102 protein-coding genes and 3 pseudogenes (1 of these 105 cut by a window edge) are annotated in these 111580 nt (G+C 68.0%); 46 read left to right on the top strand and 59 right to left on the bottom strand.

The features are described from left to right. The 14 genes from rplR to AC07X5_RS16380 all read right to left on the bottom strand — a co-directional run. Positions 1–42, bottom strand: the 5' portion of a protein-coding gene (gene rplR / locus AC07X5_RS16445) for a 50S ribosomal protein L18 (protein ID WP_007861721.1). Its footprint begins 324 nt before the window's first position; 42 of the gene's 366 nt are visible here — the first part of the coding sequence; its start codon is at positions 40–42; its stop codon lies off the left edge, out of view. 11 nt (positions 43–53) lie between these two features. Continuing rightward, on the bottom strand, positions 54–587 hold the full coding sequence (rplF, locus tag AC07X5_RS16440) for a 50S ribosomal protein L6 (RefSeq protein ID WP_409959461.1): 534 nt from the start codon (positions 585–587) through the stop codon (positions 54–56). Between the two features lie 24 nt (positions 588–611). Further along, positions 612–1007: a 30S ribosomal protein S8 gene (rpsH, locus tag AC07X5_RS16435; protein ID WP_007861717.1), complete on the bottom strand. Its 396-nt coding sequence runs from the start codon at positions 1005–1007 to the stop codon at positions 612–614. A 20-nt stretch (positions 1008–1027) separates the two neighbouring features. Further along, positions 1028–1333 (bottom strand): 30S ribosomal protein S14, encoded by a 306-nt coding sequence (gene rpsN, locus AC07X5_RS16430; RefSeq protein WP_007861712.1) that lies wholly within the window; start codon positions 1331–1333, stop codon positions 1028–1030. An 8-nt stretch (positions 1334–1341) separates the two neighbouring features. Then, positions 1342–1881, bottom strand: a complete 540-nt coding sequence (gene rplE / locus AC07X5_RS16425) for a 50S ribosomal protein L5 (RefSeq protein WP_005793632.1) — start codon at positions 1879–1881, stop codon at positions 1342–1344. A gap of 9 nt (positions 1882–1890) precedes the next feature. After that, positions 1891–2211, bottom strand: coding sequence for a 50S ribosomal protein L24 (gene rplX, locus AC07X5_RS16420; RefSeq protein ID WP_026435326.1), 321 nt, complete (start codon positions 2209–2211; stop codon positions 1891–1893). Positions 2212–2220: 9 nt separating this feature from the next. Next, entirely contained in the window at positions 2221–2589 is a 369-nt protein-coding gene (gene rplN / locus AC07X5_RS16415) for a 50S ribosomal protein L14 (protein ID WP_007861702.1), read from the bottom strand. Positions 2590–2783: 194 nt separating this feature from the next. Next, positions 2784–4376: a glycerol-3-phosphate dehydrogenase/oxidase gene (locus AC07X5_RS16410; protein ID WP_494771036.1), complete on the bottom strand. Its 1593-nt coding sequence runs from the start codon at positions 4374–4376 to the stop codon at positions 2784–2786. 186 nt (positions 4377–4562) lie between these two features. Then, positions 4563–6293, bottom strand: a complete 1731-nt coding sequence (locus AC07X5_RS16405; RefSeq protein ID WP_409956072.1) for an ABC transporter substrate-binding protein — start codon at positions 6291–6293, stop codon at positions 4563–4565. A gap of 103 nt (positions 6294–6396) precedes the next feature. Next, the gene (locus AC07X5_RS16400; protein ID WP_494771035.1) at positions 6397–6705 is read right to left on the bottom strand and encodes a DUF2160 domain-containing protein; all 309 of its coding nucleotides are present in this window, start codon (positions 6703–6705) and stop codon (positions 6397–6399) included. A 12-nt stretch (positions 6706–6717) separates the two neighbouring features. After that, on the bottom strand, positions 6718–7530 hold the full coding sequence (locus AC07X5_RS16395; RefSeq protein ID WP_007861697.1) for a carbohydrate ABC transporter permease: 813 nt from the start codon (positions 7528–7530) through the stop codon (positions 6718–6720). Beyond that, positions 7523–8419 (bottom strand): carbohydrate ABC transporter permease, encoded by an 897-nt coding sequence (locus tag AC07X5_RS16390; RefSeq protein ID WP_494771034.1) that lies wholly within the window; start codon positions 8417–8419, stop codon positions 7523–7525. Before AC07X5_RS16390 ends, AC07X5_RS16395 begins: the two co-directional genes overlap by 8 nt. Then, complete coding sequence (locus tag AC07X5_RS16385; RefSeq protein WP_494771033.1) at positions 8416–9492, bottom strand: ABC transporter ATP-binding protein; 1077 nt, start codon at positions 9490–9492, stop codon at positions 8416–8418. Before AC07X5_RS16385 ends, AC07X5_RS16390 begins: the two co-directional genes overlap by 4 nt. A 1-nt stretch (position 9493) precedes the next feature. Then, complete coding sequence (locus AC07X5_RS16380) at positions 9494–10570, bottom strand: ABC transporter ATP-binding protein (RefSeq protein WP_494771032.1); 1077 nt, start codon at positions 10568–10570, stop codon at positions 9494–9496. Between the two features lie 202 nt (positions 10571–10772). Here AC07X5_RS16380 and AC07X5_RS16375 point away from each other — a divergent pair, with 202 nt between their 5' ends. The 3 genes from AC07X5_RS16375 (at position 10773) to proC (ending at position 13966) form a co-directional block, all read left to right on the top strand. Then, positions 10773–11537, top strand: a complete 765-nt coding sequence (locus AC07X5_RS16375) for a DeoR/GlpR family DNA-binding transcription regulator (protein WP_409957601.1) — start codon at positions 10773–10775, stop codon at positions 11535–11537. A 16-nt stretch (positions 11538–11553) separates the two neighbouring features. Beyond that, entirely contained in the window at positions 11554–13047 is a 1494-nt protein-coding gene (gene glpK, locus AC07X5_RS16370; protein ID WP_494771031.1) for a glycerol kinase GlpK, read from the top strand. A gap of 82 nt (positions 13048–13129) precedes the next feature. Continuing rightward, positions 13130–13966 carry a pyrroline-5-carboxylate reductase gene (proC, locus tag AC07X5_RS16365; protein WP_494771030.1) on the top strand — a complete coding sequence of 279 codons (837 nt, stop codon included), beginning with the start codon at positions 13130–13132 and terminating at the stop codon, positions 13964–13966. Between the two features lie 15 nt (positions 13967–13981). Here the strand turns inward: proC and ubiA are convergent, their stop codons facing one another. After that, entirely contained in the window at positions 13982–14866 is an 885-nt protein-coding gene (gene ubiA / locus AC07X5_RS16360) for a 4-hydroxybenzoate octaprenyltransferase (RefSeq protein WP_494771029.1), read from the bottom strand. 176 nt (positions 14867–15042) lie between these two features. Between ubiA and AC07X5_RS16355 the strand changes: the two genes are divergently transcribed. Genes AC07X5_RS16355 through AC07X5_RS16340 form a run of 4 tightly spaced genes read left to right on the top strand, consistent with a single transcriptional unit; the run spans position 15043 to position 21081 of the window. Continuing rightward, positions 15043–18477 (top strand): response regulator, encoded by a 3435-nt coding sequence (locus AC07X5_RS16355; protein ID WP_494771028.1) that lies wholly within the window; start codon positions 15043–15045, stop codon positions 18475–18477. 20 nt (positions 18478–18497) lie between these two features. Next, positions 18498–19337, top strand: a complete 840-nt coding sequence (locus AC07X5_RS16350) for a CheR family methyltransferase (RefSeq protein WP_494771027.1) — start codon at positions 18498–18500, stop codon at positions 19335–19337. Continuing rightward, positions 19334–19942: a chemotaxis protein CheB gene (locus AC07X5_RS16345; RefSeq protein ID WP_494771026.1), complete on the top strand. Its 609-nt coding sequence runs from the start codon at positions 19334–19336 to the stop codon at positions 19940–19942. Before AC07X5_RS16350 ends, AC07X5_RS16345 begins: the two co-directional genes overlap by 4 nt. Continuing rightward, positions 19939–21081, top strand: a complete 1143-nt coding sequence (locus tag AC07X5_RS16340) for a hybrid sensor histidine kinase/response regulator (RefSeq protein ID WP_494771025.1) — start codon at positions 19939–19941, stop codon at positions 21079–21081. The genes AC07X5_RS16345 and AC07X5_RS16340 overlap by 4 nt, the downstream gene beginning before the upstream one ends. Positions 21082–21123: 42 nt before the next feature. Here AC07X5_RS16340 and AC07X5_RS16335 read toward each other — a convergent pair whose 3' ends face one another. The 6 genes from AC07X5_RS16335 to recG form a co-directional block, all read right to left on the bottom strand. Then, on the bottom strand, positions 21124–21498 hold the full coding sequence (locus AC07X5_RS16335; RefSeq protein WP_409957609.1) for a response regulator: 375 nt from the start codon (positions 21496–21498) through the stop codon (positions 21124–21126). A 181-nt stretch (positions 21499–21679) separates the two neighbouring features. Then, the gene (locus AC07X5_RS16330) at positions 21680–22183 is read right to left on the bottom strand and encodes a Dps family protein (RefSeq protein WP_494771024.1); all 504 of its coding nucleotides are present in this window, start codon (positions 22181–22183) and stop codon (positions 21680–21682) included. 107 nt (positions 22184–22290) lie between these two features. Further along, on the bottom strand, positions 22291–24030 hold the full coding sequence (locus tag AC07X5_RS16325) for a dipeptidase (protein WP_494771023.1): 1740 nt from the start codon (positions 24028–24030) through the stop codon (positions 22291–22293). Positions 24031–24194: 164 nt separating this feature from the next. Continuing rightward, on the bottom strand, positions 24195–25160 hold the full coding sequence (locus tag AC07X5_RS16320) for a LysR substrate-binding domain-containing protein (protein WP_184860221.1): 966 nt from the start codon (positions 25158–25160) through the stop codon (positions 24195–24197). Next, complete coding sequence (locus tag AC07X5_RS16315; RefSeq protein WP_494771022.1) at positions 25157–26236, bottom strand: hypothetical protein; 1080 nt, start codon at positions 26234–26236, stop codon at positions 25157–25159. Before AC07X5_RS16315 ends, AC07X5_RS16320 begins: the two co-directional genes overlap by 4 nt. 1 nt (position 26237) lies before the next feature. Beyond that, positions 26238–28361 carry an ATP-dependent DNA helicase RecG gene (gene recG / locus AC07X5_RS16310; RefSeq protein ID WP_494771021.1) on the bottom strand — a complete coding sequence of 708 codons (2124 nt, stop codon included), beginning with the start codon at positions 28359–28361 and terminating at the stop codon, positions 26238–26240. A 100-nt stretch (positions 28362–28461) separates the two neighbouring features. Here recG and AC07X5_RS16305 point away from each other — a divergent pair, with 100 nt between their 5' ends. Both AC07X5_RS16305 and queA read left to right on the top strand, forming a co-directional pair. Continuing rightward, complete coding sequence (locus AC07X5_RS16305) at positions 28462–29751, top strand: HD-GYP domain-containing protein (RefSeq protein WP_494771020.1); 1290 nt, start codon at positions 28462–28464, stop codon at positions 29749–29751. A 74-nt stretch (positions 29752–29825) separates the two neighbouring features. Further along, entirely contained in the window at positions 29826–30947 is a 1122-nt protein-coding gene (queA, locus tag AC07X5_RS16300) for a tRNA preQ1(34) S-adenosylmethionine ribosyltransferase-isomerase QueA (RefSeq protein ID WP_494771019.1), read from the top strand. Here queA and AC07X5_RS16295 read toward each other — a convergent pair. The 5 genes from AC07X5_RS16295 to AC07X5_RS16275 all read right to left on the bottom strand — a co-directional run bounded on the left by AC07X5_RS16295 (position 30934) and on the right by AC07X5_RS16275 (position 35148). After that, positions 30934–31581, bottom strand: coding sequence for a hypothetical protein (locus AC07X5_RS16295; RefSeq protein ID WP_494771018.1), 648 nt, complete (start codon positions 31579–31581; stop codon positions 30934–30936). The two genes, queA and AC07X5_RS16295, sit on opposite strands and share 14 nt — an antisense overlap. Beyond that, entirely contained in the window at positions 31559–31801 is a 243-nt protein-coding gene (locus AC07X5_RS16290) for a helix-turn-helix domain-containing protein (RefSeq protein WP_494771017.1), read from the bottom strand. The genes AC07X5_RS16295 and AC07X5_RS16290 overlap by 23 nt, the downstream gene beginning before the upstream one ends. Before the next feature lie 62 nt (positions 31802–31863). After that, positions 31864–32433, bottom strand: a complete 570-nt coding sequence (locus tag AC07X5_RS16285; protein WP_494771016.1) for a DUF2975 domain-containing protein — start codon at positions 32431–32433, stop codon at positions 31864–31866. A gap of 112 nt (positions 32434–32545) precedes the next feature. Continuing rightward, a complete protein-coding gene (locus AC07X5_RS16280) occupies positions 32546–34156 on the bottom strand; it encodes a gamma-glutamyltransferase family protein (RefSeq protein ID WP_494771015.1) in 1611 nt (536 codons plus the stop codon). Between the two features lie 8 nt (positions 34157–34164). Further along, the gene (locus AC07X5_RS16275) at positions 34165–35148 is read right to left on the bottom strand and encodes a Bug family tripartite tricarboxylate transporter substrate binding protein (protein ID WP_409962870.1); all 984 of its coding nucleotides are present in this window, start codon (positions 35146–35148) and stop codon (positions 34165–34167) included. 165 nt (positions 35149–35313) lie between these two features. Here AC07X5_RS16275 and AC07X5_RS16270 point away from each other — a divergent pair, with 165 nt between their 5' ends. Continuing rightward, positions 35314–36225, top strand: a complete 912-nt coding sequence (locus AC07X5_RS16270; protein ID WP_494771014.1) for a LysR family transcriptional regulator — start codon at positions 35314–35316, stop codon at positions 36223–36225. 6 nt (positions 36226–36231) lie between these two features. Here AC07X5_RS16270 and AC07X5_RS16265 read toward each other — a convergent pair whose 3' ends face one another. The 8 genes from AC07X5_RS16265 to trpE all read right to left on the bottom strand — a co-directional run bounded on the left by AC07X5_RS16265 (position 36232) and on the right by trpE (position 42585). Then, entirely contained in the window at positions 36232–36942 is a 711-nt protein-coding gene (locus AC07X5_RS16265) for a uracil-DNA glycosylase (protein ID WP_409962874.1), read from the bottom strand. 18 nt (positions 36943–36960) lie between these two features. Then, on the bottom strand, positions 36961–37761 hold the full coding sequence (trpC, locus tag AC07X5_RS16260; RefSeq protein WP_494771013.1) for an indole-3-glycerol phosphate synthase TrpC: 801 nt from the start codon (positions 37759–37761) through the stop codon (positions 36961–36963). 69 nt (positions 37762–37830) lie between these two features. Continuing rightward, on the bottom strand, positions 37831–38385 hold the full coding sequence (locus AC07X5_RS16255) for a hypothetical protein (RefSeq protein ID WP_494771012.1): 555 nt from the start codon (positions 38383–38385) through the stop codon (positions 37831–37833). A gap of 36 nt (positions 38386–38421) precedes the next feature. Then, positions 38422–39453 carry an anthranilate phosphoribosyltransferase gene (gene trpD / locus AC07X5_RS16250; protein ID WP_494771011.1) on the bottom strand — a complete coding sequence of 344 codons (1032 nt, stop codon included), beginning with the start codon at positions 39451–39453 and terminating at the stop codon, positions 38422–38424. 27 nt (positions 39454–39480) lie between these two features. Further along, positions 39481–40152: a LysE family translocator gene (locus AC07X5_RS16245; protein ID WP_494771010.1), complete on the bottom strand. Its 672-nt coding sequence runs from the start codon at positions 40150–40152 to the stop codon at positions 39481–39483. After that, positions 40149–40733: an aminodeoxychorismate/anthranilate synthase component II gene (locus AC07X5_RS16240; protein WP_409962882.1), complete on the bottom strand. Its 585-nt coding sequence runs from the start codon at positions 40731–40733 to the stop codon at positions 40149–40151. The genes AC07X5_RS16245 and AC07X5_RS16240 overlap by 4 nt, the downstream gene beginning before the upstream one ends. After that, positions 40730–41089 carry a chorismate mutase gene (locus tag AC07X5_RS16235; RefSeq protein WP_409962884.1) on the bottom strand — a complete coding sequence of 120 codons (360 nt, stop codon included), beginning with the start codon at positions 41087–41089 and terminating at the stop codon, positions 40730–40732. The genes AC07X5_RS16240 and AC07X5_RS16235 overlap by 4 nt, the downstream gene beginning before the upstream one ends. After that, positions 41086–42585: an anthranilate synthase component I gene (gene trpE / locus AC07X5_RS16230; protein ID WP_494771009.1), complete on the bottom strand. Its 1500-nt coding sequence runs from the start codon at positions 42583–42585 to the stop codon at positions 41086–41088. The genes AC07X5_RS16235 and trpE overlap by 4 nt, the downstream gene beginning before the upstream one ends. A 359-nt stretch (positions 42586–42944) precedes the next feature. Between trpE and AC07X5_RS16225 the strand changes: the two genes are divergently transcribed. Together AC07X5_RS16225 and AC07X5_RS16220 are read left to right on the top strand one after the other, a co-directional pair. Beyond that, complete coding sequence (locus tag AC07X5_RS16225; protein ID WP_494771008.1) at positions 42945–43535, top strand: chalcone isomerase family protein; 591 nt, start codon at positions 42945–42947, stop codon at positions 43533–43535. 227 nt (positions 43536–43762) lie between these two features. Continuing rightward, positions 43763–45409, top strand: coding sequence for a methyl-accepting chemotaxis protein (locus AC07X5_RS16220; RefSeq protein WP_494771007.1), 1647 nt, complete (start codon positions 43763–43765; stop codon positions 45407–45409). 7 nt (positions 45410–45416) lie between these two features. On the opposite strand, the gene AC07X5_RS16215 is transcribed toward AC07X5_RS16220, so the two are convergent. The 3 genes from AC07X5_RS16215 to AC07X5_RS16205 all read right to left on the bottom strand — a co-directional run bounded on the left by AC07X5_RS16215 (position 45417) and on the right by AC07X5_RS16205 (position 49047). Next, a complete protein-coding gene (locus tag AC07X5_RS16215; protein ID WP_494771006.1) occupies positions 45417–46130 on the bottom strand; it encodes a phosphoglycolate phosphatase in 714 nt (237 codons plus the stop codon). A 74-nt stretch (positions 46131–46204) separates the two neighbouring features. After that, positions 46205–47671, bottom strand: coding sequence for a hypothetical protein (locus tag AC07X5_RS16210; RefSeq protein WP_494771162.1), 1467 nt, complete (start codon positions 47669–47671; stop codon positions 46205–46207). Positions 47672–47724: 53 nt separating this feature from the next. Continuing rightward, positions 47725–49047, bottom strand: coding sequence for an SPFH domain-containing protein (locus AC07X5_RS16205; RefSeq protein ID WP_494771005.1), 1323 nt, complete (start codon positions 49045–49047; stop codon positions 47725–47727). A gap of 227 nt (positions 49048–49274) precedes the next feature. Here AC07X5_RS16205 and AC07X5_RS16200 point away from each other — a divergent pair, with 227 nt between their 5' ends. From AC07X5_RS16200 to AC07X5_RS16190, 3 genes are all read left to right on the top strand, one after another. Next, positions 49275–49997 carry a response regulator transcription factor gene (locus tag AC07X5_RS16200; RefSeq protein WP_494771004.1) on the top strand — a complete coding sequence of 241 codons (723 nt, stop codon included), beginning with the start codon at positions 49275–49277 and terminating at the stop codon, positions 49995–49997. Then, on the top strand, positions 49994–52144 hold the full coding sequence (locus tag AC07X5_RS16195; RefSeq protein WP_494771003.1) for a sensor histidine kinase: 2151 nt from the start codon (positions 49994–49996) through the stop codon (positions 52142–52144). Before AC07X5_RS16200 ends, AC07X5_RS16195 begins: the two co-directional genes overlap by 4 nt. Before the next feature lie 148 nt (positions 52145–52292). Then, positions 52293–52682, top strand: a complete 390-nt coding sequence (locus tag AC07X5_RS16190; protein ID WP_409958442.1) for a hypothetical protein — start codon at positions 52293–52295, stop codon at positions 52680–52682. A gap of 61 nt (positions 52683–52743) precedes the next feature. Here AC07X5_RS16190 and rpe read toward each other — a convergent pair whose 3' ends face one another. Then, the gene (rpe, locus tag AC07X5_RS16185; protein ID WP_494771002.1) at positions 52744–53424 is read right to left on the bottom strand and encodes a ribulose-phosphate 3-epimerase; all 681 of its coding nucleotides are present in this window, start codon (positions 53422–53424) and stop codon (positions 52744–52746) included. A 29-nt stretch (positions 53425–53453) separates the two neighbouring features. Here rpe and apaG point away from each other — a divergent pair, with 29 nt between their 5' ends. From apaG to AC07X5_RS16165, 4 genes are all read left to right on the top strand, one after another. After that, positions 53454–53861, top strand: a complete 408-nt coding sequence (apaG, locus tag AC07X5_RS16180; RefSeq protein WP_409958438.1) for a Co2+/Mg2+ efflux facilitator ApaG/CorD — start codon at positions 53454–53456, stop codon at positions 53859–53861. A gap of 8 nt (positions 53862–53869) precedes the next feature. After that, positions 53870–55843: a transporter-like protein TlpB gene (tlpB, locus tag AC07X5_RS16175; RefSeq protein ID WP_494771001.1), complete on the top strand. Its 1974-nt coding sequence runs from the start codon at positions 53870–53872 to the stop codon at positions 55841–55843. Between the two features lie 331 nt (positions 55844–56174). Next, positions 56175–57434, top strand: a complete 1260-nt coding sequence (locus AC07X5_RS16170; protein ID WP_409958434.1) for a cation:proton antiporter — start codon at positions 56175–56177, stop codon at positions 57432–57434. Beyond that, entirely contained in the window at positions 57431–58555 is a 1125-nt protein-coding gene (locus AC07X5_RS16165) for a YbdK family carboxylate-amine ligase (RefSeq protein ID WP_494771000.1), read from the top strand. Before AC07X5_RS16170 ends, AC07X5_RS16165 begins: the two co-directional genes overlap by 4 nt. Here the strand turns inward: AC07X5_RS16165 and AC07X5_RS16160 are convergent. Beyond that, the gene (locus AC07X5_RS16160) at positions 58512–58712 is read right to left on the bottom strand and encodes a hypothetical protein (RefSeq protein ID WP_494770999.1); all 201 of its coding nucleotides are present in this window, start codon (positions 58710–58712) and stop codon (positions 58512–58514) included. The genes AC07X5_RS16165 and AC07X5_RS16160 overlap by 44 nt on opposite strands. A gap of 169 nt (positions 58713–58881) precedes the next feature. On the opposite strand from AC07X5_RS16160, the gene AC07X5_RS16155 reads away from it, so the two are divergent. Continuing rightward, positions 58882–59766: a LysR family transcriptional regulator gene (locus AC07X5_RS16155; protein WP_494770998.1), complete on the top strand. Its 885-nt coding sequence runs from the start codon at positions 58882–58884 to the stop codon at positions 59764–59766. Between the two features lie 31 nt (positions 59767–59797). Here AC07X5_RS16155 and AC07X5_RS16150 read toward each other — a convergent pair whose 3' ends face one another. Beyond that, positions 59798–66796 (bottom strand): ExeM/NucH family extracellular endonuclease, encoded by a 6999-nt coding sequence (locus AC07X5_RS16150; RefSeq protein WP_494770997.1) that lies wholly within the window; start codon positions 66794–66796, stop codon positions 59798–59800. A gap of 195 nt (positions 66797–66991) precedes the next feature. On the opposite strand from AC07X5_RS16150, the gene thiL reads away from it, so the two are divergent. From thiL to AC07X5_RS16130, 4 genes are all read left to right on the top strand, one after another. Then, complete coding sequence (gene thiL, locus AC07X5_RS16145) at positions 66992–67948, top strand: thiamine-phosphate kinase (RefSeq protein WP_494770996.1); 957 nt, start codon at positions 66992–66994, stop codon at positions 67946–67948. Between the two features lie 104 nt (positions 67949–68052). Further along, complete coding sequence (locus tag AC07X5_RS16140) at positions 68053–68256, top strand: YgaP family membrane protein (protein ID WP_494770995.1); 204 nt, start codon at positions 68053–68055, stop codon at positions 68254–68256. Then, positions 68253–68801 carry an RNA polymerase sigma factor gene (locus AC07X5_RS16135; protein WP_409960226.1) on the top strand — a complete coding sequence of 183 codons (549 nt, stop codon included), beginning with the start codon at positions 68253–68255 and terminating at the stop codon, positions 68799–68801. The genes AC07X5_RS16140 and AC07X5_RS16135 overlap by 4 nt, the downstream gene beginning before the upstream one ends. 96 nt (positions 68802–68897) lie before the next feature. After that, a complete protein-coding gene (locus AC07X5_RS16130) occupies positions 68898–69251 on the top strand; it encodes a hypothetical protein (protein WP_409960225.1) in 354 nt (117 codons plus the stop codon). Positions 69252–69270: 19 nt separating this feature from the next. On the opposite strand, the gene AC07X5_RS16125 is transcribed toward AC07X5_RS16130, so the two are convergent. Both AC07X5_RS16125 and AC07X5_RS16120 read right to left on the bottom strand, forming a co-directional pair. After that, complete coding sequence (locus AC07X5_RS16125) at positions 69271–70449, bottom strand: Acg family FMN-binding oxidoreductase (RefSeq protein WP_494770994.1); 1179 nt, start codon at positions 70447–70449, stop codon at positions 69271–69273. A 20-nt stretch (positions 70450–70469) separates the two neighbouring features. Beyond that, positions 70470–71474 (bottom strand): NAD-dependent epimerase/dehydratase family protein, encoded by a 1005-nt coding sequence (locus tag AC07X5_RS16120; RefSeq protein WP_494770993.1) that lies wholly within the window; start codon positions 71472–71474, stop codon positions 70470–70472. Between the two features lie 109 nt (positions 71475–71583). Here AC07X5_RS16120 and AC07X5_RS16115 point away from each other — a divergent pair, with 109 nt between their 5' ends. Together AC07X5_RS16115 and AC07X5_RS16110 are read left to right on the top strand one after the other, a co-directional pair. Beyond that, positions 71584–72468 carry a LysR family transcriptional regulator gene (locus AC07X5_RS16115; protein WP_494770992.1) on the top strand — a complete coding sequence of 295 codons (885 nt, stop codon included), beginning with the start codon at positions 71584–71586 and terminating at the stop codon, positions 72466–72468. A 21-nt stretch (positions 72469–72489) separates the two neighbouring features. Then, the gene (locus AC07X5_RS16110) at positions 72490–74451 is read left to right on the top strand and encodes a right-handed parallel beta-helix repeat-containing protein (protein WP_494770991.1); all 1962 of its coding nucleotides are present in this window, start codon (positions 72490–72492) and stop codon (positions 74449–74451) included. Between the two features lie 10 nt (positions 74452–74461). Here the strand turns inward: AC07X5_RS16110 and AC07X5_RS16105 are convergent, their stop codons facing one another. Further along, the gene (locus AC07X5_RS16105; protein ID WP_494770990.1) at positions 74462–75868 is read right to left on the bottom strand and encodes an esterase-like activity of phytase family protein; all 1407 of its coding nucleotides are present in this window, start codon (positions 75866–75868) and stop codon (positions 74462–74464) included. Between the two features lie 179 nt (positions 75869–76047). On the opposite strand from AC07X5_RS16105, the gene AC07X5_RS16100 reads away from it, so the two are divergent. From AC07X5_RS16100 to AC07X5_RS16080, 5 genes and pseudogenes are all read left to right on the top strand, one after another. Further along, a complete protein-coding gene (locus AC07X5_RS16100; protein ID WP_494770989.1) occupies positions 76048–77703 on the top strand; it encodes a DUF4139 domain-containing protein in 1656 nt (551 codons plus the stop codon). Next, complete coding sequence (locus AC07X5_RS16095) at positions 77700–78248, top strand: phosphatidylglycerophosphatase A family protein (RefSeq protein ID WP_494770988.1); 549 nt, start codon at positions 77700–77702, stop codon at positions 78246–78248. Before AC07X5_RS16100 ends, AC07X5_RS16095 begins: the two co-directional genes overlap by 4 nt. After that, on the top strand, positions 78245–78733 hold the full coding sequence (locus tag AC07X5_RS16090) for a CinA family protein (RefSeq protein ID WP_494770987.1): 489 nt from the start codon (positions 78245–78247) through the stop codon (positions 78731–78733). The genes AC07X5_RS16095 and AC07X5_RS16090 overlap by 4 nt, the downstream gene beginning before the upstream one ends. 104 nt (positions 78734–78837) lie before the next feature. Then, positions 78838–79329: a nuclear transport factor 2 family protein gene (locus AC07X5_RS16085; RefSeq protein ID WP_494770986.1), complete on the top strand. Its 492-nt coding sequence runs from the start codon at positions 78838–78840 to the stop codon at positions 79327–79329. Positions 79330–79572: 243 nt separating this feature from the next. Continuing rightward, positions 79573–81051 (top strand): annotated as a pseudogene (locus tag AC07X5_RS16080) (cyclic nucleotide-binding and patatin-like phospholipase domain-containing protein); the annotation flags it as partial. A gap of 423 nt (positions 81052–81474) precedes the next feature. On the opposite strand, the pseudogene AC07X5_RS16075 reads toward AC07X5_RS16080, so the two are convergent. The 3 genes and pseudogenes from AC07X5_RS16075 to AC07X5_RS16065 form a co-directional block, all read right to left on the bottom strand. Next, positions 81475–81591, bottom strand: a pseudogene (locus AC07X5_RS16075) (STAS domain-containing protein); the annotation flags it as partial. Between the two features lie 93 nt (positions 81592–81684). Beyond that, positions 81685–81957, bottom strand: a pseudogene (locus tag AC07X5_RS16070) (SulP family inorganic anion transporter); the annotation flags it as partial. 125 nt (positions 81958–82082) lie between these two features. Beyond that, positions 82083–82934 carry a UPF0149 family protein gene (locus AC07X5_RS16065; protein ID WP_494770985.1) on the bottom strand — a complete coding sequence of 284 codons (852 nt, stop codon included), beginning with the start codon at positions 82932–82934 and terminating at the stop codon, positions 82083–82085. A gap of 169 nt (positions 82935–83103) precedes the next feature. Between AC07X5_RS16065 and AC07X5_RS16060 the strand changes: the two genes are divergently transcribed. From AC07X5_RS16060 to AC07X5_RS16050, 3 genes are all read left to right on the top strand, one after another. Further along, on the top strand, positions 83104–84843 hold the full coding sequence (locus AC07X5_RS16060; protein ID WP_494770984.1) for an FMN-binding glutamate synthase family protein: 1740 nt from the start codon (positions 83104–83106) through the stop codon (positions 84841–84843). After that, positions 84840–85676, top strand: coding sequence for a BUD32 family EKC/KEOPS complex subunit (locus tag AC07X5_RS16055; protein WP_494770983.1), 837 nt, complete (start codon positions 84840–84842; stop codon positions 85674–85676). The genes AC07X5_RS16060 and AC07X5_RS16055 overlap by 4 nt, the downstream gene beginning before the upstream one ends. 256 nt (positions 85677–85932) lie before the next feature. Next, a complete protein-coding gene (locus tag AC07X5_RS16050) occupies positions 85933–87657 on the top strand; it encodes an ABC transporter ATP-binding protein/permease (protein WP_494770982.1) in 1725 nt (574 codons plus the stop codon). A gap of 16 nt (positions 87658–87673) precedes the next feature. On the opposite strand, the gene AC07X5_RS16045 is transcribed toward AC07X5_RS16050, so the two are convergent. From AC07X5_RS16045 to AC07X5_RS16035, 3 genes are read right to left on the bottom strand one after another with little or no spacing between them, the layout of a single operon-like run. Continuing rightward, a complete protein-coding gene (locus tag AC07X5_RS16045; protein ID WP_409959848.1) occupies positions 87674–88159 on the bottom strand; it encodes a putative toxin-antitoxin system toxin component, PIN family in 486 nt (161 codons plus the stop codon). Further along, positions 88149–89438: a THUMP domain-containing class I SAM-dependent RNA methyltransferase gene (locus AC07X5_RS16040; RefSeq protein WP_494770981.1), complete on the bottom strand. Its 1290-nt coding sequence runs from the start codon at positions 89436–89438 to the stop codon at positions 88149–88151. The genes AC07X5_RS16045 and AC07X5_RS16040 overlap by 11 nt, the downstream gene beginning before the upstream one ends. 24 nt (positions 89439–89462) lie before the next feature. After that, positions 89463–89909, bottom strand: a complete 447-nt coding sequence (locus AC07X5_RS16035) for an acyl-CoA thioesterase (protein WP_409959852.1) — start codon at positions 89907–89909, stop codon at positions 89463–89465. 187 nt (positions 89910–90096) lie between these two features. Between AC07X5_RS16035 and AC07X5_RS16030 the strand changes: the two genes are divergently transcribed. The 5 genes from AC07X5_RS16030 to AC07X5_RS16010 all read left to right on the top strand — a co-directional run bounded on the left by AC07X5_RS16030 (position 90097) and on the right by AC07X5_RS16010 (position 92462). Further along, positions 90097–90585, top strand: a complete 489-nt coding sequence (locus AC07X5_RS16030; RefSeq protein ID WP_494770980.1) for a glutaredoxin domain-containing protein — start codon at positions 90097–90099, stop codon at positions 90583–90585. Between the two features lie 10 nt (positions 90586–90595). Further along, positions 90596–91144 (top strand): hypothetical protein, encoded by a 549-nt coding sequence (locus tag AC07X5_RS16025; RefSeq protein WP_494770979.1) that lies wholly within the window; start codon positions 90596–90598, stop codon positions 91142–91144. Between the two features lie 147 nt (positions 91145–91291). Beyond that, a complete protein-coding gene (locus tag AC07X5_RS16020) occupies positions 91292–91780 on the top strand; it encodes a DUF3885 domain-containing protein (protein ID WP_494770978.1) in 489 nt (162 codons plus the stop codon). After that, a complete protein-coding gene (locus AC07X5_RS16015; protein WP_494770977.1) occupies positions 91777–92094 on the top strand; it encodes a hypothetical protein in 318 nt (105 codons plus the stop codon). Before AC07X5_RS16020 ends, AC07X5_RS16015 begins: the two co-directional genes overlap by 4 nt. Further along, complete coding sequence (locus tag AC07X5_RS16010; protein ID WP_494770976.1) at positions 92091–92462, top strand: VOC family protein; 372 nt, start codon at positions 92091–92093, stop codon at positions 92460–92462. Before AC07X5_RS16015 ends, AC07X5_RS16010 begins: the two co-directional genes overlap by 4 nt. Here AC07X5_RS16010 and AC07X5_RS16005 read toward each other — a convergent pair whose 3' ends face one another. The 6 genes from AC07X5_RS16005 to argS form a co-directional block, all read right to left on the bottom strand. Then, positions 92463–94064: an RNA polymerase factor sigma-54 gene (locus AC07X5_RS16005; protein WP_494770975.1), complete on the bottom strand. Its 1602-nt coding sequence runs from the start codon at positions 94062–94064 to the stop codon at positions 92463–92465. 63 nt (positions 94065–94127) lie between these two features. Continuing rightward, positions 94128–94895: an LPS export ABC transporter ATP-binding protein gene (gene lptB, locus AC07X5_RS16000; protein ID WP_409959862.1), complete on the bottom strand. Its 768-nt coding sequence runs from the start codon at positions 94893–94895 to the stop codon at positions 94128–94130. A gap of 11 nt (positions 94896–94906) precedes the next feature. Further along, positions 94907–95557, bottom strand: a complete 651-nt coding sequence (lptA, locus tag AC07X5_RS15995) for a lipopolysaccharide transport periplasmic protein LptA (protein ID WP_494770974.1) — start codon at positions 95555–95557, stop codon at positions 94907–94909. 110 nt (positions 95558–95667) lie between these two features. Next, a complete protein-coding gene (locus tag AC07X5_RS15990; protein WP_494770973.1) occupies positions 95668–96324 on the bottom strand; it encodes a thiol:disulfide interchange protein DsbA/DsbL in 657 nt (218 codons plus the stop codon). A gap of 73 nt (positions 96325–96397) precedes the next feature. After that, positions 96398–97072, bottom strand: a complete 675-nt coding sequence (locus AC07X5_RS15985; protein ID WP_494770972.1) for an SPOR domain-containing protein — start codon at positions 97070–97072, stop codon at positions 96398–96400. A gap of 16 nt (positions 97073–97088) precedes the next feature. Further along, a complete protein-coding gene (gene argS / locus AC07X5_RS15980) occupies positions 97089–98798 on the bottom strand; it encodes an arginine--tRNA ligase (protein ID WP_494770971.1) in 1710 nt (569 codons plus the stop codon). 214 nt (positions 98799–99012) lie between these two features. Here argS and AC07X5_RS15975 point away from each other — a divergent pair, with 214 nt between their 5' ends. Then, a complete protein-coding gene (locus tag AC07X5_RS15975; RefSeq protein WP_409959872.1) occupies positions 99013–99336 on the top strand; it encodes a PsiF family protein in 324 nt (107 codons plus the stop codon). Positions 99337–99414: 78 nt separating this feature from the next. Here the strand turns inward: AC07X5_RS15975 and AC07X5_RS15970 are convergent, their stop codons facing one another. Together AC07X5_RS15970 and AC07X5_RS15965 are read right to left on the bottom strand one after the other, a co-directional pair. After that, entirely contained in the window at positions 99415–99861 is a 447-nt protein-coding gene (locus AC07X5_RS15970) for a DUF2214 family protein (protein ID WP_409959874.1), read from the bottom strand. 180 nt (positions 99862–100041) lie between these two features. Beyond that, positions 100042–101397: a dicarboxylate/amino acid:cation symporter gene (locus tag AC07X5_RS15965; protein ID WP_494770970.1), complete on the bottom strand. Its 1356-nt coding sequence runs from the start codon at positions 101395–101397 to the stop codon at positions 100042–100044. A gap of 267 nt (positions 101398–101664) precedes the next feature. Between AC07X5_RS15965 and AC07X5_RS15960 the strand changes: the two genes are divergently transcribed. Next, positions 101665–104337, top strand: a complete 2673-nt coding sequence (locus AC07X5_RS15960) for a hybrid sensor histidine kinase/response regulator (protein ID WP_494770969.1) — start codon at positions 101665–101667, stop codon at positions 104335–104337. A 9-nt stretch (positions 104338–104346) separates the two neighbouring features. Here AC07X5_RS15960 and AC07X5_RS15955 read toward each other — a convergent pair whose 3' ends face one another. Together AC07X5_RS15955 and AC07X5_RS15950 are read right to left on the bottom strand one after the other, a co-directional pair. Beyond that, a complete protein-coding gene (locus tag AC07X5_RS15955; protein ID WP_494770968.1) occupies positions 104347–104991 on the bottom strand; it encodes a LuxR C-terminal-related transcriptional regulator in 645 nt (214 codons plus the stop codon). Positions 104992–105044: 53 nt separating this feature from the next. Beyond that, positions 105045–105977, bottom strand: a complete 933-nt coding sequence (locus tag AC07X5_RS15950; protein ID WP_494770967.1) for a LysR family transcriptional regulator — start codon at positions 105975–105977, stop codon at positions 105045–105047. 168 nt (positions 105978–106145) lie between these two features. Here AC07X5_RS15950 and AC07X5_RS15945 point away from each other — a divergent pair, with 168 nt between their 5' ends. From AC07X5_RS15945 to AC07X5_RS15925, 5 genes are all read left to right on the top strand, one after another. After that, positions 106146–108356: a malate synthase G gene (locus AC07X5_RS15945; protein ID WP_494770966.1), complete on the top strand. Its 2211-nt coding sequence runs from the start codon at positions 106146–106148 to the stop codon at positions 108354–108356. A gap of 172 nt (positions 108357–108528) precedes the next feature. Next, positions 108529–108816 (top strand): cysteine-rich CWC family protein, encoded by a 288-nt coding sequence (locus AC07X5_RS15940; RefSeq protein ID WP_494770965.1) that lies wholly within the window; start codon positions 108529–108531, stop codon positions 108814–108816. Between the two features lie 64 nt (positions 108817–108880). Next, positions 108881–109069, top strand: coding sequence for a 4-oxalocrotonate tautomerase (locus tag AC07X5_RS15935; protein WP_012202595.1), 189 nt, complete (start codon positions 108881–108883; stop codon positions 109067–109069). A 27-nt stretch (positions 109070–109096) separates the two neighbouring features. Beyond that, complete coding sequence (locus tag AC07X5_RS15930) at positions 109097–110587, top strand: DHA2 family efflux MFS transporter permease subunit (RefSeq protein ID WP_494770964.1); 1491 nt, start codon at positions 109097–109099, stop codon at positions 110585–110587. Between the two features lie 20 nt (positions 110588–110607). Then, on the top strand, positions 110608–111375 hold the full coding sequence (locus AC07X5_RS15925) for a class II glutamine amidotransferase (protein WP_409959890.1): 768 nt from the start codon (positions 110608–110610) through the stop codon (positions 111373–111375). The last annotated feature ends 205 nt before the right edge of the window (positions 111376–111580 follow it).

Raw genomic sequence — 111580 nt, 5'->3', positions numbered from 1 at the left:
CTGGCGCGAACGACGAAGACGCTGCTCTTTCTTGGTCAACATGCTGCAGCTCCTTACTTCTTCTTGGTCTCTTTGATCGTGATCTTCTCGTCCGCATAGCGGATGCCCTTGCCCTTGTAGGGCTCGGGTGGACGAACAGCACGGATCTCAGCGGCAATTTGGCCAACACGTTGGCGGTCGGCGCCCTTCACGACCACTTCCGTGGGCGTGGGGGTGGCCACCGTGATGCCGGCAGGCATCTCGATGTTGACGGGGTGCGAATAACCGACAGCCAGGTTCAGCTTGGCACCGGATGCGGCGGCCTTATAGCCCACGCCGATCAGGGTCAGCTTCTTCTCGAAGCCCTTGCTCACGCCCACAACCATGTTGTTGACGAGCTGGCGGATCGTGCCGCTCATGGCATTGGCTTCGCGGGAGTCGTTGACGGGCTCGAAGCTGAGCTTGCCGTCGTTGCTCGACACCTTCACCAGCACGTTCTGCGCCAGCGACAGGGAACCACCAGAACCCTTGACGGAGATCTGGTCGGCTTTAACGGACACATCCACGCCTGCGGGGATGGTCACGGGCATTTTTCCTACTCGGGACATTTCAGTTTCTCCTCAATGCCGCGCTTAGGCCACGTAGCACAGCACTTCGCCACCGACACCGGTTGCGCGCGCCTTGCGGTCGGTCATCACGCCCTTGGGCGTCGTGACGATTGCCACACCCAGACCGTTCATGACTTGTGGAATGGAATCATGGCCCTTGTACACACGCAGGCCAGGGCGGCTGACGCGCTCGATGCGCTCAATCACCGGACGACCAGCGTAGTACTTCAGGGAGATTTCGAGTTCGGACTTGCCGGATTCGGTCTTGACCTGGAATCCGTCGATATAACCCTCGTCCTTCAGCACCTGGGCGATGGCAATCTTCACCTTGGAAGAAGGCACCAGCACCGTGGCCTTGGCGACCATCTGTGCGTTACGGATGCGGGTCAGCAAGTCAGCGATAGGATCACTCATGCTCATGTTGTAATTCTCCTGCCTGCTTACCAGCTGGCCTTGGTGACACCAGGGATGTCGCCTGCAAAAGCCAGTTCACGGATCTTGGCGCGGGCCAGACCGAATTGACGGAAGGTACCGCGTGGGCGACCGGTGATTTCGCAACGGTTGCGCTGGCGCGTGGGGTTCGCGTTGCGGGGGAGCTTCTGCAGGCCCAGGCGGGCTGCATCACGCTCTTCGTCGCTGCGCTTGGCGTCACCGGCGATCGCCTTCAGTTCCGCATACTTCGTTGCGTACTTGGCGGCCAGTTTTTCGCGCTTCAGTTCGCGCTGGATCAAAGCTACTTTAGCCATACCCTGCCTCAGTTCTTGAACGGGAAACGGAAACCAGCCAGAAGAGCCTTGGCTTCTTCGTCGGACTTGGCCGTCGTGGTGATGCTGATATTGAGACCGCGCAAGGCATCGACCTTGTCGTACTCGATTTCAGGGAAAATGATCTGTTCCTTGACGCCGATGTTGTAGTTGCCACGGCCGTCGAATGCGCGACCGGAGATACCACGGAAGTCACGCACGCGGGGCAGAGCCACGGTCACGAAACGGTCCAGGAACTCATACATCTGCACGCCACGCAGCGTGACCATGCAACCGATGGCCTGGCCTTCGCGGATCTTGAAACCGGCGATAGCCTTCTTGGCCTTGGTCACCACGGGCTTCTGACCAGCGATCTTGGTCAGGTCCGCCACGGCGTTGTCCATCACCTTCTTGTCCGACACGGCTTCGCTCACACCCATGTTGAGGGTGATCTTGGTCAGACGGGGAACCTGCATGGGCGAGGTGTAGCCGAACTGCTTGGTCAGTTCGGGAGCGATCTTGTCGCGGTAGATTTCTTGGAGTCGTGCCATGTTTGCCCCTTAGGCCGCCTTGATTTCGGCGCCGCTGGACTTGAACACGCGAACGCGTGCGCCGTCAGCCTGCACCTTGATGCCCACGCGGTCAGCCTTGCCGGTGGCCGCATTGAAGATGGCAACATTGGACTGGTGGATAGGCATGGCCTTTTCCACGATGCCGCCCGTCGTACCCTTCATGGGGTTCGGCTTGGCGTGCTTCTTGACCAGGTTGATGCCGTCGATGACGAGGTAAGAGTCATCCTTGCGCAGCGACACCGTGCCACGCTTGCCCTTGTCGCGCCCGGTCAGCACGATGACTTCGTCGCCCTTGCGAATCTTGTTCATGGCGAGTCCTTAGAGAACTTCAGGAGCCAGGGACACGATCTTCATGAACTTCTCGGTACGCAGTTCACGCGTCACGGGTCCAAAGATGCGGGTGCCGATAGGCTCCAACTTTGCATTCAGCAACACTGCAGCGTTGCCATCGAATTTGACGAGCGAGCCGTCGCCGCGGCGAATACCCTTCGCCGTACGCACCACCACTGCGCTGTAGACCTCGCCTTTTTTGACGCGGCCGCGCGGAGCAGCTTCTTTGATGCTCACTTTGATGATGTCGCCAACGCTTGCATAGCGACGCTTCGAGCCACCCAGCACCTTGATGCAAAGGACGGACTTGGCGCCGGTATTGTCGGCAACCTCTAACCGAGATTCTGTCTGGATCATTTCAATATTCCCAACTTGCACCAGAAGACCACGGCCCCAGAGAACGTCTCAAGGGCTGCAGATCAGCCAGTCAGTCTTGGGCCCGTCGTCCGCACCGCAAACCATTTGCAGCACTTCCCGCTGGGCAGAAACTTCACGTAGGAAACGCGAAGCCCTCGATTATTGCAAAGCGGCAGGCAAAAGTCAACCGCCTATCACACTGGAGCGTGCAAATACTGCTCGGCGAGCGACAAGAATGCATCCAGTTGCGGATCGACGCCCAATTCCTCCTGCAGGAGGGCCGCCACACGGGGGGCGCAGGCGATGGCCTGGCGGGCGTCCAGGAACAGCATGCGCGAGCGGCGGGCCAGCATGTCTTCCACGGTGCAGGCGTATTCGTGGCGCGCGGCAAAGCGCACCATGGCCTCGGTCAGCCCGCCACCCAGGTCCTCGCCGGCGCCCTGTAACCCACGCACGACGGCGGCTTCGCTGCCATAGGAATGCAGACCCTGGGCGTCGCTGATGCGGTGGCGCACCGGCTCGGTGGGCGTGCCCACCAGGGGCAGGCGGTTGGTGATGCCCGCGGCCTTTTCCGGCAGCAGGCCCACGGTGAAGCATTTTTGCAACACATCCTCGGCCATGGCCCGGTAAGTCGTCCATTTGCCGCCCGTCACGGTGACCAGGCCGCTTCTGCTGGCCAGCACGGTGTGCTCGCGGCTGATCTTCTTGGTGTTGTCGCCATCGTCGTCCTGCGGCTTGACCAGGGGGCGCAGGCCCACCCAGATGCTGCGGATGTCCGCCACCTTGGGGGCACGGGTGAGGTAGCGCGCGGCCTCGTCGAGGATGAAGGCCACCTCTTCCTTGAAGGCCAGGGGTTCGCGCACCACGTCCTGGCGCGGGCTGTCGGTGGTGCCCAGGATGAGCTTGCCCAGCCACGGCACGGCAAACAGCACCCGGCCATCGGCCGTCTTGGGCACCATCAGGGCATGGTCGGAAGGCAGGAATTCGCGGTCCACCACGATGTGCACGCCCTGGCTGGGCGCCACGATGGGCTTGACCGGGCGGCCGATGGCCTCGCCATCCATCTGGCGCAGGGCATCGACCCAGACACCGGTGGCATTGACCACGGCCTTGGCGCGCACGGTGAACTGGCGGCCGCTGGCGCTGTCTTCGCAGACGAAACCCGCCACCTTGCCGTTTTCATGGACCAGGGAGGTCGCCGGGCAGTAATTCACCAGCAAAGCACCTTTGGCGGCCGCCGTGCGGGCCAGCGCCAGTGCCAGGCGGGCATCGTCGAACTGGCCGTCCCAGTACTTCACCCCGCCCTTGAGCCCGTCCTGGCGGGCATTGGGCAGGCACTGCAGCGTGCGCGCGCGGCCCAGGAACTGGGTGGACCCGAGGCCCGCCTTGCCGGCCAGGGCGTCGTACATCATCAGGCCGATGCCGTAGAACGGCGTTTCCCAGGCCTTGTAGGAAGGCATCACGAAGGCCAGGGGCTGGGCCAGGTGGGGGGCGTTGTTCAGGAGCGTGGTGCGCTCGTGCAGGGCCTCGCGCACCAGCGCGATGTTGCCCTGGGCCAGGTAACGCACGCCCCCATGCACCAGCTTGGTGGCGCGCGAGGAGGTTCCCTTGGCGAAATCGTGCGAATCGACCAGCACCACGCTGAAGCCCCGGGCTGCCGCGTCCAGCGCCACGCCCAGGCCCGTCGCCCCGCCGCCGATCACGGCCAGATCGTACTGGTGCGGCTCGGCAAGGCGGTCGAGAAGGTCGGAGCGCCGCGTGGGCAGGGGGGAAGAGGCGTGGGTCATAGGTAGCGATTGTCCACAGGCACGGGGTTGAGCCTAGGGTTAACCCTGAAATTCTTGACGCCAGCGGGGCGGGATAGGCCGGATGGGCCCTCCGCACCCGCAGGTTCGGGGGAAAAGCCGCCGGGCAACCGCCGGTCCCTCTATGTGTATATAGAGCGAGGCGGTGCGACCCGGGGGCCAGGGCGCTCAGCGCGCCTTGCCGTCCTTCCACGCCTGCAACAGCTTGTCGTAGGCGATGGTTTCGCCCTTGGGCTTCTCGTTGGCCAGCTTGGCCCAGGGGGCCTGCTTGTCGCTCAGCCACTTGGTGGGCGCGCTCTTGGGGTTGAGCTTGGGTGCGCAGTGGGCCATGCCGGCACGCTCCAGGCGGGCCATCACCTGGTCCATCTCGTCGGCCAGCGTGTCCATGGCGCCCTGGGGCGTTTTCTCACCCGTGACCGCCTGGGCCACGTTCTTCCACCACAGCTGGGCCAGCTTGGGGTAATCGGGCACGTTGGTGCCGGTGGGCGACCAGGCCACGCGGGCGGGGCTGCGGTAGAACTCCACCAGGCCACCCAGCTTGGGCGCGGCGTCGGTCATGGCCTTGGACTGGATGTCGCTTTCGCGGATCGGGGTCAGGCCCACCAGGGTCTTCTTGAGCGAGGTGGTCTTGGCCGTCACGAACTGCGCGTACAGCCAGGCTGCGGCGGTCTTGTTGGCGTCATGGCCCTTGAAGAAGGACCACGAACCCACGTCCTGGTAGCCGTTCTGCATGCCCTGCTTCCAGTACGGGCCGTTCGGGCCGGGGGCCATGCGCCACTTGGGCGTGCCGTCGGCATTCACCACCGGCAGGCCGGGCTTGACCATGTCGGCCGTGAAGGCGGTGTACCAGAAGATCTGCTGCGCGATCTGGCCCTGGGCGGGCACCGGGCCGGCTTCGCCGAAGGTCATGCCGGTGGCTTCCTTGGGCGCGTACTTCTTCATCCAATCGACGTACTTGGTCAGCGCGTAGACGGCGGCGGGCGAGTTGGTCGCACCACCGCGGGCCACCGAGGCGCCCACCGGAGTGCACTTGTCGTCGGCCACGCGGATGCCCCATTCATCGATCGGCAGGCCGTTGGGCGCGCCGATGTCGGCCGTGCCGGCCATAGATAGCCAGGCATCGGTAAAGCGCCAGCCCAGCGAAGGATCCTTCTTGCCGTAGTCCATGTGGCCGTAGATCGGCTTGCCGTCGATGTTCTTCACGTCGTTGGTGAAGAATTCGGCGATGTCCTCATAGGCGCTCCAGTTGAGCGGCACGCCCAGGTCGTAGCCGTACTTGGCCTTGAACTTGTCCTTGATGTCCTTGCGGTCGAACAGGTCGGCACGGAACCAGTACAGGTTGGCGAACTGCTGGTCGGGCAGCTGGTAGAGCTTGCCGTCGGGCGCCGTGGTGAACTTGGTGCCGATGAAGTCCTTGAGGTCCAGGCCGGGGTTGGTCCACTCCTTGCCCGCACCGGCCATGTAGTCGGTCAGGTTCATCATCTTGCCGTAGCGGTAGTGGGTACCGATCAGGTCCGAGTCCGAGATCCAGCCGTCGTAGATGGACTTGCCGGACTGCATGGAGGTCTGCAGCTTCTCGACCACGTCGCCTTCCTGGATCAGGTCGTGCTTGACCTTGATGCCGGTGATTTCCTCGAAGGCCTTGGCCAGGGTCTTGGATTCGTATTCGTGGGTGGTGATGGTTTCCGACACCACGGAGATCTCCTTGACACCCTTGCCCTGGAGTTTCTTGGCAGCCTCGATGAACCACTTCATCTCGGCCATCTGCTGGTCCTTGCTCAGCGTGGAAGGCTGGAACTCGCTGTCGACCCACTTCTTGGCTTCGGCCTCGCCGGCCATGGCCGACTGCCCGGTCACGACTGCTACCGCCAGTGCCAGCGCTGTATACCGCGTCTTCATAGTGCCTGTCTCCTCATTAATCACTCCCCTTTGGATGCACATGGGTCGCCCGGCTCCGGGGAAGGGTTGAGCCGTGCGACGGGAAATACTTGCGGGCCGCCCGTCAGCCTTTGCGCATGATCAGGCCGAGCAGCAGCATGGACAGCACGAAGCTGATCCAGATCGAGGGGTCTTCGCCCAGCTCGAACCACTGGGCCAGCTTGCCGCTCACGCCCACGAAAATCAGGTTCACATAGGCCGCCGTCAGCAGCCCGATGAACAGGCGGTCGCCGCGCGTCGTCTCCAGGGGCAGGAAGCCCTTGCGCAGCGTGGTCGGCGAATTCACCTCCCACACCGCCATGCCGACCAGCATCAGCACGATGCACGTGAAGAACACCGCCACCGGCAGGGTCCAGGCCATCCACTCGAACATGTCGATCTCTCCTTACACCCGGCCCATCGCGAAACCCTTCGCGATGTAATGCCGCACAAACCAGATCACGATGGCGCCCGGCACGATGGTCAGCACACCGGCCGCGGCCAGCGTCGCCCAGTCCATGCCCGAGGCGCTCACCGTGCGCGTCATGGTGGCCACGATGGGCTTGGCATTCACGCTGGTCAGGGTGCGCGCCAGCAGCAGCTCCACCCAGCTGAACATGAAGCAGAAGAACGCCGCCACGCCCACGCCGGCCTTGATCAGCGGCAGGAAGATGGTCACGAAGAAGCGCGGGAAGCTGTAGCCGTCGATGTAGGCCGTCTCGTCGATCTCGCGCGGAATGCCGCTCATGAAGCCTTCGAGGATCCACACCGCCAGCGGCACGTTGAACAAGAGGTGCGCCAGCGCCACGGCGATGTGCGTGTCCATCAGGCCCACGGTGGTGTACAGCTGGAAGAAGGGCAGCAGGAACACGGCCGGGGGTGTCATGCGGTTGGTCAGCAGCCAGAAGAACACATGCTTGTCGCCCATGAACTGGTAGCGCGAGAAGGCGTAGGCCGCCGGCAGCGCCACGGTGAGCGAGATCACCGTGTTGATGCCCACGTAGATCAGGCTGTTGATGTAGCCCGAATACCAGGACTCATCGGTGAAGATGGTCTTGTAGTTGTCCCAGGTGAAGTGCTGCGGGAAGAACGAGAAGGTGGAGAGGATTTCCGCGTTCGTCTTGAAGCTCATGTTGACCATCCAGTAGATGGGCAGCACGGCGAACACCAGGTAGGCCGCCAGGAACAGCGACCGCTTGTGAAAGCGCTTTTCATTCATGGCCGGCCCCTTCGTTGCTGGCGGTGCCCACGCGCTGCATCCAGTTGTAGAGGATGAAGCACAAGAGCAGGATGATGAAGAAATAGATCAGCGAGAACGCTGCCGCCGGCCCCAGATCGAACTGACCCACGGCCTTGGTGGTGAGGTACTGGCTGAGGAAGGTGGTGGCATTGCCCGGCCCGCCGCCCGTGAGCACGAAGGGCTCGGTGTAGATCATGAAACTGTCCATGAAGCGCAGCAGCACGGCGATCATGAGCACGCCGCGCATCTTGGGCAGCTGGATGTAGCGGAACACCGCGAACTTGCTGGCGCCGTCGATGCGCGCCGCCTGGTAGTACGCATCAGGAATGGAGCGCAGGCCGGCAAAGGCCAGCAGCGCGACCAGCGGCGTCCAGTGCCATACGTCCATCAGCAGCACCGTGAGCCAGGCCTGCGTGGCGTTGCCGGTGTAGCTGTACTCGATGCCCATCACCTGCAGCATGCGGCCCATGAGCCCGATGTCGGCACGGCCGTAGATCTGCCAGATGGTGCCCACCACGTTCCAGGGAATCAGCAGCGACAGGGCCACCACCACCAGCACGGCCGAGGACTTCCAGCCCTGCGCAGGCATGGACAGCGCGAGCATGATGCCCAGCGGAATCTCCACCGCCAGCACCGCCAGCGAGAAGGTGATCTGGCGCCACAGCGCGGCATGCAGCTCCTCGTCGCGCATCACGGCGGCGAACCATTCGGTGCCGACGAACACGCGCCGCTCGGGCGAGATGATGTCCTGCACCGAGTAGTTGACCACGGTCATCAGCGGCAGGATGGCCGAGAAGGCCACGCACAGGATCACCGGCAGGATCAGGAACCAGGCCTTCTGGTTGACCGGTTTGGTGGTGGCGCTCATGCCAGCAACTCCTCGTTTTGGTAAAAGCAGGTGTGGCTGCCCAGCACCTGCAGCCAGACCGTGTCGCCGGCCGATGGCAGGCGCGTTTCGGGGGTGAAGCGCGCCTTCAGTGTGTGCTCGCCCACCTTGGCGGTCAGCATCAGGTAGGTGCCGATGTCCTGCACCTGCACCACGGTGCAGGGCAGCGCGCCGGGCTCCTCGGGCTGCGCCAGGGCCAGGTACTCGGGCCGCACGCCGACCTGCAAGGCCCCATCGGGCAACGCTCGGCTGGCCGGCAGCGCCAGGCGGTGGCCCGCAACCGAAAGGGCCGCGGCAGCACTCTGCGCGGGCAGAAAGTTCATGCCCGGCGAGCCGATGAAGTGGCCCACGAACACGTGCGCGGGACGCTCGAACAGCGCATCGGCCGAACCCACCTGCACGGCGCGGCCGCGCGTCATCACCACCACCTGGTCGGCAAAGGTCAGCGCCTCGACCTGGTCGTGCGTCACGTAGATCAGCGTGAGCTTGAGCTCATGGTGGATCTGCTTGAGCTTGCGGCGCAGCTGCCACTTGAGGTGCGGGTCGATCACCGTGAGCGGTTCGTCGAACAGCACGGCCGCCACGTCCGAGCGCACCAGGCCACGGCCCAGCGAAATCTTCTGCTTGGCGTCGGCCGCCAGGCCGGCGGCGCGCTGGTTGAGCTGGCCGCTCATCTCCAGCATCTCGGCGATGGCGCCCACGCGCTGCTTGATCTGGGCCTCGGGCACCTTGCGGTTGCGCAGCGGGAAGGCCAGGTTCTCGGCCACCGTCATGGTGTCGTAGATCACGGGGAACTGGAACACCTGGGCGATGTTGCGCTCCTGCGGGCTGGCGCGCGTCACGTCGCGGCCGTCGAACAGCACCTTGCCATGCGAGGGCACGAGCAGGCCCGACATGATGTTGAGCATGGTGGTCTTGCCGCAGCCCGAGGGGCCGAGCAGCGCATAGGCGCCGCCATCCTCGAACTCCATCTTGAGCGGCAGCAGCGCGTAGTCGCTGTCCTGCTGCGGGTTGGGCTTGTAGGAATGCGCCAGGTCCAGGCTGATGCGTGCCATCTCAACGACCTCCCAGGCGTGCGGGCGCCCATAGCAGTTGGCCGTCGGCACCGAAGACATAGGCCTGCGCCGGGTCCAGGTGCAGCGCCAGGGGCGCGCCCAATTCGAAGTAATGCACACCGGTGAGCTGCGCCACCAGCTCGCCCCAGGGCGTGTCCACGTGCACGAAGGTGTCGGAGCCCGAGATCTCGGCCAGCTCGACCTTGCCGCTCACGCTCACGTCGCCGGGGCGGGGCTGCACGCGCAGCGCGCTGGCGCGGATGCCTACGGTGACGCCGCCGGCGGCCGTGCCCTGCGGCAGCGCAATGGCGAGCGTCGCTCCCCCTTGCAGTTGCACACCCTGCGCCACCACCGTGGCCGCCACCAGGTTCATCGGCGGATCGCTGAAGGCGCGCGCCACGCGCAGCGAGTTCGGCGCGTGGAAGACCTCGGCCGTGGGGCCGTACTGCAGCAGCCGGCCTTCGTCGAGCACGGCGGTGTAGCCACCCAGCAGCAAGGCCTCGCCCGGCTCGGTGGTGGCATAGACCACAGTGGACTGGCCGGCCGCGAACAGCTGGGTGAGCTCTTCGCGCAGTTCCTCGCGCAGCTTGTAGTCCAGGTTCACCAGCGGTTCGTCCAGCAGCATCAGCGGCGCGCCCTTGGCCAGGGCGCGCGCCAGCGCCACACGCTGCTGCTGGCCGCCCGAGAGTTCGGCCGGGTAGCGGTCGAGGAACATGTCGATGTGCAGGCGGGCCGCGATCTCGCGCACCCGGGCGTCGATGTTCTTTTCGCCGCGCAGCTTGAGCGGCGAGGCGATGTTGTCGGCCACCTTCATCGAGGGGTAGTTGATGAACTGCTGGTAGACCATGGCCACGTTGCGCTCGCGCACCGGCATGCCGGTGACGTCGGCACCGTCCACCCGCACGGTGCCCGCCGTAGGCGCATCGAGCCCGGCCATGATGCGCATCAGGCTGGTCTTGCCGGCCTGGGTGGCGCCCAGCAGCACCGTGACGGCGCCACTGTGCAGCGCCATGCTCATGCCATGGAGCCAGGTCTGCGCCCCCACCCTCTTGCTGATGCTGTCCAGTGCCAGCTGCATCCCGCACACCTTTCTCAGAACCCCTGATGGGTCTTGTGGAATCGGCCCCGTACGCAGGCGCGCCGAGGCCGTTTGTTTTCGATTGCGTTCATTCTTGTTCTTTTGTGATCGTTTTGTATCAAGGTTTACCCTTAATGAGTTCCTTTTTGTTCCATTTAAAGTATCGCCACCCTATTGGCTTCTTTCTTGCTGCCCTGACCGCGTGAACACGAATCCCCGACAACTCCTGCTCCTTGAAGAAGTGCGCGCGCGCAAGTCGGCCAGCGTCGAACAGCTCGCCGAAACCCTGGGTGTGACCCTGCAGACGGTGCGCCGCGATGTGCAGCGGCTGGCCGAATCGGGCCTGCTCACGCGCTTCCATGGCGGCGTGCGGGTGCCCAGCTCCACCGTGGAGAACCTGGCCCACCCGCAGCGCGAAACCCTGCATGCCGAAGGCAAGGCGCGCATCGCACGCGCCGTGGCCGAACAGGTGCCCAACGACTGTTCGCTGATCCTGAACATCGGCACCACCACCGAGGCCATTGCCAAGGCCCTGCTGCACCACCGCGGCCTGCGCGTGATCACCAACAACCTGAATGTGGCGGCCATCCTGAGCGGCAACCCCGAGTGCGAGGTGATCGTGGCCGGCGGCGTGGTGCGCGCGCGCGACCGCGGCATCGTGGGCGAGGCGGCGGTGGACTTCATCCGCCAGTTCCGCGTGGACATCGCGCTGATCGGCATCTCGGGCATCGAGCCCGACGGCTCGCTGCGCGACTTCGACTACCGTGAGGTGAAGGTGGCGCAAACCATCATCGCCCAGTCGCGCGAGGTCTGGCTGGCGGCCGACCAGAGCAAGTTCAACCGCCCGGCCATGGTGCAGTTGGCCACGCTGCAGCAGATCGACCGGCTGTTCACCGATGCGCCGCCGCCCGAGCCCTTTCCCGTATTGCTCCAGGACGCCGAGGTGATTTGCACCGTGGCCGCCTGACTTATCCTTGCCCGCCATGACCTACCTGCTCGCACTCGACCAAGGCACTTCCAGCTCCCGCAGCATCGTCTTCGACGAGCAGGGCCACATCGTGGCCCTGGCCCAGCGCGAGCTGCCGCAGATCTACCCGCAGCCCGGCTGGGTGGAACACGACCCGATGGAGATCTGGCGCACCCAGTTGTCCACGGCGCGCGAGGCGCTGGAAAAGGCCAACATCAAGGCCAGTGCCGTGCGCGCCGTCGGCATCACCAACCAGCGCGAAACCACCGTGCTGTGGAACCGCCAAACCGGCCAGCCCGTGCACCATGCCATCGTCTGGCAGGACCGCCGCGCCGAGCCGGCCTGCGCGCAGCTGCGCGAGCAGGGGCACGCGGGCACCATCCAGGCCAAGACGGGCCTGCTGGTCGATGCCTATTTTTCGGGCACCAAGCTGCAATGGCTGCTGGACCACGTGCCCGGTGCGCGCGCGCAGGCCGAGCGCGGCGAGCTGGCCTTCGGCACGGTGGACAGTTGGCTGATGTGGCAGCTCACGCATGGCGAGGTGCACGTGACCGACGTGAGCAACGCTTCGCGCACCATGCTGTTCAACGTGCACACCAACCAGTGGGACGACGAGCTGCTGGCGCTGCTGCGCATTCCCAAGTCGCTGATGCCGCAGGTGCAACCATCGAGCTCGCACTTCTGCGACGTGGCTCCCGACCTGCTGGGCCACGCCATCCGCGTGGGCGGCGTGGCGGGCGACCAGCAGAGCGCGCTGTTCGGCCAGGCCTGCTTCAGCGCGGGCATGGCCAAGAACACCTATGGCACGGGCTGCTTCATGCTGATGCACACGGGCGCCACTTTCCAGACCTCGCAGAACGGCCTGCTCACCACCAGCGCAGCCCAGGCCAGCGCGCAGACCGAGTTCGCGATGGAAGGCAGCGTCTTCGTGGGCGGCGCGGTGGTGCAATGGCTGCGCGACGGCCTGCGCGCCATCTCCACCAGCGGCGAGGTTGAATCCCTCGCGCAGAGCGTGCCCGACTCGGGCGGCGTGATGATGGTGCCGGCCTTCACCGGGCTGGGAGCCCCCTATTGGAAGCCCGATGCGCGCGGCACCATCACGGGGTTGACGCGCGGCTCCACCCTGGGCCACATCGCGCGTGCGGCGCTGGAGAGCATTGCCTACCAGAGCGCCGCGCTGCTGCAGGCCATGGGACGCGACGCCGTGGCTGCCGGCGGCAAGCCGGTGAGCGAGCTGCGGGTGGACGGTGGTGCCTGCGCCAACGACCTGCTGATGCAGTTCCAGGCCGACCTGCTGGGCATTCCGGTGGTACGCCCGGCCGTGATCGAGACCACGGCCCTGGGGGCCGCCTACCTGGCGGGCCTGTCCAGCGGCGTGTACGGCAGCACGGCCGAACTGTCGCAGCTGTGGCGCGCCGAGCGGCGCTTTCTGCCGACCCTGGACAAGGCGCGTGCACAGGAGCTCATGGAGCGCTGGGAACGCGCCGTGCGCCAGACCACCGCAGAGTGACCCCGAAACAGGGAGGAGCAGTGGCCGCAGGCGGTGCGGCTACCATCATGGCCCCGCTGTTTGTTTCCCAGTTGTGCACACCATGAGCCAGACCCCCGCCTCCCCTACCCTCCCCGTGATCGCCTTCATCGGCGGCGGCAACATGGCCAGCGCCATCATCGGCGGCCTAGTGCGCCAGGGCCACCCGGCCAGCCAGATCGAAGTCGTCGAGCCCTGGGAGCAGGCGCGCGAGGCCCTGCGCACGAACTACGGCATCGAAGCCCAGCCGGAAGCCGGCGCTGCCCTGCAGCGCGCGCGCATCGTGGTCTGGGCCGTCAAGCCCCAGACCTTCAAGGATGCCGCCGCCCTGGCGCGCGCCCACACCCAGGACGCCCTGCACCTGAGCGTAGCCGCCGGCATCCGTTCGGACAGCATCGCCCGGTGGCTCGCCAGCGAGCGCATCGTGCGCACCATGCCCAACACCCCGGCCCTGGTGGGCAAGGGCATGAGCGCGCTGTATGCCCGCCCCGGCGTCTCGCAGGACGAGCGCCAGAGCGCGGAGGCCATCATGGCCACCACGGGCGAGTACCTGTGGGTGGACAGCGAAAAGCAGCTCGATGCGGTGACGGCCCTGTCGGGCTCGGGCCCGGCCTATGTGTTCTATTTCCTCGAAGCCATGGCCCGCGCCGGTACGGCCATGGGCCTGTCGGCCGAGCAGGCCCACCGGTTGGCCTTGGGCACCTTCGTGGGCGCCTCGGAACTGGCGCGCCGTTCGGACGACCCGCCGGCCGTGCTGCGCGAGCGCGTCACGTCCAAGGGCGGCACCACCTATGCGGCGCTGCAGTCCATGCAGAACGATGGTGTGGGCGAGGCCTTCGAGCGCGCGATGCAAGCCGCCGAGCACCGCGCCCACGAACTGGGCGATGAGTTTGGCAAGTAATTCCTCGCCTGCTACTCAATTGATAGCAAGCTGGCGCAACAGGTAGCTGCCGGCAATGCCGGCGAACACGGTGGCGCCGAGCCAGTGGTTGACGCGGAAGGCCTGGAAGCAGCCTTCGCGGCTGCGGTCGCGGATCAGCGTCCAGTGCCAGACTGCCTGTGCCAGGGCGGCGGCTGTGGCCAGCCAGTACACCGGGCCCAGGGCATAGGGCGCCAGGGCCACGCCCCAGATGCCCAGGAACAGCAGGTAGAACAGCACGATGGCCGCCACGTCGAAGCGGCCCAGGGTGATGGCCGAGGTCTTGATGCCGATCTTGAGGTCGTCGTCGCGGTCGACCATGGCGTACTCGGTGTCGTAGGCCAGCACCCAGAACAGGTTGCCCAGCCACATCCACCACGCCACGGCGGGCACCTGGCCCTGCACCGCGGCGAAGGCGATCACGATGCCGAAGTTGAAGGCGATGCCCAGCACGGCCTGGGGCATGGCGATGATGCGCTTGGTGAACGGGTAGGCAATGGCCACCAGCACGGCGGGCACGGACCAGGCGATGGCCGCCGCATTGGTGGTGAGCACCAGACCGAAGGACACCAGGGCCAGCACAGCGCCCAGGGCCAGCGCCTGCTTGACGGTGACGGCCCCGGTGGTCACGGGCCGCGCCGCGGTGCGCTTGACGTGGCGGTCGAAGTCGCGGTCGGCCACGTCGTTCACGCAGCAGCCCGCGCTGCGCATGAGGAAGGTGCCCAGCACGAACACCGCCAGCAGGTGCCAGCCCGGAAAGCCATCGGCGGCAATCCACAGCGCACTGAGCGTGGGCCATAGGCAAACCAGCCAGCCTGCGGGCCGGTCCCAGCGGATCAGGTCGAGGTAAAGAGACAAGCGGCTGCGCGGAAGTGCGGACATGGGCGATGGAAGCGGCGAGGGAGAACTGCCACACAGGGCAGGCGCACCGGGAATGTAACAGCCGCAGCGCCCATCGGCCCCGCAGTGAGCGCTACCATGCAGGACATGTCCTACACCGGCTATTGGTACAACCCGTTACAGTGGCCGGTTGCCCCTTCACCCGGAATCCGCCCCGCATGCCCCGATCCCCGAGTACCCAGGCCGCCCAGCGCTTTGCCATCCCCAAGAGCCTGATGGCAGGCTTCATCGTCGCGGCCCTGGCCACGCTGGTGATTGCCTTCGTGAACTACCGGGCCTCCGAGGTACGGGCCGACGCCGTGGCGGCGATGGACCGGACTTCGCAGGCCATGCGCCAGCTGTCGCTGGTGCACTCGGCGCTCAAGGACCTGGAGACCGGGCAGCGCGGCTACCTGCTCACGGGTGACGCCTCCTACCTGCAGCCCTACCTGCTGGCGCAGAACGTGGTGGACCGGCAGCTGACGGCCCTCAAGGCCAGCACCGAGGGCAATGCCGGCCAGCGGCGGCTGGTGGTCCAGATCGAGGACCTGGCCCGGCAAAAGCGCAGCGAGCTGGCCGAGACCGTGGACCTGCGCAAGGCCGGCAACGTGGAAGGCGCCATGGCCCTGGTGCGCAGCGATGCGGGCAAGAACATCATGGACCGGGTGCGTGACCTGGCCTCGGACCTGGCGGGCCTGCAGACGCAGGAACTCGAAGACCGCCGCCGCGGCTGGGAGGAAGCCACGTCCCTGTCGGCCTACTACTCCTGGGGCGGCTCACTGGTGCTGCTGGCGCTGATCTGCATCTCGGCCGCGCTGACCGCGCGCGAACACCGCCTGAAAGCGCGCCAGAACTGGGTGGTGACGGGCCTGAGCGGGCTGGCGCAACGCCTGCAGGGTGACCGCCGCGTCGAGGAGATCGGTGAGCTGGCGCTCGAGTACCTGGCCACCTACCTCAATGCCAAGGTGGGCGCTGCCTATGCGGTCAACGAGAATGGCGGCTTCACGCTGTTCGGTGGCTATGCGCTGCCGCGCGAGCGCCTGGCGCAGAAGCTGATCGACGGCGAAGGCCTGGTGGGCCAGTGCGCGCGCTCGCGCGAACTGTTGCACGTGCGCGACGTGCCTGCCAACCACCTGGTGGTGTCTTCGAGCACCGGTGCCTCCGCCCCCGCCGAGCTGCTGGTGGCGCCCGCCATGGAAAACGGCGAGGTCTTTGCCGTGATCGAACTGGGTTTCTACCGCGCAATCGACGAATTCGAGCACAGGCTGTTCAAGCAGGCCTCGGAGATGCTGGCCGTTGCCATCCGATCGGGCCAGGACCGCAGCCGCCTCGAAGCCCTGCTCGAAGAGACCCAGCGCCAGTCCGAGGAATTGCAGGCCCAGCAGGAAGAACTGCGCGTCAACAATGAGGAGCTGGAGCAGCAAAGCCGCATCCTGCAGGAATCGCAGGCCCAGATGGAGCTGCAGCAGACCGAGCTGGAGCAGACCAATGCCCAGCTCGAAGAGCAGACCCAGCAGCTCGAGAACCAGCGCGAGGAATTGCTTGCCGCCCAGAGCGACCTGACCGAGAAGGCGCGCGAGATCGAGCAGACCAGCCAGTACAAGAGCGAGTTCCTGGCCAACATGAGCCACGAGCTGCGTACCCCGCTCAACTCCACGCTGATCCTGGCCAAGCTGCTGGCGGACAACAAGGCCGGCAACCTCACGGCCGAGCAGGTGAAGTACGCGCAGACCATCTCCTCGGCCGGCAACGACCTGCTGGCGCTGATCAACGACATCCTGGACCTGTCCAAGATCGAGGCCGGGCAGGCCACCATCGACATCGAGACCGTGGACATCGCCCGCACCGTGCAGGGGCTGGCCGATCCCCTGCGCCCCATCGCCGAGGAGAAGGGCCTGACCCTCACCGTCACCATGGACCCGGGCGTGCCGGCCACCATGGACACCGACCCGCTGCGCCTGGGGCAGGTGATCAAGAACCTGCTGTCGAATGCGGTGAAGTTCACCGAGCAGGGCAGCGTGGCGCTGCATGTCTCGCCCCTGCCCGGGGACATGCTGGCCTTTGCGGTGCGCGACACGGGCATCGGCATCCCCGAGCACCAGCAGGAGCTGGTCTTCGAGGCCTTCCGCCAGGCCGATGGCAGCACCCACCGCAAGTACGGCGGCACGGGGCTGGGCCTGTCGATCTCGCGCGATCTGGCGCACCTGCTGGGCGGCAACATCGCCATCCGCAGCACGCCGGGCCAGGGCAGCGAGTTCACGCTGACAGTGCCACGCCACGCAGTGCCGCTGGATGCGCCCTCCACCGGCATGGCCATGCAACCTCCGCCAGCGCACGCCGGCACGGCACCCATGGCCCCTGCAGCCGCCACCCTGCCTGCGCCGCCAGCCGCCCCCGCCATCCTTCCCGTGGCGGCACGCCCCAAGGGCGAGCGCAACATCCTCGTGATCGAGGACGACGTGCGCTTTGCCAACATCCTGAACGACTTGGCGCAGGAGATGGATTTCCACTGCATCCTGGCCCACACGGCCGGCGAGGGCCTGGCGGCCGCCACGCTGCACCAGCCCAGCGCCATCGTGCTGGACGTGAACCTGCCCGACTTCTCGGGCCTGGGCGTGCTCGACCAGCTCAAGCGCAACCCGGCCACGCGGCACATCCCGGTGCACGTGGTCTCGGTGGCCGACTACTCGCAGGAGGCCATGGGCCGCGGCGCCATCGGCTACGCGCTCAAGCCCGTCAAGCGCGAGGAACTGGTGCAGGCCCTGCAGCGTCTGGAAGCCAAGTTCACCCAGGGCATGCGCCGCGTGCTGGTGGTGGAAGACGACGAGCGCCAGCGCGAGAGTGTGCGCGCCCTGCTGGCCAGCGATGGCGTGGACATTGTGTGCGTGGAAAATGCCAAGATGGCGCTGGACTACCTGCGCAGCAGCACCTTCGACTGCATGGTGATGGACGTGAACCTGCCCGACCTGAGCGGCTACGAGCTGCTCAAGGCCATGTCGGAGCAGGAGGACGTGTCCTTCCCGCCGGTCATCGTCTACACCGGGCGCGCCCTCACGCGCGACGAAGAGCAGCAGCTGCGCCGCTTCTCCAAGTCCATCATCATCAAGGATGCGCGCTCGCCCGAGCGCCTGCTCGACGAGGTGACGCTGTTCCTGCACCAGGTGGAATCCGAGCTGTCGGTGGAGCGCCGGCAGATGCTGCAGGTGGCACGCAGCCGCGATGCAGCCTTCGAGGGCCGCACGGTGCTGGTGGTGGAGGACGATGTGCGCAACGTGTTCGCGCTCTCCAGCATCCTGGAGCCCACGGGCATTGCGGTGCAGATCGCGCGCAATGGCCGCGAGGCGCTCGACTTCCTGGAGCGCTCCGGCGGCGCCGGCCCGGCGGTGGACCTGGTGCTGATGGACATCATGATGCCGGAGATGGACGGCTACACCGCCATGCGCGAGATCCGCAAGCAGCCGGCCTGGCGCAAGCTGCCCATCATCGCCCTCACGGCCAAGGCCATGAAGGACGACCAGGAGAAATGCCTGGCCGCCGGCGCCAACGACTACATCGCCAAGCCGCTGGATGTGGAGAAGCTGCTCTCGCTGGTGCGGGTGTGGATGCCCAAGTGAGCAGCACGCCGGAGTCACGATTGCCCCACCTGAAGACGGCCCGGATCGGCGACATCGAGCAGCGCCTGCTGCTCGATGCGATCTACTACCGCTACCACTACGACTTCCGCGGCTATGCGCAGGCCTCGCTCAAGCGGCGCCTGCAGGCGGCGCTGTCGCGCTTTGGCTGCCAGACGCTGTCGCAGCTGCAGGACAAGGTGCTGCACGATGCCGCCATTTTCCCGGCGCTGCTCGAATACCTCACGGTGCAGGTCAGCGAGATGTTCCGCGATCCGCGCTACTTCAAGGCGCTGCGCGAGCAGGTGATCCCCATCCTGCGCACCTACCCCTCGCTCAAGGTCTGGGTGGCCGGCTGCAGTACGGGCGAGGAGGTGTATTCGCTGGCCATCCTGCTGCACGAGGAAGGCCTGCTCGAGCGCACCATCATCTATGCCACCGACATCAACCAGCAGGCCCTGCAGGCGGCCGAAGCCGGCGTGTTCGAGCTCTCGCGCGTGGCCGCCTTCACCGAAAACCACGTGCGCTCGGGCGGCAAGAGTTCGCTGTCGGATTACTACTCCGCCGGCTATGGACGGGTGGTGTTTGATCGCGCGCTGCGCAAGCAGGTGGTGTTCTCCGACCACAGCCTGGCCACGGACACGGTGTTCGCCGAAGTGCACCTGGTGTCCTGCCGCAACGTGCTGATCTACTTCGAGCGTGAGCTGCAGAACCGGGCGCTCGGCCTGTTCAAGGAAGCGCTCTGCCACCGCGGCTTTCTGGGCCTGGGCTCCAAGGAGTCGATGCGCTTCACCGAGCAGGCCCCGGCTTTCGACGATTTTGTGCTGGAAGACCGCATCTACCGCAAGAAGGTGGGCACATGACGGCCGCTACACGGCACCCGCCCGGCGCGCGCAGGTTCGATGCCATCGTGATCGGGGGCTCGGCGGGCGCCATCGATGCGATCTCCACCATCCTGCCGGCGCTGCAGTCGCAGATCCGCGCAGCGGTGCTGGTCACCCTGCACCTGCCGCGCGAGGCCCCGAGCCTGCTGCCCGAGATCTTTCGCCCGCGCTGCGCGCTGCGCACGGCCGAAGCGCAGGACAAGGAGCCCATCGAGGCGGGTACCGTGTACTTCGCCCCGCCCGACTACCATCTGCTGGTGGATGCCGGACCACGGCTGGCGCTCTCGGTGGACGAGCCCGTGCACTTCTCGCGGCCATCCATCGACGTGCTGTTCGAGTCGGCGGCGGATACCTATGGCGAGCGCCTGCTCGGTATGCTGTTGTCCGGCGCGAACCAGGACGGCGCGCGCGGCATGGCCGCCATCGGCGCCGCCGGGGGTCTGTGTGTCGTGCAGGCCCCCGCGAGCGCTGCCATGTCCACCATGCCGCAGTCCGCGCTGGACCTGATGGCGCCACACCATGTCCTGACCCCTTCGGAGATCGCGTCCCTGTTGGCCGACCTGCAAATGCGGAGAATCCTGTGAGCCCCACCCTGCACCCCCAGCCACTGCCGGCCGAGCGCATCAAGTGCCTGGTGGTGGACGACGTGCCCGAAAACCTCGTGGCAGTGGAGGCATTGCTGCACAGCGACGGCATCGAGGTGCTCAAGGCCCAGTCGGGGCCCGAGGCGCTGGAGCTGCTGCTGCAGCACGGCGACGTGGCACTGGCTTTGCTGGACGTGCAGATGCCCGAGATGAACGGTTTCGAGCTGGCCGAGCTGATCCGCGGCAGCGAGCGCACGCGCCACATCCCACTGATCTTCATGACCGCCGGTTCGCGCGACCAGAACTGGCAGTTCCGTGGCTACGAGACCGGGGCCGTGGATTTCCTGTACAAGCCCATCGACCCGCAGGTGCTGACGTCCAAGGCGAATGTGTTCTTCGAGCTGTTCCGCCAGAAGCGCGCCCTGGCGCGCGAACTGCGCGAGCGCACCGAGGCGCTGCGCATCAACGAGATGTTCATGGCCGTGCTCAGCCACGACCTGCGCACGCCGCTGATGTCCATCGGCGCGGCCGCCACCGCGCTGCAGCGCCAGCCGCTGCCAGCCGACAAGGCGCAGGCCCTGGCCGGGCGCGTGCTCAGCAGCAGCCAGCGCATGGGGCGCATGATCGAGGACCTGCTGGACGTGACGCGCATCCGCCAGGGCGGCGGCCTGGCGATGCGCATGGCCCCGGTGGATCTGCTGGCGGTGCTGCAGCGCTCGCTGCAGGAGATACGCACGGGCTTTCCCAACCATGTGATCCGCACCAGCGACCAGGGGAACCTGGCCGGCGTGGGAGACGAGGAACGCTTGTGCCAGCTGGCCATCAACCTCATCGGCAATGCGGTGCACCACGGCGATCCCGCGGTGGCGATCCATGTGGCCCTGGATGGCACCGACCCGCAGACCCTGGCCCTGACGGTGACCAACGGCGGCACCATTCCGCCCGCACTGCTGCCGCAATTGTTCAGCCCCTTCCGGGGGCGTGACCAGGCGCCAGGGCGCCACCAGGGCCTGGGGCTGGGCCTGTTCATCGTGCAGCAGATCGTGCGCTCGCACGGCGGCCGTATCGATGTGCAGTCCGAAGACGGCACCACGCGCTTTCATGTGGTGTTGCCGCGCCACCCCACGGCAGCAGGCTGACCGGCCGCCCTGGCCCGCGCGCGGCGGACCTGCGGGGCCGGATCAGCGCCCGGCGGGCGAGGTGTCTAGCGAGGCCTGCACCTGGAGCAGCAAGGTCTCCAGGTCTTCGAGTTCGAACGGCTTCATCAGCGTGCGCACGTTGGGCCCCCAGGCCGAAGGGTGGCTGCCCAGGTCGTAGCCGCTGCACAGCACCACCCAGCGCCGGGGATCGGCCGCCAGTACCTGGCGCGCCAGGTCCGTGCCGGACAGCCCGGGCAGGCTCACATCGGTGACCAGCAGATCGAAGCTGCCATCGCGCTCCAGCTCCAGCGCCTCTTCTGCCGTGGCACAGCTGGTGATCGTGCGCCCCTCCCCTTCCATCAGCATGCCGATGGTTTCCCGCAGTTCGGGGTTGTCCTCCACATAAAGGATTCGCATAGGGATGGTGTCGTGTTCTGGAAGGGCGGAGCGTGGCGGAAAAAGCACAATAGGAAACGCCAGTACGGATCATTTAGGAAAGCGCGGGCACCACCTGTAGGACGAGATGCCAATGCGGCAGGCTGCCCCGGAAGATAGGGCCCGCCAAAGGAACGGGGCCCTGCGGCCCCGTTCATCCAGCTCACTCCTCCAGCAGCGAGCGCAGCATCCAGGCGGTCTGCTCATGCACCGTGAGGCGCTGGGTCAGCAGGTCGGCGGTGGGTTCGTCGCTGGCCTTGTCGGCCAGCGGAAACAGGCTGCGCGCCGTGCGGGCCACGGCCTCATGGCCTTCGACCAGAACGCGCACCATGTCCAGGGCCTTGGGCGGCTTGCTCGGCGCATCGGCCACAGTGGCCAGCTTGCCGAAATCGGCATACGAGCCGGGAGCGGTGTGGCCCAGCGAGCGGATGCGCTCGGCGATCGGGTCCACGGCGTTCCACAGTTCGGTGTACTGCGCCATGAACATGGTGTGCAGGGTGTTGAACATGGGGCCCGTCACGTTCCAGTGGAAGTTGTGCGTGGTCAGGTACAGGGTGTAGGTGTCGGCCAGCAGGCGCGACAGGCCTTGCGCAATGGCGGCGCGGTCCTTTTCGCTGATGCCGATGTTGATGCTGGGGGCGGCGGGGGTCTTGGCGGCTTTGGCCATGGAGGCTCCTTCGTTGGAAACAAGCGATGGTCCGGCCCCCTCGCCCGGGCTCACGCCGGGCCAGGGGGCTGGGGTTCGCACCCAATGTAGCGCAAGCGCGAATCCCGTTACTGCATCTTGTCCAAATTGCCGATGCGCACCAGCATCTCGGTGAACATCTGCATGTCGGCATCCAGGTCCACGACTTCCTTGTACTCCTTGGCGTTGTGGGCCGTGTACTTCTTGCCCGGCATGGCGGGGCCGAAGTTGATGGCATTGGGCATGAGCTTGGCCGTGGTGCTGCCGGCAGTGGACACGGGTTTGGCTTCGAGGCCCGTCGTGTCGCCGAAGGTGTTGAGCAGCGTGGAGAGCCAGGCGCCCTTGGGGTCGCGCGCCATCCAGTTGCCCTGCTGGTGGTCGATGACCACCGGAACGGAGGCCTGGGCCGCCCAGTCGTTGATCTTGACCTTGCTGGCCTGCACCAGGTTTTCGGGCGTGCTGCCGCGCGGCATGCGCACGTTCACCAGCACGTCGACCATGCCATCCTTCTCGCGCACGAGGTTGGGCGACATGGTCAGCGGGCCCATGAAGTCATCGCTGTAGGCCATGCCGATGGTGCGGCCCAGGTAGTCCGTGCCATACAGTTCGGCGATGTAGCGCACGGCATTGGCATAGCCGGTGGGCGCCACCGCCACGCCGGATTCGCGCAGGAACAGCGCCAGGCGCGGCAGCGGGTTCACGCCCTCCTCGGGGCGCGAGCCGTGGGCCGAGGTGCCGGTGACCTTGATCTGCACGGCGCCGGACTCCTGCGCCACGTCAATCTTGAAGGCCCCGCCCTGCGGCGTGTACTTGGCGATGAAGGCGGCCTTGGCACTGTCCAGCTTGGCCGCCACGGCAGCCAGGTCACCGCCCTGCAGGCGCATCGTGGCGGTCTGCGGAACCGCGTTGGTGGACGCGGCGCCGGTCATGGAGGTGATGGCCGTGTAGCCGGCCGGCGCATCCTGCAAGGGGAACGAGGCGCGCAGCGCGCCGGAGCCCTTTTCGGCGACCACGGCCGGGTACTTGCTGTCGAGCACGATGTTGTACTCGGGCAGTTCGGTCTTGGTGCGGTAGTACTTCATGGCATCGCCACCGGTCTCTTCGGTGGTCTCGATCATGAGGCGGATGGTGCGCGACAGCGGCAGTCCGCTTTCCTTGACGGCCTTCATCGCATACAGCACGGTGGCGATGGAGCCCTTGTCGTCGATGGAGCCGCGGCCGTACAGGTTGCCACCCACGCGCGTGAGCTTGAAGGGGTCCAGGCGCGTGCCGTCGTCCAGCACCCATTCGTCGGCCACCACGGGCACCACGTCGGCGTGCGTGAGGATGCCGAATTCTTCCTTGCCGCTGCCGGGCAACTTCACTTCGAAGATGCGGTTGTCCACGTTGCGGTATTCCAGGCCGAACTCCTTGGCCATGCCTTCGACCAGGGCGCCGAAGGCGATGATGGCCTTGTCCTCGTGCGGCGGCACCTTGTCATTGCGGAAGGTGGGGATGGCGACCATGCGCGCCGTGGCGTCGATCACCGCCGCCTGGTTGCGCAGGCGGTTGTACAGGCCGAGCAGGCGGCTGATGTTGACCAGGTCGTCCCCGGCCAGCGGGGCCTTGGCCTTGTAGGCGGCAACGCTCGCCTGCAGCAGCGGGTTCTCACGCGCAGCCTGCGCGATGAAGTCGTCAAAGCTGCCCTGGGCCGCTGCGGGCAGCGCCGCCACCAGGCGGTCCATCTGGGCCTTCTTGATCGTGGCTGCCTGCGGCGCATCGGTCGTCGTCACGCTGGAGCAGGCTGCCAGGCCCACGGCAAGGCCAGCGGCCATCAAAATCTTCTTCATCTCTGTAGCTTTCCTAGGGAATGGGGGAGCGCGGGACAGGCGCGGGTGGCATGTGGCGCCAACCCGCAGCACCGGCGCCGCGGTACGGGAGCGCCGGCGGGGCAGGACCCCGCGCGGCGAAAGTGTATCGCCGCCGGCCCCCAGCGCGCCAGCAGCAAGGGTTGTCAGGACAACCGCGTTACGCCCGGCAATTCGCAGGCATAGATCGCATTGCGCAGCGCGGCAATGGCCTCGTAGCGCGTGAAGCTGCGGCGCCAGGCCAGCACCACGCGGCGCATGGGCGGCGGGCTGCCGTCGTCTTCGCGGATGGGGACGTAGCGGATGTAGTTCTCGTCGCTCTTGCGCCGGCGCGACACCGTGAGCAGCGCATCGCGTGGCACCGACAGGCGCGGCACCAGGGTGACACCCATGCCGGCGGCCACCATGTGCTTGATGGTTTCGAGCGAGGAGCCCTCGAAGGACTTGCGGATGCCTTCGGCATTGCTGGCAAAGCGCGCGAATTCGGGGCACACCTCCAGCACATGGTCGCGAAAGCAGTGGCCCGCGCCCAGCAGCAGCATGGTCTCGCTCTTGAGTTCGGCGGCGGAGATGGATTTTTGCGTGCCCAGCGGGTGGTTGGCCGGCAGGGCCGCCATGAAGGGCTCGTCGTACAGCGGCGCCATGGCCAGGCCGGTGTCGGGGAAGGGCTCGGCCAGGATGGCGCAGTCGATCTCGCCGGTGCGCAGCATTTCCAGCAGCTTGACGGTGAAGTTCTCCTGCAGCATCAGCGGCATCTGCGGGGTGCGGGCAATGGAGTGGCGCACCAGGTCGGGCAGCAGGTAGGGGCCGATGGTGTAGATCACGCCCAGGGTCAGGGGGCCGGCCAGCGGGTCCTTGCCGCGCTTGGCGATTTCCTTGATGGCGGCGGCCTGTTCCAGCACGCTCTGCGCCTGGCGCACGATTTCCTCGCCCAGGGGCGTGACGGTGACTTCGCCTGCGCTGCGCTCGAACAGCTTCACATCGAGTTCTTCCTCGAGCTTCTTGATGGCCACCGACAGCGTGGGCTGCGACACATAGCAGGCATCGGCAGCGTGGCCGAAGTGCTTTTCGCGCGCCACCGCGACGATGTATTTGAGTTCGGTGAGGGTCATGGAGATTCCAGACGGGTTGACCCTGCATTGTGCAGCGCCGCGCGCCTCACCGCCCAGTACGCCACGCCAGCGCGGTGCAGCACCAGGGCAACGAGCAGGGCCAGCACCGCGCCGATCACCACCGGCAGGGGTGCGGCATACCGGCTGGCGGCCAGCGCGTCGTCGAAAACCAGCGCGCGCAGCGACTCCAGCGCCACCAGCAGCAATGCCGCCCACCCCAGTGCCAGAACCAGGTGCGGCCAGAGCGCGGGCACGGGTCTGCCCGCTCCCGTTCGGCGCTGCTGCCATGCCGCCAGCCCCAGGTGCAAGGCCAGCACCAGGGGCGCCAGCAGCAGGCCCGCCCACCAGAAGGTGTCGATGGCGGAAGCCTGCAGCGCACCGATGTCCCAGCGCCGCAGGAAAGGCAAGGCAGCGAAGATGGAGCACAGCGCCATCCACTGGGTCAGCAGCACGGCCAAACCGGCCAGCGCGCCCGCCAGGCCGGCCCGGTCCCAGCGCGCCATGCAGCGCACGCGGACGCCGGCTGCGCGGGCGAGTTCCACCACGGCGGCCTGCTCGCCCGCGCGCGCCTCGGGGGTGGCGGCCTGCCAGGTGTCCCAGGGAATGGCATAGGCTTCCACCGAGCCGGGGCGGTGCAGGCGCAGGCCTGTGGGGTCCACGGACAGCACGCTCCACCAGCTCCAGCGCGAGCGCGCTTCGTGGCGCTCACTGCCATCGGGCCCCTCCACGCGGTAATGCAGGCATTCGGCGCAGGCCTCCCACCGGGCCCGGTCGCCGGCAAACGCGTAGCGGCGCAGGTTGGCCTGCAGCATGGACGGGTAGGCCTGCGAGGATGCGAGGGCGATCAGCACCAGGAACATCAGCATCGCGGGCAGATGGGTGAGAAAGCTGCCCCAGCCGGAGAGCACCGACAGGATGCCCCAGGGCGAGAACATCAGCGCCACCAGCACTGTCATGAGCAACGGGGCCATGAAGCGCAGGCCGGCCGGGCGGTCCAGGTGGGCCAGGCGCACGGCGGCAGCGAGGTAGGCGGGGTCGCGCACCCACTGGGCGCTGGGGTTGGGTGAAGTGTCCATGTCATGCCTTGAGGTAGTCGGATTTCCCCCCTAGCCAGCGCATGACGTGGCGTTCGGCCAGTTCGGCATGGCGGTCCAGCATCACGGGGGCCAGTTCGCGCGCCCATTCAAGCAGGTGGGTGTCGGTGGCCAGGTCGGCGAAACGCAGCAGCGCGTCGCCTGACTGCCGCGCGCCGAGGAATTCGCCGGGGCCGCGGATCTCCAGATCGCGCCGGGCGATTTCGAAGCCGTCGTTGGTCTCGGCCATGGCGCGCAGGCGTTCCTTGGCAGTCTCGCCCACGCGGCCACTGTCGTTGGTGGAGTAGAGCAGCACACAGGCCGATGCCGCCGCCCCCCGCCCCACACGCCCGCGCAACTGGTGCAGCTGCGACAGGCCGAAGCGCTCGGAGTGTTCGATCACCATCAGCGAGGCATTGGGCACGTCCACGCCGACCTCGATCACCGTGGTGCTCACCAGCACACCCATCTGCCCGCTGCTGAAAAGCGCCATCACTGCTTTCTTCTCGGCGGCCGGCATGCGCGAGTGCAGCAGGCCGACCATGACGCCGGGCAGGGCCTCGCTGAGGTCGGCATGGGTGGCCGTGGCATTGCTCAGGTCCAGGGCCTCGCTCTCCTCGATCAGTGGGCACACCCAGTAGACCTGCCGGCCGTCCGCCACCTGGGCGCCGATGCGAGCGATCACTTCGTCCTTGCGGCTATCGGCAATGAGTTTGGTGACGATGGGGGTGCGCCCTGGGGGTAGTTCATCGATGACGGAAACGTCCAGGTCGGCGTAGTAGCTCATCGCCAGGGTGCGCGGGATCGGCGTCGCGCTCATCATCAGCATATGCGGCTCCATCCCCTGCGCGGCAAGCTTTTGCCTGAGTGACAAACGCTGCGCCACCCCGAAGCGGTGCTGCTCGTCGATGATGGCCAGCGCCAGGTTCTTGAAGCGCACCTGGTCCTGGATCACGGCATGCGTGCCCACCACCAGGGCGGCCTCGCCGCTCTCCACCAGGGCCAGCATGGCAGTGCGGTCCTTTTTCTTTTGCCCTCCCACCAGCCAGGCCACCCGGCGGCCATGCGCGGCCAGCAGCGGCTCCAGCCAGCCGATCATCTTGGCGAAGTGCTGCTCGGCCAGGATTTCGGTGGGCGCCATCAGCGCGCACTGCCAGCCGGCGTCCATGGCGATGGTGGCGGCCAGCGCGGCGACCACTGTCTTGCCCGAGCCCACGTCACCCTGCAGCAGGCGGTGCATGGGCACCCGGCGGGCCAGGTCCTGGGCGATCTCCTGCCCCACGCGCCGCTGGGCGGCGGTCAGATCGAAGGGCAGCACGGCCATGAGCTGCTCGTGCAGGGGCAACACACCGCGTTCCGCCTTGCGTGGGCGCAGCACCGGGGCGCGCAGCCGGTCGCGCTCGCGCCGCGACTGCTGCTGAGACAGCTGCTGGGCCAGCAGTTCCTCGGCCTTCAGGCGCTGCCAGGCCGGGTGGCTGTGGTCCTCCAGGGTGGACAGCGACACGTCGGGCGTGGGATGGTGCAGGAACTGTAGCGCTTCGCGCAGGTTGAACGCGCGGTAGCTGCCGCCGTCGCGCCGGAACACCGCGTAGGGTGGCTCCGTACCCGGGGGCAGGGTTTCCGACAGGTCCACCCGGTGGAGCGCACTGACCACCGCCTTGCGCAGGTAGGGCTGCGGCAGGCCTGCCGTGGTGGGGTAGACGGGCGTGAGGGCGGCGGGCAGTTCGCCGCCGGCCTGGCGGAAGGCCGGGTGCAGCATCTGCCGCCCCCAGAAGCCGCCCTTGACCTCGCCGCGGATGCGCAGGCGGGCGCCCACGGCCATGGTTTTCTGGTGCGAAGGGTAGAAACTGAAAAAGCGCAGCTCGCAGGAGCCCGAGGCATCCTCGACCTGCACCAGCAGCTGGCGGCGCGGGCGCAGCTGCACCTCGCAGGCCGTCACGGTGGCTTCGATCTGCACCATCTGCCCATCGCGCGCACTGGACAGCGGCGTGATGCGGGTTTCATCCTCGTAGCGCAGCGGCAGGTGCAGGGCCAGATCGATGTCGCGCACGAGACCCAGCTTGTGCAGTGCCTTTTGCGCAACACTGGCGGTAGAGGGTGCCCTGGGAGCGGCGGGCGTTGTGTTCAAGGGTTATCCGGAAATACGAAGGATTCGGGGGCCAAAAAGGCTAACATGGTTACTGTTTATTACCTGGTTTTGGCAGGCCCTGGCGATCTGGACAGTTTCCATGCTCAAGCGCATCAGTATTCAGCATCTCACGTTGGGCATGTACCTGCACGACTTCTGCGGCTCGTGGATGGACCATCCATTTTGGCGCGCCAAATTCGTTCTCAAGGATCCCAAGGACCTGGCGCGCATCAAAAGCACGAGCATCGAGGAGGTGTGGATCGATACCTCCAAGGGCCTGGACGTGGCGGCGGGGGTGCGTTCCGTTTCGCGCGAGGAAGCCGACATCCAGGTGGAAACGGATTTCAGCATGCTGGAGAACCTGCCGCCCCTGGTGGTCGATCCTCCTCCGCCTCCGGCCCCCGCCCGGCGCCAGTCCCGCGGCAAGGCCCCTGCCAGCATGCACAGCGAACTGCTGGCGGCCGCCTCGATCTGCGGCGAAGCCAAGCAGGCCATGGTCTCCATGTTCAAGGAGGCGCGCATGGGCAAGGCCGTGAACCCGGAGAACGCGCGCGGCCTGGTGGAGGAAATCTCGGACTCCGTCACGCGCAACCCGGGCGCGCTGATCAGCCTGGCACGCCTGAAGACGGCCGACGACTACACCTACATGCACTCGGTGGCCGTGTGCGCCCTCATGGTGGCGCTGGCCAAGCAGATCAACCTCAATGAAGAGCACACCCGCAGCGCCGGCATGGCGGGGCTGCTGCATGACCTGGGCAAGGCGGCCATTCCGCTGGCCGTGCTCAACAAGCCGGGCAAGCTGACCGATGCCGAGTTCGCCGTGGTCCAGAGCCATCCGGCCGAAGGCTATGAGATGCTCAAGGAAGGCGGAGCCGTGGAGGATGCCGTGCTCGACGCCTGCCGCCACCACCATGAGAAGATGGATGGCTCGGGCTATCCCGACAAGCTCAAGGGCGACCAGATCAGCCTGATCGCGCGCATGACCGCCATCTGCGATGTCTACGACGCCATCACCTCCGACCGGCCCTACAAGTCTGGCTGGGATCCGGCCGAATCGCTGCGCCGCATGGCCGAGTGGACCAAGGGCCATTTCGACCCCCGGCTGTTCCAGGCCTTCGTCAAGAGCATTGGCATCTACCCGGTGGGCTCGCTGGTGCGCCTGAGCTCCGGGCGCATCGGCGTGGTGACCGAGCAGGGCGCGCAGTCGCTGACCTCGCCCAAGGTCAAGGTCTTCTTCTCGACCAAGTCGGACCTGCGCATTCCGCCCGAGGTGGTGGACCTGGCGATCCCCGGCAGCACGGAGAAGATCGTGGCGCGCGAGGACCCGGAGAAGTGGAAATTCCCGGACCTCAACGAGCTGTGGTCCGGATTTTCCGGACAGGCCTGGTAGGCCGCCCGGACGTGGGAAAATAGCGCCCCTGTTTTTCCCAACTTGGTACGGGCCCGTCCGGCCCTCAAGCTTCCATGACCGTTTCCAGCACGCCTGCGGCCCCGCGCCATTTCACGCTCAGCGATTTCGACTTCTCGCTGCCCCCCGAACTCATTGCCCAGCACCCCGCCGCCGAGCGCAGTGCGTCGCGCCTGCTCGATGGCCGCGCCGCGGACCCGGTGGACCGCATCTTCCACGAACTGCCCGGCCTGCTGCAGCCGGGGGACCTGCTGGTTTTCAACGACACGCGCGTGGTCAAGGCACGCATCTTTGGCGAGAAGGCCAGCGGCGGCAAGCTGGAACTGCTGATCGAGCGCGTGCTGTTGGGCAACGAGGTCGTGGCCCACATGAAGGTCAGCAAGAAGCCTCTGCCCGGCGCCGTGGTGCACATGGCGGGCGGCCTGCACGGCGGCGGCTTCAACGCCACGCTGCTCTCGCGCTGGCCCGGCGAGGACGGCCCGCTGTTCCGCTTTGCGCTCGAAGGGCCGGCCGGCGAAACGCCGCACGACCTGATGGAGCGCCACGGCCATCTGCCGCTGCCGCCCTACATCGAGCGCCAGCAGAATGCCGAGCACGACCCCGATGCGGCCGAGGACGCGCAGCGCTACCAGACCGTGTTCGCGCGTGCGCCCGGTGCCGTGGCCGCCCCGACGGCGGCGCTGCACTTCGACGAGGGCGTGCTGGCGGCCCTGGCCGAACGCGGCGTGGAGCGTGCCAGCGTGACCCTGCACGTGGGTGCCGGCACCTTCCAGCCCGTGAAGACCGAGAACCTGGCCGAGCACCAGATGCACAGCGAGTGGTACGAGGTACCGCTGGCCACGCTGGCAGCGCTGGAGCGCTGCCGCCAGCGCGGCGGCCGGGTGGTGGCGGTGGGCACGACCACGGTGCGCACCCTCGAATCCTGGGCGCGCAGCGGCCAGGCCTCGGGCGATACCAACATCTTCATCACCCCGGGCTTCGCCTTCCAGGTGGTGGACCTGCTGCTCACCAACTTCCACCTGCCCAAAAGCACGCTGATGATGCTGGTGAGCGCCTTTGCAGGCTACGAGCGCATCCAGGCCATCTACCGCCACGCCATTGCGCAGCAATACCGCTTCTTCAGCTACGGCGACTCGATGCTGCTGGAACGCGAACGCACACCCCTCAGCAATTCGTGACGGCCGCGATGCGCGGGGCGGCCCCGACCTCCGGCAGGCGGTTGGCCGAAGGCAGGCGCACGCAGTAGACACCCGCCTCGCTCTCCACCCGGGTCACGCGGCCGGTGGCGTGGTTCTGCCACTCCTGTTCGGACATGGTGCCCAGAGCCCGCGGCGCCTGGCCTGCCGCCAGCGCGGCAGCCGATGGCGTGCCGTGGCGGCGCTGCCATTCCCGTTCCTGCCGCGCCGCACGGGCCACGCCCTCGGGGCTCCACTGCACGGGGGGCTCATCGCGGGCATCCGATGCAGGGGGCAAAGGAACGGGGATGGCCGCCATGCCGGGCCCGTTGCCCTCGGGCAATGCCAGCACGGCGGGCGGGGGAGCACTGCGGGCCTCGCGTGCCAGGCCGGTTGGCGGCCTGGCATCAGCTTGAACCGACCGGGGCGCTGCCGCCTCGGCCTGCGGGGCCGATGGTGGCGCCGTGATCCAGAGGATTTCCATGGACTGCCTGGGCTGTGGCACGGGCGCTCGCCTGGCCAGTTCGGAACCGAGCAGCCACCACAGCGCCGCCCCGTGCAGCAGCAGCGAAGCTGCCACCGCACTCCCCAGGCGCCAGCCCGGGCGGGAGCGGTCAGGGGGTGGCAGCGTCGCCATCGGCAGTACCGCCCTGTTGCGCCACCCAGGCCAACAGGTCGCCCGGCTGGCATTGCAGGTAGTCGCAGATGGCGGCCAGGGTCTCGAAGCGCACTCCCTTGACCTTGCCGCTCTTGAGCAGCGAGAGGTTGGCCTCGGTGATGCCCACGTGCGCCGCCAGGTCGCGCGATTTCACCTTGCGGCGCACCAGCATTTCATCGAGCGTGACGACGATGGGCACGGTGGCCACCTTTCCGGCGCATGCCCTGGTGTGAACTGAAAAGGCAAGGCGCCATTGCGTGCTCAGACAAATGCATGCGACTCCTCCTGCAGGCGCTGGCCCTCGGCCATCACATGGGCCAGCAGCAACATCATGAGCCCCACGATCAGCACGCTCATCTCGAACGAGCCCACCGACAGCGCCACCTGCCCGCCGCGCTGCCCCGAGGCCAGCCAGGACAGCAGCGCCGTCACCGCCGCGCCATGCACCAGCGAGGCCGCGAACATGGCGATGAAACCCCAGCCCACGCCACGAAAGCCGCGCACCACGGCAGCCCCGAACACCTCGCCGCGCAGGAAGGCGGTGCAGATGCGGTGCAGGCACCAGACGGTGAACAGCATGGCGGCGGTGGGCAGGCACTCGATGGCCAGGCCCGCCAGGCGCCAGGCCGCGTCGATCTGCGCGGGGACCCCGATGCCGACCTGCAGCGCCTGCGCAGGCAGCAGCATCTGCGCGAATGCGCCCGATTCACCCCGGCCGAGCAGCAGCCAGCGGGCCACGGAAAAGCAAACGCCCGCCAGGGCGCACAGCAGGGTCAGCGCATGCAGGCCGCGCGACAGCCGGCGGAAGGCCGGGCTCTGGATGGATGCCATGGTGATTGCCTCATGTTTTCTGTAAAACAATAACAATATTCTGCCATACAGAAATCAAAAAGCACACAGGCCAGCCCGGTGTGGGGGGCTGGCCTGTGGTGGAGGCAAACGGTCAGAACGCGACCGCCTGCCCGTCCTTGCGCGGGTCGGAGCCCGCGACATAGCTCTCGCCCTGGCGCAGTACGAGCTGTGCGCCACCGAAGGCGAAGACGCCATTGCCCTCTTCCACCGTGACCTCATGGCCGCGCGCGCGCAGCGCTGCCACCACGGCGGGGTCGAAGGCCGGTTCCACCGCCACGCCCTTGCCGCCCGTCACGCGCCAGCGCGGCGCATCGGCCGCAGCCTGGGGGTTCTGGCCGTAGCGCAGCACGCGCAGGGCCATCTGCAGGTGGCCCTGGGACTGCATGGGGCCGCCCATCACGCCAAAGGCCATCTGCGGCGTGCCGTCGGCATGCATGGCAAAAGCCGGGATGATGGTGTGCGAAGGGCGCTTGCGCGGCGCCACTTCGTTGGCATGGCCGGGCGCCAGGGTGAAGCCGTGGCCACGGTTCTGCAGGCTGATGCCGGTGCCCGGCACGACCACGCCCGAACCGAAGCCCATGTAGTTGGACTGGATGAACGAGACCATCATGCCCGAGGCATCGGCCGCCGCCAGGTACACCGTGCCGCCGGGGCGCGGCGTGCCGTGGCCAGGGTCGCCGGCCTGGGCGGCGTCGATCAGTTGCGCGCGCTGCTGAAGATAGGCCTCGTCGAGCAGGTCGCGCGGCGTCACCTTCTGCATGGCGTCCATGTCGGCGTTGTATTCGTGCAGATCGGCCAGCGCGAGCTTCATGGCCTCGATGCTGGCGTGCACCGTGTCCACGCTGTCCAGAGGCTGGCCGCCGATGCCATGGGATTCGAGCATGCCCAGCGCCATCAGCGTGGCGATGCCCTGGCCGTTGGGCGGAATTTCATGGACCACCGAATCGCCGAAGCGCTGGCTCACGGTGCCCACCCAGTCGGCCTGGTGCGATGCGAGGTCGTCCTCGGTCATGGCGCCGCCGTGGGCGCGGGCATGCGACACCATCTGGCGCGCGAGTTCGCCGCGGTAAAAGGCTTCGCCTTCGGTCTGGGCGATCAGCTCCAGCGTGCGCGCATGGGCCTCGCTGCGGAAGATCTCGCCGGCCCGTGGCGCGCGGCCACCGGGCATGAAGCATTCGGCAAAGCCCGGTTGGGCACCGAGCTTGGCGGCCCCCAGTGCCCACAGGCGGGCGATGGTGGGCGAGACGGGAAAGCCGTTGCGCGCGTAGTCGATGGCAGGTTCGGCCAGTTTCGCAAAAGGCAGCTTGCCCATGCGCCTGGACAGTGCCACCCAGGCCGAAACCGCGCCAGGCACGGTGACGGCGTTCCAGCCCAGCTCGGGCAGGCCGCCGCGCTCGGCGAAGTAGCCAGGAGTCCACGCGGCCGGCGAGCGGCCCGAGGCGTTGAGGCCATGCAGCTCCTTGCCATCCCAGACGATGGCGAAGCCGTCGCTGCCGATGCCGCAGCCCGTAGGCTCGACCACGGTGAGCGCCATGGCGGCGGCGATGGCCGCATCCACGGCATTGCCGCCGGCCAGCAGCATGCGCAGGCCGGCCTGCGCGGCCAGCGGCTGCGAGGTGGAGACCACATTGCGGCCCATCACGGCGCTGCGGTTCGATGCGTAGGGAAGGGTCCAGTCCAGGTCGTTGGTACGGTCGATCATCGGTGCGCTCACTCCAGGGCAATCTTGTGTTGGCGGATCACCGTGGCCCAGCGGGCGCTGTCGGCCTGCACCATGGCCGCGAACTTGGCGGGGGTGCTGGGCGCGGCAGGTTCCACGCCGAGCTTGGCCAGGCCTTCGGCCACTTCGGCCGACTGCATGGCCTTGGCAAAGGCCTTGTGCACACGGTCCACCAGCTCCGGCTTGGCGCCGGCAGGCAGGTAGACGCCGAACCAGGTCACCGAGGAGTAGCCGGGCAGGCCGGATTCGGCCATGGTGGGCAGCTCGGGCGCGAGCGCGCTGCGTTTTTCGCTGGTCACGGCCAAGGCGCGCAGGCGGCCGTTCTTGACGTGCGGCATGCCGGTGGGCAGGGAGTCGAACAGCACATGCGTCTGCCCGGCCACGAGGTCGGGGATGGCCAGCGCCGTGCCCTTGTAGGGCACATGCGTCATCTCCACACCCGCCTGGGCGCTGAAGGCGGCCGCGTTCAGGTGCACGATGGTTCCGTTGCCGCTGGTGGCGTAGTTGAGCTTGCCGGGGTTGGCCTTGGCGTAGGTGATGAGTTCGCCGACGGTCTTCACGGGCAGCGAGTTGGTCACCAGCAGCACGCTGGGCGCGTCGGCCAGGTGGGCGACGGGCGTGAAGTCCTTGCGCGCGTCATAGGCCAGGCGCGGCATCAGGTGCGGCGAAATGGCATGCGTGCTGCTGGTGGTGAGCAGCAAGGTGTAGCCGTCGGGCTGCGCCTTGGCGGCTTCGGCGGAGCCGATGGTGCCGCCGGCACCGGGGCGGTTGTCCACCACCATCTGCTGGCCCAGGTCCTGCGCCACACGCTGCGCGACCACGCGCGCCACCAGGTCGGTGGCGCCGCTGGCCGGGAAGGGCACGATCACCCGCACAGGGCGGTCGGGCCACTGGGCCTGGGCGTGCGCGCCCACCGACCATGCCGCAAACCATGCCAGGCCCAACAGGCCACGGCGCAGGGACGAAAGACGCATACAAAGCACTCCAAAAAGGAAAGGGGGACACCGTCAAAACAGGCCCCATCTTAGGAATGTGGCAGTCGTATGACCACCACCAAATCAGCAAATGGCTTTGCCGCTACGGCAAAGCGCTTCGCTTTTTGAGATGATTGACGGCAAACCGACCTCACAGCCCCTCCCATGCGCGCCCAGCTTCTGCAAGACACCGCCCTGCGCTACTTCCTCGAAGTGGCGCAAAGCGGCTCGCTCACCGAGGCTTCGGCCCGGCTGCATGTGGCCGCCTCGGCCCTGAGCCGGCAGATCGCCGGGCTGGAATCGCAGCTGGGCACGGCGCTGTTCGAGCGCCACCCGCGCGGCATGGTGCTCACGGCGGCCGGCGAGATCCTGGCCACCCATGCACGGCGTACCGTGCTCGATGCAGAGCGCGCGCTCGGCGAGATCGGCGCGCTGCAGGGCCTGCGCGCGGGCCAGGTGCGGCTGGCCACCTCGGATGCGTTCGCCAACGAGCTGGTGCCCCGGCTGTGCGTGGAGTTCCAGCGCACGCACGCGGGCATCCAGTTCGAGGTGCAGTCCCTGCCCACGGCCCAGGTGCCCGATGCGGTGCGCAGCGGCGTGGCGGACATCGGCCTGTGCTTCAGCCGCGCACCGCACAAGGACATCGAGGTGGCCTACCGCCAGACCGCACCGGTGCTGGCCCTGGTGCCCCCGGGGCATCCCCTGGCCACTGCCGCGAGCGTGACCCTGGCCCGCATGGGCCAGTACCCGCTGGCCCTGCCGCCGCCCGAGACCACCATCCGCCAGATGGTCGATATCGTCTGCAGCCGCCAGGGACTGCAACTGGCGCCCGTCCTGGTGAGCAACCATGCCAAGACCATGCTCAACTTCGTGGCGAACGGGGGCGGGCTGTCGGTGTCCAGCGAGATCGCAGCGCGCCACCTGGTGGCCGCGGGTGCCATCGTGGCCCTGCCCATCAGCGACCAGGGCATGGACCTGCGCGACCTGGAGCTGCAGACCCTGGCGGGCCGCAGCCTGCCGGTGGCGGCACAGGCCTTTCTGGAGCTGCTCAAGGAGCGGCTGCCAGGTCCGTGGTGAGAGCCTTCAGGCCCGCCCTTCGTGCTGCTGGCGGAACTCGCGCGCCTTGCCGAAATGGCCGTTGCCGATGAAGGGCACGGGCGGGCGCAGCGCCGACAGCGGCGAAGGGTGGTTGGAAGTGAGCACCAGGTGCCCACGGTCGGCCGGGATCCACGCGCGCTTGGACTGGGCATGCGAACCCCAGAGCATGAACACCACGGGGCGCTCGCCCTCGGCCACGTGGCGGATCACGGCGTCGGTCAACTCCTCCCAGCCCTTGCCGGAGTGGCTGGCGGCCTGGCCCTCTTCCACCGTGAGGCCGGTGTTAAGCAGCAGCACGCCGTTCTTCGCCCATTTGACCAGGCTGCCGCCGGGCTCGGGCCAGGCCGGGAAGGCGGTGCCCAGGTCGCGCTGCATCTCCTTGAAGATGTTGCGCAGCGAGGGCGGCAACTGCACGCCCGGCGCTACGGAGAACGCCAGCCCCTCGGCCTGGCCCCGGCCGTGGTACGGGTCCTGGCCGAGGATGACCACGCGCACCTGCTCGGGCGGGGTCAGTTCCAGCGCACGCAGCGGCTTCGGGGGAAAGATGGCGGCGCCCGCATCCAGGCGCTGTTGCAGGTAGGCCAGCAGCGCCTTTCCGCGCGCGCCAGCAAAGAAGGCATCGACCAGCGGCTGCCAGCCGGGCGCCACGGGCCAGTCGGCCGGGTCGGCGCTTTGCAGTTGGGTGACGTCGGTCATCGGGGTAGCCAGCGTGTATCAGCCGAACAGCTTGGCCAGCGCCTCGCCGGGCTCCTTGGCACGCATGAAGGCCTCGCCCACGAGGAAGGCGTTCACGCCCGCATCGCGCATGGTCTTCACGTCGGCGGGCGACAGGATGCCCGACTCGGTGACCAGCAGGCGGTCGGCAGGCACGTTCTTCTGCAGGTCGAGCGTGGTCTGCAGCGACACCTCGAAGGTACGCAGGTTGCGGTTGTTGATGCCCACGAGCCGCGTCTTGAGCTTGAGCGCACGCTCCAACTCGGCGCCATCGTGCACCTCGACCAGCACGGCCATGTCCAGGCTCTTCGCGATGGCCTCGAAGTCGGCCATCTGCGCGTCGTCGAGGCTGGCGGCGATCAGCAAAATAGCGTCGGCGCCCATGGCCCGCGATTCGTAGATCTGGTAGGCATCGACCATGAAGTCCTTGCGCAGCACCGGCAACTGGCAGCTGGCGCGCGCCTGCTTGAGGTAATCCACGCTGCCCTGGAAGAACTGCTTGTCGGTCAACACCGAGAGGCAGGCCGCGCTCACCGTGCCATCGCCGTCGGCATAGCTCTGGGCGATATCGGCCGGAATGAAATCGGCGCGCAGCACGCCCTTGCTCGGGCTGGCCTTCTTGACCTCGGCGATCACGGCCGCCTGGCCTTTGGCGATCTTGGCGCGCAGCGAGCCCTCGAAGTCGCGCGTGAGCACGCGGCTCTCGGCATCGGCGCGCATGGCGGCCAGGGGCATGCGCTTGACGGCGGCGGCGACTTCTTCGTGCTTGACGGCAACGATCTTGTTGAGGATATCGGACATGTGAACACCAGATTGGGTAAAAGTGCCCTAGGGGCGGGGGCAGTATGGCAGTTCTGCACAGGGAAATGGTCAATGGACAGAGATCAAGCGGCCGCCCGAACGTCGAATCCCAAGGCGGCCCACCAGTTCATCCACGCACCGGTCGAGGGTGTCCATCTGCATAGACAGCGTTTCGGTGTCGGAGGACTGCAGTTCCACTGCGCACAGGGTCGCAATCGGACCCGCCGTTCTGTGGCGGAACTCGACGTCACAGGACAGGACCCCATGGTCCGGAGGGCCGGGGATGATGCCGATGGAATGCGCCGGGTCAAGTGGAATGGCCGGACCGCCCCGGGCTGGCTGCAGCGTGCGCCGGGGCATGTCCAGCACCCATTGCACCCGGTAAGTGAAATACCGCACCTGCCACCAGCACATTCCCAGGCCGCTGGCCACGACCAGCGCAATGCCCCACCAGGCGTTGGCGACTGCGGGTTGCAGGACGAGCAGCAGAACATAGCCCGTTCCCCAAACGAACAGGATGTTCCACGGAGGGGTCCAGGTGGACCTTTGGTGCACTCGCTCTGGCAGGTAGAGGCAGGCGTCCTCCCTCACGGCAGACGCAAGGTCGTTGACGTTGCGGAACATGCGACACCCTTGTGCTGCCATACCGTGCTGTAGGGATCAGGCCGCCAGCGCGTGCGTGCGCGCCACCAGCTGCTCCAGGCGTGCCAGCGCAGCCCCCGAGGCGATCACGGCGCGCGCCTTCTGCAGGCCATCGGCAACCGAGCTGGCCACGTTGGCGGCGTACAGGGCGGCGCCGGCATTCAGGCAGACGATGTCCTGTGCGGCGCCGGGCTCGCCCTTGAGCACGCCGATCAGCATCTCGCGCGACTGCTCGGGGGTGTCGACCTTGAGGGCGCGGTTGCTGGACATGGACAGGCCGAAGTCCTCGGGGTGGATCTCGTACTCGGTGATCTGGCCGTTCTTCAATTCACCCACCAGGGTGGCGGCGCCAAGGCTCACTTCGTCCATGCCGTCACGGCCGTAGACCACGAGTGCGTGCTCGGCGCCCAGGCGCTGCAGCGCGCGCACCTGGATGCCGACCAGGTCGGGGTGGAACACGCCCATGAGGATGTTGGGCGCGCCGGCCGGGTTGGTCAGCGGGCCCAGGATGTTGAAGATGGTGCGCACGCCGAGTTCGCGGCGCACGGGGGCCACGTTCTTCATGGCCGGGTGGTGGTTGGGCGCGAACATGAAGCCGATGCCGACTTCGGCGATGCACTGGGCAATCGCCTCGGGCGTGAGATTGATATGGATGCCAAGGGCCTCCATCACGTCGGCGCTGCCGCTCTTGCTCGACACGCCGCGCCCGCCGTGCTTGCTGACCTTGGCGCCGGCCGCGGCGGCCACGAACATGGAGCAGGTGGAGATGTTGAAGGTGTTGGCCCCGTCGCCGCCGGTGCCCACGATGTCCACCAGGTGCGTGCTGTCGGGCACGTACACCTTGGTGGAGAACTCGCGCATGACCTGGGCGGCGGCCGTGATCTCGCCGATGGTTTCCTTCTTCACGCGCAGGCCGGTGATGATGGCGGCGGTCATGACGGGCGAGAGCTCGCCGCTCATGATCAGGCGCATCAGGTGCAGCATCTCGTCGTGGAAGATTTCGCGGTGCTCGATGGTGCGCTGCAGCGCTTCCTGGGGGGTGATGGACATGGTGCGGTCTCCAGAATGGTTCTTTTCTTACGCGGAAGGCCGGTCCGAGAAGGCCAGCTTGAGGCCGAAGCCGATGAACATCGCCCCGGCGATGCGGTCGAGCCAGTGCATGCTGCGCTGCACGGCACCCACGCGGCGCGCCATCCAGCCGGCGGCCAGGGCCCAGCCCACGTTGACGGGAATGGCGTTGACGTTGAACAGCACCCCGAGCAGCACGAAAGCCAGGGCCTTGCTGTCCGTGCCCGGCGCGATGAACTGCGGCACAAAGGCCAGGAAGAAGATGGCCACCTTGGGGTTGAGCACATTCGTCCAGAAACCGCCCATGAACACACTGCGCAGTGAGACAGCCGTGGCCGGTGCCGCCTGCGCGGCCGCGATGGCAGCACCGCTGCCACCATCGCCCGAGGCCTTGGCGAACAGCATGCGCACGCCCATCCACAGCAGGTAGGCCGCGCCCACCCACTTGAGCACGGTGAAGGCCGTGGCCGATGCGGCCAGCAGCGCGCCCACGCCCACGGCAGCCGCGAAGATGTGCACGAAGCAGCCGGCCGTGATGCCCAGGCCCGCCACGATGCCCGCCCGCGTGCCCGAACGCAGCGCGTTGGAGACGATGTACAGCACATCCTGCCCCGGCGTCAGGTTGAGCAGCCAGCCAGCCGCGATGAACATCAGCAACTGGTGCGTCTCGATGATGTTCATGGACGGGGCTCCAGGAAGTTCTTGAGCATGGCATGGCCGTGCTCGGTGAGGATGCTTTCGGGGTGGAACTGCACGCCCTCGATGTCCAGCGTCTTGTGGCGCACGCCCATGATCTCGCCGTCATCGGTCCAGGCGGTCACGGCCAGCACCTCGGGGCAGGTGGCGCGCTCGATGGACAGGGAGTGGTAGCGGTTGACCGTGAACTGCTCGGGCAGGCCCGCGAACACGCCCTGCTGCGTGGTGGTGATGACGCTGGTCTTGCCGTGCATGAGTTGCTGCGCGCGCACGATGGTGCCGCCGAAGGCCGCGCCGATCGCCTGGTGGCCCAGGCACACACCCAGGATGGGCAGCTTGCCCGCGAAATGCTGGATCGCAGCCACCGAGATGCCCGCCTCTGCCGGCGAGCAGGGGCCGGGCGAGATCACCAGGCGGTCGAGCTGGCCGGCGGCCAGGCGCGCGGCGATCTCGTCCACCGTGATCTCGTCGTTGCGGTGCACCTCGACCTCGGCACCGAGCTCACCGAAGTACTGCACGATGTTGTAGGTGAAGCTGTCGTAGTTGTCGACCATCAAGAGTTTCATGCTGCGCTCCCTGCGGTCTGTGCGCCCGCGTCGCTGGCGTGCCCGGCGCGCAGGCGCGCGAACTCGCGGTGTTCATAGGCAATGGAGGCTTCCATGATCCCCCGGTAGATGGCTTCCAGCACGTCGGCCTGGCCGCCCTGGGCCAGGGCGCCTTCGCGCACCCGGTCCACGATGGCCTGGATACGCGCTTCGTCGCGCACCTGGGTGTCGCTTTGCTTGATGCGTGCGGCCTGGGTCATGTAGCCCGTGCGCTGCACCAAGAGCGGCACGAGGATGTCGTCGAGCGCGTCGATCTGGCGGCGCACGTCGGCCATGGTGGTGCAGTGCTGCACCTGGTCGATGGCCCGGCGCGTCATTCCAGCCCCTCCTCGACGAGTTCGGCGGCGCGCAGCAGGGCGCGGGCCTTGTGCTCGGTTTCCTTCCATTCGAGCTCGGGCACCGAATCGGCCACCACGCCGGCCGCGGCCTGCACGTAGAGCGTGCCGTTCTTGACGATGCCGGTGCGGATGGCGATGGCCACGTCCATGTCGCCGGCATAGCTCAGGTAGCCGCAGGCGCCGCCGTACAGGCCGCGCTTGGTGGGTTCGAGCTGGTCGATGAGCTCCATGGCGTGCACCTTGGGTGCACCGGTGAGCGTGCCGGCCGGGAAGGTGGCACGGAGCACATCGATGGCGGTCATGCCCTCGTTGAGGATGCCCTCGACATTGCTCACGATGTGCATCACGTGGCTGTAGCGTTCCACCGCGAAGGCTTCGGTCACCTTGACGGTGCCGGTCTTGGCGATGCGGCCGATGTCGTTGCGCGCCAGGTCGATCAGCATCACGTGCTCGGCGCGCTCCTTGGGGTCGTTGATGAGTTCGACCTCGGCCGCCTTGTCCTTCTCGGGCGTGGCACCACGCGGGCGCGTGCCGGCCAGTGGGCGGATGGTGATCTTCTGGCCGTCGGGCGTGCTCTCCTGGCGCACCAGGATCTCGGGGCTGGCGCCCACCACGTGGAAGTCGCCGAAGTCGTAGAAGTACATGTACGGCGAGGGGTTGAGCGAGCGCAGCGCACGGTACAGCGACAGCGGGCTTTCGGTGTAGCGCTTGTGGATGCGCTGGCCCACCTGCACCTGCATGAAGTCGCCCGCGGCGATCAACTCCTTGGCGCGGTCCACTGCGGCCAGGTAGTCGGCCTTGGCGAAGTCGCGCTGGGCCGGGTGGCTTTCGGTGGGTTTGACCACCGGGGCGCTCACCGAATACTTGAGCTGCTCTTTCAGCTCGCGCAGGCGCTTCTTGGCCTTGGCATAGGCCTCGGGCGTGGCCGGGTCGGCGTAGACGATGAGGTAGAGCTTGCCCGAGAGGTTGTCGATGACGGCCAGCTCTTCGCACTGCAGCAGCAGGATGTCGGGGCAGCCCAGGGTGTCGGGCGGGCAGGAGTTTTCGAGCTTCTTCTCGATATAGCGCACGGCGTCGTAGCCGAAGTAGCCGGCCAGGCCGCCGCAAAAGCGCGGCAGTCCGGGGCGCAGCGCGACCTTGAAGCGCTTCTGGTAGGCGGCAATGAAGTCGAGCGGGTTGCCTTCGGCGGTCTCGACCACCTGGCCATCGGTGACAACCTCGGTGCGCGCCGCGGCGCCGAAGCCGCTGGCGCGCAGCAGGGTGCGCGCGGGCAGACCGATGAAGCTGTAGCGCCCGAAGCGCTCGCCACCGACCACGGATTCGAGCAGGAAGCTGTGCTTGCCGCCCTCCTTGGTGCGCGCCAGCTTCAGGTAGAGCGAGAGCGGGGTTTCCAGGTCCGCAAAGGCCTCGGCCATGAGCGGGATGCGGTTGTAGCCTTCGCCGGCCAGGCTTTTGAATTCGAGTTCGGTGATCACGGGGAGTGCTCCCAGCTGTCGCAGCGTGTAGTCCCCGCCAATGGGCATTGGGGGCGCTGCGGTTCATTCAATCGGCCCTGAAAAGGGCCACGGGTGCACGCTGGGGCGGATCGCCCAGGTGCCATCAGGCGTTCAGGCAGACAGGCGTACGCCAGGGCCAGGCTCCCCGGTCGCTGCAACCTGTGATGAACACGTGGTGAATGAACATGGGCCAAAGTGTAGCAAAGGTCTTGGCGCTTTCGGTTTTTCCCGTGCAATCACCATGAAGGACCACTCGAAAACCCTGTTGCAGCCACCGTCCGATCTTGCAACAATTGGAAACGAACGACCGTTCTATTTTAAGAACTGAGGAGACAAGCATGAACCTGATGGAGCGATGCGCTGCATTCGCCGCCGCATGCCTGCTGGCGGGGGCTGCGGTGGCGCAGCCGATCACCGTATCCAACGTGAAGTACGACGAAACCCAGCAGTTGGCCGACAGCACGCTGCAGCTCAACGGAGCCGGCGTGCGCTACAAGGCCGTGTTCAAGGTCTACACCGCCGGGCTGTACCTGGAGAAGAAGGCCGGCACGCCGCAGGAGGTGGCGGCACAGAAAGGCCCCAAGCGCATGAGCATCACCATGCTGCGCGAGATCGACTCCACCGAGCTGGGCAAGCTGTTCTCGCGCGGCATGGAGGACAACATGGACCGTGCGGCCTTCTCCAAGCTGATCCCCGGCGTGATGCGCATGAGCCAGATCTTCTCCGACCACAAGAAGCTGGTGGCGGGTGACCAGTTCCAGATCGACTGGATTCCCGGCACGGGCACCGTGATCACCGTCAAGGGCAAGCCCCAGGGCGAGCCCTTCAAGGAGCCCGAGTTCTTCAACGCACTGATGGGTATCTGGCTGGGCAATGCGCCCGCGGACTGGAAGCTCAAGGATGCGCTTCTGGGCAAACCTGCCGCCTGAACCCACATCCGCCTTTTTCCCTTCCGGGAAAGCCCTAGCCGTTTCTGTCGCCCGGCAGACACGGCGCCCGCAACCCGCGGGCGTAACCTTCAAAGCCCCGGCCGCGCGTGCGTGCGCCATCCGCCGCAACCGCTTCGGGGCCTTCTCCGCGCCACCGCGCACAGGAGCGATCCGTCCATCCCCTGGCCCTTTGACCTTGCATCTTTGTTCGCGCGCCTGACCACACCATGAAACAAGCCAAGCTTTCCATCGGCCTGCGCCTGGGCCTTTCCTTCGGCGCCATCCTGTTCATCACGGCACTGATCGCGGCCACCGGCATGTGGCGCATTGCCAGCCTGAGCAGCGCCAGCGAGCGCGTGGCCACGCAGGAGATCGAGCAGCAGACCCTGGTGGAGAACTGGGCGGCCGACATCCGCCTGAACTGGGTGCGTACCGAGGCCTTCCTCAAGGCCATCGACCGCGACTACATGGACAAGCTCACGGCCGACACCCAGGCCACGGCGCAGGGCATCGAATCCAAGGTGAAGCGCATCGAAGGCCTGGTGCAGGGTGAAAAGAACCGCGCGCAGTTGGCCACCATTGCCACAGCCAGCAAGGCCTACAACGACAAGCTGGCCGAAATCCGCGAGCTGCACCGCGGTGGCGAGCCCAACGTGCCCACGCTGGTGGACAAGGACCTGCGACCCCTGGCGGACCAGTACCTCAAGACCCTGGACGACCTGCGCACGGCCATGGCCACGCAGCTGGCCGCGAGCCAGAGCGACACCGGCGCGCAGGCCCAGGCCAGCCAGGTGCTGCTGGGCGTGGGCACGCTGATCGCCGTGGCGCTGGGCGCGTTGCTGGCCTTCACGGTCACACGCTCCATCGTGCGTCCCGTTCAGTTGGGCAAACAGGCTGCCGAAAGCATTGCCGATGGCGACCTGACCCACCCCATCGCGGCCACACGCGATGACGAAACCGGCCAGTTGCTGCAGGCTCTGGCCACGATGCAGGCGCGCCTGGCCAGCATCGTGGGCAATGTGCGCCACAGCGCCGAGGGCGTGGCCACGGCCAGCGCCGAGATCGCCTCGGGCAACAACGACCTGAGTGCCCGCACCGAACAGCAGGCCAGCGCGCTCGAAGAGACCGCCGCCTCGATGGAGGAACTGGGCTCCACCGTGCGCCAGAACGCCGACAACGCGCGCCAGGCCAACCAGCTGGCCATGAGCGCATCGACCGTGGCCATCCAGGGCGGGCAGGTGGTGGCCGAGGTGGTGGACACCATGAAGGGCATCAACGACAGCAGCAGGAAGATCGCCGACATCATCTCGGTGATCGACGGGATCGCCTTCCAGACCAACATCCTGGCGCTCAATGCGGCGGTGGAAGCCGCCCGCGCGGGCGAGCAGGGCCGCGGCTTTGCCGTGGTGGCCGGCGAGGTGCGCAGCCTGGCCCAGCGCAGTGCCGAGGCCGCCAAGGAGATCAAGGGCCTGATCGGCACCAGCGTGGAGCGCGTGGAGCGCGGCAGCGCCCTGGTGGACAAGGCCGGCGCCACCATGAACGAGGTGGTGGCCTCGATCCGCCGCGTGACCGACATCATGGGCGAGATCAGCGCCGCCAGCAGCGAACAGAGTTCGGGCGTGGGCCAGGTGGGGGAGGCGATAACGCAGATGGACCAGGCCACACAGCAGAACGCGGCGCTGGTGGAACAAAGCGCCGCCGCAGCCGACAGCCTCAAGACCCAGGCCGGCCAGTTGGTGGAGGCGGTGGCCGTGTTCCGCCTCGGCGCGGGCCATGCCGGCGCCCCCCAGGCCATACCGATCGCCACGCCCCACGCGGCCAGCAAGGCCTCGCGCCTGCTGCCGGCGAACGGTCAGCGCCGCATCGCGGCCTGAGCCAGGTTCAGGCAGCGGCAGCGAATTCCGCGAGCGCGTCCACAAAGCCATCGGCATCCACGGCCCGCACGGGCTGGCCGTGGTTGTAGCCGTAGGTCACCAGTACCACCGGGCAACCTGCGGCGCGTGCCGCCTGCGCATCGTTGCTTGAATCGCCCAGCATCAGCGTGCGCGCGGGCGCCGTGCCCAGCGCCTCGCAGGTCTTGAGCAGGGGCAAGGGGTCGGGCTTCTTGCGGGCGAAGCTGTCGCCGCCGAAGACCTGCGAAAAATAACCATCGAGCCCCTTGGCTTCGAGCAGCGGCACGGCGAAGTCTGTGGGCTTGTTGGTCAGGCAGGCCAGGCGCAGGCCTGCGGCCTGCAGTGCCTGCAGGCCCGCCACCACGCCGGGGTAGACCTGCGCGTACTGGCCGTTGATGGCGAGGTAGTGCTTCTGGTAGCTGGCCCAGGCGGCGGGGTACAGCGATTCGACCTGCGCCGCATCGGCCGGCTGGCCCTCCGATGCCAGCACATGGGCCAGCACCGAGCGCAGCAGATGCTCCGAACCCTTGCCCACCATGTGCTCGATGTGCTGGGCGCCGATGGCCGGCAGCGCCAGCTCGCGCAGCATGCGATTGAGCGCCTCCGCGAAATCGCCCAGGGTGTCGACCATGGTGCCATCCAGGTCCACGATGGCAGCGTCCACGCGGGACAGCAGGGCGGACAGGGCGGGTGTTGCAGACATGGGGAAGGCTCCTCAACAGGCGAACAAAAAAGGCCGGGCATCGTGCCCAGCCTGAATGGATTTTAGAGGGTGCCTTATCTCAAGCTCAGAGTCTGGCGCTTCCAAGAAGGGTCCTGCCAGCGTTGGAACAGGGGCAGCGTGGCCACGTCGCCCGTCACGCGCTCGGTGGCCAGGCCTTCCAGGCGCACGATCTCAAAGCTGCGGCGGTAGCGGCCCTGGCCGCGGGCCTCGCGCGCCACCAGCATCTGCTGGCCGCCGGGCACCCAGCCGGCCCATTCGGCCACGCCGGTCTCGGGCGCGGTGGCGGCCGGAGGCAGCACGTCGACCAGCCAGCCTTCGGCGGTCTTGCGCATCACCCACAGTTCGCGCCAGCCTTCCAGGGGCTGCACGGCCAGGGCGACGGCATTGCCTCCGCGGTTGATGCTGGCCGAGCCGGCCCAGACCACGCCGTAGGTGCAGCGGCGCACCAGCGGGGCCTTGGCGCCCTTTTGCGTGTCCACCAGCAGCACACAGGTCTCGCCCGGGGCGCCGGCTTCGGTCACGATGCCGGGGCGGTTGCCCTGGGCCGGGGGCAGGCTGGCGGGCACCAGGGCCCAGCGCACGGCACCGACCCGCATGGCGGCGTCGTTGTAGGCAGGCTGGTCTTCGTCGGGCAGGTCGTTCTTGCTGACGCCAGCGAACTCGGCCAAGGCACGCGAGGCGGCGGCCGCTGTCGCGGGACCGGCGGCATCCTTGCGCGCCTGCTGGAAGGCCAGGGCGCTCCACACGCTGGCGCGGCGCATCTGGATGCGGTTGCGCACATAGGACGGCAGGCCAGCCACGTCCACGCGTTCGAGTACCTCGGACTGCCATTCCTGCACGCGGGCGCGCTCCTGGGCCGGCAGGTCGGGGTTCACGCACTCGGGCCGTGTCAGCGCCAGGGCGGCGCGGGCGCGCTGCTCGGCATCGGCCACAGGCATGGCCAGCACGCGGCGGAAGGCCTCGCCGTCGTAGCAGACCTGCATGCGGCCTTCGACCTCGTAGGTGGTGAAGCGCACGCCGTAGCCGTTGGCCACATCGAGGTGGGCCGACAGCGTGGCGCCCGAGGCCTTGCCGGGCGCGGCGGCCGAGGCGCGGCGCGCGAGCCGATCGGCCAGCGTGCCCAGCGCATCGAAGGCCTGGGCGCCCTGCTCGCCCGCCAGCGCGCTGGCAGGGGCAGCCTGCAGGTAGGCGGCGGTGATGCCAATGCCCAGGGCCTCGGCACCGGGGGTGTCGCGCACAAAGCGCAGCACAGAGAGCAGGGCCGGCGCTTGCGCCTCGCCCTCGGCCACGCGGCGCACTTCGCTGGCGCGGATGAAGCCGCCGCGCTCGCGCTTGTGGTCCCAGACCTGTAGGTAATCGAGGCGCTCGCCGCGCACTTCGAGCACTTCGCCCTGCCACAGGGCGGACTGCTGCTGGGCCGATTCGCGGGGGGCGGCGCGCAGCACGGCCTGGTCCTGCACGACGATGGCATTGCCCAGGCTGCTGGCGTGCGCGGGCTGCACGGCGGCGGTGGCGACCATGGTGGCGGCAGAAGCGATGGCCGCGACAAGGGTGGGGGTGGTGCGACTCATGTTCATTGCTCCGTGGCTTGGGCGGCGGTGGTGTCGTCGGCGCCAGCGTTGGCCTGGGCAGCGACGGCCTGGGCATTGCGGTTGCCGCCCAGCAGCGCGGCACCGATGAAGTCGCCATTGGTCGGTGGGGGCGCGATGATGACCTGGATCTTGTCCGAGAGTTTGTCGGCCAGCGTCTTCTGGATCAGCAGTGGGTGGCGCGTGACCAGGGCGCCTTCGCGCGCCATCTGCTCGGCGTTGACCTTGCCGATGCGGTCCATGCGGAAGGCCTCGGCCTCGGCCAGCTTCTGGCGCGCATCGGCCTCGCCGTTGGCTTCGATGCGGCGTGCCTGGGCGGCGCCCTCGGCGGCCTTGATGCGCGAGACCTTCTCGGCCTCGGCTTCGAGCTGGCGCTGCTCGATCTGGCGCTGCTTGAAGGGCAGCACATGCTTCATGGCTTCTTCCTGCGCACGGGCGGCGATGACCTGCTCGCGCGCGGCGGCTTCGGCGGCGACCTCGCGGCGCACCTTGTCGGCGCTGGCGTCGAGTTCGGTTTCCTTGACGCGCTTGTCCTTGAGCTCCAGCGTGTAGCGCATCTTCTCGGAGGCGAGTTCCTCGGCCAGCAGGCTGTCCATGCCGCGGCGGTATTCGGCGGGCAGGTCGACCTTGCCGATCTGCACGTGGCGCAGCAGCACGCCGTCTGCGGCCAGGCGGGTGCGCAGTTCGGTCTCGATGATCTGCTGGATCTCGGCGCGCTTGGTGGAGAAGATCTCGCGCACCGTGTAGCGGGCAAAGACCTTGTAGATCAGGCCCTGCACAGCGGGCTCGACGATCTCGGCGCCCACGTTGTCGGGCAGGCTGCCCGAGCGGGAAGCGACCGTGGCGGGATCAAGGGCGTAGCGCACGCCCAGGTCCAGGCCGAAGGACAGGCCTTCGACCGACTGGAGCGGGGCGCCGCCATTGGCCTGGCGCATCTGCTCAGGGCGGTAGGTCTGGTCGCGCAGCGAAAAAACGCGCACGCTGTGCAGGCCGGGCAGCACCCACACGCTGCCATCGCGCCACTGGGCGACCGAGCCCGTGACCTGGTTCATGCGCACCCCCAGCTCGCCCTGCTCCAGGTGCTGCACGGGCGGGTTCTTGTAGACCATGGCGCCGGCGGCCACCACGGCTGCGCCGATGGCCAGGCAGGCCAGGGTGCGGCCCGAAGGGGCGGCCAGGCGGCGCGGGGCGGTGGCGGCAGGAGCGGTCGATACGTCCACGGCAGCGTCCAGGGTGGTATCGATGGGCTCGACCGGGGCGGCGTTGCGGCGCAGGGCGCGGATGATGCGGTTCCAGGTGGCTTTCATGGTGTTTCCCTCTTCAATTCGGTGCGGTTGGTGGCTGTTCTGCGGCGCCGGATTTCCGTGCCGCATTGGTGAGCAATTCTTCGCATTCCCCCCGGAAGCAACAATGCTGCGGCCGCGCCAAAGCGCTCACGGCCACCGTGCAAACGCTCCGCCCCCGGAAGAAAAACTCACACCGGCTGCGGCGGGGGCCCCGGATAATTGGCGCAGGACCACTCTTGCCCCCTGCCATGACCCGCATCGCCGTGATCGAAGACGACCTGCCCACCAGCAACCAGTTGGCCGGCTGGATCCGCAGTGCGCGCAGCGGCATCGTGATCGACCAGTGGTTCACCCGCGACGAGGCCGAGGCCGCGCTGGCGCGTGAGCACTACGACGCGGTGGTGCTGGACATCGAGCTCGGCCGCGAGCGCCATGCCGGCGTGGCCCTCATCAACGCCATCAACAAGCTGCGCCAGGGCACGCCGGTGCTGGTGGTGTCGGCCATGCCGGCGGCCATCTACCGCAGCATCATGAAGGCGCTGGACGCCTGGGACTACCTGCAGAAGACGACCTTCGAGGAGGCCGATTTCATCGAGACCTTCCTCGACATCCTGCGCACCACGCAGGCGGCCACGCCGGCCGCTGCCGCCACGACACCCGGCGATGCGCTGGTGCTGGACCCGCTGTGGCAGCGCAGCCCCACCTGGCGCGGCGAGCGCATCAACCTGCCGCTCACGGCGCAGCGCATCCTGGCCACGCTGCACCAGCGCAGCGGCGAGGTGGTGTCCTACGACGAGCTGTTCGAGGTGGTCAAGAGCGGGCGCAACCGCGACAACGTGCGCAAGCATGTGAGCACCATCCGCGAAGCGCTGCGCGAAGTGGACCCGGCCTTTGAGGGCATCGAGAACGTCCCCATGCGCGGCTTTCGCTGGGTCGGCTCGCCGCTGGCGCAGGGCCGCTTGAAGACATGATCAAGCGCCTGCTGCGCCCCGGCCTGGAGATGCCCCGGCTCGAAATGCCGCGCCTGGGCCTGCCGGCCTTTCGCTCGCGCATCCTCGTGCGCAGCGTGTTCATCCTGCTGGCCGTGGCCACCGTGGCACTCAGCGTGGTGCTGCTGCGCGAGGAGAAGGAGCGCGCCTGGCAGAGCTACCAGCACGGCTTTCAGCGCAGCCAGGCCGAGGTGATGGCGCGGCTGCGCCACCCCTCGGGCCAGCTGGCGCTGCTCAATTCCGCGAGCCTGGGCCAGGGCGCCACGCCGCTGGCCCCGCTGCTGCTGCCCTACTCGGCCATCGATTTCGACGACCAGAACAAGGCCCAGCAGGCGGTGGAGATGGCGGGCTGCTCGGTGCAGTACCCCGATGGCTCATCGGTCTGCGCGGCCATCGGCAACAACCCGTATGCGGGCGGCTTCATCTACCTCGTGGGCAGCTTCTATGCCGGTGAGCTGGCAGGCCGCGAACGCGGCGCGCTGGACCTGGCGGCCGTGCACCGCGCCCGCGTGACCCTGGACATGCGCGGCACCACCAGCCGCTGGGTCGCGCCGTTCGAGGCCATGGCACCGACGCCGGGCACGGCCGCGGGCACCCTGCCCGGCGCACGCGGGCGGCTCACCGGCTTTGTGGACACGGGCGGCGACACGCTGGACGTCCGTGCCCGCCCGGTGCGCGATTTCCGCGGCTGGCTCTGGCAGAACGGTCAGTGCCGCGACCTGGCGGGCGCCGCCCCCGACTGCCAGCGCCGGAGCTTCTATTCCATCCGCCTGCCGGTGGAGCTTTTCCGCGAGGCCCTGTTCCGCAAGGACCAGCGCCTGGTATGGCCGCCCGAGGACCTGGGCAGCATGCGTGTGCGCGTGGAGATGCTCGCGCCCGGCGAAGGCCCGCCGCTGTTCGACAGCAATGCCCCGGGTGCACAGCCGGGCGCCTCGCTCACGGAGGTGACGCGCAGCCTGCTGCCCGGCGAGAAGGTGCAGGTGCGCAAGATGGGCGAAGGCGAGGAGCGTGCGCTCACCCTCCAGGGCGCCGAGGTACAGGCCGAGCCCTCGTCGCCCTGGCTGATCCGCCTGGTGAGCTGGCTGCCACTGGATGCGCCCGAGGCGCGCGCCACGCCCGCGGGCCTGGACATCCTGGACACGCCCACGGGCAACTACGTGGTCAGCTTCACGGGCAACCTGCGCGGGCTGGAGCAGGGCCTGGCCGCGGTGGCCACGCGCATGTCCTGGTACCTGGGCGCCATGCTGACCGCGATCGCCCTGGCCTGGCTGATCGTGGAGGTGGGGCTGCTGCGCCGCGTGACGGCCCTTACCCGGCGCGCGGCCGCCGTGTCCTATAACGTGCAGGATGGGCACATCGGCCCGCGCCTGGGCGACCTCGACGTCTCGGACCTGCGCGGCTCGGACGAGCTGGGCATCCTGGCCGGCGGCCTGGCCGACCTGCTGCAGCGCGTGAAGGACGATATCCAGCGCGAACAGCTGCGCGCCCAGCAGGAGCGCGACATGTGGCACGCCGTGGGCCACGAGATCATGTCGCCTCTGCAGTCGCTGATGGTGCTGCACGGCGGGCCCGGCGACCCCGGGCACCGCTACGTGCAGCGCATGCAGCAGGCGGTGCACGTGCTCTATGGCACGGCCTCGCCAGCGGAGGCATTGCAGGCGGCCGATGTGCCCCAAGGCCGGCTGGACCTGGATGCGTTCTTGCGCCATGTGGCGGACAACGCGCATTTCGCGGGCATCGTGGACGTGGTGTACCCCGGTGGCGCAGGCGCAGTCATCGTGCGCGCCGACGAGTTCGCACTGGAGGACGTGGTGACCCACATCCTGCGCAATGCCGATCGCTACCGCCCCGCGGGCACGCCCATCACGCTCACGCTCGCGGCGTCGGAGTCCACCGCCAGCGCCACGCTGCACAACGTGGGGGCCACGATTGCCGACGACCTGCTGGGCCGCATCTTCGAGCTCGGGGTGTCCGACCCCGACCTGCCCACGCCCGTGGGCGAAGGCGAGCACCGCGGCCAGGGGCTGTTCGTGGCCAAGACCTACATGGCCAAGATGGGCGGCACCATCAATGCGCAAAACACGGCCGACGGAGTGGCGTTCACGCTGACCTTCCAGCGGCTGGGTTGAGCGGGGCAGCAGGAAGAAGGCGCCAAGGCGCACGGCTGCGGTCGGCGCTGTCCGACAGGACCCGGGGGGATGCAGGGCTACGCTGCACCCATCCCTTTGCAACTGTGTTGCACCCTGTCATTCGCGCCCTGCGCAAGGAGTCCCCGCCATGAAACGTTTCGCCTTTTTTGCCCCCGTTGTCACCGCCGCCCTGCTGGCAGCATCTGGCGCCGCTTTGGCCCAGTCGCCTTCCTCGGAGGCCACGGCCCGCTACGAACAGGACCGCCAGAAATGCATGACCAACAACACCCAGGACAGCATGGCGACCTGCATGCGCGAGGCCACCAACGCCCTGGACGCATCGCGCAAAGGCCAGTTGAGCGACCCCGGCCCGATCGCGGCGGTCAATGGTACCGACCGCTGCAATGCCTTCCAGAGCGCTCAGGAGCGTTCGGAGTGTGTGCGCCGCGTCGAGAGCAGTGCCGTGAGCGGCTCGGTCTCTGGCGGTGGTGTGCTGCGTGAATCGACCACAACCACCATCATCGTCCCGGCGCAATGACCGGAGCAATCCAGTAAAGCAAACGGGCTGCATGGTGCAGCCCGTTTTTCTTTGCGTTGTATTACTTCAGCGCTTGCCGCATGGCGTCGATGACGCCCTTGTAGTCCGGCTTGCCGAAGATGGCGCTACCGGCGACGAAGGTATCGGCCCCCGCATCCGCGACCCGGCGGATGTTGTCCGTCTTGATGCCGCCATCCACCTCCAGGCGGATGTCCTTGCCCGAGGCATCGATGCGGCGGCGCACGTCCTCGATCTTGCGCAGGGCGGAGTCGATGAAGCTCTGGCCACCAAAGCCGGGGTTGACGCTCATGATGAGTATCAGGTCGATGTCGTCGATGACCCAATCCAGCACGTCCAGCGGCTGGGCCGGGTTGAACACCAGGCCGGGCTTGGCGCCCTTGCTGCGAATGGCCTGGATGCTGCGGTGCACATGGGCGGACGCATCGGGGTGGAAGCTGATGTAGTCCGCTCCCGCCTCGGCGAACGCGGCTGCCAGCGCGTCCACGGGCTCGATCATCAGGTGCACATCCACCGGAACGGCGGTTCCATCGGCGGTCTTGGCATGCGGCTTGAGGGCCTGGCAAACCATGGGGCCAAAGGTCAGGTTGGGCACGTAATGGTTGTCCATCACGTCGAAGTGGATCCAGTCCGCTCCGGCGGCAATGACATTGCGCACTTCTTCCCCCAGGCGGGCAAAGTCGGCGGAGAGGATCGAGGGGGCTATGCGAAAAGGTCGGCTCATGGGGGGATTGTCGCAGTTACCATTCGCCCATGCCAAAGCTCCAGTTTGACGTGAAAGTTCAACCCGAGTACCTGCCGGAGCAATCCGAGCCGGACGCGGGGGTCTTCAGCTTCGCCTACACGATCACCATCACCAATGCCGGGGACGCGACTGCGCAGCTGATTTCGCGCCACTGGATCATCAGCGACTCGCGCGGCCATACCGAGGAGGTCAAGGGCCTGGGCGTGGTGGGGCACCAGCCGCTGCTCAAGCCCGGTGAATCGTTCCAGTACACCAGCGGTTGCCGGTTGCGCACGGCCAGCGGCACCATGCACGGCACCTTCCACTGCGTGGGCGAGGAAGGCGAGCCCTTCGACGCCAAGGTGGACCTGTTCATGCTGGAGGCGATCAACCAGGGGCCCTCGGGCCAACCCCTGACCGGCCGGGTGCTGCATTGAGCCGCAGTGTGGACCTCGCCAGCATCCTGGCGCAACTCGACCCGAATGCCGATACCGCCCACCGCCACCTGTGGCTGATCGGCCTGCTCGACTGGGTGCGCGGCAAGCGCGACTCGGTGCCGGGGGCCATCGGCCGCCTGCAGCTGTTCCTGGATGCGGCAGAGGCCCGGCCCGAAGTGCAGGCGAAGCTCCAGGCATGGTGGGCGGTGCTGGTGGACACCGTGGACATCACCACCCTGCTGGCCGACTTCGGCTTTGCACCGCGCACGGCCCTGGCCAGCGAGGTGGCCGAGCGCCTGCGCACCAAGCTGCTGCCGGCCAGCCCCGAGACCATCGACGCCTCCGAACTGTTCATGCTGGCCCTGCCCGGCGGCTTCGACGCGCAGTGGGTCGGCGCGCTGGAAGAAGCCCAGCTCGCGCGCCTGGTGCACCTGCTGGCGCCCACCGACACGGGCGGCGCCTCGCGCTGGCAGAAGGCCCTGCTCGACGCCATCACCTACTGCGCAGGGCAGATCCTGTCCACCGGCTTCGCACCCGAGCTGCGCCTGCGCATGAGCGAGGCGGCGCGCGAATCGCAGCCCTTCCACGCGCTGATCCACGATGTGGAGAGCCTGCGCGTGGAGGTGTTGCACGGCCTGCGCACGCCCGAGCGGCTCGACGCTGCGGTGCAGCGCCTGCGCGAGCGGCTGGAGGCATGCCGTGCGGCCGCCGCCACGGTGTACACGCATTTCGAGGACAACGGCATCTCGGTCGGCCTGGTGTTCCGCCTGCGCCAGCTGCGCGAGCGCATCCTGCGCGTGCGCCTGCTGCTCGACTGCCTGCTGTCGTCCCAGCCGGCCCTGACAGCGGCCAAACTCATGGCCAGCCTGGTACTGGTGGGGCAGGAGCGGCGCAGCCTGCGCGCGCTGTTCGCCTCCAACTCCTCGCTGCTGGCGGCCAAGGTGGCAGAGCGCAGCGCCGAGACGGGCGAGCACTACATCACCCGCACGGGGGCGGAGTACCGCTCCATGGTGACGAAGGCGGCCGGCGGCGGGGCCCTGATGGCCTTCACCACGCTGGCAAAGTTCGGCCTGTACGCGCTGGCGCTGTCGGCGTTCTGGGGCGGCTTCTGGGCGGGCGTGAACTATGCCGTCACCTTCGTGCTGATCCAGCTGCTGCACCTCACGGTGGCCACCAAGCAGCCGGCGATGACGGCACCGGCCATGGCCGCCAAGCTCAAGGAGCTCGGTGCCAGCGACGCCATCGAGTCCTTCGTCGACGAGATCACCCACCTGGTGCGCTCGCAGGTGGCGGCCGTGCTGGGCAATGTGCTGGTGGTCTTCCCGGCCGTGATCGTGCTGGCGGTGGGGATCGCGCAGGCCACCGGCGCGCCGGCCATCACCGCCAGGCAGGCCGAGCATGTGTTCGAGTCGCTGCACCTGCTCGGGCCTTCGCTGTTCTTCGCGGCCTTCACCGGGGTGCTGCTGTTCCTGTCGAGCATCATCGCGGGCTGGACGGAGAACTGGTTCGTGCTGCACCGGCTGGACTCGGCCATGCACTACAACCCGCGCATCACCAGGCTGCTCGGCCCTGCGCGCGCAGCCCGCTGGGCACGCTTCCTGCGCGAGAACCTCTCGGGCTTCGCGGCCAACATCTCGCTTGGCTTCATGCTCGGCCTGGTGCCGGCCGTCGCGGGTTTCTTCGGCCTGGGCCTGGACGTGCGGCACGTGACCCTGTCCACCGGCCAGATCGGCGCGGCCCTCGCGTCCCTGGGCCTGCCCACGCTGCACCTGCCGGGTTTCTGGTGGGCACTAGCAGCCATCCCGCTGATCGGCGCGCTCAATGTCACGGTGAGCTTCTACCTGGCCTTCAGCCTGGCGATGCGCGCGCAGAACGTGAGCGGCGTGGACCGCTCGCGCATCTATGCGGCCATCCGCCTTCGCCTGCGCACCGCGCCCCTGAGCTTCTTCATCCCCGGGCGCGGACGTTCGGCAACCTGCTGATGCACCCCGAAACAGCACCCCCCACAGCTTCTTACAAAGCTCGAAACTGTCCTACAAAAAGCACCGGAGGAGACAGTTAAATTAGGCGCACTCTGGCAGGCCACGGCGCTTTTGCAAAACCGAAGCGGATCCTGAGGCCTTTGCCGGGTACGTTAAGGTAACGGCGCACCAGCGGCCTTTCGCTGGGCCATGGCTGTGCACCACGCCGCGCCGCAGGATGTGATCTGGCCGGCAGCGCACAGCATGCGACCACCATCGCGGTGGCGGCACGCCGCACAAGAATCAACCCGCGGGTGCCTCCGGTATCCGCGCCACGCAGGGGTCACACGACATGAATGAAATCCTGAGCTTCTGGGCGCAGTGGCTGCGCCCCTCGGCCGGGCTCCCTACGGTGCAATGGTCTCTGTTGCTGGCGGTGGCCGCCGTGGCGGGCTACCTGTGCCAGCGCCATACCGGCCTGCCCAAGGTGGTGGGCTACTCACTGGTAGGCACGGCCGCGGGCCTGGCCGGCTTCAGCGGCGCGCTGTGGCCGCTGCAGGGCATCGGCCTGTTCCTGCTGGAGCTGGGGATCGCGCTGGTGCTGTTCGAGTGCGGCGGGCGCATACCGCTGCGCTGGTTCCGCCACAACCCCATGGTGCTGGTGCAGAGCATTGCCGAATCCGCCCTGACCTACTTCGCCGTGTACTGGGTGCTCGTCTGGCTCAACCAGCCCACCCAGGTGGCCGGTCCGCTGGCCCTGGTGGCGCTGGCCGCCTCGCCGGCCGTGCTGACCCGCGTGGTGGCCGACACCCGCGCCGCCGGCCCGGTGACCGAGCGCGCCATCGTGCTGGCCACCCTGTCCACGCTGTACGCACTGACCCTGGGCAGCGCCCGGGCCGAGCAGATCAACCGCCAGAGCCTGACCCTGATCGACACCATGTACCCGGTGATCGTGGTGCTGGGCGTCTCGGTGGTGGTGGCGGCCGCGCTGGCACTGGTGATGCGCATGGCGCTGCGCATCATGAGCCCCGCGAGCGAGAACACCTCCATGCTGCTGCTGGCGCTGATCGCGGCCGGCACGGCCGTGGCTGCGCACATGGGCGGTTCGGCCCCGCTGGCCGCACTCTTGGGCGGCATTTTGCTCAAGCAGGTCAACCCTCGCCCCTGGGCCTGGCCGCGCCAGCTGGGCAATGCCTCTTCGCTATTGACCATGCTGATGTTCGTGCTGGTCTCCACCGTGGCCGCGCAGGCCGACTGGAGCGGCCCCGTGGCCGGCGTGGTGCTGGCCCTGATCGCCGTGCGCTTGGTGGCCAAGGTGCTGGGCGTGGCCCTGGGCAACGTGGGCAGCGGTGCCAGCTGGCGCCAGGCCCTGTGGGTGGGCGGCGCGATGACGCCGATGTCCTCCATCGCGCTGCTGATCGCCTCGCAGTTCGTCGTGGCCTCGCCGTCCACCGGCCACCTGATCGCCCGTGTGGCCTTGCCGACCATCCTGCTCATGGAGGTGCTGGGTGCCGTGATCGCCACCATCGCCATCTACCGCGCGGGCGAGAGTTCGAAACCCTGGGCGCCGCTGTCGAACGCCGCCGCCAGCAGCCATGGAGACAACGCGTGAGCCTCGAAGCCTTCAACCATTCCGAACCGCTGACGCTGGGCGTCGAGCTGGAGCTGCAGCTCGTCAACACCAACGACTACGACCTCGCGCCCTATGCCGAGGACATGCTGCGCCTGATGCACAAGACACCGCTGCCCGGCAGCGTGGTGCCCGAGATGACGAACAGCATGATCGAGATCTCCACGGGCATCTGCCACTCGGCCAGCGAGGTGCTGGGCCAGCTCACGCCGATCCGCGACGCGCTGGTCAAGAGCGCCGACAAGCTCAACATCGCCGTGGTGGGCGGCGGCACGCACCCCTTCCAGCAGTGGCACGAGCGGCGCATCTACGACAAGCCGCGCTTTCGCGAGCTGTCGGAGCTGTACGGCTATCTGTCCAAGCAGTTCACCATCTTCGGCCAGCACGTGCACATCGGCTGCCCCGATGCCAATGCCGCGCTGCTCATGCTGCACCGCATGTCGCGCTACATCCCGCACTTCATCGCGCTGTCGGCATCGAGCCCCTACGTGCAGGGCCAGGACACGGCCTTCGATTCGGCGCGGCTCAATTCGGTGTTCGCCTTCCCGCTCTCGGGCCGTGCACCGTTTGCGCTGACCTGGGAGGACTTCACCGCCTACTTCGACAAGATGACGCGCACCGGCGTGGTCAAGAGCATGAAGGACTTCTACTGGGACATCCGCCCCAAGCCCGAGTTCGGCACCATCGAGATCCGCGTGTTCGACACGCCGCTGACGATCGAACGTGCCGCGGCCCTCGCGGGCTATGTGCAATCGCTGGGCGCCTGGTTCCTGGCGGACCAGCCCTTCATGCCCGAGGAGGACGACTACCTGGTCTACACCTACAACCGCTTCCAGGCCTGCCGCTTCGGCATGGACGCGGTCTACGTGGACCCGTCCACCGGTGACCACATGCCGCTGCGCGAGCACATCATGATGACCATGGACAAGATCGCCAGCCATGCCGCCATGCAGGGTGCGGCCAACGCCATGCACATGCTGCGCACCGAAACCGAGGCCGGCCAGAACGATGCCCGCTGGCTGCGCGAACGCCAGCGCGAGGAGCAGCTGCTGGCCGAGGTCAGCCGCCAGGCGGCGCAGCGCTTTCGCGGAACACGGCTCTGAACAGCGCGCCCAGGCGCAGCAATGCCTGGGCGGCCGCGCGCCGCAGAACACCGGGAGTGCTCCACATCGTTTCGTTGCGCAGGCGATGGGATTCGCGGAGGGCTGCCGCCTTGAAGCGGTGCAGGTCTGCGGGATAGGGTTTGTCGCGCTGCGGCATGGGGCACATCCTTCCAGTTCAATGCGGGATGTGTTGACTCTAGGCAGCGGCATGCAGCGGCGAAACGCCGCCGGCTGCAAGGGCGTTTTGCAGCGCCTGCAAGCGCGGTCCGGGCCTTGCGCGCCAAGGCCGCTACCATTGGCAGATGCGCGACATCCGCTTTGAAGACATGCACCTCTTCGTCCGCGTGGCGGACCTGGGCTCGCTATCGGCCGTGGCGCGCGAGCGCGACGTGCCGGTGAGCCAGGTGTCGCGCACGCTGGCGCGCATCGAAAAGGCCTGCAATGCGCGGCTGATCCACCGCTCCACGCATGGCCTCACGCCCACGGCCGAGGGGCTGACTTTTCTGGAGTACTGCCGGCGCCTGACCAGCACCATGGACGAGCTCGAGGGCGAATTCGCCAGCCACCAGAGCGGCCAGGCCAGCGGCTCGGTGCGCGTGGCGGCCAGCTCGGTCATCGCCGAGCACCTGCTGATCCCGAGTTTCGACCGCCTGCAGCAGGCGCACCCGCTGCTGCGGGTGGAGCTGGTGGTGGACGACCGCATGGCCGACATGGCGCGCGATGGCATAGACATCGCCATCCGCACCGGCCCGCCGACGAGCGACACGGTGGTGGCCCGCCCGCTGGGCACGCTGTCGCGCCGGCTCTATGCCACGCCGGCCTACCTGCAGGCACATGGCACGCCGCAGCACCCGGACGAGCTGCACCGCCACCGGCTCATCACCAACAGCGCGGTGGCGCAGCTCAACCGCTGGCCTTTCATCGTCGATGGCGAGCCGCGCGTGGTGGTGGCCGACGGCCACTGGCGCTCCGGCAGCACCGGCATCACGGCACGCCTGGCGCTGCAGGGCCTGGGCATTGCACGGCTGGCCACGCTGGTGGCCGAGCCGCTGGTTCAACAAGGCGTGCTCGCGCCTGTGTTGCGCGCATGGGTGGACGAGCAACCCTCGCCCATCCAGGCCATCACGCTCACGCGGCGGCACCGCCTGCCCAAGATCAAGGCCTGCATAGACCACTGGGCCCTGTGGTTCGCCGGCCCGCCGCCAGAGTGAGGCGGGCAGAGGGTCGGGGCGCTCCTGCGGCTTACACCGGGAAGGCGCCGGCGTCCAGTTGCTGCACCACGCCCACCAGCTCGGCCAGGCCTTCGGTGGCGATCGGCAGCTTGGTCACGGCCGCCAGGAAGGCGCCCTGGGCGGCGTAGGACTTGCCCGGGCCGATCAGCGATGCGAACTCCAGCACCTGCTGGGCCGTGGCATCCACGCCCGTGACGGCCTTGAACAGGAAGCCCACCAGGCCGTCGTTGCCGATGCCGGGAGCCAGCGTGTCGATGAGGTTCTGCGCCAGCGCATCCAGGCCACCGAGGCTGTCGGCCTTGTGCACCCACTGGCTCAGAGCCAGCGTGTCCGGCTTCTGGCCGAACAGGGTGTAGGCCAGGGCCAGCACCTGTCCGGTCTTGCCGCCATCGCTGGTCGCGGTGGGCAAGGCCACGTCGAAGGCGAACAGGCTGCCCTGCAGTTCCACGCGTTCCACGCCGCTCATGGTGACGGGGCCCGTGGGGGTGTTGATCACCACCTTGCCGGTGCTGTCCTGGCTGATGCCCAGGCGCAGCACATCGGCCAGCGTGGCAGAGATCACCACCGTATCGACGCCCTTGCCGCCCGTCACCGTGTCGGCACCACCGCCAGTGACCACGCGGGTCAGCGGCAGGTCGGGCACGACGATGGTGTCGCTGCTGCTGGAGCCCTGCAGCGTGGCAGGCAGGCCAGGGCCGGCCGAAGGAATCAGAGGAATGGTCGGCGGCGTGCCGCCGCCACCACCACCGCCACCACCGGAGGCTGGCGTGCTGCCCAGGTTGAGCCCGATCAGGATCGGGTTGTGGTCGCTCGAACGGTAGGGATCGGCGTTGAAGTAGCTGGCATCCTGCGCGTTGTCCTTGTTCTCCATGTTGTAGTCCAGCAGGGTCGGCTCTTCGGCGTTGATGCCCCACTTGTAGGAGCCTGCGACCTGGCTGGTCAGGCTGCTGCTGGCCAGCGCATGGTCGAGCGAACCCCACAGGCCGTCGAACGCGTAGGAGTTGCCCGTGGACACCTTGCTGTAGCCGCTGGCGGCCAGATCGGTGATGGTCTTTTCCTTGCTGTAGGCATTGAAGTCGCCGACCAGCAGCACGTCGTTGTCGGTGCTGCCCGTGGGGTGGGTGCCGAGCCACTGCGCCAGTTGCGCCGCGGCCTTTTCGCGCGCGATGGTGCTGGCGCCCTGGCCGTCCCCCGTGTCCAGACCTTGCGTGGCGGTGCCGCTGCCCTTGCTCTTGAAATGGTTCACCACCAAGGTGAAGGTTTCGCCGTCGGCCTTGGACTTGAAGGTCTGCGCCACCGGAATGCGGTTGCCGTAGGTGGACGAGAAGGCGTCGTACACCGTGGGATCGGGGTTGGACGCAGCTCCCACCAGCTCGACCTTGGCGGTCTTGTAGATGATGGCCACCATGATGGCGTCGCTGCCGGTCTTGGGCTGCTCGACGAACGCGTAGGTGCCCGGGCCGGCCTCGGCATTGAGGGCGTTGACCAGCGACTGGATGGCGCTGTTCGGGCCAAAGCCGTTGTTCTGCACTTCCATCAGGCCGAGCACATCGGCATCCAGGCTCAGCAGGTTCTTGACGATCTTGGCCTGCTGGCGCTGGAACTCCGTTGCGTCGGTGGCACCGCGGGCCGCAATGCTGTTGCCTTCGTTGGTGATGAAGTTGGCCGTGCCCAGCGTGGTGAAATAGTTCAGCACGTTGGCCGAGGCCACCTTGATTTCAGCCGAACTGATGCTGCCCGGGATCGAGCCCGCCGTAGGACGCGCATCGCCCGTGAAGTTCACAGCCTGCGTGGGCTGCACGCGGTAGCTGGTCTCGTGCGTGGCAGCGGCAGTGTCCACGAACTGGTCGACGATACCGGTCACGCTGGTCACGCCGTCGCCAGCGCGCAGCGTGTTCGTGGCCGACAGCGGCAGGCCGCCGCGGCCGATGTGGCTGGCAGGGTTCTGCGTGCTGCTCAGGTCGTCCAGGATGATCTGGTCCTTCTTGAGGTCGGCCAGGTAGGCGGTATTGCCGCTCACGCTGGGCGCATTGAGCTCGGTGTACTGCTGCTGGATGGCGTCCGACGTCAGCGTGACCTGGCCGTACTGGCCCAGGTTGAAGTTGTCGGTGACCACCAGCTTGCCGCCGCTGGTGGCGGACTGCACGGTGACCAGCATGCCCTCGTAGGCTTCCCAATTGATGGCACTGGCCACGGGCAGCGTCACCACGGTGGCGGCAGGCAGGCCTGCGTTGTCCTGCACCAGGGTGAAGGCGGTGGGCGAGGCCAGCTGGGTCTGGCCCTTGTAGTCAGCCACCGTGCCCTTGACGCTGATCTTGTCGCCCACGCTGTTGGCATCCAGGCCCGGGATCACGGTGCTGCCGTAGTAGACGAAGATGCCTTCGGACGTGCTGGCATCGCTGTCGTAGTCGGCCGCCTCTTCCTGCACGTAAAAGCCCTGCAGATTGGGGGCCCATCCCGTGACGATGCCCTCGATGGTCACCGTGCTGCCCATCATCTGCGCGGTGTCGCTGCTGCCCTGGATCGCGTGAACCTTGGTGATGGGCGCTTCGTCGGTGCGGATGATGCCCTGCGCGGTGCCGCCGCCGATGGCGGTGACGCCATTGGGCAAGCCCGACAGCGTGACGGTGAAGCCTTCGTCCTGCTCGATGGTGGCGTCACCCTGCACGTTGACGGTGATGAGCTTGCTGGTCTCGCCTGCGGCGAAGCTCACCAGGCCCGTGGGCAGCGCGTTGCCGACGAAATCGTCCGCCGTGGCAGGCGAGGTGCCGGAGCCGGTGACGGCCCAGTTGATGGAGGCTGCAGCCGAGGTATCGCCGGCGCGCGTCACGGTGAAGGTGTAGGCGGTGGTGCCCGTGTTGCCTTCCAGCTTGTCGGCGCTGGTTGCGGCGATGGAGACGACCGAGCCGCTGTAGCTCTCGAGCTTGAAGTCGTCCACACGCCAGCTCGAAGAGGAGCTGGCTGCCGTGCCGGACGACTGGTACTGGAAGGCGAAGTAGACGTTCGTGCCGGCAATGGCCGACAAATCGATCGGGCCCGACTGGGTCCATGCCTGGCTGCCCTGGGGCGACGGCGTGAAGCCCAGGTCCGTCCAGGTGGCGAGCGTCGGGTCACCCGTGCCGCCGTAGTTGGTGGAGTACTTCAGCGTGACCGGCTGGGCAAATCCGTTGTCGGTGAAGTTGGTCCAGGTGCGGAAACTCAGGAACTCGGCGCTGGTGTCGTTCAGGTTGAACGCCTTGGAGATCAGCCAGTCGTTGGCCGCGGCGGTGTCGCCAAAGCCATTGACCTCGGCAGCCTTGTCCGCGCCGGCCGTGGTGTTGAGGTACCAGCTGTTGGCCGCATCGGCGTCCTTGCTGTACTTCGTGAATTCGGCAAAGCCGTTGGCGTCGTTGAAGGCTTGCGTGTAGGTCGGCACGGCGCCCTTGGCGGCTTCGGTCAGGCCGGGCGAGCCGATGTTGGCGGGCGTACCCGTCTGGGCGAAGGCACCGTCCTGGCCCGCCACCGCAGCCTTGTACTGCGGGGTGACCGTGGAGATGCCATCCCACACGGCGGAGGTGCCTGCAGCGCCGCCCACGGCCACACCCGTATGGCCGCCAGCGGAGTTGCCGCCGCCGGTCTTGACCAGGGGCTGGATCACCGTGCCGTCGCTGGCCGTGACGGACGTGCCGGTGGCCTTGTAGTTGATGGCGGCGGCCACGCTGCCGGTCGCATCGAAGACCACCACCGCATCGTCACCGCCCAGGCCGGCGCCGCCCACGGCGAGCACCTTGGTCGTGGTGGGCAGGTTGTTCCACGCCGTGCGGAACGCGGCTTCGTCCGTGGCGTTGACGATGATCAGCTTTTCGCCGGCGGCCAGCACCGTGCCGGCGGTCAGTGCCGTGGCGCTGGAGAATACGCCGGCCTCGTCGGTCCACTTCCAGCCCGACAGGTCGATCGCCGTGCTGCCGTAGTTGTACAGCTCGAAGAAATCGCCACCGCCCGCGCCGGAGCTGGTGCTGGAGTTCACTTCGGTGATCAGCACCTTGGGCTTGGGGATCGCGCCGGGCGAGCCGATGTTGGCGGGCGTGCCCGTCTGGGCAAAGGCCCCGTTCACGTTCGCCACCGCAGCCGTGTACTGCGGGTTGCTGGTGGAGACTCCGTCCCAGACGGCGGAGGTGCCTGCCGCACCGCCCACGGCCACACCCGTATGGCCGCCAGCGGAGTTGCCGCCGCCGGTCTTCACCAGGGGCTGGATCACCGTGTTGTCGCTGGCCGTGATGGACGTGCCGGTGGCCTTGTAGTTGACGGCGGCGGCCACCTTGCCCGCCGAGTCGAACACCACGACGGCATCATCGCCGCCCAGACCGGCACCGCCCACGGCGAGCACCTTGGTCGTGGTGGGCAGGTTGTTCCACGCCGTGCGGAATGCCGCTTCGTTGGTGGTGTTGACGACGATCAGCCTTTCACCGGCCGCAAGCATGGTCCCGGCGGTCAGTTCCGTGGCGCTGGAGAATGCGCCGGCCTCGTCGGTCCACTTCCAGCCCGACAGGTCGATCGCCGTGGTGCCGTAGTTGTACAGCTCGAAGAAATCGCCACCCCCCGCGCCGGAGCTGGTGCTGGAGTTCACTTCGGTGATCAGCACCTTGGGAGGGGGGGCGGAGGTGGTGGTGAAATTGAAGGCGGTGGCGCCTGCCAACCCGCCCCAGTTGTTGCCGTAGTGGTCATTGAGCGTGCCTGCGACCGCTTCGACGTAGTAGGCGGTGTTCGCTGCCAGATCGGCCGTCGGGTTGATGGTGACGGTGTTGAACGCCACCGTCACCTGGGTGGTATCGGCAGCGGAGATGGTCGCCACGGTGCTGTTGTCGCTGACCTTCTTGATCACGAAATCGCCCGTGCCGCGGGCCACGCCTTCGTCGAAGCGCAGCACGAGATTGGCGGCCTTGTCCACGTTGGTGGCATCGTCCGCGGGGGTGCTGGTCTTGAGCACGGGGCCGGTGGCGTCGGTGACATTGGCGCCGATCTGCACCCAGTTGCCGACGAATTTCTGCTGCGCGGCCGGCAGGTCCTTGGATGCGGTAGCGCCGCCCCAGGTGCTGTCGCCATTGTCCTGCAGCAGTTGCACCAGGGTGCCCTGGGCCGTGCTCTGCACATCGACAATGGTCTCGAAGCTGCCGCCCGTGCCGTCGCGCAGGGCGTCGAGGTTCACGTCCAGTTCGGAGGGCGTGGCGCTCACGCCGTCCCAGCGGAACAGGCGGAAGTCGTGCGTCACTTCGGCGCTGGCACTGCCCGAAGGGCCGGCCAGGATCAGGTAGCTGCCATCGCCTGCCTTTTCGATGGAGCGGATGCCGCGGCCACCCAGGTTGAGTTCATAGACTCCGCTGACGTTGGGGGCCGCGCCACCCGTTTCGCTGACCAGGCCAGCGACGTCCAGCGCCAGCACCACGGCCTTGTCGCGGGTGTTGGCATCGGTCTGAGGCGCACGGAAGCCGACCAGCAGCTTGGTGCCGTCCTGCGAGGCGGTCATGCCTTCGATGGAAAAGCCGTTGAGGTTCTCGGGAATCACGCCGGCGCCCGACGAAGTGGCAAAGCCGAAGTAATTCGCGCCCTTGCCATGGACGTTGCCCTGGTCCCAGGCCACGAGCTGGTCTTCCAGGCTGGTGTGCTTGCCCAGGTAGGTGAATTGGGTGTCGGCGCCCGTGCCGGTGATCTTCACGGCCAGGATGTATTCGCGGTTGTTCTGTTCCGCACCGCTCTTGTTGTTGCTGTGCGAGCCCGTGAAGTAGAAGGTGTCGCCGATGCGCGTGCCGCCTTCCAGGTCCAGTTCGCCGCCATTGCCCAGCGCCGCGCCGTAGTTCCACTCCTTGACGGCCTGGCCTCCGGCGCGGTCGTACACGCGCAGCACGCTGACCTCGTCGTCGCCGACCACCATCCAGTTGGCATCGAGTGCGAGCGCGGTCGAGGCATCGGAGCTGCCGAGGGTGGTGCCGGTGTTGGGCGTGAAGGTCTGTCCGCTGCCGGCCGTTCCCAGGTCGGCAAAATTGATCTTCAGGCTGCTCTGCGTCGAGTTGGCGACGCCCGCAGCCGAGCCGCCGGTGAAGGCGCCGTCGGCGAAGGTGACGGTCAGGTTGTTGACGTCGTTGGCATTGGCATGGCTGGCGGCTGTGCCGGTGAAGCTCAGTTCGGCCGTGGTGGCGCTGGTGCGGGTGAGCACGGCGGTGAGGCCGGCGGGCACATTGGTCACGTTGGCGGTGGACAGCAGGCTGGCGCCATCGGTGCCGGTGAAGGTCTCGCCCGAGAGCGTGATGGTGATCTTGGAGCCTGCTGCCAGTTGGCCGTCGAAGGCCTGGGATTCGTTGATGCTGCCGCTGTAGGCCAGGCTGGGGCCGACGGGAGCGGCAGCCGAGGACGTGACGGAAATATCATCGATGCCGATCCATTCGTCGGCACCCACCGCATCGTTGGTGATGATGCGCAATTGCAGCTTGGCCGCGCCATTGACGGCCGCCGGCAGCGTGGCATTGACGGTGGTTTCCTTGGTCAGGCTGGGGCCATCGGATGCGTCGGCAGTGAAGGCCGCGGGCACGTTGATGAAAGGGCCGGTCTCATCCAGGCGGTACTGCAATGCGACCGCCTGCACGGCGTTGTCGGTGTTGCTGTCGAGGTCGCGCAGCCTGTAGCTGATCTGGATGTTCTCGCGCCCGGTCGCATCCAGGTGCAAGACCAGGTGGGGCGCATCCGCCGTCCCCGATCCCTGCAGCGCCACCACGGGGTCCGCCAGCGTCTGGAACACACCTACCGCGCCGCTGCCGCTGGGCGTGCTGCCCAGCAGCACCGCACTTTGCGGCGTGGCGCTGCCATCGGCGGTGACGGTCTGCGGATCCGTGCCCGCAGCAGCCGACAGACTGTCGCCACGGTAGCCGACGATGGAGGCTACGCCGCTCCAGCTGTCGGCAGTGGGGATCGCCGTGGCGACGTTGGTCCAGTTCTGGCTGAAGTTGCTGGCCGACAGGGCATGGTAGACGGTGGTCATGCTCGTTTCCTCCGCGTGCGTGCGGGTAGGTAGGTCAATGGGGAGGCGCTGGCGAAAAAGTGCTTTCCACCGCGCAAGAGGGGTGGGCCGGCAGACGGGGAGTCCGGGCCGCAAACCGCCGACTCTAGGCAGCCTGTGTTGCAGAGATATGTCACGTCCCAAAAGAGTGCGGCGGCGTGGCGCCACAATCCCCCCATGGGTGAATTCGATCTGATCGCACGCTACTTCACGCGGCCCGTGCACCGCGCGGCTCTGGGCGTCGGAGACGACTGCGCGCTGCTGGTGCCGGCCGACGGCATGCAGTTGGCCGTGTCCAGCGACATGCTGGTCGAGGGCCGCCACTTCTTTGCCGACGTGGACCCCGAGGCCCTGGGGCACAAGGCGCTGGCAGTGAACCTGTCCGACCTGGCAGCCTGCGGTGCCCGGCCGCTGGCCTTCACGCTGGCGCTGGCGCTGCCGCGTGTGGACGAGCCCTGGCTGGCCGGCTTCTCACGCGGGCTGCTGGCCCTGGCCGATGCCCATGGCTGCGAGCTGGTGGGGGGCGACACCACGCAGGGCCCGCTCAACATCTGCATCACGGTGTTCGGCGAAGTGCCTGCGGGCCACGCGCTGCTGCGCAGCGGCGCGCGCGCGGGCGATGAGCTCTATGTGAGCGGCACGCTGGGCGATGCCCGGCTGGCGCTGGAGGCGCTGCTGGGCCACACCCCGCTGGCGCCCGAAGTGCTGGCCGCCGCGCGCCAGCGACTGGAACGGCCCACGCCGCGCGTGGCCCTGGGCCTGGCGCTGCGCGGCGTGGCCAGCAGCGCGATGGACGTGAGCGACGGCCTGCTGGGCGATCTGTCGCATATCCTCAAGGCATCTGGCGTGGGGGCGCGCATCGACACCTCGCTCACCGCGGCCCTGATGGCCCATGCGGGCGCCGCGGCGGGTCCTGAGCAGCTGCACCAGTGCACGCTGGCCGGTGGCGACGACTACGAACTGGCCTTCACGGCGCCACCCTCGCAGCGCGCGGCCGTGGCAGCTGCCGCACAGGCCAGTCAGACACCGGTGGCGCGCATCGGTGTGATCGAGGCAGAGCCCGGCTTGCGGCTGGTCGATGGGCAAGGCCAGCCGTTAGACAAGCGCTACGCCTCGTTCGACCACTTCGGCTGAAACTATTTTTCCGCAGCATGAATCCTTTGGCCCCAGGGCCCGCTCTTGTCAGGGAAGGCGTCCCGTGCCGGCGCCTTCTCTTTCAACCCCCAAGGAGCTTTGCCATGCTGTACCGCAAGAACATCACCCGCCCCGAAAGCCTGCTGCGCATCACCGCCGGTCTCGCCCTCCTCGTCGCCAGCCTGGGCTGGCTGGGCTTCACGCCGCTCGGCCTGGTGCTCGCCGCATCGGGGGCCACCGGCATCGTGACCGGCCTCTTCGGCTATTGCCCCGCTTGCGCCATGGTGGGCAGAAAGCCCATGGAATGAGCAGCACCACCCACGCCCTGGTCGCCCAACTGCTGCCTGCCGCACGCGCGGGCGATACCGAGGCCATGGAGCGCCTGCTGGCACTGGCGCGGCCCGACATCCGCCGCTACGCGCTGCGCCACTGCGCGGCCACCACCGCGACCGACGACGTGGTGCAGGAGGCGCTGATCATCGTCTACCGCCGCGTGGGTGCGCTGCGCGAGGTGGCGGCCTTCGGCGGCTGGGTGGTGCGCATCGTTCAGCGGCTGTGCATGCGCCCGGCGCTGGCCTGGCTCCGCGGCGAGCCGCTGGCGCAGGTGGAGGACAGCATGGCCTGGTCGCACCGTCCCGATGACGCGCTGCGCCACGACCTGGCCCTGGCCATCGACTCACTGCCGCCCAAGTACCGCGATGCCCTGCTGCTGCGCGACTTCGAGGAGCTCACCATCGAGGAGATGGCCCAGCGCCTTTCGATCACGCGCGAGGCGGCCAAGAGCCGGCTGCACCGTGCACGCAGCCTGGTGCGGGAGTACCTGGTGCCCACCCCGAAGGCCACGCAGCGCTGACAACCTGTCTCCAGGGGGCCGCGCTGAGCAATAGTTCACGCAGTGCGTCCGAGGGCCTTGCACGCAACGCAGCTGCATGGTGCACCATGCAGCGCCATGGCCTGCACCTATCTGTTCTTCCGCCCTGCACGCTTGCCGCTGTCCACCGGCGAGCTCTCGCCCGAGACCGTGCTGCCGCTGCGTGGCATCGATCACATCAAGGAATGCCTCGCACAGGTGGCACCGGACCTGGAGTGGATCGGGCCCACCTGGGGCCGCGCCACGGTGCTGGGCAATGCGCTGGAATTCCACCTGCCCGAGGACCTGTCCGAAGGCACGCTCGCCATGCGCTGCTCGCTGCGGACCGACTACACCCCCTGGGTGCAGTCGCTGTGCGACCGGCTGGGCTGGCTGGCCTTCGACGAACGCCCCATGTGCCTGCAGCCCCATGGCCCGGCCTTTCCCGCCTGAGACGCAACCCTGCGCGGCATCAGGCCTGCAGCAGCCGTGCCAGCGGGCGACGCGGCGTGGCCGGCACCTCGCCCTGCGGGTAGCCGATGCGGCACAGCATCTGCACCGTGGGGTCGTCGGCTTCCTTCGGCGCAGCCCGGCCCAGCACCAGCTGATGGGCACGCTCGTAGTGCGGCGCCATCTCGGCGAACTCCTGCAGCGCCTGGCTCATGGGGTGCATGCCCACGCCCAGCTCCGTGGCCTTGAGCTGCAGGCGCACATAGGCGCGGCCGGCCGCGACCTGGTCGGCACGGGTGTTGCCGCCGGTGAGCCAGACAAAGCCCATGGCCGTGCGGCTGTGGCCCTCGAAGCGGTCTATGGCCCCCTTATGCCCCGCGCTGCCCTGCGCCGGTGGCATGGACCGGTCGAACATGCCCAGCGCGGCAACGGCACGGATGAAGGGCGTGTTCAGCGAGATGCCGTCACGGTGGGCCAGGATCTCCGACGGGCCGACGCGCGTGAGGCGCATGCTCTCCATCATCGTGCGCGGTGTGTTGATTTCCACCTGGGCCGACTGCCAGCACAACGCGCGCAAGGCATCCAGGCGCGCGGGCTCCACCGTGCCGCCCACCTGCGGGGCACCTGGCCGGGGCGCACCTGCCAGCAAGGCCTTGAGCAGATCGGGCGCCACGGGACGGGCCAGGTCGAAATCGACCTTGGGCGTGCGGCGGCGCAGCACCTGGGTGAACAGGGCATCGGGTTCGCCGCCGGGCCGCAGCACCACGCGCGCCACGGGGCGCTCATCCCAGTCGCGCAACGGCGCCGGCAGCGGGCCTTGCGGCCACAGCGTGACCTCGCTGGCCATGCCCTGCTGGGCCAGTGCCAGCACCAGCAGCTCCAGGAAGGCGCCATGGCCGATCAGGATCTGTCGGCCCAGCGGGTCGGTCTCGGGCAGCACGCGCTCACGGTCGGTGCGCAGGGTGATCACGCCCTCTTCGCGCAGGTCCACCACCCAGGGCTGCAGGTTGTGCGGGTTGGGCGCGGTGATGGCATAGGCCACGGCACGGCGGCGCAGGTCGGTTTCGCCCACGGGACCCTGCCAGGCTTCGATGGCCTGGGCGGGATAGTGCGGGCCCGAGCTGCAGGCAGCCAAGGGGGCGATGACCGCGGCGGCGATGGTGCCACCGCCGGCGAGGCGGATGAAGGTACGGCGTTGCATGGTGGGGTTCTCCTTGCGGTTCATGCCAGGGCGGCGTGGGAAGGGGCCGGGGCCAGCAGCCCCAGGTCGTGGAGCGCGCGGCGCACCGCAGGCTCGAACGGGGTGTGCGGCTCGGCGCCGATGAGCGCGACGAGGCGCGTGTTGTCCAGGCGGTGCGGGGTGCTCCAGAGGTAGCGCACGTCGGCCAGGGCTGCATAGGTGGGCAGCACCAGGCCCGCCAGGCGCAGCAGCGGCCAAGGCAGCTGGCCCACGCGCACGGCACCGGAATGGGGCGCCCAGCCCTGCTCGGCCGCCACGGCAGAGAGCACCTGCACCCACCGCTGCGCCGTGACCTGCTGGCCTGCGAAGTGCAGCGTGTCGAAGGCGCCCAGGCGGTGGCGCGCCTGGGCTACCAGCACCAGGGCGCGGGCCAGGTCCGGCAGGTAGGCCCAGGGCCGCTGGATGTCCAGCGGGCCGGGCCAGGTGATGCGGCCCTTGGCGAGGTCCTTGGCGATGGCCAGGTCCAGCCAGCTGCCCAAGCCGCTGCCGAAGAAGTCGCCCGCACGCAGCACGATGGCCCGCAGGGTGCCATCGCGCGTGGCGGCCTGCAGGCGCTGCTCCAGCTGGATGCGCATGCGGCCCTTGAAGTCCAGTGCGGTCTGCGGCGTGTCCTCACGCAGCAACGGCGGCATGGCGCTGCCGTAGTTGTAGACGCTGCCGGGCAGCATGAGCGTGGCGCCCAGCGCGCGGGTGGCCTCGATGGCCGCATCCATGAGGCCGGGCGCCTGCGTGCGCCAGGCCTTGTGCGTGTAGGCCGGGTTCATGGCATGCACCACCACCTGGGCGCCCTGGGCATGGGCGGCCAGGGCCGGCGTGTCTTCTGCCGCAATGGCCAGCCATTGCACGCCAGGCACGGCAGGGCCGGTGGCGCCCGGGCGCACCTGGGCAAGCACCTGCCAGCCGGCCTGGGCGAACGCCTGGGCGGCGGCGAGGCCGAGGCGCCCGCGGGCGCCGAGGATGAGAACCGTGGATGCGGTATTGGCCATGCGTCGATCCTGAAACAAGGGATGGAGCGATTGTGGAAACGCGCGCGCCGTTACACAATTGGCTAACTGTCGATAGCAGCAATGCAAATTTGCATACCTCCTACCTCCCATGACGCAACGCTTTGACTGGAGCCTGGTCCAATCTTTCCTGGCCGCGCTGGACCAGGGCAGCCTGCTGGGCGCCGCACGCACGCTGAACGCGAGCCAGCCCACCATCGGCCGCCATATCGCCGAGCTGGAATCGCAGCTCGGCGTGGTGCTGTTCGAGCGCACGGGGCGCGGCCTGCTGCCCACCGAGACCGCGCTGCGGCTGGCCGAATCGGCGCGCGCGATGCAGGCCGGTGCCGACCAGTTGGCGCGCAGCGTCTCCGGCGCCGAGGCGGGTGTCAGCGGCACGGTGCGCATCACGGCCAGCCAGCCCGTGGCCTGCATGCTGCTGCCGCCCTTGCTGGCACGCATGCGGATCGAGCTGCCCGAGGTGCAGGTGGAGCTGGTGGCCAGCAACGAGGTCAGCAACCTGCTGCGCCGCGAGGCCGACATCGCCCTGCGCATGGTGCAGCCCACGCAGACCAGCCTGGTGGCCAAGCGCATCGGCAAGGTGACGCTGGGCACCTATGCCCACCGCGACTACCTGCGCCGACGGGGCACGCCGCGCCAGCCGCCCGACCTGATGCAGCACGATGTGGTCGGCAACGATCGCCAGGGCGACATTGCGCGCGGCTTCGCGGCCATGGGCTTGCCGGTGGAGCGCCAGCAGTTCGCGCTGCGCACCGATGACCTCATCGCCTACTGGCAGGTGGTGCGCAGCGGCCTGGGCATCGGCTTCGTGGCCGACTACATGGCGCGCACCGAGCCGGACCTGGTGGCCCTGCTGCCCATGCTCAAGCTGCCCGAGCTGCCCATCTGGCTCACGGTGCACCGCGAGATCCGTACCAGCCAGCGCATCCGGGCGGTGTACGATTTTCTGGCCAAGGCCGTGCCCGACGCCCTGTAACCCAAGCTTGCGCCCATGACCATGCCTTCCACCTGTCTGCGCCGGCTCACTGCCACCCTTCTCGCCTGCATGCAGGCAATCGCCATGGCAGCCGACACGGCGACCTTCGAGCCCGCCACCGGTACGCTGCGACTGCCCACGCTGCAGCTGGATGCCGGCGACCGCTACCGCGATGTGGTGGTGCGCCTGCTCGACCCGGGCCAACTGCGCGTGGAGGATCCATCCGTCGGTACGGAGCTGCAGTACATCACAGCCGGCAGCGTGCTGCGCCTGCCCCAGGTGGTGATCGGCACGGCAACCTATCCCAAGGTCAGCCTGACCCGGCCAGGGCTGGAACTGCTGGGTGTGGGCGGGCTGCTGCCGCCACCGAGCGCGGCGGACGCCAGCGTGCCGGGCGCCATCACCACGCCCTTCCCTACGCTGGAGAACATCTCGGTGGAATGGGCCTTCACGGGCGATGCCAACTGCAATGCCGTTGTCGGCGTGCGCTACCGCGCGCAGGGCAGCGGCACCTGGCTCACGGGCATGCCGCTGCGCCGCATCCACAACGAGACCTCGGGCCAGGGCCGCACCTGGCCGCTGCGCCATTCGGGCAGCATCTTCGACGTGGCGCCGGGCACCACCTACGAGATCGAACTCACGCTGACCGACCCCGATGGCGGCAGCGCCGTGCGCACCACCACGGCCACCACCCGCAGTTTGCCCGTGCCGGCCCCCGGCGCCGTGGTCAAACCCGCCACGCCGGCCACCCTGGCCAGCGTGCTGGCGGCGGCCAATGCCGGCGATATCGTGGAACTGGGGGACGGGCGCTATGCCGGCTTCACCGTGGGGCGCAGCGGCAGCGCGGGCCGGCCGCTGGTGGTCCGCGGTACGCCCGGCGCGGTGGTCGAGGGCGAGATCAGTGTCTTCAACCAGCGCCATGTGATGCTGACCGAACTCACGCTCAACGGCCGCGTGCGCTTCAACGGCACGAACGACTTCAGCATGACACGCAGCACCGTCAACGCCACGGCGGCGCTGGGCGGGCACGGCATCATCACCTTCACGCGGGCCGAGAACGCCTACATCGCCGACAACACGGTGACTGGCACGGTGGTCTGGTCCGAGGCGGCGCTGGGCGTGTCGGGCGGCAACGCGGGCGAGGGCATCCTCATCACCGGGCCGGGCCACGTGGTCATGAACAACCGCGTGGCGCGCTTTCGGGACAACATCTCGCTGCTCGAAGACGACGAGGCGGTGGACCAGTACAGCATCGACATCCTGAACAACGACATTTCCGAAGCGGCGGACGACGGCGTGGAGGCCGATTTCTGCATGCACAACTGCCGCATCCTGCGCAACCGGCTGACCAATGTGTTCATCGCGCTGTCGTCACAACCAGGCCTGGGCGGGCCCACCTACTTCGTGCGCAACGTGGTCTACAACGCGGTGCATGTGGCCTTCAAGCTGTACCGCAGCAGCTATGGCGACGTGCTGCTGCACAACACGGTGGTGAAGAACGGCGACGCGCTGGGCATCTACGCAGGCGCTACCGTAGGGCGGCTCCATGCGCGCAACAACCTGTTCATCGGCGGGCTGGGCGGAACCTACGGCGGCTACTCCAGCGGCACCGGGCGCGTGCTGTCGATTGCCGACCTGGACACCGCCAGTGCCGACCTCGATTTCGATGCCTACGGTTCCACGGCAGGCAGCTTCACCGGCCGCTTTGGCGCGACCAGCTTCGCCAGCCTGGCCGAACTGCGCGCACGCACCACGGAGCGCGCGGCCGTGCAGGTGGGCATGGATTCCTTCGCTTCGGTGCCCGCGTTCCCGGGCGCGCCGCTGACGCTCTACACGGTGCCCGACCTGCGCCTGCAGGCCGGATCGACCGCCGTCGATGCGGGCCAGCGCATTCCCAACATCAACGACGGCCACCAGGGCCGCGCACCCGACATGGGTGCCTACGAACAAGGCCAGGCCCTGCCGGTGTACGGGCCCAGGTGAGGCCGCTGGATCAGTACAGCGGTGCGATCGGCTTGACCACATACAGCATGTTGCTGTCAGCCTTGCCGTCGTACAGGTACTTCTGCTTGATGCCGCCCAGGTTGTCCGGGGCGATCACGAAGTCGGCATCGTTGATGATGGCCAGGCGGTTCGCGTCGATGACCCACATGCCTTCGAGCTTGTCGTGCGGGTACTTCTGCGAGGCGACGGCATCGTAGGCCAGGACCTTGGTGATGGGCTTGATGCCCAGCGCGGCCAGCTGTGCCCAGCCTGCGGCGTAGTTGTCGGCGGTGCCGCCGTCCTTGACCACCAGTTCCAGCGTCTTGCCGTCCACCAGCAGGCCGTTGGCCGCGTTCACCGTGAGCGAGGCGTTGGCGTTGCGCAGGGCGGCGTTGGAGCGGTCCACGTTGGTGGCCTGGCTGATGTCGATCTTGTAGATGTTCTTGCGCACCACACCGGTGTCGATGCCGTAGAACTTGGTGTCGCGCTCGACCACCAGGAAGCTGGTGGCGGACAGGGCCACGATTTCGGAGTTGGCCAGGCCGGCCGCGTCCTGGCGGTACAGGTACTGCGCCGTGGCGCCGGTCTCGATGTTGACCGTGACCAGGCGCACCAGGTTGATGCTGCCGACCGCGCTGCTGGGGTTGTACAGGTTGGACTGCATCATGCCCACGAGGGTCTTGCCATCGGGCGTGATGGTGAGGCCTTCCATGCCGCGGTTGGGCCAGCGCGTGGACAACTCGGCCGGCAGGGTGCGGCCGGCCTTGTTGCGCGGGTCGGCGGCAAAGGGGTTGATGCGCTCGATCTCCTTGCCCGTGGCGTCGAAGTGCACGATGTGCGGGCCGTACTCGTCGCTGATCCAGAACGTGCCGTCCTTCATCGCCACCAGGCCTTCGGAATCCAGGCCGCTTTCGTCGAAGCCCTTGACGCCGTCGCCATCGGGGTCCAGCGAGACGACGCTGCCGTCAAGGTTGTAAGGGGTCTCGCCCGTGCCGCCGAACTTGCTGTTGGGCAGGCCAGTGATGGGGCGGCCCTTGGGGTCCTTGAGCAGGATGGTGCTCACGAGCTCGGCCTTGCCTTCGGAGGTGAGCTTGAACAGGCCGATGCGCGGCGTGTAGTCCGGCGTGATGAAGATGATGCCCGAGGGCGTGCGGGTCGGCTCCGTGGCGGCGTTCGGGCCGCGGTCGCTCAGGCCATAAAAGTAGCCTTCCATGGTGGGGTGCGGCGTCATGGACGAACCGTAGCTGCCGTTGCGCAGCTCGGTCTTCTCGGCATTGGCCACGCGGCCCATCACCTCATAGGGCAGGCTGGTGCCGCTGGCACCGGGGTACTGGAATCCGTCGTCGGAGCCGCCGCAGGCCACCATGCCCAGGCCCAGGGCGACAATCGAGAGAGCACGCGGAACGAAATGCTTCATGGTTTTGTTGGAGTGAGAATGGAAGACCTTTCAAGGATATGAACGCTGCGTGACAATCCCATGAATGCACCAAGGTCGATGCGCGTGGCGCGCAGCGGGAAGTGCGCGCCCTTTGCGATACAACCACAGCCACCCCGCGCCGCTGCATCGGTGCTCCATCCGAACCCAGGAGGCTTTTCTTGACGCTTCTCACCGGCTCTTTCTCCAGGCTCGCCGCTGCCACCTGCGCGGGCCTGCTGCTGTACGGGCCCGGCGCCGCGCTGGCGCAGGACAACAGCCCCAGCTCACGCATCGCGCGCGTGACCGTCTACTCGGGCACCGCCACCGTGGAACGCGTGGCCAAGGTGGCTGCGGGAGCGCGCAGCTTCACGTTCACCTGCCTGCCGGCATCGCTGGACGCACAGAGCCTGCAAATCAATGCCGACGCCAGCGTGCGCGTGGGCGAATTCAATGTGCTCACCGAAGACCGTGACGTGGCCCCGGCCTGCGCCAGCCCGCTGGACGGCCGCATCCGCGAGCTGGAGGACCAGATCGCTGGCGTGAAGGCCGAAGCCGGTGCGCTGAACCTGGTGGACACTTACCTCAAGGGCGTGGCCGGCCGCGCGGCCAGCGAAGAGGCACCAGGCGCCCGCGTGCAGGGCACTACGCCCGCACAGATCACGGCCATGGCGGAGGCACTGCGCAAGTCCGGCCAGGACACGCTGGCGCGCGAACACCAGCTCAAACGCAAGCAGGAAACGCTGGAGCTTGCGCTCAAGCCCCTGGTGGCCGAACGCAACCGCGTGGCCAGCCAGCGTGCGCGCGTGGTCTCGGTCAGCATCAATCTCGCAGCCGAGCGCGAGGGTGAGCTGCGCCTGTCCTACCAGGTGCGCGGCCCGGGCTGGCAGCCGGCCTACCGTGCCACGCTGGACCCGGTGAAATCCAGCGTGCTGCTGGAGCGCCAGGCCCTGGTGGCGCAGAACAGCGGCGAGGACTGGAGCAACGTGCAGCTCATCCTCTCCACCGGCCAGCCCGGCCGCGCCACCCAGGGCCGCCTGCCGCGCCCGTGGACGCTGGATGTGGCGCCGCCACCGCCGCCCCAGGGGAGCCCTGCCCCGGTCATGGCCATGGCGGCCCCTGCCGCACCGCCTGCCCCCGCGGCACGTTCGCGCGACCTGGCAGAAGAAGCCATGCCGAGTTTCGACGTGAGCACCACCGACAAGGGCTTTGCCACCGAGTTCACCGTGCCCCAGCGCATCACCGTACCGTCGAGCGGCCAGCGCGTGACCCTGGCGCTGGGCAGCCACAGCGCGGCGGCCGCACTGCTCACGCGCACTGCCCCGGCAGTGGGAGACGCGGCCTACCTGGTGGCCGAGGTCGCCACACCGCCCGGCGTATGGCCGGCAGGCGCCGTGGGGCTGTACCGCGACGGCGCCTTCGTGGGCACCGGGCGCCTGGACTTCGGCGCGCCCAGCACCGCACCCGCGGGCAGCACCAGCCTGTCGTTCGGCAAGGACGACCTGGTCACCGTGCGCGCCGACGCGCCCCAGGACCTGACCAGCGCCACGGGCTTCACCGGCTCGCGCACCGAGCGCCGCACGCGCCGCACCTACAGCGTGGAAAACCGCCACAAGACCGGCATCACCCTGCAGGTGCTGCATGCCGCGCCGGTCTCGCGCAACGAGAAGATCGAGGTCGAATCGCGCTACCAGCCGCAGCCGGCCGAGATGGCCTTCAACCGCACGCCGGGCACGGTGGCCTGGCAGCAGCCCCTGGCGGCAGGCGCCACGGCGCAGTTCAGTGCCGAGCACACGATCCGCTACGCCAAGGACATCCAATTGCAGGAGCGGCAATGAGCCCCGCCGTGGACCCCATGTCACCGTCTTCACCGCCGCCCGCAGCGCCCCGCCGCGCCACGGCCGGCTTCATGCTCTCGCACCCGGCACACTGCATCGCGCTGGGCTTTGGTGCAGGGCTGTCGCGCATCGCTCCCGGCACCGTGGGTACGCTCTGGGCCTGGCTGGCCTTCCTGGCGCTGCAGCCGTGGCTCAGCCCCTTGCACATGGGCCTGCTGATCGCCGCCAGCACCGTGGTGGGCTGGTGGGCCTGCACGGTGGCCGCGCGCAACCTGGGCGTGGCCGACCCGGGCAGCATCGTCTGGGACGAGGTCGTGGCCTTCTGGCTGGTGCTGTGGCTGGCCATGCCCATGGGCTGGTGGGGACAGCTGGTGGCGTTTGCGCTGTTCCGCTTCTTCGATGCAGCCAAGCCCGGGCCTGTGGCCTGGGCCGACAGCCTGTTCAAGGGCTTTGGCTGGCGCGGGGGCTGGGGCATTCTGTGGGACGACTTCGTAGCGGCCTTCTGCACGCTGCTGGTGATCGCGCTGTGGAGGTTCTGGACATGAGCGACCCGGTGCACCAGGCCCGGCTGTTGGCCGACATCGCCGCCCGCCTGCTCGCACGCGGGCAGATGCTGGCCACGGCCGAAAGCTGCACGGGCGGCATGATCGCCGCGGCCTGCACCGACCTGTCGGGATCGAGCCAGTGGTTCGAACGCGGCTTCGTGAGCTATTCCAACGAGGCCAAGTCCGAGCTGCTGGGCGTGCCCCCCGCACTGATCGCGGAGCACGGCGCCGTGAGCGAGCCCGTGGCCCGCGCCATGGCCGCCGGGGCGGTGGCGCATTCGCGCGCCCGGGTCGCCGTGGCCGTCACGGGCGTGGCCGGCCCCACGGGCGGCAGCCCGGCCAAGCCGGTGGGCACGGTCTGGTTCGGCTGGGCCGTGGACGGTGCCGTGCACACCGAGCTGCAGCAGTTCCCGGGCGACCGCGCAGCCGTGCGCAGCGCCACCGTGGCGCACGCACTGCAGCGGCTGCACGCCTACCTCGGCTGAAGCGCCAGCCGGGTCGCCCAGGCGCCAGCAGGCCGGCACGGCCCCGGTGTAGCATCCTCCGCCCGGGCCCACTGCCCGCCCCGTACCTACCGGAGCCTTCATTCATGCACCCCAACGCCCAGACCCTGCAGCGCTTCTACACGGCCTTCGGCCAGCTCGACCATGCCGCCATGCAGGCCTGCTACGCGCCCGACGCGAGCTTCGACGACGAGGCCTTCTCGCTCAAGGGGCGTGAGCAGATCGGCGGCATGTGGCGCATGCTGGCCACGGCCACCAGCAAGAACGGCAGGGAGCACTGGAAGCTCGAAGCCAGCGGCATCGAGGCCGACGACAGGAGCGGGCGCGCCCACTGGGAAGCGCACTACCTCTTCAGCGCCACGGGGCGCAAGGTGCACAACATCATCGACGGCACGTTCACCTTCACGCCCGAAGGCCTGATCGCCACGCACCGCGATCGTTTCAATTTCTGGCGCTGGTCGCGCCAGGCCCTGGGTACGCCCGGCCTGCTGCTGGGCTGGTCGCCCTCGCTCAAGCGCAAGGTGCGCAGCACGGCCGCCGGCAACCTGGCGAAATTCCTGGCGCAGGAAAAGAAGTAGGCACCCTGCGCGCGGCCTCGCAGAGGGCCGTGCTCAGGTTCCAGGCACAAGCGTGCACTTGTTCACGCCACCAGCGCACACTACCCGCTCGGGGTGGGGCGCTGCACTGGTGCATCCCTAGAATCCGCGGCTTCGCATGCTGCGGGCAGGCCCTTGCGGCCGGGCGCCTGCGGCCCACTGAACCCCATCGGTCCCGAGCCCGTGCCCTGCACGGAGCCGGCCGATCCGCCTGCCGCAGTTGCCATGTCGCCTTTCACCGCCACCCAGAACCAGCTCCTGATGGAGCACCTGCGCAGCTTCCTGCAGGGCATGGCGCCCGATGCCCTGGAGCTGCTGCGTGCCCACATGGAGTGGGTGGAGATTCCCGGCGGGGGCACGCTGATGAACCAGGGCGACCCCGGCGAATCCATGTACCTCACCGTGAGCGGCCGCCTGCGCGCCTATGTGCGTGGCGACGATGGCCAGCAGCGCCGCGTGGCCGACATGGGGCGCGGTCAGGCCATCGGCGAGATCAGCCTGTTCACCGATGCGCCGCGCGCCGCCACGGTGGTCGCCGTGCGCGATTCGGTGCTGGTGCGGCTGACCAAGCCGGTCTTCAAGGAGCTGCTGGCCAGCAGCGCCCAGGTGTCGATCGCTCTCACGCGCCAGATCATCGAGCGCCTGCAGTCACGCTCGGCCAACCCGGCCATGGAACGCCCCGTGGCCATGGGCCTGCTGCCCATCAGCCCGGGCGTGGACCTGCAGGGCTTTGCCGTGAAGCTCGCGCGCCAGCTCGGTGCGCCTGGCAAGGTGCGCGTGGTGGACTCGGCCACCGTGGACCGCGAGCTGCAGGACCCCGGCATTGCCCAGCGCGAAGGGGCCGACGCCTCGGCCAACCGGCGCATCGCCATGCTGCTTGACGAGATCGAGGCACGCAACGACTTCGTGCTGTTGCTGGCCGACACCTCGCCCACGCCCTGGACGCGCCGCGTGAGCCGCCACTGCGACGAGTTGCTGCTGCTGGCCGATGCCTTGGCCGAGCCGGCCATCCACCCCATCGAGGCGCAGTGCCTGGCCCAGCGCGCGCCGCTGACCGAGGCGGCCGAGATCCTGGTGCTGCTGCACCCGGCCGACACCCGCTGCCCGCGCCACACCGAGCAGTGGCTGGCGCGCCGCACGGTGACCGACCATGTGCACGTGCGCCCGGCGCTGGAACGCGACATGGCCCGCCTGGCGCGCATCCAGAGCCGCACGGCCGTGGGCCTGGTGCTGGCCGGCGGCGGCGCGCGCGGCTTTGCGCACCTGGGCGTGTACCGTGCGCTGCTGGAGCAGGGCGTGGAGATCGACTGCGTGGGCGGCACCAGCATCGGCTCGGTGATGGCGGCCTACGTGGCCTCGGACCAGCCGCTGGAGGCCGTGATGGCCAACGCGCGCGAGGCCTTTCGCACCAACCCCACGGGCGACTTCAACCTGCTGCCCATGCTCTCGCTGATCAAGGGCCGGCGGCTGCGCCACATCCTCGGCGAGGCCGTGGACCGGCTGGTGGGCTTTCCGGCCCGGGTCGAGGACCTGTGGAAGAACTACTACTGCGTGGCCACCAACTACTCACGCGCCTGCGAGCAGGTGGTGCGCCACGGCAGCCTGGTGAAGTCGCTGCTGGCCAGCATTTCCATTCCCGGCGCGCTGCCGCCCGTGGTGCACGAGGGCGACCTGCTGTGCGATGGCGGCACGTTCAACAACTTCCCGGTGGACGTGATGCGCGGCATGCGCGGCGTGGGCACCGTGATCGGCGTGGACCTGAACTTCCGCAAGCCCCGGCGCATCGACCTGGACGAAGTGCCCACGAGCTGGGCGTTGCTGCGCGACAAGCTGCGCCCGCGTGGGAAGCGGCGCTACAGGCTGCCCTCCATGGCCAGCTACCTGATGAACGTGACCATCCTGTACAGCATGTCGCGCCAGCGCCAGTCCCAGCAACTGACCGACCTGTATTTCAACCCGCCCATGGACCGTGTGGGCATGCTGCAATGGAACCGCTTCGAGCAGATCGTGCAGCAGGGCTATGTGCACGGCCTCGATGTGCTGGGCCAGCGGGATGCCGGCGGGCAGGGAACCCAGCCGGTCGATCAGCACGGAGCTGGCCTGGTTGAGACCGATGACCTCCACCGTGCAGCCATGGTGCTGCAGCCGCTGGACCACCTTGTCGAGCGCGGCCACGGCGGTCACGTCCCAGAAGTGCGCGCCTGACACGTCGATGCGCACCGCACGGCCTTCGGCGCCCAGAGTGTCGAAGGCATCGATGAAGGCATCGGCCGAGGCGAAGAACACCTGGCCCGTGACCCGCCAGGTGCGCGTGCCGGCAGCATCGTCGCCATGCACTGCCAGCAGGTACTGCAGCCCATGCGACTGCACCAGCGGGGCGGCCACCAGGGCGACGGAGCCGGCCGCTGCCGAGACCATGGCCGGCCGGCCGCCCACGAAAGCGATCACCAGGCTGATGACGAAGGAGGCGAAAAGGCCGACCGAAGGGTCCACCCCCGCGACGAAGGAAAAAGCGATGGCCTCGGGAATCAGCGCGAAGGTGGCGACCGCGCCTGCCAGCAGCTCGCGCGCAATGCTGACCGGGGCCCATTCGGCGCGCAGGCGGGACAGGGGGAGGCGTTCATGGGACTGCGGCACGCCACAGGCGCGCACGGTCAACAACGGGATGGGAACAGGAAAGCAGGAAACGGCCCACCGCAAGCACGGCGGGCCAAAGGAAAGGGCTCAGCCGCCGCTCAGTTGGCGCCGTGGCACTTCTTGTACTTCTTGCCGCTGCCGCAGGGGCAGGGGTCGTTGCGGCCCGGTTCGGGGGCCTTGCGCAGGGTTTCCACGCGCGGGCCCAGGCTCTTCCAGACCTGGCGCAGGTCGTACACGGCCCAGATGGCCTCGCCGAAGGCTTCCACCCGGGCCTGGCTGGTGCTGGGCGGGCCGTTCTCGTCGAACATGCAGACCTCGGGCTTGCCGGTGTCGTCCTCGGTCAGGGCGACGATGCTGTCCAGCGCGTCATTGATCCACTGGGCGGCCTCCTTGTCGCGCGGCGCGGCCCAGTCCTCGGGCCAGTTTTCCACCGCAAACATGAAGCCCAGGGCCCAGATCTGGCCGAAGGACGGGATCTCCTCCTGGTCGGAGTCCATCTCGGCGCGCTGCTCCTCGGTCAGGCTGGCCACGGCACCACGCATGTCCATGGCTTCGGGCTGGTAGGTGCGCTCGTCGTCCAGGCGGTCCACCTTGGCGTCGAGCTGCTGCACGACCTCGTTCCAGCGGCGTGTCCACAGCTCCAGGAAGCGCGCCTGCTGGGCCGCGTCGGCAAAGACCGGCAGCAGGGGCAGGGGCTCGCCCTCGGCTACGTCCAGTGCGGCGCCATCGCCCAGCAGCATGGGCAGGTACTCGGCTGGCGCGATGGGGCGGCGGCTGCAGACCACGGCGGCCAGGAAACCGTCGCAGAACTCCCACTGGGGAATCTCGTCGCCACGCGAGCGCAGGTCGTCGAGAATATTGTCGATTTCCTCGAGCTCGTCAGGCCCCAGAGCGGGGGCCAGCGCAGCGGTTTCGGGATCGGTGTCGGGTTTTTCGGTGGGTTCGGTCATGGCAGAGGCTCCTTGAACGCGGCAGGAAGCACAGTTTTACTTATGATGCGCCGGTGCGCCGCGCAGGAAGAGGCCGGGGCACCGTGCGGGCGGCGGTGACAACGCCCGTGCTGAGGCGGCCAAGTGTAGCCCTGTCGCCCGCGCCCGCATAAATCCAGGACAAACACCCATGATCCACCAACTCAACTCCCTGTACCCGGTGCGCTATACGGCGTTTGCCCTGTGCGTGCTGGGCCTGCTGCTGGCGCTGTTCGCCCTGGTGGTGTTCGGCGTGGGACTGCCGCTGGTTCTGGTCCTGGGGGGACTCGTGGCGGTAGGGGTGTACGACCTGCGCCAGACGCGCCATGCCATCCTGCGCAACTATCCGGTCATCGGGCACATCCGCTTCATGCTCGAGTACGTGCGCCCCGAGGTGCGCCAGTATTTCATCGAGAGCGACAGTGAGGCCGCGCCGTTCTCTCGGGCCCAGCGCTCGCTGGTCTACCAGCGCGCCAAGGGCGAACCCGACAACCGGCCCTTCGGCACGCACCTGGACGTGGGCGCCCAGGGCTACGAATGGGTGAACCACTCCATGGCGCCCACGCAACTCACGTCACACGACTTCAGGGTGTGGATCGGCGGCAGCCCCGATTCCCCGTCGCGCTCCGTCTCGCCCTGCACCCAGCCCTACCATGCCAGCGTGTTCAACATCTCGGCCATGAGCTTTGGTGCGCTGTCGGCCAATGCGGTGCTGGCGCTCAACCAGGGGGCGAAGAAGGGTGGCTTTGCACACGATACGGGCGAGGGCTCGATCTCGCAGCACCACCGCGTGCACGGCGGCGACCTGATCTGGGAGATCGGCTCGGGCTACTTCGGCTGCCGCAACGACGACGGCAGCTTCAGCCCCGAGCGCTTTGCCGCCAATGCGCAGGACCCGCAGGTCAAGATGATCGAGCTCAAGCTCAGCCAGGGCGCCAAGCCGGGCCATGGCGGGGTGCTGCCGGGGGCCAAGGTGACACCCGAGATCGCGGCCGCGCGCGGCGTGCCCGTGGGCAAGGACTGCATTTCGCCCTCGCGCCACAGCGCCTTTTCCACCCCGGTGGAGATGATGCAGTTCATCGGCCGCCTGCGCGGGCTGTCGGGCGGCAAGCCCACGGGCTTCAAGTTCTGCCTGGGCCATCCCTGGGAATGGTTCGCCATCGTCAAGGCCATGCTGGTCACCGGCATCACACCCGACTTCATCGTGGTCGACGGGGCCGAGGGCGGCACGGGCGCCGCGCCCGTGGAATTCAGCGACCATGTGGGCGCACCGCTGCAGGAGGGCCTGCTGCTGGTGCACAACACCCTGGTGGGCGTGAACCTGCGCGAGCGCGTGCGCATCGGCTGCGCCGGCAAGGTGATCACGGCCTTCGACATCGCGCGCATGATGGCCCTGGGCGCCGACTGGTGCAACGCCGGGCGCGGCTTCATGATGGCGCTGGGTTGCATCCAGGCGCAAAGCTGCCACACCGGCCACTGCCCCACGGGCGTGACCACGCAGGACCACCAGCGCCAGCAGGCCCTGGTGGTGCCCGACAAGGCCTCGCGGGTGGCGCAGTTCCACCGCAGCACCCTGCATGCGCTGCAGGAGCTGGTGCAGGCCGCCGGCCTGCAGCACCCCCAGGACATCACGGCACACCACATCGTGCGCCGCATCAGCGATACCGAGGTGCGCCTCTTGTCCAACCTGATCACGCGCATGCAGCCCGGCGCCCTGCTGGGGCCGCTCGACGCGCAGCACAACGTGTTCCGCCTGTACTGGCCCCTGGCCAGCGCGCACAGCTTTGCGGCCAGCGAGCCGGTGCTGCAGCCGTCGGTGCCCCACCACGTGGAAGTGGCCCATGCCGTCGTGGCAGCCGCCAGCGACCTGCCCGCCAACGCCGCCGTATGACAGCGGACGCAGGCCAGGCCCCTGACATCACCCCGGACGGCAACACCATCGACTACGCAGGCTACCTGCGCCAGCAGCTCGCGCAGCAGCAGTTCAACGTGGCCAGCTACCGGCTGGGCGGCGAGCAGGTCTGGCTCAAGAAGGCCGGAGCCCCCCATGGCCCGGGCCGCTACCGCGCCATGGCGGCGCTGGCCTCGGTGCTGCGCCTGGACGTGCTGCGCCCCGTGCCCAACCGGGGCGGGAACGAGGCCATCGCCACCGAAGTGCGGCGCCTGCGCGACCTGCAGGCCCGCGGCCTGCGCGTGCCCACCGTGCTGGCGGCGCAGGACGATGGATTCCTCATGCGCCACCTGGGCCGCCCGGCGCAGCAGACACCCTCGCTGGGCAACGAGATCGACCATGCCGTATCCGCCGGTCCTGCCGCCGTGCTGGCCCTGTGGTTGCAGGGCCTGGCGGCGATTGCGCAGGTGCATGCAGCGGGCACCTGCCTGAGCCAGGCGTTTGCGCGCAACCTGGTGCGCTGCCCCGATGGTGTGGTGGGCTACATCGATTTCGAGGACGACCCGGCCGCCGTTCTGCCGCTGCCCGTGTGCCATGCGCGCGACGCGCTTTGCTACGCCCACTCCACCGCCATCTACCTGCGCCTGGTGGGCGCGCTCGACGATGCCCGCGCCCTGTGGGCGGCCTGGATCGCCGCCGGCAGCCCCGAGCTGCAGGCCGTGATGGCCCGCAGCGTCGGGCGCATGGGCTGGATGCGCCACCTGCCGCAAAACCGCAAGCTGGGCCGCGACATGCAGCGTGTGCGCGCGGCCTACGACCTGCTAGGGCCTTGAACCATGCCCGTGAGCATGGACTGCGCGCAAAGCGCGCCCGTCCTTAGCGGGCTGTAGGCATTGGCTGACAGAGGCAGACCGGCCGGCCGCCTATCGTGCTGGCGGTGCTCCCGTTTGCCTCCTTTTGCCTCTTCCCATGTCCACTTCTGCCGCCACCCTTTCAGCACCACCCGCTCCCGCATCACCGCCGCCGGCCGCAAAGAATCCCCGTCGCCGCCGCCCTCCTACCCTCTCGCTCTCGGCATGGAAACAGTTCATGAGCGTGGCCCGCCCCTACTGGATGGGCGAGAAGAAAAAAACTGCCTGGGGTTTGCTCGCGCTGCTGATCGGTCTGATGGTCTGCGAGACACAGCTAGCAGTGTTGCTGATCGACAAGACAGGCGAGATGACCTCGGCCCTGGCCGCCAAGCAGGCCGACCGCTTCTGGTCGGCCGTGCGCGCCAGCCTCGTCGTGCTGGCCTTCGCGGTGCCGGTGTACGCCTTCTACTACTACATGCGCGACGCGTTTTCCAACCACTGGCGGCGCTGGCTCACGCACCGCTTCCTGGATGGCTACCTGGGCGAGCGCAAATACTACGAGCTCGGTACCGGCAGCGACATCGACAACCCGGACCAGCGCATCAGCGAGGACATCAACACCTTCACCGGCCGGTCCACGCATTTCCTGCTGATCTTCCTGGGCTCGCTCATGCAGCTCGTGGCCTTCAGCGCGGTGCTGTGGTCCATTTCCAAGGTGCTGGTGGCCTTTCTCGCGGTGTATGCGCTGGTGGGTACCTTTGGTGCGCTGTACCTCTTCGGCGCGCCGCTGATCCGGCTCAATTTCTGGCAGATCCGGCGCGAGGCGGACTTCCGCTTCGGTCTGATGCGGCTGCGCGAGAACGCAGAGTCCATCGCCTTCTACCGCGGCGAGCCGCAGGAGCGCGCGCAGATCGACCACCGCTTCGAGGCGGCCTTCACCAACTACGCGCGGCTCATCAAGAAACAGCGTTCGCTCAACCTGTTCCAGCGCTCGTTCAGCCAGCTCACGCTGGTGCTGCCGAGCATCATCCTGGCCAATGGCGTGCTTTCGGGCGAACTCGAGGTGGGGCGTGCCATCCAGGCGGCGGGCGCCTTTGCAGCGGTGTTGGGTGCCGTGTCGCTCATCGTGGACAACTTCGAGAGCCTGAGCCGCTTCGTGGCCGGCATCGACCGCTTGCACGCGCTGTCGCAGGTGGTCCTCAAGACCCCTGCCGCGCCCACTCCCTGGGCCGAACCTGCGGCCGCGCCGCGCACCGACCGTCCGCAGGAGCCCCCTGCAGAGCCTGCGCCGCAGATCTCCTCGCGCATCGGCGAGGCCATGGCCATCGAGGGACTCACGCTCTACACGCCACAGTTCGGCCGCCTGCTGGTGCAGGACCTGTCGCTGCAACTGCAGACCGGCGATGCGCTGCTGATCACCGGGCCCAGCGGCTGCGGCAAGAGTTCCTTGCTGCGCGCGATCGCGGGCCTGTGGCGCACCGGCAGCGGTGCCGTGCAGCACCCGCCTATGGAAGAGGTGTTTTTTCTGCCGCAGCGCCCGTACATGCAGATGGGCACGCTGCGCAGCCAGATCATCTACCCCATGAACGAGACCGATCTGACGGACGAACGTCTGCTGGAGCTGTTGCAGGAAGTGCAGCTCGAATCGCTGGCCGCACGCGTGGGCGGACTCGATGCCTCGCACGACTGGGAAAAGCAGCTGTCCATCGGCGAGCAGCAGCGCCTGGCCTTTGCCCGCGTGCTGGCGCGCGCGCCACGCATCGTGATCCTGGATGAAGCCACGAGTGCGCTGGACAGCGCCAACGAGGCCGCGCTCTACGAACGCCTGCGTGCCAGCGGCACCACGCTGATCAGCATTGCCCACCGCCCCGCGGTGCTCAAGCACCACACGCATGTGCTGGAACTCAAGGGCGAGGGTGCGTGGCAGGTGCACGCAGCGGGCGATTTCAGCTTCGACCGCTGAAAGTGGGGCGCCGGGCTCAGGCGGAGGCGGGCTCGCCCGCCATCTCCAGCACCAGCGCTGTCGCCACGTGGGCATCCAGCGTCAGCAGGCGCTTGCGCATGCAGATCACGGCCTTGTCCTTGCTCAGCAGGATGGCGCGGTGTTGGGCCGCCAGGTCGATGAACTTCTGGTCGTCGGTGTCCTTGCAGACATAGGCCACGCGCGGGGCGATGTCCACGATGCGCGCCTGCGCATCGAAGGCGGCGAGCACCCGCGCGGCATCGACCTGGTAGTAGTCCATGCGGCCCACGATGTGCGGGTAGGCCAGCACGCGTTCGAGCTCGTCGCGCATGACCTGGGTGGCGATCCAGGCCAGGCGGCCTTCGGCCAGCAACTGGCGCAGCGGCACAGTGGCCGGGTCGGAGAAGATCAGCAGGTCCAGCGCGACATTGGTGTCCACCACCACGGGGCGTGCGGGCTCACCCGCTGCGGCTTCGGCCGGCAGGGAGAGTTCAACCCGCATCGCGTGGTCCGTCGCCCGGGGCCTTGCCAGCACGCTCGCGCACTGCACCCTTGACCATGTCGAAGCGGAACATGCGGCACTCGATGGGGCCGTTCCACATGGGTACGCGGCGCGACTCCTTCAGACGCATCTTGCCGGGCAGCTTGAGGTCGGGCGTGAGCATCCACGCGGTCCAGCCGGAGTAGTTCTTCTTCCAGTGCGTCGCCAACTGGGCGAAGAACTCGCCGCCATCGTCGGTGTGCGCGGCCTCGCGGCCCACGCTGGCACCCTGGGCGCGTTCGGCCGCACGCTCATTGGCATTGCGGCCCGCTGCACCGGCGGCGGCAATGCGCTCGCCATAGGGCGGGTTGAGCAGCATGACGCCAGGCTGCTCGCTCGGCGGCATGCGCTGCAGGGCGTCGCCGCCGCGCAGCTGCACGGCATCGGCCACGCCGGCACGCTCGGCATTGCGCTGGGCAAAATCGACCATGCGGTGGGCCACGTCGCTGCCGAAGATGGGCACGGGGCTTTGGCGGATGGCGCTCTCGGCCTCGGCCTGGATGGCCGACCACACATGGCCCTGGAAAGGCAGCAGCTTTTCGAACGCAAAGCGGCGCAGCATGCCGGCCGGGATGCGGCAGGCGATCTGCGCCGCCTCGATGGCGATGGTGCCGCTGCCGCAGCAGGGGTCGTACAGCGGCACGGGCGCGTCACCCAGCGGGTCCCAGCCGCTGGCGGCGATCATCGCGGCGGCCAGGGTTTCCTTGAGCGGGGCATCGCCCTTGTCCTCACGCCAGCCGCGCTTGAACAGCGGCTCGCCCGAGGTGTCGATGTAGACCGTGGCCTCTTCGGTGGTCAGGTGCAGGTGGATGCGCACATCGGGCCACTGGGTGTTCACGTCGGGCCGCACGCCGGTCTTGGCACGGAAGCGGTCGGCCACCGCATCCTTCACGCGCAGGCCGGCGAAGTTCAGGCTCTGCAGCGGGCTGTGCTGGGCCGTGACCTCCACCTTGAAGGTCTGGCGCGTGGTGAACCAGATCTCCCAGGCCACCTCGCTGGCGATACCGTACAGGTCGTTTTCGGAGCGGTAGGGCCGGTGCGCCAGCTGCACCAGCACGCGCTGCGCCAGGCGGCTGTGCAGGTTGAGCAGCAGCGCATGGCGCCACGAAGCGCGCAGCAGCACGCCGCCACGGCCCACGAGCAGGTCCTGGCCCGTGAGGCCGGTGATGGCGTGCACCTCGTCGGCCAGGTAGCCCTCGACACCGGCGGCGCAGGGGAGAAAAAGTTGGAGTTGGTTCATGGCACTGGGCGACAGGATACGCGCTTACGCGGCAGGCGAGGCGGCGCGCGCCAGCAGCAACTGGCGGATGGACTCGGGGATGGGCGCCACCTTGCGGTCGCTGCGGCCGATGAAGACGATGCCGACCTTGCCGCGCGCCACTTCGCGGCCCGAGGTCTTCTCGGTCATGCGAAAGATGAGGTCGAAGCCGTAGCGGTTGAGGTCCTGGGGCGCCATCTCGACGCGCATGGTCTCGCCATGGAAGCCTTCGGACTTGTACTGGGCCACGATGTCGCCCACCACGGTGGACAGGCCGCCCACGTCCGCCTCGGGGTAGCCAAGCGACTGGAAGAAGCGCACGCGCGCCTCGGACACCAGGCTCAGCAGTTGCGCATTGTCCAGGTGCCCGCCCTGGTTGACGTGGCTGATGTAGATCTGCAGCTCGGTGGAAAAGCCGAAATGCGCGGGAAGGTCGAAAACAATGCGGGCCATGGCGCGGGGAAACAGGAAGTCGGGAAAAGGCAGGGAACCGGGGGGCGTTTACGCCCTCCAGGAAAGCCCGCCAAGGGGCATCGGGGGCTGCGAGTGTGCCCCATATGGGTGAGGCATGGCCCCAACGGGCCGCGGGGTGGCAGAAGTCTCTTATGCTCCCGGGATCCCGATTTTACCCGGAGCCCCCATGCATACCCTGCGCTGCAGCCTGATCCTCGCCCTGGTCGTGGCTGCGCTCACGGGCACGGCACATGCCCAGACGCTCTACAAGTCCGTGGACCCGAATGGCAAGGTGGTCTACAGCGACCAGCCTCCCGCGTCCGGTTCGGCGCAAAAGACCATGAAGCTCGAGGCCCCACCCATCAGTGTGGTCCCGGGCAACCCGCTGCCCCCCGCCGCGCCCGGCCAAGCGCCCGCAGAAGCCCCAAAAGCGGCCCAGCCCCGGGGCGAGGTGACGCTCTACATGGCCACTTGGTGCGGGTACTGCAAGGCGGCCAAGGCCTATCTGGGAGGCAAGGGCATTGCCTACCGCGAATTCGATGTGGACACCCCGACCGGCAAGGCTGCCTTTGCGCAGATCGGTGCGCGCGGTGTGCCAGTGCTGCTCACCAATGGCCAGCGGGTGAACGGCTTCAGTACCCAGTCCTACGACGCCGTTTTTGCCAAACGCCCGTAAAAGAGCCCCCATGTTCCGCACCGCCCTCGCTTTGATCGCCTTTTCCCTGTGCCTGCCCGCCCTGGCCGAAGAACTGCGCGTTCCCCTGCCCGGCCACGATGACCTGGTGATCGAGCTGCCCGCGCCGTGGCGCGCCCAAGTCCGCCGCCCGCACGCGGAGTTGCCGCCCTCGGTGGCCATCAGCGGCCTGGACGCCAAGGCCTTGCAGATGCTTATCACGCCCATCTGGCCCGTGGGCAGTGCGCCCAGGGCCCCCACGGCGGAGGAGTTGCGGGCGCTGGTGCGGGCAGGTGCCACCCGGGCCCAACCCAAGGCCGTCGAAAGCTATCTGCCCCTCCAGGAATTGGGCGCCCCGGGCAAGACGGGTTATTACTTCTCGGCCACCGACCGCGCGCCCGAACCCGATGGCTACAAGCACCTGACCCAGGGCGTGCTGGGCATGAACGAGCTGCGCGTGACCTTCACGGTGCTGGTCAACGGCGCTCCCCAGGAGCCCACGGCCCAGGCGCTGGAATTGCTGCGCTCGATGCGGCGTGCGCCCAGACCCGATGCGCGGTGAGCACCAGGCACTGCGACAGGCCATCGAGCGGACTTTCGACGGCAAGGCCTTCCTGCGACCCCTTTTCTACCGATACCCTGGCGGCCTGCGGTTCAGGCTGTCCGAGGGCGGCGCGATCCTGGAACAGTTCCTTTCAGCGCTGGCCACATGTCGGGCCATCTGCAGCGAGATTTTCGACATCGAAGGTTCGCTGACGGCCTGTATACGGGTTGCAGCCGAACCCGGCAGGTTTGCCTACAGAGAGGTCATGGCCGAGCTCAGGGCGGCAGGCGTCCGAATCCCTGCCGCCAGGGTGTTGTGGCAGGGTTCGACCGGGAACCCAACGAAGCACCGGACGAGGAGGATTGGATCCACCTGGCGTTCCAAGCACCGCTGTCGCAGCTCACGGGCCTACTGTGGTGCGCCATGGCAGCCGACTTCGGCAATATCCGCCCTCGCCCCAACTGCTGCATCTACCTCTTCCATCTGGAACACCGCGTCATGGTCTGGCCGTATGACGACCGGGGCATGGACGTGGCGGGCCCGAACCAGGACTTCTTGGCGCAGCTGTACCGCAACCACCAGCCGCACCTGCTCGACCACGACCGAGCCACCATGGACGCGACCTTCGGCCTACCACCGGTCGTCGCCCCATGAACGACATCGCCTGCCACGCGTGCAGCGGCACCTCGCTCGATTCCATCGTGGAGTATGGCAGCTACCTGCTGCGCTGCGCGCACTGCGGCGAAGGCGTGGTCGCCACCTCGTTCATTGCATTTCGCGAGCGAACCGAAACCTTTCAGGCCTACCTGGATCCCGGCGCAGGCAACGCACCTTCGCCAGCGCAACAGATTGCCCAGGGCTCGCTGCACGCCATCCACGGCCAAGTGGGTGCCATCGCTGCAACCGGGCAGCGAGTGCTGCTCGTGCCCCATCCGTCGCCCAACGACACCTCCCGACAAACCCCATGATGCACCCGCAGCTCTCCACCCTCATGATCTATGCGCGCGACATGCAGCGCAGCGCGGGCTTCTACCGCACGCACTTCGGTTTCGAGACCACGGGCGAAGTGGTGGAGGGATTGATCGAGCTGCACGCCCCCGATGGCGGGGCCAGCATCCTGGTCCACCAGGCGGCCAAAAGCGTGAAGCTGGGCCAGGCAGGGGTGAAGCTGTGCTTCCATGTCCCGGACGTGGAGGCCTTCAAGGCCCATGCTCTGTCGCAGGGGCTGGAGTTCGGCCCCACGCACCAGGCCAACGGCTATGCCTTCGCCAACGCCAAGGACCCGGACGGCAATACCGTCAGCATCTCCAGCCGGGCGTTCCGCAAGCCGGCCTGATCAGAGCGCCTTGCGCAGGTTGGCCGGGGCGATCTTGAGCGCCTCGCGGTACTTGGCCACGGTGCGGCGCGCGCACTCGATGCCCTGCTCCTTGAGCATCTCGGCGATCTGGCTGTCCGACAGCGGCTTGGCCGGGCTTTCGGCCGCGACGAACTGCTTGATGAGGGCACGCACGGCCGTGCTCGATGCATTGCCGCCGGTCTCGGTGCCCAGGCCCGAGCCGAAGAAGTACTTGAGCTCGTAGGTGCCGATGGGCGTGGACATGTACTTGGCCGTGGTCACGCGGCTGATGGTGGACTCGTGCAGGCCCAGCTCATCGGCGATGTCGCGCAGCACCAGCGGGCGCATGGCCAACTCGCCATGGGTGAAGAAGCTCTTTTGCCGCTCGACGATGGCACGCGAGACGCGCAGGATGGTGTCGAAGCGCTGCTGGATGTTCTTGATGAACCAGCGCGCCTCCTGCAGGCGCTGCTGCATGGCCTGGTGGCCCTCGCCGCCCTTGTGGCCGCGCAGGGCGCCGGCATAGATGTCGTGCACGCGCAGGCGCGGCATCACGTCGGGGTTCAGGGCCACGATGAAGTTGTGCTGGCCGTCGCGGCCATTGGCACGGCCGGCCTTGCGCACGATGACGTCGGGCACGATGATGTTGCGCTCCACGTCCACGAACTTGCGCCCCGGGCGCGGCTCCAGCCGGGCGATCAGGGCCATGGCGGCGCGCGTGCGCTCCTCGCCGTCGCCGCACAGCTGCGTCAGGCGGCGGATGTCGCGGCGCGCCAGCATCTCCAACGGCTGCTGGCACACGCGCAGCGCGGTCTGCACGGTGTCGGGGTCGGCATCGCTGTCCTCGTCGGCGGCCAGGGCCGCGAGCTGCAAGGTCAGGCATTCGCCCAGGTTGCGGGCGCCCACGCCCACGGGCTCCAGGTTCTGCAGCAGGCGCAGGGCCACGGTGAAGCGGTGCACCAGTTCCTCGATCTGCTCCAGGTCGTCCGGGCCCGCCAGCGCGATGGCCAGCTCTTCCAGGGGCTCTTCGAGGTAGCCGTCGTCGTTGAGCGACTCGATCAGGAAGCGCAGCGCCGCACTGTCCACCTCGGACAGGCGCAGCGACAGCGCCTGGCGGTGCAGGAAGGCGGTGAGAGATTCGTGCGAGCGCGCCAGCTCGGTGGCGTCGGCTTCGTCGCCCTCGGCATCGTTGCGCGTGCGGGCCGGCGCATCGCCGCCCCACTCGGCATCGTTGGGCGACACATCCACGGTGCCGTCACCGCTCCAGTCCGGTTCATCGCTGGCGCTGCTGCCCAGCTCCGCATCGCCCGGGGAGGTGTCGGCCACGGATTCGCTCGATGTATTGCTGCCCGGGGCGTTGGAGTAGACCGCCTCGTCGGAGCTGTAGTCGTCGGACTGCGCCGGCGCATCGGCCGTCTCCACCCCGAATTCCTCGCGCGGCGCCTCATCGGCATTGCGTTCGAGGAACGGGTTTTCGTCGAGCATCTGCTCGACCTCCTGGCCCAGTTCCAGCGTGGACAGCTGCAGCAGCCGGATGGATTGCTGCAGCTGCGGCGTGAGCGCCAGGTGCTGCGATACGCGCAGCGACAGGCCGGGCTTCATCGCACAGCCCCCGGGGGCTGCCGCAAACGCAGGTGCATGGCAAACGTACAGTCCATCGGTCTGCTACATGCGGAAGTGTTCACCCAGGTACACCCGGCGCACTTCGGCGTTGTCGACGATTTCGGAGGGGGTGCCCTGGGCCAGCACGTGGCCGTCGCTGATGATGAAGGCGTGGTCGCAGATGCCCAGCGTCTCGCGCACGTTGTGGTCGGTGATGAGCACGCCGATGCCGCGGGCCTTGAGGAAGCCGATGATGCGCTGGATCTCGATCACCGCAATGGGGTCGATGCCGGCAAAGGGCTCGTCGAGCAGGATGAAGCGCGGCTGCGTGGCCAGCGCGCGGGCGATCTCCACCCGGCGGCGCTCGCCACCAGACAGGGCGAGCGCGGGCGAGGCGCGCAGGTGCTCCACGCGCAGCTCGTTCAGCAGGGCCGTGAGGCGCTCCTCGATCAGCGCACGCGACAGCGGCTGGCCATCGTCACCGCGCTGCAGCTCCAGCACGGCGCGCACGTTCTCCTCGACCGTGAGCTTGCGGAAGATCGAGGCTTCCTGCGGCAGGTAGGACAGGCCCAGGCGCGAGCGCCGGTGGATGGGCATGTGGGCCACCGAATGGCCATCGATGCGGATGTCACCTGCATCGCTGCGCACCAGGCCCACGATCATGTAGAACGAGGTGGTCTTGCCCGCGCCGTTGGGGCCCAGGAGCCCCACGACTTCGCCTTTTTGCACGACCAGCGACACGTCCTTGACGACCTTGCGGCTGCCGTAGGACTTTTCGAGGTGGTGCACCTCCAGCCGGCTTTCCGCCGGGGACGCGGCGACGGTGTTCACGGCAGCCTCGCTCACTTGGCGCCGCCGCCGAGGGTGCTGCTGGGGCGCAGGGTGGTGCCGGAGGCCGGCGCGGCCGGAGCCGCGGCACCGGCCGGGGTTTCCTTGGGCGACAGGATGGCGCGCACGCGGCCGCCGGGCGCCTGGGCATCGCCTGCGGCATTGTTGCCGCTGCGCGGCTTGGCATCCACGGTGAACACATCGGTCAGGTTGTTGTAGACGATGACCTGCCCGGTGATCTCGTCGGTCAGCGTGGATTCACGGAAGCGCCGCAGCTCGGCACGGGTGATGAACTTCACGTTGTCGGCACGGCCGTCGTACTCGATGACCTCGCTCTCGCCTTCGATGAACTCGTCGGGCGCGCCCGGCAACGTGTCACGCTTTTGCCGGAAGAAGGCACGCTTGCCCGGCTCCGCGGTGACCACGCCGAACTGGTAGCCATCGGCGTCCTGGCGCACGTCCAGGCGCGCGCCACGCAGCACGATGGTGCCCTTGGTCATGACCACCCGGCCGGTGAACACGCTGGTCTGCTTGAGCTCATCGTGCCGCAACGCGTCGGCCTCGATGTTCATGGGCTTGTTGCGGTCGGCCTTTTCGGCATGGGCCGCAGTCTGGACAACAGCCAGGGCCGAGAGGAGGAGGATCGGGAGGATGCGGTAGTTCATAGGGCACGAATCTTGCAGATAATTGTAGCCACCCGTGGAGACACACCATGAAAAAAGCCCGCGGATGCGGGCTTTTGGCACATGCAGAAACCAGTCCTGCCAGCAAGCGGTCAGGCTTTGCGGACCGTGCCCACCAGGTGCTCCACCACCTGCAGCACCACCGGCATGCTGCCGGCCATGGTGCCATCGGTGTAGAAGCGGCCGGCCACACCCATCGAAGGCACGCCTTCCACCCCGTAGGAATCCTGCAGCTGCGATGCACGGCGCACCTGGTTGGACACGGTGAACGAGGTGTAGATTTCCTTGAACTTGGCCACGTCCACGCCCTGGGTGGCGACCCAGGCCATGATTTCATCGTCCTTGGCGAGCTTGACCTTCTCGACGTGGATGGCGCGGAAGACCTTGGCATGCAGGTCAGCGACCTTGCCCATGCCTTCGAGCGTGAAATACAGTTTCTGCAGGGGCACGAAGCTGGCGTTGAAGGCCACAGGGATGCGGCGGATGCTCAGGTCCTTGGGGGCGGACTTGATCCAGGCCTCGAGCGTGGGCTCGAAGGCATTGCAATGGGGGCAGGCATACCAGAAGAATTCGATCACATCGACCTTGCCCGCCGGCGCGTCGGGCGTGACGGGCTTGTCGAGCTTGCGGTAGTCCTTGCCCTCCTTGAACTGGCGCGGCTGCGCAAGCGCGGGGGCGGCCACAGGCAGGGTCAGGGCAGATGCAGCCACTGCAGTAGCGGCGGACAGGGAAAACTCGCGGCGTTTCATGAAAGTGACTCTCCTAGGGTCGGGTGTGGGGGTGTGAGCCACGCCCCCGGAAAAAGTTCAGGCAGGCCTGCACTCAGCGCTGCACGCGCACCAGGGCCGACTCGACCCCGGTGGTGTCGAGCTTGTCCTTGAGCTGGGCAGCATCGTCACGCTTGGTGAAGGGGCCGACACGCACGCGGAACACCGTGCGGCCATTCTGCTCGCGCTCGCTCACGCGGGCCTCCCAGCCCAGCATGGCCAGCTTGGCACGCTGCGCATCGGCATCGGCCTGGGTGCGGAAGGCACCGGCCTGCACGAAATAATCGAACGGGTCGGCGCTGTTGCCGGGCGCGGCAGCGGCCTTGGCGGCCGCCAGGTCACCCAGTGGGTCGGCACTGCCGGGTTTGGCGGCAGCCGCTGCGGCCGGCTTGGCCGACGATGCGGCAGCACGCGGGTCGGTGGCCGCAGCCACGGCCGGTGCCGATGCGGTGGGCGCGGGCGCCGGGGCCACCCCCGCCGTGGCAGGTGCCGAAGCCGCAGCTGCGGGCGGGCGCGCCGGGTTCTTGCCGTACAGCGGCGAGTTGGGGTCCCAGTTCTTGTTCTTCTGCGCTTCGGCGGCATCCTGCTCGGTGCCGCGTGCGCCGCCCTTGTTCAGAAAGGGCACGGGCACCTTGGTCACGTACACGGCGACCGCCAGCGCGGCCCCCAGGCCGAAGATCACGCCCACGATAAAGCCGATGATGGTTCCGCCCAGTTGCTTGTTCTTCATGGTAGTGGTTGCTTGCTTACATTCGGGCCGGGGCCGATACACCCAGCACAGCCAGGCCATTGTGCAGTACCTGCGCGGTGGCGGCGACGAGGGCCAGGCGCGCACGCTTGACGGCCTCGTCGTCCACCAAGATGCGCTCGGCATCGTAGTAGCTGTGGTAGCTGGCGGCCAGGTCGCGCAGATAGAAAGTGACGTCGTGCGGTGCCTCGCCATCGGCGGCGGCGGTCAGCATCTCGGGGTACTTGGCCAGCTGCAGCATCAGCGCCTGGGCCTGCGGGCCTTCCAGGGCGGACAGGTCCACGCCCTGGAGCGAGGCCACGTCACCGCCGCCCTGCTCGGCCCAGCTGCGCAGCACCGAGCAGATGCGCGCATGCGCATACTGCACGTAGTACACCGGGTTGTCGTTGTTCTGCGCCACGGCCAGGTCCACGTCGAAGGTGTACTCGGTGTCGGGCTTGCGGCTGAGCAGGAAGAAGCGCACCGCATCCTTGCTGGTCCATTCGATCAGGTCGCGCAGGGTCACGTAGCTGCCCGCGCGCTTGCTGATCTTGACTTCTTCGCCGCCCTTGACCACGCGCACCATGGTGTGCAGCACATAGTCGGGATAGCCCTGTGGAATGCCCACTTCGGCCGCCTGCAGCCCGGCGCGCACGCGCGCGATGGTGCCGTGGTGGTCCGTGCCCTGGATGTTGACGACCTTGGTGTAGCCGCGCTCCCACTTGGCGATGTGGTAGGCCACGTCGGGTACGAAGTAGGTGTAGCTACCGTCCTTCTTGCGCATCACACGGTCCTTGTCGTCACCGTAGTCCGTGCTCTTGAGCCAGAGGGCGCCGTCCTGTTCGTAGGTCTTGCCGTTGGCCACCAGCTTGCCCACGGCAGCCTCGACGCGGCCGCTGGTGTACAGGCTCGATTCCAGGTAGTACTCGTCGAACTTCAGGTTGAAGGCCTGCAGGTCCTTGTCCTGCTCGTTGCGCAGGTAGGCCACGGCGAACTGGCGGATCGACTCCACGTCGTCCACGTCGCCGCTGGCCGTGTACTCGCGGTCGTCGGCCTTGACGGTCTTCTTCGCCAGGAAGTCGTTGGCGATGTCCTGGATGTAGTCGCCGTTGTAGAAGGCCTTGCTGGCCGGGTTGTCGGGGTCGGTAGGCCAGCACTCGTCACCGGGCTTGAAGCCCTTGGCGCGCAGCTGGGTGCTGTGGGTCAGCGTCTGGATCTGCACGCCCGCGTCGTTGTAGTAGAACTCGCGGTGCACATTCCAGCCCTGCGTGGCGAACAGGTTGCAGATGGCATCGCCCAGAGCGGCCTGGCGGCCATGGCCAACATGCAGCGGGCCCGTGGGGTTGGCCGAGACGAATTCGACCAGCACCTTGGCACCGCGGTCGGCCTGGTAGCCGAAGCGCTCGCCGGCGGACAGCACCTCGCGCACCACCTCCTGCTTGGCCGCGGGCTTCAAGCGGATGTTCAGGAAGCCGGGGCCGGCGATCTCGATGGCATCCACCCAGCGCGTGAAGGCGGGCGTGGCTTCGAGCGCGGCCTTGAGCTGCTCGCCCAGCGCGCGCGGATTGAGCTTGAGCGGCTTGGCCAGCTGCATGGCGGCCGTGCAGGCGAAATCGCCATGCGCAGCCACCTTGGGGGATTCGAAGGCCGCCTTGGCGCCCGCGCCAGGGGACAGGGTGTCCAGCTCGGCCGCGAGCGCGGCCAGCAGATCGTGTTTGACAGAGAGCATCCGGGGATTTTACGGGGCGGGCCATGACCGCCCCGAGAAGGTGTCTTGCGCACGCAACCCCCTGCGAATCCGAAGCGCTGCGCAGGCGCAACAGATTGCAAACATTCCTGGCGGCCGGCACGCGCTGTCAGCGCCGCCGGGGGGCCGTACGTTGTAATCGGGCAGTCCGATGCGGATTGCGCACTGGACGCCCTTACCACCGGAGCACTACATCATGAAAAAGCTTCTCTCCCTGACGGCCATGAGCCTGGTCCTTTCGTTCGGCGCAGCGCACGCTGCCGATGCCCCTGCTGCCAAGGCTTCCGCGCCCGCAGCAGCCGCCTCGGCCGCAGCCCCCACCAAGCAGCAGAACAAGATGGCCACCTGCAATGCCGAAGCAGGCGACAAGAAGGGTGACGAGCGCAAGGCCTTCATGAAGACCTGCCTGTCCAACAAGCCTGCCACCCAGCAGGACAAGATGAAGACCTGCAACGCCGAAGCCGCTGGCAAGAAGGGCGACGAGCGCAAGGCCTTCATGAGCGAATGCCTGAAGAAGTGAGTCGCTGAGCGCAGCAGTTCGCCCGCTCACCACGCCAACCCGCCCGGTGGATCCGCCCGGCGGGTTTTCTTTTGTTGCCTACCAGCCCCGGGCCCAGAACACCGCAATGACAGCGACCACTGGAATCACGTGGGCCTGGACCATCACCAGGCGGCGCACCCGGGTCACTTCGCGCGCATCGGGCAGGGAGCCGTCGGCGCGCAGCTGGCGCAGCCAGCGCCGGAAAGCGATGGTCGGAAAGATGGACAGGATGGCGATGGCCACCACCAGCGTGATCTTGATGTGGAACATGGGCTGGGAGATATACCAGGACAGGCCCTTGACGCCCCAGAACACGCGCGCCAGCCCCGTGGCGACCAGCACCATGGCCGATGCACCGTAGATCGCGTCCAGCCGCGCCAGACGCTCCACCACGGCGGCATTGAGCCATTCGATGCGGCACAGCGCGGCCTGGCTCGACAGGAACACCACCAGGGTCAGGATGGCCACTATGTGCAGGGCGGCCAGTACGGCTTCGAGGGTCATCGCGGGTCCTTTTTTGGGTTGGGTAGTTTCGCGGCGATTGTGCGCGAGGAACGGCCCGGCATGAGTAGGCGCCCTTCCTGACCGGTCCCTGGGCCGGCGGTTGCATGCAAAAAAGGGGCTGCCCGTGCAGGCATGCCCCATCTTGCAAAACCATGGCCCGGCAACGGGGCCTGCCAGCGATCAGGCGGCCGTGCGCGCCACGGCGGCCGGCACCACAGGTGCTGACATGGGGATTGCCTCTTCCGGCAGCGGGTGGCCGTCGAGCGCAGCGGTCAGGCGGCAGTAGTCGAGCGCGTTCTCCCAGCGCGAAACCACCACGGTGGCCACCGCATTGCCGATGAAGTTGGTCAGCGAGCGGCATTCGCTCATGAAGCGGTCCACGCCCAGGATCAGCGCCATGCCGGCCACGGGCACCTCGGGCACCACGGCCAGGGTGGCGGCCAGGGTGATGAAGCCCGCGCCCGTGACGCCGGCCGCGCCCTTGGAGCTGAGCATGGCCACGAGCAGCAGGGCGACCTGGTGGCCCAGCGTCAGCTCGGTGTTGGTGGCCTGGGCGATGAACAGCGCGGCCAGGGTCATGTAGATGTTGGTGCCGTCCAGATTGAAGGAGTAGCCCGTGGGCACCACCAGGCCAACCACCGACTTGCTGCAGCCGGCCTTTTCCATCTTTTCCATCAGCGAGGGCAGGGCCGATTCGGAGGACGAGGTGCCCAGCACCAGCATCAGCTCGGCCTTGAGGTAGCGGCACAGCTTGAGCACCGAGAAGCCGCACAGGCGCGACACGAAGCCCAGCACCACCAGCACGAAGAGCAGCGAGGTGATGTAGAACGAGCCCACCAGCCAGGCCAGGTTGACCAGCGAACCCAGGCCGAACTTGCCGATGGTGAAGGCCATGGCGCCGAAGGCGCCCAGGGGCGCGGCCTTCATCACCAGGGCCACGACCTTGAACACCGGGCTGGTCAGCGCTTCGAGGAAGTTCTGCACCGGGCGGCCGGCCTCGCCCACCATGGCCAGGCCGATGCCGAAGAGCACGGCCACCAGCAGCACCTGCAGGATGTTGTCGCCCACGAAGGGGCTGACCAGGGTCTTGGGGATGATGTCCATGGCAAAGCCGGTGAGCGTCATCTCGTGCGACTTGGCCACGTAGGTCTTCACGGCCGTCTGGTCCAGGTCGGCCGGGTTGATGTTCATGCCCGCACCGGGCTGCACCACGTTGGCCACCACCAGGCCGACGATGAGCGCCAGCGTGGAGAAGAACAGGAAGTACGCCATGGCCTTGCCGAACACGCGGCCCACGGTGGACAGCTGCGACATGCCCGCGATGCCGGTGACGATGGTCAAAAAGATCACCGGGGCAATGATCATCTTCACCAGCTTGATGAAGGCATCGCCCAGCGGCTTGAGTGCCTCGCCATAGGCGGGCTCGAAGTGGCCCAGCAGCACGCCCAGGACAATGGCGATCACCACCTGGAAATACAGTTGGCGGTAGAAAGGCAAACGCACCGGTTGGGCGGCCTGGGCAGGAATGGCGTGCATGGGGGACTCCAGAAGTCACGGGAACCGCACCACCGGGGTGCGTCGAGGCTGCCGTTTGTACCGCTGCACGCCGTTTCAGCAGATAGCTAATTGGTAGTAGTCGCTGGCGCCGCCATAGGGAGAACGCCCGCGGACCCTAGTGGAAATACTTATCCCGAGGGAAGCTGCGGCACACTCCCATGCGCACCGCGCCGGTGCGTGCGACCGTTCTCTCCCTGCCGACCGCGCACTGACAACCGCCTGCGGACACCAGTCCCCGCCCCTGCCATGCCCCTGCCCCACCGCCGCAAGTTCTGGACCGTGCTCATCCTGCTCACCGGCATGGCGGCCAGCATGTTCGTGGCCGGGCAATGGGCCTGGCAGCATTCGCTCCACGAAGAAAGTGACAGCGTGCAGCGCCAGTTGGCCCTGTACGGGCAGACGCTCAGCCAGCGCATCGACCGCTACCGCACCCTGCCCGAGGTGCTGGCGCTGGACGCGCAGCTGTACGAGGCGCTGAGCCGGCCGCAAAGCCCGTCCGAGGTGGATGGGCTCAACCGCAAGCTGGAGCGCGCCAATGGCGCCAGCCAGTCCTCCACCCTGACCCTGATCAACCGGGACGGCCTGGCCGTGGCCGCCAGCAACTGGCGCAGCGCCACCAGCAACGTGGGCGTGGACTACAGCTTTCGCCCCTATGTCCAGCAGGCCCTGGCCCAGGGCAGCGGCAGCTTCTACGGCATCGGGGTGACGACGGGCGAGCCCGGCTATTTCCTGTCGCAGGCCATCCGCGACGGCAAGGGCGAGCCGCTGGGCCTGGTGGTGATCAAGATTGCGCTGCAGGAGCTGGAGCGTGAATGGCTGCAGACCGAGGACATCGTGCTCGCGTCCGACGCGCATGGTGTGGTGTTTTTGGCCAGCCAGGATGCCTGGCGCTACCGGTTGCTCGAACCCCTGTCCGACGCCGAACGGCGCGAGCTGGCCGCCACTCGGCAGTACTCGGACCAGCCGCTGCGCCCGCTCACCTACCGGGTGGACGAGCACATGGACAACGGCGGACGCCTGGTACGCATGCAGACGCCCGACCTGCCAGGCCCGCCCGGTCGCCTGCTGTGGCAGACCCAGCCTTTGCCTGGCACCCCGTGGCAGCTGCACCTGGTGCACGCAACCCACAGCAGCGTGGCCGACAGCCGCTGGGCGGCAGCGGCCGGCGGGGGCGGCTGGCTGGCGCTGGCTTTGCTCGTGCTGTTCGTGCGCCAGCGCCAGCGCCTGGCGAACCTGCGCCAGCGCAGCCGGCAGGAGCTGGAGACCGTGCTGCAGCAGCACGCGCAGGAGCTGCGCACCGCGCAGGACGGCATCGTGCAGGCGGCGCAACAGGCAGCGCAACAGACCGACACGGGCCTGTCGCGCAGCCTGGAGCACCTGCCCCAGGGCGTGGTCATCATCGACGCCGGCCTGAACCTCGTGGCCTGGAACTCGCGCTATGTGCAGCTGTTCCGCTACCCCGCCGACCTGATGCAGGTGGGCCGGCCCATCGAGGACCTGCTGCGCCACAACGCCCGCCGCGGCCTGCTGGGCGCGGGGCCGGTGGAGGAGTCCATCGAGCGGCGCCTGTCGCACCTGCGCAGCGGCCTGCCCCACCTGCACGAAAGCGCCAAGGGCGACGGCACGGTGCTGGAGATCCGCGGCAACCCGCTGCCCGAGGGCGGCTTCGTGACGAGCTATGCCGACATCACCAGCTACAAGAACGCCGCGCGCGAGCTGCGTTCGCTGGCCGATGCGCTGGAGCAGCGCGTGGCCGACCGCACCCGCGACCTGGACGCAGCCCGGCGCGAGGCCGAGCAGGCCAATCGCTACAAGACCCGCTTCGTCGCGGCGGCCGTGCATGACCTGCTGCAGCCGCTGAATGCCGCACGCATGTTCACCTCGCTGCTGCGCAGCCACCTGCACGACGATGCCGGCCGGCATGCGGCCGACAGCATCGACGGGGCCCTGGCTGCGCAGGATGCCATCCTCAACAGCCTGCTCGACATCTCGCGCATGGAGTCGGGCCAGCTCGAGGTGCGTATCCACGACGTGGCCCTGGGGCCCTTGCTGCAGGTGCTGGCGCACAACTTCGGCGTACTGGCCGAGAGCCAGGGCCTCACGCTCCATTGCGTGCCCACGCGCCAGGTGGTGCGCACCGACGAGAACCTGCTGCGCCGCATCCTGCAGAACTTCGTCTCCAACGCCATCCGCTACAGCCGGCGCGGGCGCATCGTGGTGGGCTGCCGGCGCATGGGGGACAGCCAGCTGCGCATCGAGGTGCACGACCAGGGGCCGGGCATTCCCGAGGCGCTGCAGCGCGAGATCTTCGAGGAGTTTCGCCGGCTGGACGAGGGCCGCGCCGACGACCGGGGCGCGGGGCTGGGCCTGGCCATCGTGGAGCGCCTGGGCCGCCTGCTGGGCCACCCCATCGGGCTGCGCTCGCAGCTCGGGCGCGGCAGCGTGTTCTGGGTCTGCGTACCCCTGGGCGATGCGGCCGCCGTGCACCCAGCCCCGGCACCTGCGGCCGCGCAGCAGAACCCCGACGACGCGCCGCTGCACGGCAGCAGCGCCTGGGTGATCGAGGACGATGGCCCGACCTGCACCGCCACCCGGGCGCTGCTGGAACGCTGGGGCTGCCAGGTGCCCCTGGCCGGCGGCGCGCCCGAGGCGCTGGACCAGGCCCGGCCCGGCGGGGCACCCCAGCTGGTGCTGCTGGACGTGAACCTGGGGGCCGGCCACCATGGGCCGGACGTCTATGCCGCGCTGTGCCAGCGCTGGGGGCAGTCGCCCGCCGTGATCCTGGTGACGGCCGAGCGCGACGCCACGCTGCGGCGCCAGGCGGCCGAGCGCGGCTGGGGCTTTCTGGCCAAGCCGGTGCGTGCGCCCGCGCTGCGGGCGCTCATGAGCCAGACGCTGCTGCGCCTGCGAGAGGGATGAGCAGGGGCATCAGGCCGAGGCCGCGTCTTCCGTCTCCAGGCTCTTGACCAGCACCGCCGCCTGGGTGCGGCTGTGGCAGGCGAGCTTCTTCAGGATGGCCGTGACATGCACCTTGACGGTGTTCTCGGCAAGGCCCAGTTCGCCCGCGATCTGCTTGTTGAGCAGGCCATCGGCCAGGCACAGCAGCACGCGGAACTGCTGGGGCGTGAGCTGCGCCAGGCGGGCAGCGAGTTGGGCATCGGCCTCGGAGCGCTCGGCCGCCATGGGCGGGAACCAGCTGTCGCCAGCGAGCACGGCCTCGATGGCCGCGCCCATGGCCTCGGCCGGCGCGGACTTGGGGATGAAACCCACGGCACCGAATTGCTGGGCCCGGCGGATCACGCGCGGGTGGTCGTTGGACGAGATGATCACTACCGGCAGCTCCGGGTACTCGCCACGCACGTGCAGCAGGGCCGAGAAGCCGCGCGCGCCGGGCATGCTCAGGTCCAGCAGCACCAGCTCCACCTCGGGGTGCTCCTGCAGCGCCGTGCCCAAGGTGGCCGCGCTGGCGGCCTCCAGCGTGCGGAACTGGGGCAGGCGTTCGCGCAGCACATGCAGCACGGCGGTGCGGAACAGGGGGTGGTCGTCAGCGACCAGGAGCGTGGGCTCGGACATGGGATGTGCAGTCTGCCATGGCCTGGGACGGGCATCCAGGCGCAAGGCCCTGGTCAGGGGGCCGGCATGCCGCGCCAGAAGGCCGGCTGCGCATAGTGGTGCTTGAGGAAGTCGATCCACAGCCGCACGCGCAGCGGCATGTGCTTGCGCTGCGGAAAGACCACGTAGATGCCGTTGGGCGGGGCCGCAAAGTCCGCCAGCACCTCCACCAGGCGGCCGGCGGCGATCTCGGCCTCCACCTCCCAGGTGCTGCGCCAGGCAATGCCGTAACCGGCCAGGCACCAGTCGTGCAGCACCTGCCCGTCGGAGCAGTCGAGCGGCCCGCCGGGCTTGAGGTGCACGACCTCGGTGCCGCCGCCCTCGACCGGCATGCGAAAGGCCCAGCCGCGCGTCTGCGAGGCTTCGCTCGACAGGGTCAGGCAATCGTGCGAGGGCAGCTCGCCCGGGTGGCGCGGCGCCGGGTGGTGCTTGAGGTAGCCGGGCGTGGCCACGCACAGGCGCCGGTTGTCGGCAATGCGCACGCTGACCAGGGACGAATCGGGCAGGTCGCCCACGCGCACGGCGCAGTCGAAGCCTTCGCCCGCCAGGTCGACCACCCGGTCGCTGAGGTTGAGCGAAATGGTTACGTCCGGATGTTCGGCGCGAAAGCGCGGCACCAGGGGCGCCACATGACGCCGGCCAAAGCCCGCAGGGGCCGTGATGCGCAGGTGGCCCGTGGCCTTGACGCCGCCTTCGGACACGCTGGCCTCGGCGTTGGCCACGTCGGACAGCAGGCGCTGGCAGTCCTCCAAAAACGCGCTGCCCTCGTGCGTGAGGCTGATGCGCCGCGTGGTGCGCACCAGGAGCTTGACGCCCAGGTGCTCTTCGAGCGCGTCGAGCCGGCGGCCCATGATGGCCGGCGCGACGCCTTCGGCCTTGGCGGCTGCGGTGAGGCTGCCGCGCGTAGCGACCGAGACAAAGGATTCAAAGGCCTTGAGCTTGTCCATGGCGGAGTCCGGAAGAATAGGGCCGGCGAGGGCTTTACTTTTGCATAAAAGTCATTGGTTTCCAGCTTTTGAGCATATTTATATCGACAAACATTTGCAATACAGTGTGCCCATGGCCTGCAGTGGCGGGCCCTTTCTTTTTTCACATCCAACGCCCAAGGCACTCCCATGACCGACCGCACCACCATCCATGGCCTGCAAGTGGCCACGTCCCTGTTCCGCTTTGTCGAAGACAAGGTGCTGCCCGGCACCGGCGTGGACAGCGCTGCGTTCTGGAAGGGCTTCGACGCCATCGTGGCCGATCTGGCACCGCGCAACATCGCCCTGCTGGCCGAGCGCGACCGCCTGCAGACCGAGCTCGATACCTGGCACCAGGCCAACCCCGGCCCCATCACGGACATGGTGGCTTACCGTGGCTTCCTGGAAAAGATCGGCTACCTGGTGCCCCAGCCCACCGACGTGCAGGCCACCACCGCCAACGTCGACGACGAGCTGGCCACCCAGGCCGGCCCGCAGCTGGTGGTGCCCATCCTCAATGCACGCTACGCCCTGAACGCCGCCAATGCCCGCTGGGGCAGCCTGTACGACGCGCTGTATGGCACCGATGCCATCCCCGAAACCGATGGCGCCGAGAAGGGCAAGGGCTACAACCCCGTGCGCGGCGCCAAGGTGATCGCGTTCGCGCGCCAGGTGCTGGACGACACGGCCCCCCTGGCCAGCGGCTCGCACAAGGACTCGACCGGCTACCGCGTCGAAGGCGGCCAGTTGGTGATCTCGCTGGCCAACGGCAGCAGCACCGGCCTCAAGGACGCCTCGCAGTTCAAGGGCTACCAGGGCGATGCGGCGGCCCCTTCGTCCGTGCTGCTGCAGCACAATGGCCTGCACCTCGACATCCAGATCAACCGCAGCACCCCCATCGGCCAGAGCGACGCTGCCGGCGTGAGCGACCTGGTGCTGGAAGCGGCGCTGTCCACGATTCTCGACCTGGAAGACTCCGTCGCCGCTGTGGATGCCGAAGACAAGGTGCTGGGCTACAGCAACTGGCTGGGCATCATCCAGGCCACGCTGACCGAGCAGGTCGCCAAGGGCGGCAAGACCATCACACGCGGCCTGAACCCCGACCGCGTCTACACGGCCCCCGACGGCAAGGCCGGTGGCGTGCGCCTGCATGGCCGCTCGCTGATGTTCCTGCGCAATGTGGGCCACCTGATGACCAACCCGGCCATCCTGTACACCGACGCCCAGGGCAAGGAGCGCGAGATCCCCGAAGGCATCATGGACGCCGTGGTCACGACCACCATTGCCCTGCACGACCTGCAAGGCCACGGCGCCAACGGCATTCGCAACTCGCGCAAGGGCAGCGTCTACATCGTCAAGCCCAAGATGCACGGCCCCGCCGAGGTCGGCTTTGCCAGCGATCTGTTCGGCCGCGTTGAGCAGTTGCTGGGCCTGCCCGCCGACACCGTGAAGCTGGGCATCATGGACGAGGAGCGCCGCACCAGCGTGAACCTCAAGGCCTGCATCGCCGCGGCCGCCAGCCGCGTGGCCTTCATCAACACCGGCTTCCTGGACCGCACCGGCGACGAGATGCACACCGCCATGCTGGCCGGCCCCATGATCCGCAAGGGCGACATGAAGACCAGCGCCTGGATCCAGTCGTACGAGAAGAACAACGTGCTCGTGGGCCTGTCCTGCGGGCTGCGCGGCAAGGCGCAGATCGGCAAGGGCATGTGGGCCATGCCCGACCTGATGGCCGAGATGCTGAAACAGAAGATCGCCCACCCCAAGGCCGGCGCCAACACCGCCTGGGTGCCCAGCCCCACGGGTGCCACGCTGCACGCGCTGCACTACCACCAGGTCAACGTGGCCGAGATCCAGATCGGCCTGGAAAAGACCGATGTGAACGCCGAGCGCGACAACCTGCTGACCGGCCTGCTCACCGTGCCCGTGACGGCCACCCCCAACTGGACCGATGCCGAGAAGCAGCAGGAGCTGGACAACAACGCCCAGGGCATCCTGGGCTATGTGGTGCGCTGGGTCGACCAGGGCGTGGGCTGCTCCAAGGTGCCCGACATCCACAACGTGGGCCTGATGGAAGACCGCGCCACGCTGCGCATCAGCAGCCAGCACATGGCCAACTGGCTGCGCCATGGCGTGGTGACCGAGGCCCAGGTCAAGGAGACCTTCGAACGCATGGCCGCCGTGGTGGACGGCCAGAACGCCGGCGACCCGCTGTACCAGCCCATGGCCGGCCGCTTCGGCACCAGCATGGCCTACCAGGCCGCCTGCGACCTGGTCTTCAAGGGCATGGCCCAGCCCAGCGGCTACACCGAGCCGCTGCTGCACGCCTGGCGCCTGAAGCTCAAGGCCGCAGCCTGACGCCCGGGTTCGAGCGGCCCCTCCCCTGCACAGATGGATCGATCCCCCGGATCCTTCCTCCTCCAGCGGCACCTCCGGGTGCCGTTTTTTTGTCCTCTGGCCGCGGTGCAAAGGCCCTCACCCTGGCCCCTGGCTCCAAGAGGCGGCACAATGGGGCGAGCGCGCCGCGAGCATGGCGCCCGTGCAGGGTGCGCCCCGCAGCGCCCGCCCCATGATGACCGCCCCACCGACGTCCTCCGCCTTGCAGTGCCCCTTGTGCGGGCAGGCAAACCAATGCGCCATGGCGGCTGGGCAGGCACCAGAAACCTGCTGGTGCATGGCCACCCCGGTGGCACCCGAGGCCCTGGCCCAGATCCCGGTGGCGGCCCGCGGCAAGGTGTGCATCTGCCCCCTGTGTGCGCAGCCGCGGCCGGTACCAGACAGCCGGGAGGGCGTGGCGGCGGGTCCGGCGCCGATATGATTTCCCCTTTCCCGCGGTCCCTCGTGGTCCGTTTTTGTCTTTGCACTAGCTTCAGGAGTCCCGCATGCCCACTTACCACGTCGAAATGATGGAAGGCCGTACCGTCGAACAAAAGCGCAAGCTCGTCGAAGAGATCACCCGTGTCTCCGTCGAGGTGCTGGGCGGTTCGCCCGAATCGGTGGACATCCTGATCACCGACATCAAGCGCGAGAACTGGGCCACCGGCGGCAAGCTGTGGTCCGAGCGGAGCTGATGGCCCGCTGAGACGCCTGCCAGACCCATGAGCGCACAGCCCTCTTCCGGCTCCCTCGCCGCCCTGCGCGAACGCCATGGCGAGCGCTACCGCTGGCTGCTGCTGCTCTCGGTGATGGTGGGCACGATGGCGTCGATCATGTCCTCGACCATCGTGAATGTGGCGATTCCGGACATGAGCCACTATTTCACCCTGGGGCAGGAGCGCGCCCAGTGGGTGACCTCGGGCTTCATGGTGGCGACCACGGTCTCCATGCTGACCACGCCCTGGCTGCTGTCGCGCTATGGCTACCGCGCCACCTATGTCGGCGCCATGCTGCTGCTGCTGGCGGGCGGCATCGGCGGCGGGCTGGCGCGCGATTTCGGCCTGGTGCTGGTGGCGCGCGTAGCCGAGGGCCTGGCCGCCGGGGTGGTGCAGCCCATTCCCGCCGTGATCATTCTCTACGCCTTCCAACCCCACGAGCAGGGCCGCGCCAGCGGTGTCTTCGGCATGGGCGTGGTCCTGGCACCAGCCATCGGCCCCAGCATCGGCGGCCTGCTGGTCGATTGGTTCGGCTGGCGCTCGATCTTCTTCATGGTAGTGCCGCTGTGCCTGGCCTCGATCTGGCTGGCCTACAAGTTCGTACCGGTCACCGCACCGGGCGGCGTGGCCGCCAACCGCAACGGCGAGGCCCTGGACTGGCGCGGCCTCGCACTGGGCACGGTGGGCACGCTGTGCCTGCTCAATGGCCTTGTCGCACTGCATGGCGGCACCCTGCCCGAGGCCATCATGCTCCTGGCAGGGGCAGTCGTGGCCACGGGCCTGTTCATCGGCTGGCAGCGCCGGCAGATCCTGCAGGGGCGCAAGCCGCTGATGGACCTGCGCCTGTTCCAGTACCGGCAGTTCGCCATGGGCAGCGTCGTGGCCTTCATCTACGGCACGGCGCTGTTCGGCTCGACCTACCTGCTGCCGGTGTTCATGCAGTTGGGCTTGCAGCTGTCGGCCTCGCACGTGGGCACCATCATGCTGCCGGCAGGCTTTGTACTGGCCATCACCATCGCCATGGTGGGCCGCCTGGCCGACCGCCAGCCCACGCACCTGCTGGTGAGCATTGGCCTGGCGCTGCTGGCGCTGTCCTTCGGCCTCATGGTGGTGGTGGGCCTGGGGTCTCCGCTGTGGATGCTGGTGGTGTTCGCCATCCTCGGCCGCATCGGCCTGGGCTTCATCCTGCCCTCGCTGAACCTGGGCGCCATGCGGCCGCTGGACAAGTCGCTGATCTCGCAAGGCTCCAGCACCATCGGCTTCCTGCGCATGCTCGGTGGCGCAGCCGGGGTGAGCCTGTGCGGCATCGTGCTGGAGTGGCGCATGGGGGCGCATGGTGCGTCCCTGGCCACGGGGGTCAGCAACCCGGCGCGCATCGCGGCCTTTGGCGAGACCTTTCTGATGTTGACCGCCCTGTGTGCACTGGCCATGGTGGCTGCGTGGCAACTGCGCCAGGCGCCTACCGCTGCGCGACCGGAATCCGACCCGCCCGGCTGAGGTCCGGTATCCTTGCAGGCATGTGCCAATTGCTTGGAATGAACTGCAACACCCCGACGGACGTGACCTTCAGCTTCACGGGGTTTGCGCAGCGCGGGGGCAACACGGGGGACCATGCCGATGGCTGGGGCATCGCCTTCTTCGAGGACCGGGGCCTGCGGCATTTCGTGGACCACCTGCCGGCCGTGGATTCGCCGGTGGCCGAGCTGATACGCCGCTACCCCATCAAGAGCCGCAACGTCATCGCCCACATCCGCAAGGCCACGCAGGGCCTGGTGAGCCTGCAGAACTGCCATCCCTTCGTGCGCGAGCTGTGGGGGCGCTACTGGGTGTTCGCGCACAACGGCGACCTCAAGGATTTTCGCCCGCGCCTGCATGCGCATTTCCACCCGGTAGGCGATACCGACAGCGAGCATGCGTTCTGCTGGATCATGCAGGAGCTGGCCAAGTCCCATGCCAGCGTGCCCAGCATTGCCGAGCTGACGATCACCCTGAAGGAACTGGCCGCGCGCATCGCGCCGCACGGCACCTTCAACTTCCTGCTCTCCAATGGGCAGGCGCTGTGGGCCCATGCGTCCACCAACCTGTACTACATCGAGCGCAAGCACCCGTTCAGCGAAGCGCAACTGTCCGACGAGGACGTGCGCATCGACTTCGCCACCCAGACCACCGCCAGCGACCGCGTGGCCATCGTCGTCACGGCCCCGCTCACGGTCAATGAGGAGTGGACTGCCTTCGGCAAAGGCGAGCTGCTGGTCTTCGTGGATGGGCAGCGCCAAGGCTGCTGACCACCGGCAGGTAGTGGCGGGACGCGGGTGCTGCGTCCAATATCATCTGAAAAGGGGCTGCGGCCCCTTGTTTGCGAGCACGAGCACGAGCACGGGCACGGGTGAGGCACGGTTTTAGCACCCCAAAAACAAAACCCCTCAGTTCAAACGAACTGAGGGGTTTTGAGGGCTGTAAGAGCCTGACGATGACCTACTTTCACACGGG

The sequence above is a fragment of the Acidovorax sp. GW458-11-26-14-TSB4 genome (assembly GCF_059423865.1).
Note: the sequence above shows the minus strand (reverse complement) of the source record. Positions and strands in the feature narration are given on the sequence as shown.

Excerpts from the sequence above, each read along its gene's own strand:
- rplF (WP_409959461.1), bottom strand. The coding sequence starts at position 587 with ATGTCCCGAGTAGGAAAAATGCCCGTGACCATCCCCGCAGGCGTGGAT.
- rpsH (WP_007861717.1), bottom strand. The coding sequence starts at position 1,007 with ATGAGCATGAGTGATCCTATCGCTGACTTGCTGACCCGCATCCGTAAC.
- rpsN (WP_007861712.1), bottom strand. The coding sequence starts at position 1,333 with ATGGCTAAAGTAGCTTTGATCCAGCGCGAACTGAAGCGCGAAAAACTG.
- rplE (WP_005793632.1), bottom strand. The coding sequence starts at position 1,881 with ATGGCACGACTCCAAGAAATCTACCGCGACAAGATCGCTCCCGAACTG.
- rplX (WP_026435326.1), bottom strand. The coding sequence starts at position 2,211 with ATGAACAAGATTCGCAAGGGCGACGAAGTCATCGTGCTGACCGGGCGC.
- rplN (WP_007861702.1), bottom strand. The coding sequence starts at position 2,589 with ATGATCCAGACAGAATCTCGGTTAGAGGTTGCCGACAATACCGGCGCC.
- AC07X5_RS16410 (WP_494771036.1), bottom strand. The coding sequence starts at position 4,376 with ATGACCCACGCCTCTTCCCCCCTGCCCACGCGGCGCTCCGACCTTCTC.
- AC07X5_RS16405 (WP_409956072.1), bottom strand. The coding sequence starts at position 6,293 with ATGAAGACGCGGTATACAGCGCTGGCACTGGCGGTAGCAGTCGTGACC.
- AC07X5_RS16400 (WP_494771035.1), bottom strand. The coding sequence starts at position 6,705 with ATGTTCGAGTGGATGGCCTGGACCCTGCCGGTGGCGGTGTTCTTCACG.
- AC07X5_RS16395 (WP_007861697.1), bottom strand. The coding sequence starts at position 7,530 with ATGAATGAAAAGCGCTTTCACAAGCGGTCGCTGTTCCTGGCGGCCTAC.
- AC07X5_RS16390 (WP_494771034.1), bottom strand. The coding sequence starts at position 8,419 with ATGAGCGCCACCACCAAACCGGTCAACCAGAAGGCCTGGTTCCTGATC.
- AC07X5_RS16385 (WP_494771033.1), bottom strand. The coding sequence starts at position 9,492 with ATGGCACGCATCAGCCTGGACCTGGCGCATTCCTACAAGCCCAACCCG.
- AC07X5_RS16380 (WP_494771032.1), bottom strand. The coding sequence starts at position 10,570 with ATGCAGCTGGCACTGGACAGCATCAGCAAGAGGGTGGGGGCGCAGACC.
- glpK (WP_494771031.1), top strand. The coding sequence starts at position 11,554 with ATGACCTACCTGCTCGCACTCGACCAAGGCACTTCCAGCTCCCGCAGC.
- proC (WP_494771030.1), top strand. The coding sequence starts at position 13,130 with ATGAGCCAGACCCCCGCCTCCCCTACCCTCCCCGTGATCGCCTTCATC.
- ubiA (WP_494771029.1), bottom strand. The coding sequence starts at position 14,866 with ATGTCCGCACTTCCGCGCAGCCGCTTGTCTCTTTACCTCGACCTGATC.
- AC07X5_RS16355 (WP_494771028.1), top strand. The coding sequence starts at position 15,043 with ATGCCCCGATCCCCGAGTACCCAGGCCGCCCAGCGCTTTGCCATCCCC.
- AC07X5_RS16345 (WP_494771026.1), top strand. The coding sequence starts at position 19,334 with ATGACGGCCGCTACACGGCACCCGCCCGGCGCGCGCAGGTTCGATGCC.
- AC07X5_RS16335 (WP_409957609.1), bottom strand. The coding sequence starts at position 21,498 with ATGCGAATCCTTTATGTGGAGGACAACCCCGAACTGCGGGAAACCATC.
- AC07X5_RS16330 (WP_494771024.1), bottom strand. The coding sequence starts at position 22,183 with ATGGCCAAAGCCGCCAAGACCCCCGCCGCCCCCAGCATCAACATCGGC.
- AC07X5_RS16325 (WP_494771023.1), bottom strand. The coding sequence starts at position 24,030 with ATGAAGAAGATTTTGATGGCCGCTGGCCTTGCCGTGGGCCTGGCAGCC.
- AC07X5_RS16320 (WP_184860221.1), bottom strand. The coding sequence starts at position 25,160 with ATGACCCTCACCGAACTCAAATACATCGTCGCGGTGGCGCGCGAAAAG.
- AC07X5_RS16315 (WP_494771022.1), bottom strand. The coding sequence starts at position 26,236 with ATGGACACTTCACCCAACCCCAGCGCCCAGTGGGTGCGCGACCCCGCC.
- AC07X5_RS16305 (WP_494771020.1), top strand. The coding sequence starts at position 28,462 with ATGCTCAAGCGCATCAGTATTCAGCATCTCACGTTGGGCATGTACCTG.
- queA (WP_494771019.1), top strand. The coding sequence starts at position 29,826 with ATGACCGTTTCCAGCACGCCTGCGGCCCCGCGCCATTTCACGCTCAGC.
- AC07X5_RS16295 (WP_494771018.1), bottom strand. The coding sequence starts at position 31,581 with ATGGCGACGCTGCCACCCCCTGACCGCTCCCGCCCGGGCTGGCGCCTG.
- AC07X5_RS16285 (WP_494771016.1), bottom strand. The coding sequence starts at position 32,433 with ATGGCATCCATCCAGAGCCCGGCCTTCCGCCGGCTGTCGCGCGGCCTG.
- AC07X5_RS16280 (WP_494771015.1), bottom strand. The coding sequence starts at position 34,156 with ATGATCGACCGTACCAACGACCTGGACTGGACCCTTCCCTACGCATCG.
- AC07X5_RS16275 (WP_409962870.1), bottom strand. The coding sequence starts at position 35,148 with ATGCGTCTTTCGTCCCTGCGCCGTGGCCTGTTGGGCCTGGCATGGTTT.
- AC07X5_RS16270 (WP_494771014.1), top strand. The coding sequence starts at position 35,314 with ATGCGCGCCCAGCTTCTGCAAGACACCGCCCTGCGCTACTTCCTCGAA.
- AC07X5_RS16265 (WP_409962874.1), bottom strand. The coding sequence starts at position 36,942 with ATGACCGACGTCACCCAACTGCAAAGCGCCGACCCGGCCGACTGGCCC.
- trpC (WP_494771013.1), bottom strand. The coding sequence starts at position 37,761 with ATGTCCGATATCCTCAACAAGATCGTTGCCGTCAAGCACGAAGAAGTC.
- AC07X5_RS16255 (WP_494771012.1), bottom strand. The coding sequence starts at position 38,385 with ATGTTCCGCAACGTCAACGACCTTGCGTCTGCCGTGAGGGAGGACGCC.
- trpD (WP_494771011.1), bottom strand. The coding sequence starts at position 39,453 with ATGTCCATCACCCCCCAGGAAGCGCTGCAGCGCACCATCGAGCACCGC.
- AC07X5_RS16245 (WP_494771010.1), bottom strand. The coding sequence starts at position 40,152 with ATGAACATCATCGAGACGCACCAGTTGCTGATGTTCATCGCGGCTGGC.
- AC07X5_RS16240 (WP_409962882.1), bottom strand. The coding sequence starts at position 40,733 with ATGAAACTCTTGATGGTCGACAACTACGACAGCTTCACCTACAACATC.
- AC07X5_RS16235 (WP_409962884.1), bottom strand. The coding sequence starts at position 41,089 with ATGACGCGCCGGGCCATCGACCAGGTGCAGCACTGCACCACCATGGCC.
- AC07X5_RS16225 (WP_494771008.1), top strand. The coding sequence starts at position 42,945 with ATGAACCTGATGGAGCGATGCGCTGCATTCGCCGCCGCATGCCTGCTG.
- AC07X5_RS16220 (WP_494771007.1), top strand. The coding sequence starts at position 43,763 with ATGAAACAAGCCAAGCTTTCCATCGGCCTGCGCCTGGGCCTTTCCTTC.
- AC07X5_RS16215 (WP_494771006.1), bottom strand. The coding sequence starts at position 46,130 with ATGTCTGCAACACCCGCCCTGTCCGCCCTGCTGTCCCGCGTGGACGCT.
- AC07X5_RS16210 (WP_494771162.1), bottom strand. The coding sequence starts at position 47,671 with ATGGTCGCCACCGCCGCCGTGCAGCCCGCGCACGCCAGCAGCCTGGGC.
- AC07X5_RS16205 (WP_494771005.1), bottom strand. The coding sequence starts at position 49,047 with ATGAAAGCCACCTGGAACCGCATCATCCGCGCCCTGCGCCGCAACGCC.
- AC07X5_RS16200 (WP_494771004.1), top strand. The coding sequence starts at position 49,275 with ATGACCCGCATCGCCGTGATCGAAGACGACCTGCCCACCAGCAACCAG.
- AC07X5_RS16195 (WP_494771003.1), top strand. The coding sequence starts at position 49,994 with ATGATCAAGCGCCTGCTGCGCCCCGGCCTGGAGATGCCCCGGCTCGAA.
- AC07X5_RS16190 (WP_409958442.1), top strand. The coding sequence starts at position 52,293 with ATGAAACGTTTCGCCTTTTTTGCCCCCGTTGTCACCGCCGCCCTGCTG.
- rpe (WP_494771002.1), bottom strand. The coding sequence starts at position 53,424 with ATGAGCCGACCTTTTCGCATAGCCCCCTCGATCCTCTCCGCCGACTTT.
- apaG (WP_409958438.1), top strand. The coding sequence starts at position 53,454 with ATGCCAAAGCTCCAGTTTGACGTGAAAGTTCAACCCGAGTACCTGCCG.
- AC07X5_RS16170 (WP_409958434.1), top strand. The coding sequence starts at position 56,175 with ATGAATGAAATCCTGAGCTTCTGGGCGCAGTGGCTGCGCCCCTCGGCC.
- AC07X5_RS16160 (WP_494770999.1), bottom strand. The coding sequence starts at position 58,712 with ATGCCGCAGCGCGACAAACCCTATCCCGCAGACCTGCACCGCTTCAAG.
- AC07X5_RS16155 (WP_494770998.1), top strand. The coding sequence starts at position 58,882 with ATGCACCTCTTCGTCCGCGTGGCGGACCTGGGCTCGCTATCGGCCGTG.
- AC07X5_RS16150 (WP_494770997.1), bottom strand. The coding sequence starts at position 66,796 with ATGACCACCGTCTACCATGCCCTGTCGGCCAGCAACTTCAGCCAGAAC.
- thiL (WP_494770996.1), top strand. The coding sequence starts at position 66,992 with ATGGGTGAATTCGATCTGATCGCACGCTACTTCACGCGGCCCGTGCAC.
- AC07X5_RS16140 (WP_494770995.1), top strand. The coding sequence starts at position 68,053 with ATGCTGTACCGCAAGAACATCACCCGCCCCGAAAGCCTGCTGCGCATC.
- AC07X5_RS16135 (WP_409960226.1), top strand. The coding sequence starts at position 68,253 with ATGAGCAGCACCACCCACGCCCTGGTCGCCCAACTGCTGCCTGCCGCA.
- AC07X5_RS16130 (WP_409960225.1), top strand. The coding sequence starts at position 68,898 with ATGGCCTGCACCTATCTGTTCTTCCGCCCTGCACGCTTGCCGCTGTCC.
- AC07X5_RS16125 (WP_494770994.1), bottom strand. The coding sequence starts at position 70,449 with ATGCAACGCCGTACCTTCATCCGCCTCGCCGGCGGTGGCACCATCGCC.
- AC07X5_RS16120 (WP_494770993.1), bottom strand. The coding sequence starts at position 71,474 with ATGGCCAATACCGCATCCACGGTTCTCATCCTCGGCGCCCGCGGGCGC.
- AC07X5_RS16115 (WP_494770992.1), top strand. The coding sequence starts at position 71,584 with ATGACGCAACGCTTTGACTGGAGCCTGGTCCAATCTTTCCTGGCCGCG.
- AC07X5_RS16110 (WP_494770991.1), top strand. The coding sequence starts at position 72,490 with ATGCCTTCCACCTGTCTGCGCCGGCTCACTGCCACCCTTCTCGCCTGC.
- AC07X5_RS16105 (WP_494770990.1), bottom strand. The coding sequence starts at position 75,868 with ATGAAGCATTTCGTTCCGCGTGCTCTCTCGATTGTCGCCCTGGGCCTG.
- AC07X5_RS16095 (WP_494770988.1), top strand. The coding sequence starts at position 77,700 with ATGAGCCCCGCCGTGGACCCCATGTCACCGTCTTCACCGCCGCCCGCA.
- AC07X5_RS16090 (WP_494770987.1), top strand. The coding sequence starts at position 78,245 with ATGAGCGACCCGGTGCACCAGGCCCGGCTGTTGGCCGACATCGCCGCC.
- AC07X5_RS16085 (WP_494770986.1), top strand. The coding sequence starts at position 78,838 with ATGCACCCCAACGCCCAGACCCTGCAGCGCTTCTACACGGCCTTCGGC.
- AC07X5_RS16065 (WP_494770985.1), bottom strand. The coding sequence starts at position 82,934 with ATGACCGAACCCACCGAAAAACCCGACACCGATCCCGAAACCGCTGCG.
- AC07X5_RS16060 (WP_494770984.1), top strand. The coding sequence starts at position 83,104 with ATGATCCACCAACTCAACTCCCTGTACCCGGTGCGCTATACGGCGTTT.
- AC07X5_RS16055 (WP_494770983.1), top strand. The coding sequence starts at position 84,840 with ATGACAGCGGACGCAGGCCAGGCCCCTGACATCACCCCGGACGGCAAC.
- AC07X5_RS16050 (WP_494770982.1), top strand. The coding sequence starts at position 85,933 with ATGAGCGTGGCCCGCCCCTACTGGATGGGCGAGAAGAAAAAAACTGCC.
- AC07X5_RS16045 (WP_409959848.1), bottom strand. The coding sequence starts at position 88,159 with ATGCGGGTTGAACTCTCCCTGCCGGCCGAAGCCGCAGCGGGTGAGCCC.
- AC07X5_RS16040 (WP_494770981.1), bottom strand. The coding sequence starts at position 89,438 with ATGAACCAACTCCAACTTTTTCTCCCCTGCGCCGCCGGTGTCGAGGGC.
- AC07X5_RS16035 (WP_409959852.1), bottom strand. The coding sequence starts at position 89,909 with ATGGCCCGCATTGTTTTCGACCTTCCCGCGCATTTCGGCTTTTCCACC.
- AC07X5_RS16030 (WP_494770980.1), top strand. The coding sequence starts at position 90,097 with ATGCATACCCTGCGCTGCAGCCTGATCCTCGCCCTGGTCGTGGCTGCG.
- AC07X5_RS16025 (WP_494770979.1), top strand. The coding sequence starts at position 90,596 with ATGTTCCGCACCGCCCTCGCTTTGATCGCCTTTTCCCTGTGCCTGCCC.
- AC07X5_RS16020 (WP_494770978.1), top strand. The coding sequence starts at position 91,292 with ATGTCGGGCCATCTGCAGCGAGATTTTCGACATCGAAGGTTCGCTGAC.
- AC07X5_RS16015 (WP_494770977.1), top strand. The coding sequence starts at position 91,777 with ATGAACGACATCGCCTGCCACGCGTGCAGCGGCACCTCGCTCGATTCC.
- AC07X5_RS16010 (WP_494770976.1), top strand. The coding sequence starts at position 92,091 with ATGATGCACCCGCAGCTCTCCACCCTCATGATCTATGCGCGCGACATG.
- AC07X5_RS16005 (WP_494770975.1), bottom strand. The coding sequence starts at position 94,064 with ATGAAGCCCGGCCTGTCGCTGCGCGTATCGCAGCACCTGGCGCTCACG.
- lptA (WP_494770974.1), bottom strand. The coding sequence starts at position 95,557 with ATGAACTACCGCATCCTCCCGATCCTCCTCCTCTCGGCCCTGGCTGTT.
- AC07X5_RS15990 (WP_494770973.1), bottom strand. The coding sequence starts at position 96,324 with ATGAAACGCCGCGAGTTTTCCCTGTCCGCCGCTACTGCAGTGGCTGCA.
- AC07X5_RS15985 (WP_494770972.1), bottom strand. The coding sequence starts at position 97,072 with ATGAAGAACAAGCAACTGGGCGGAACCATCATCGGCTTTATCGTGGGC.
- argS (WP_494770971.1), bottom strand. The coding sequence starts at position 98,798 with ATGCTCTCTGTCAAACACGATCTGCTGGCCGCGCTCGCGGCCGAGCTG.
- AC07X5_RS15975 (WP_409959872.1), top strand. The coding sequence starts at position 99,013 with ATGAAAAAGCTTCTCTCCCTGACGGCCATGAGCCTGGTCCTTTCGTTC.
- AC07X5_RS15970 (WP_409959874.1), bottom strand. The coding sequence starts at position 99,861 with ATGACCCTCGAAGCCGTACTGGCCGCCCTGCACATAGTGGCCATCCTG.
- AC07X5_RS15965 (WP_494770970.1), bottom strand. The coding sequence starts at position 101,397 with ATGCACGCCATTCCTGCCCAGGCCGCCCAACCGGTGCGTTTGCCTTTC.
- AC07X5_RS15960 (WP_494770969.1), top strand. The coding sequence starts at position 101,665 with ATGCCCCTGCCCCACCGCCGCAAGTTCTGGACCGTGCTCATCCTGCTC.
- AC07X5_RS15955 (WP_494770968.1), bottom strand. The coding sequence starts at position 104,991 with ATGTCCGAGCCCACGCTCCTGGTCGCTGACGACCACCCCCTGTTCCGC.
- AC07X5_RS15950 (WP_494770967.1), bottom strand. The coding sequence starts at position 105,977 with ATGGACAAGCTCAAGGCCTTTGAATCCTTTGTCTCGGTCGCTACGCGC.
- AC07X5_RS15945 (WP_494770966.1), top strand. The coding sequence starts at position 106,146 with ATGACCGACCGCACCACCATCCATGGCCTGCAAGTGGCCACGTCCCTG.
- AC07X5_RS15940 (WP_494770965.1), top strand. The coding sequence starts at position 108,529 with ATGGCGCCCGTGCAGGGTGCGCCCCGCAGCGCCCGCCCCATGATGACC.
- AC07X5_RS15935 (WP_012202595.1), top strand. The coding sequence starts at position 108,881 with ATGCCCACTTACCACGTCGAAATGATGGAAGGCCGTACCGTCGAACAA.
- AC07X5_RS15930 (WP_494770964.1), top strand. The coding sequence starts at position 109,097 with ATGAGCGCACAGCCCTCTTCCGGCTCCCTCGCCGCCCTGCGCGAACGC.
- AC07X5_RS15925 (WP_409959890.1), top strand. The coding sequence starts at position 110,608 with ATGTGCCAATTGCTTGGAATGAACTGCAACACCCCGACGGACGTGACC.